The 88,868-nt window shown below is 55.2% G+C and carries 75 protein-coding genes (1 of these 75 only partly in view); 26 read left to right on the plus strand and 49 right to left on the minus strand.

Translation table 11 applies throughout. The annotated features are described in order from the left end of the window. Positions 1 to 470, plus strand: partial view of a phosphoribosylanthranilate isomerase gene (locus tag OSC10802_RS0118480; RefSeq protein ID WP_017718256.1) — the 3' portion only. The gene continues 166 nt to the left of window position 1, outside the view; the window shows 470 of its 636 coding nt (coding positions 167-636); its start codon lies beyond the left edge, outside the window; it ends in the stop codon at positions 468 to 470. Positions 471 to 558: 88 nt separating this feature from the next. On the opposite strand, the gene OSC10802_RS0118485 is transcribed toward OSC10802_RS0118480, so the two are convergent. Next, entirely contained in the window at positions 559 to 1,095 is a 537-nt protein-coding gene (locus tag OSC10802_RS0118485; protein WP_017718257.1) for a DUF3122 domain-containing protein, read from the minus strand. Between the two features lie 380 nt (positions 1,096 to 1,475). Here OSC10802_RS0118485 and OSC10802_RS40785 point away from each other — a divergent pair, with 380 nt between their 5' ends. After that, positions 1,476 to 3,665: a Tex family protein gene (locus tag OSC10802_RS40785; protein ID WP_044171189.1), complete on the plus strand. Its 2,190-nt coding sequence runs from the start codon at positions 1,476 to 1,478 to the stop codon at positions 3,663 to 3,665. A 136-nt stretch (positions 3,666 to 3,801) separates the two neighbouring features. Here the strand turns inward: OSC10802_RS40785 and OSC10802_RS0118495 are convergent, their stop codons facing one another. Beyond that, complete coding sequence (locus OSC10802_RS0118495; RefSeq protein WP_017718259.1) at positions 3,802 to 4,542, minus strand: class I SAM-dependent methyltransferase; 741 nt, start codon at positions 4,540 to 4,542, stop codon at positions 3,802 to 3,804. A gap of 271 nt (positions 4,543 to 4,813) precedes the next feature. After that, a complete protein-coding gene (locus OSC10802_RS55720) occupies positions 4,814 to 4,936 on the minus strand; it encodes a hypothetical protein (protein WP_255349152.1) in 123 nt (40 codons plus the stop codon). 459 nt (positions 4,937 to 5,395) lie between these two features. On the opposite strand from OSC10802_RS55720, the gene glf reads away from it, so the two are divergent. The 4 genes from glf to OSC10802_RS50295 all read left to right on the plus strand — a co-directional run bounded on the left by glf (position 5,396) and on the right by OSC10802_RS50295 (position 11,669). Next, on the plus strand, positions 5,396 to 7,837 hold the full coding sequence (gene glf / locus OSC10802_RS0118500; RefSeq protein WP_017718260.1) for a UDP-galactopyranose mutase: 2,442 nt from the start codon (positions 5,396 to 5,398) through the stop codon (positions 7,835 to 7,837). Between the two features lie 468 nt (positions 7,838 to 8,305). Continuing rightward, entirely contained in the window at positions 8,306 to 8,662 is a 357-nt protein-coding gene (locus OSC10802_RS0118505; RefSeq protein ID WP_017718261.1) for a hypothetical protein, read from the plus strand. Between the two features lie 227 nt (positions 8,663 to 8,889). Further along, entirely contained in the window at positions 8,890 to 11,100 is a 2,211-nt protein-coding gene (locus OSC10802_RS0118510) for an SDR family oxidoreductase (protein ID WP_017718262.1), read from the plus strand. 383 nt (positions 11,101 to 11,483) lie between these two features. Further along, entirely contained in the window at positions 11,484 to 11,669 is a 186-nt protein-coding gene (locus OSC10802_RS50295; RefSeq protein ID WP_017718263.1) for a hypothetical protein, read from the plus strand. 284 nt (positions 11,670 to 11,953) lie between these two features. Here OSC10802_RS50295 and OSC10802_RS0118520 read toward each other — a convergent pair whose 3' ends face one another. From OSC10802_RS0118520 to OSC10802_RS0118540, 5 genes are all read right to left on the minus strand, one after another. Beyond that, positions 11,954 to 12,181 carry an AbrB/MazE/SpoVT family DNA-binding domain-containing protein gene (locus tag OSC10802_RS0118520; RefSeq protein WP_017718264.1) on the minus strand — a complete coding sequence of 76 codons (228 nt, stop codon included), beginning with the start codon at positions 12,179 to 12,181 and terminating at the stop codon, positions 11,954 to 11,956. Positions 12,182 to 12,455: 274 nt separating this feature from the next. Continuing rightward, on the minus strand, positions 12,456 to 13,535 hold the full coding sequence (gene galK / locus OSC10802_RS0118525; protein WP_017718265.1) for a galactokinase: 1,080 nt from the start codon (positions 13,533 to 13,535) through the stop codon (positions 12,456 to 12,458). Beyond that, a complete protein-coding gene (locus OSC10802_RS0118530) occupies positions 13,532 to 14,629 on the minus strand; it encodes a M24 family metallopeptidase (protein ID WP_017718266.1) in 1,098 nt (365 codons plus the stop codon). The genes galK and OSC10802_RS0118530 overlap by 4 nt, the downstream gene beginning before the upstream one ends. Positions 14,630 to 15,201: 572 nt before the next feature. Continuing rightward, complete coding sequence (locus tag OSC10802_RS0118535; protein ID WP_026098600.1) at positions 15,202 to 16,044, minus strand: M56 family metallopeptidase; 843 nt, start codon at positions 16,042 to 16,044, stop codon at positions 15,202 to 15,204. After that, the gene (locus tag OSC10802_RS0118540; protein WP_017718268.1) at positions 16,044 to 16,463 is read right to left on the minus strand and encodes a BlaI/MecI/CopY family transcriptional regulator; all 420 of its coding nucleotides are present in this window, start codon (positions 16,461 to 16,463) and stop codon (positions 16,044 to 16,046) included. The genes OSC10802_RS0118535 and OSC10802_RS0118540 overlap by 1 nt, the downstream gene beginning before the upstream one ends. 408 nt (positions 16,464 to 16,871) lie before the next feature. On the opposite strand from OSC10802_RS0118540, the gene OSC10802_RS0118550 reads away from it, so the two are divergent. Continuing rightward, complete coding sequence (locus OSC10802_RS0118550; protein WP_017718270.1) at positions 16,872 to 18,677, plus strand: iron uptake porin; 1,806 nt, start codon at positions 16,872 to 16,874, stop codon at positions 18,675 to 18,677. Between the two features lie 92 nt (positions 18,678 to 18,769). Here the strand turns inward: OSC10802_RS0118550 and OSC10802_RS0118555 are convergent, their stop codons facing one another. From OSC10802_RS0118555 to OSC10802_RS0118605, 9 genes are all read right to left on the minus strand, one after another. Continuing rightward, complete coding sequence (locus OSC10802_RS0118555) at positions 18,770 to 20,191, minus strand: LeuA family protein (RefSeq protein WP_198525146.1); 1,422 nt, start codon at positions 20,189 to 20,191, stop codon at positions 18,770 to 18,772. Between the two features lie 2 nt (positions 20,192 to 20,193). Beyond that, a complete protein-coding gene (locus OSC10802_RS0118560; protein ID WP_017718272.1) occupies positions 20,194 to 21,285 on the minus strand; it encodes an alpha/beta hydrolase in 1,092 nt (363 codons plus the stop codon). A gap of 9 nt (positions 21,286 to 21,294) precedes the next feature. Next, positions 21,295 to 21,744: a DUF441 domain-containing protein gene (locus OSC10802_RS0118565; RefSeq protein ID WP_044170163.1), complete on the minus strand. Its 450-nt coding sequence runs from the start codon at positions 21,742 to 21,744 to the stop codon at positions 21,295 to 21,297. 92 nt (positions 21,745 to 21,836) lie between these two features. Next, positions 21,837 to 22,694: a HesA/MoeB/ThiF family protein gene (locus OSC10802_RS0118570; RefSeq protein WP_026098603.1), complete on the minus strand. Its 858-nt coding sequence runs from the start codon at positions 22,692 to 22,694 to the stop codon at positions 21,837 to 21,839. A gap of 29 nt (positions 22,695 to 22,723) precedes the next feature. Beyond that, on the minus strand, positions 22,724 to 23,605 hold the full coding sequence (locus OSC10802_RS0118575; RefSeq protein WP_017718275.1) for a HesA/MoeB/ThiF family protein: 882 nt from the start codon (positions 23,603 to 23,605) through the stop codon (positions 22,724 to 22,726). A 337-nt stretch (positions 23,606 to 23,942) separates the two neighbouring features. After that, positions 23,943 to 25,088 carry a galactose-1-phosphate uridylyltransferase gene (gene galT / locus OSC10802_RS0118585; RefSeq protein ID WP_017718277.1) on the minus strand — a complete coding sequence of 382 codons (1,146 nt, stop codon included), beginning with the start codon at positions 25,086 to 25,088 and terminating at the stop codon, positions 23,943 to 23,945. Then, a complete protein-coding gene (locus tag OSC10802_RS0118590) occupies positions 25,021 to 26,973 on the minus strand; it encodes a glycoside hydrolase family 2 protein (RefSeq protein ID WP_017718278.1) in 1,953 nt (650 codons plus the stop codon). The genes galT and OSC10802_RS0118590 overlap by 68 nt, the downstream gene beginning before the upstream one ends. 266 nt (positions 26,974 to 27,239) lie before the next feature. Next, complete coding sequence (locus tag OSC10802_RS0118595) at positions 27,240 to 27,623, minus strand: hypothetical protein (protein WP_017718279.1); 384 nt, start codon at positions 27,621 to 27,623, stop codon at positions 27,240 to 27,242. Between the two features lie 525 nt (positions 27,624 to 28,148). After that, positions 28,149 to 28,358 carry a hypothetical protein gene (locus tag OSC10802_RS0118605; protein WP_017718281.1) on the minus strand — a complete coding sequence of 70 codons (210 nt, stop codon included), beginning with the start codon at positions 28,356 to 28,358 and terminating at the stop codon, positions 28,149 to 28,151. Between the two features lie 47 nt (positions 28,359 to 28,405). Here OSC10802_RS0118605 and OSC10802_RS50300 point away from each other — a divergent pair, with 47 nt between their 5' ends. After that, a complete protein-coding gene (locus tag OSC10802_RS50300; RefSeq protein WP_155968046.1) occupies positions 28,406 to 28,645 on the plus strand; it encodes a hypothetical protein in 240 nt (79 codons plus the stop codon). Positions 28,646 to 29,449: 804 nt separating this feature from the next. Here OSC10802_RS50300 and OSC10802_RS0118610 read toward each other — a convergent pair. The 3 genes from OSC10802_RS0118610 to OSC10802_RS40790 form a co-directional block, all read right to left on the minus strand. After that, positions 29,450 to 30,814 (minus strand): hypothetical protein, encoded by a 1,365-nt coding sequence (locus OSC10802_RS0118610; RefSeq protein ID WP_017718283.1) that lies wholly within the window; start codon positions 30,812 to 30,814, stop codon positions 29,450 to 29,452. A 902-nt stretch (positions 30,815 to 31,716) separates the two neighbouring features. After that, positions 31,717 to 33,234, minus strand: coding sequence for a glycerol kinase GlpK (gene glpK / locus OSC10802_RS0118620; protein WP_017718285.1), 1,518 nt, complete (start codon positions 33,232 to 33,234; stop codon positions 31,717 to 31,719). Positions 33,235 to 33,477: 243 nt separating this feature from the next. Then, positions 33,478 to 34,044 carry an Hsp20/alpha crystallin family protein gene (locus tag OSC10802_RS40790; RefSeq protein WP_044170164.1) on the minus strand — a complete coding sequence of 189 codons (567 nt, stop codon included), beginning with the start codon at positions 34,042 to 34,044 and terminating at the stop codon, positions 33,478 to 33,480. 514 nt (positions 34,045 to 34,558) lie between these two features. Between OSC10802_RS40790 and OSC10802_RS0118635 the strand changes: the two genes are divergently transcribed. After that, the gene (locus tag OSC10802_RS0118635) at positions 34,559 to 34,792 is read left to right on the plus strand and encodes a hypothetical protein (protein WP_017718288.1); all 234 of its coding nucleotides are present in this window, start codon (positions 34,559 to 34,561) and stop codon (positions 34,790 to 34,792) included. Between the two features lie 2,228 nt (positions 34,793 to 37,020). Here OSC10802_RS0118635 and OSC10802_RS0118650 read toward each other — a convergent pair. After that, complete coding sequence (locus OSC10802_RS0118650; protein ID WP_017718291.1) at positions 37,021 to 37,443, minus strand: AbrB/MazE/SpoVT family DNA-binding domain-containing protein; 423 nt, start codon at positions 37,441 to 37,443, stop codon at positions 37,021 to 37,023. Positions 37,444 to 38,179: 736 nt separating this feature from the next. On the opposite strand from OSC10802_RS0118650, the gene OSC10802_RS50305 reads away from it, so the two are divergent. After that, the gene (locus tag OSC10802_RS50305) at positions 38,180 to 38,410 is read left to right on the plus strand and encodes a hypothetical protein (RefSeq protein WP_017718294.1); all 231 of its coding nucleotides are present in this window, start codon (positions 38,180 to 38,182) and stop codon (positions 38,408 to 38,410) included. Positions 38,411 to 39,396: 986 nt separating this feature from the next. Here OSC10802_RS50305 and OSC10802_RS40805 read toward each other — a convergent pair. Next, entirely contained in the window at positions 39,397 to 39,981 is a 585-nt protein-coding gene (locus OSC10802_RS40805; protein ID WP_017718296.1) for a hypothetical protein, read from the minus strand. A 469-nt stretch (positions 39,982 to 40,450) separates the two neighbouring features. Between OSC10802_RS40805 and OSC10802_RS55725 the strand changes: the two genes are divergently transcribed. Then, the gene (locus OSC10802_RS55725; protein WP_255349153.1) at positions 40,451 to 40,585 is read left to right on the plus strand and encodes a hypothetical protein; all 135 of its coding nucleotides are present in this window, start codon (positions 40,451 to 40,453) and stop codon (positions 40,583 to 40,585) included. A gap of 207 nt (positions 40,586 to 40,792) precedes the next feature. Here the strand turns inward: OSC10802_RS55725 and OSC10802_RS0118680 are convergent, their stop codons facing one another. Then, on the minus strand, positions 40,793 to 40,984 hold the full coding sequence (locus tag OSC10802_RS0118680; RefSeq protein WP_017718297.1) for a hypothetical protein: 192 nt from the start codon (positions 40,982 to 40,984) through the stop codon (positions 40,793 to 40,795). A gap of 233 nt (positions 40,985 to 41,217) precedes the next feature. Between OSC10802_RS0118680 and OSC10802_RS0118685 the strand changes: the two genes are divergently transcribed. Continuing rightward, the gene (locus OSC10802_RS0118685) at positions 41,218 to 41,484 is read left to right on the plus strand and encodes a hypothetical protein (protein WP_017718298.1); all 267 of its coding nucleotides are present in this window, start codon (positions 41,218 to 41,220) and stop codon (positions 41,482 to 41,484) included. A 485-nt stretch (positions 41,485 to 41,969) separates the two neighbouring features. Here OSC10802_RS0118685 and recG read toward each other — a convergent pair whose 3' ends face one another. The 8 genes from recG to OSC10802_RS0118725 form a co-directional block, all read right to left on the minus strand. Next, positions 41,970 to 44,486 (minus strand): ATP-dependent DNA helicase RecG, encoded by a 2,517-nt coding sequence (recG, locus tag OSC10802_RS0118690; RefSeq protein ID WP_017718299.1) that lies wholly within the window; start codon positions 44,484 to 44,486, stop codon positions 41,970 to 41,972. Between the two features lie 91 nt (positions 44,487 to 44,577). Beyond that, positions 44,578 to 45,402: a hypothetical protein gene (locus OSC10802_RS0118695; RefSeq protein WP_017718300.1), complete on the minus strand. Its 825-nt coding sequence runs from the start codon at positions 45,400 to 45,402 to the stop codon at positions 44,578 to 44,580. 99 nt (positions 45,403 to 45,501) lie between these two features. Beyond that, positions 45,502 to 46,161 carry a translation elongation factor Ts gene (tsf, locus tag OSC10802_RS0118700; RefSeq protein ID WP_017718301.1) on the minus strand — a complete coding sequence of 220 codons (660 nt, stop codon included), beginning with the start codon at positions 46,159 to 46,161 and terminating at the stop codon, positions 45,502 to 45,504. Positions 46,162 to 46,296: 135 nt separating this feature from the next. After that, positions 46,297 to 47,097 carry a 30S ribosomal protein S2 gene (rpsB, locus tag OSC10802_RS0118705; protein WP_017718302.1) on the minus strand — a complete coding sequence of 267 codons (801 nt, stop codon included), beginning with the start codon at positions 47,095 to 47,097 and terminating at the stop codon, positions 46,297 to 46,299. Between the two features lie 157 nt (positions 47,098 to 47,254). Then, the gene (locus OSC10802_RS0118710) at positions 47,255 to 47,788 is read right to left on the minus strand and encodes a hypothetical protein (protein WP_017718303.1); all 534 of its coding nucleotides are present in this window, start codon (positions 47,786 to 47,788) and stop codon (positions 47,255 to 47,257) included. Between the two features lies 1 nt (position 47,789). Then, positions 47,790 to 49,178: an AAA family ATPase gene (locus OSC10802_RS0118715; protein WP_017718304.1), complete on the minus strand. Its 1,389-nt coding sequence runs from the start codon at positions 49,176 to 49,178 to the stop codon at positions 47,790 to 47,792. Positions 49,179 to 49,202: 24 nt separating this feature from the next. Then, positions 49,203 to 50,153 carry a glycosyltransferase family 2 protein gene (locus OSC10802_RS0118720; protein WP_026098607.1) on the minus strand — a complete coding sequence of 317 codons (951 nt, stop codon included), beginning with the start codon at positions 50,151 to 50,153 and terminating at the stop codon, positions 49,203 to 49,205. After that, positions 50,135 to 51,064 (minus strand): hypothetical protein, encoded by a 930-nt coding sequence (locus tag OSC10802_RS0118725; RefSeq protein ID WP_155968048.1) that lies wholly within the window; start codon positions 51,062 to 51,064, stop codon positions 50,135 to 50,137. The genes OSC10802_RS0118720 and OSC10802_RS0118725 overlap by 19 nt, the downstream gene beginning before the upstream one ends. Before the next feature lie 151 nt (positions 51,065 to 51,215). On the opposite strand from OSC10802_RS0118725, the gene OSC10802_RS0118730 reads away from it, so the two are divergent. Then, a complete protein-coding gene (locus OSC10802_RS0118730) occupies positions 51,216 to 51,470 on the plus strand; it encodes a hypothetical protein (protein WP_017718307.1) in 255 nt (84 codons plus the stop codon). 178 nt (positions 51,471 to 51,648) lie between these two features. On the opposite strand, the gene OSC10802_RS0118735 is transcribed toward OSC10802_RS0118730, so the two are convergent. Both OSC10802_RS0118735 and OSC10802_RS0118740 read right to left on the minus strand, forming a co-directional pair. Next, a complete protein-coding gene (locus OSC10802_RS0118735; RefSeq protein ID WP_017718308.1) occupies positions 51,649 to 52,266 on the minus strand; it encodes a hypothetical protein in 618 nt (205 codons plus the stop codon). 106 nt (positions 52,267 to 52,372) lie between these two features. After that, a complete protein-coding gene (locus OSC10802_RS0118740) occupies positions 52,373 to 53,725 on the minus strand; it encodes a glycoside hydrolase family 10-like protein (RefSeq protein ID WP_017718309.1) in 1,353 nt (450 codons plus the stop codon). A gap of 224 nt (positions 53,726 to 53,949) precedes the next feature. Here OSC10802_RS0118740 and OSC10802_RS50310 point away from each other — a divergent pair, with 224 nt between their 5' ends. Together OSC10802_RS50310 and OSC10802_RS0118755 are read left to right on the plus strand one after the other, a co-directional pair. Beyond that, a complete protein-coding gene (locus tag OSC10802_RS50310) occupies positions 53,950 to 54,243 on the plus strand; it encodes a hypothetical protein (protein WP_155968050.1) in 294 nt (97 codons plus the stop codon). Between the two features lie 1,145 nt (positions 54,244 to 55,388). After that, positions 55,389 to 56,591, plus strand: coding sequence for an argininosuccinate synthase (locus tag OSC10802_RS0118755; RefSeq protein WP_017718312.1), 1,203 nt, complete (start codon positions 55,389 to 55,391; stop codon positions 56,589 to 56,591). A 246-nt stretch (positions 56,592 to 56,837) separates the two neighbouring features. On the opposite strand, the gene OSC10802_RS0118760 is transcribed toward OSC10802_RS0118755, so the two are convergent. Next, positions 56,838 to 57,467 carry a DedA family protein gene (locus OSC10802_RS0118760; RefSeq protein ID WP_017718313.1) on the minus strand — a complete coding sequence of 210 codons (630 nt, stop codon included), beginning with the start codon at positions 57,465 to 57,467 and terminating at the stop codon, positions 56,838 to 56,840. Between the two features lie 324 nt (positions 57,468 to 57,791). Here OSC10802_RS0118760 and OSC10802_RS0118765 point away from each other — a divergent pair, with 324 nt between their 5' ends. Then, positions 57,792 to 58,151 carry an STAS domain-containing protein gene (locus tag OSC10802_RS0118765; RefSeq protein ID WP_026098608.1) on the plus strand — a complete coding sequence of 120 codons (360 nt, stop codon included), beginning with the start codon at positions 57,792 to 57,794 and terminating at the stop codon, positions 58,149 to 58,151. A 94-nt stretch (positions 58,152 to 58,245) separates the two neighbouring features. Here the strand turns inward: OSC10802_RS0118765 and OSC10802_RS0118770 are convergent, their stop codons facing one another. The 5 genes from OSC10802_RS0118770 to OSC10802_RS0118795 all read right to left on the minus strand — a co-directional run bounded on the left by OSC10802_RS0118770 (position 58,246) and on the right by OSC10802_RS0118795 (position 65,098). Then, entirely contained in the window at positions 58,246 to 59,025 is a 780-nt protein-coding gene (locus tag OSC10802_RS0118770) for a hypothetical protein (RefSeq protein ID WP_017718315.1), read from the minus strand. Next, the gene (locus OSC10802_RS0118775; protein ID WP_026098609.1) at positions 59,018 to 59,581 is read right to left on the minus strand and encodes an Npun_F5560 family protein; all 564 of its coding nucleotides are present in this window, start codon (positions 59,579 to 59,581) and stop codon (positions 59,018 to 59,020) included. Before OSC10802_RS0118775 ends, OSC10802_RS0118770 begins: the two co-directional genes overlap by 8 nt. A 221-nt stretch (positions 59,582 to 59,802) precedes the next feature. Continuing rightward, positions 59,803 to 60,519, minus strand: coding sequence for a Uma2 family endonuclease (locus OSC10802_RS0118780; RefSeq protein ID WP_017718317.1), 717 nt, complete (start codon positions 60,517 to 60,519; stop codon positions 59,803 to 59,805). Positions 60,520 to 61,629: 1,110 nt separating this feature from the next. Then, positions 61,630 to 63,993, minus strand: coding sequence for an AAA family ATPase (locus OSC10802_RS0118790; protein ID WP_017718319.1), 2,364 nt, complete (start codon positions 63,991 to 63,993; stop codon positions 61,630 to 61,632). Between the two features lie 16 nt (positions 63,994 to 64,009). After that, positions 64,010 to 65,098 carry an ATP-binding protein gene (locus OSC10802_RS0118795; RefSeq protein ID WP_017718320.1) on the minus strand — a complete coding sequence of 363 codons (1,089 nt, stop codon included), beginning with the start codon at positions 65,096 to 65,098 and terminating at the stop codon, positions 64,010 to 64,012. A gap of 156 nt (positions 65,099 to 65,254) precedes the next feature. On the opposite strand from OSC10802_RS0118795, the gene OSC10802_RS0118800 reads away from it, so the two are divergent. Next, entirely contained in the window at positions 65,255 to 65,578 is a 324-nt protein-coding gene (locus tag OSC10802_RS0118800; protein ID WP_017718321.1) for a TRADD-N-associated membrane domain-containing protein, read from the plus strand. A 150-nt stretch (positions 65,579 to 65,728) separates the two neighbouring features. On the opposite strand, the gene OSC10802_RS40815 is transcribed toward OSC10802_RS0118800, so the two are convergent. The 3 genes from OSC10802_RS40815 to OSC10802_RS0118815 form a co-directional block, all read right to left on the minus strand. Beyond that, complete coding sequence (locus tag OSC10802_RS40815; RefSeq protein ID WP_017718322.1) at positions 65,729 to 67,225, minus strand: hypothetical protein; 1,497 nt, start codon at positions 67,223 to 67,225, stop codon at positions 65,729 to 65,731. A 350-nt stretch (positions 67,226 to 67,575) separates the two neighbouring features. Further along, the gene (locus OSC10802_RS0118810) at positions 67,576 to 69,381 is read right to left on the minus strand and encodes a bifunctional serine/threonine-protein kinase/formylglycine-generating enzyme family protein (protein ID WP_232731710.1); all 1,806 of its coding nucleotides are present in this window, start codon (positions 69,379 to 69,381) and stop codon (positions 67,576 to 67,578) included. A 217-nt stretch (positions 69,382 to 69,598) separates the two neighbouring features. After that, on the minus strand, positions 69,599 to 71,254 hold the full coding sequence (locus OSC10802_RS0118815) for a hypothetical protein (protein ID WP_017718324.1): 1,656 nt from the start codon (positions 71,252 to 71,254) through the stop codon (positions 69,599 to 69,601). Positions 71,255 to 71,426: 172 nt separating this feature from the next. Here OSC10802_RS0118815 and OSC10802_RS0118825 point away from each other — a divergent pair, with 172 nt between their 5' ends. Further along, positions 71,427 to 72,041, plus strand: a complete 615-nt coding sequence (locus OSC10802_RS0118825) for a thylakoid membrane photosystem I accumulation factor (protein WP_017718325.1) — start codon at positions 71,427 to 71,429, stop codon at positions 72,039 to 72,041. A gap of 198 nt (positions 72,042 to 72,239) precedes the next feature. Next, the gene (locus tag OSC10802_RS0118830; protein WP_017718326.1) at positions 72,240 to 72,848 is read left to right on the plus strand and encodes a hypothetical protein; all 609 of its coding nucleotides are present in this window, start codon (positions 72,240 to 72,242) and stop codon (positions 72,846 to 72,848) included. A 108-nt stretch (positions 72,849 to 72,956) separates the two neighbouring features. On the opposite strand, the gene egtD is transcribed toward OSC10802_RS0118830, so the two are convergent. The 3 genes from egtD to egtC form a co-directional block, all read right to left on the minus strand. Then, the gene (egtD, locus tag OSC10802_RS0118835; protein WP_017718327.1) at positions 72,957 to 74,000 is read right to left on the minus strand and encodes an L-histidine N(alpha)-methyltransferase; all 1,044 of its coding nucleotides are present in this window, start codon (positions 73,998 to 74,000) and stop codon (positions 72,957 to 72,959) included. Positions 74,001 to 74,155: 155 nt separating this feature from the next. Then, positions 74,156 to 75,406 carry an ergothioneine biosynthesis protein EgtB gene (gene egtB, locus OSC10802_RS0118840; RefSeq protein ID WP_044170167.1) on the minus strand — a complete coding sequence of 417 codons (1,251 nt, stop codon included), beginning with the start codon at positions 75,404 to 75,406 and terminating at the stop codon, positions 74,156 to 74,158. Beyond that, positions 75,381 to 76,163, minus strand: coding sequence for an ergothioneine biosynthesis protein EgtC (egtC, locus tag OSC10802_RS0118845; RefSeq protein WP_017718329.1), 783 nt, complete (start codon positions 76,161 to 76,163; stop codon positions 75,381 to 75,383). Before egtC ends, egtB begins: the two co-directional genes overlap by 26 nt. Positions 76,164 to 76,333: 170 nt before the next feature. Here egtC and OSC10802_RS40820 point away from each other — a divergent pair, with 170 nt between their 5' ends. Together OSC10802_RS40820 and OSC10802_RS0118855 are read left to right on the plus strand one after the other, a co-directional pair. Then, the gene (locus tag OSC10802_RS40820; protein WP_017718330.1) at positions 76,334 to 76,885 is read left to right on the plus strand and encodes a protein-tyrosine phosphatase family protein; all 552 of its coding nucleotides are present in this window, start codon (positions 76,334 to 76,336) and stop codon (positions 76,883 to 76,885) included. Positions 76,886 to 76,908: 23 nt separating this feature from the next. After that, the gene (locus OSC10802_RS0118855; RefSeq protein WP_017718331.1) at positions 76,909 to 77,244 is read left to right on the plus strand and encodes a hypothetical protein; all 336 of its coding nucleotides are present in this window, start codon (positions 76,909 to 76,911) and stop codon (positions 77,242 to 77,244) included. Positions 77,245 to 77,447: 203 nt separating this feature from the next. On the opposite strand, the gene OSC10802_RS0118860 is transcribed toward OSC10802_RS0118855, so the two are convergent. The 3 genes from OSC10802_RS0118860 to nagA all read right to left on the minus strand — a co-directional run bounded on the left by OSC10802_RS0118860 (position 77,448) and on the right by nagA (position 79,983). Further along, entirely contained in the window at positions 77,448 to 77,828 is a 381-nt protein-coding gene (locus OSC10802_RS0118860; protein ID WP_017718332.1) for a DUF423 domain-containing protein, read from the minus strand. Positions 77,829 to 77,891: 63 nt separating this feature from the next. Beyond that, positions 77,892 to 78,578: a magnesium protoporphyrin IX methyltransferase gene (bchM, locus tag OSC10802_RS0118865; RefSeq protein WP_017718333.1), complete on the minus strand. Its 687-nt coding sequence runs from the start codon at positions 78,576 to 78,578 to the stop codon at positions 77,892 to 77,894. Between the two features lie 244 nt (positions 78,579 to 78,822). Beyond that, complete coding sequence (gene nagA / locus OSC10802_RS0118875; protein WP_017718335.1) at positions 78,823 to 79,983, minus strand: N-acetylglucosamine-6-phosphate deacetylase; 1,161 nt, start codon at positions 79,981 to 79,983, stop codon at positions 78,823 to 78,825. 76 nt (positions 79,984 to 80,059) lie between these two features. Between nagA and purE the strand changes: the two genes are divergently transcribed. The 5 genes from purE to OSC10802_RS50320 all read left to right on the plus strand — a co-directional run bounded on the left by purE (position 80,060) and on the right by OSC10802_RS50320 (position 86,865). Then, positions 80,060 to 80,617 carry a 5-(carboxyamino)imidazole ribonucleotide mutase gene (gene purE / locus OSC10802_RS40825; protein WP_044171204.1) on the plus strand — a complete coding sequence of 186 codons (558 nt, stop codon included), beginning with the start codon at positions 80,060 to 80,062 and terminating at the stop codon, positions 80,615 to 80,617. A 274-nt stretch (positions 80,618 to 80,891) separates the two neighbouring features. Then, entirely contained in the window at positions 80,892 to 82,640 is a 1,749-nt protein-coding gene (locus tag OSC10802_RS0118885) for an ammonium transporter (RefSeq protein WP_017718337.1), read from the plus strand. 389 nt (positions 82,641 to 83,029) lie between these two features. Next, on the plus strand, positions 83,030 to 84,706 hold the full coding sequence (locus OSC10802_RS0118895) for an ammonium transporter (RefSeq protein ID WP_017718339.1): 1,677 nt from the start codon (positions 83,030 to 83,032) through the stop codon (positions 84,704 to 84,706). A gap of 192 nt (positions 84,707 to 84,898) precedes the next feature. Beyond that, positions 84,899 to 85,807 carry an SGNH/GDSL hydrolase family protein gene (locus tag OSC10802_RS0118900; RefSeq protein WP_017718340.1) on the plus strand — a complete coding sequence of 303 codons (909 nt, stop codon included), beginning with the start codon at positions 84,899 to 84,901 and terminating at the stop codon, positions 85,805 to 85,807. A 722-nt stretch (positions 85,808 to 86,529) separates the two neighbouring features. Beyond that, entirely contained in the window at positions 86,530 to 86,865 is a 336-nt protein-coding gene (locus OSC10802_RS50320; RefSeq protein ID WP_155968053.1) for a hypothetical protein, read from the plus strand. 265 nt (positions 86,866 to 87,130) lie between these two features. Here OSC10802_RS50320 and OSC10802_RS40830 read toward each other — a convergent pair. Beyond that, positions 87,131 to 88,868 (minus strand): WD40 repeat domain-containing protein (locus OSC10802_RS40830; protein WP_017718342.1); only part of this gene is annotated, 1,738 nt, incomplete at its 5' end.

Below are 88,868 nucleotides of genomic sequence, written 5' to 3' on the forward strand. Positions count from 1 at the left end.
TTGGGGTGTTTGCCAATAGCACAAAAGAAGAAATTTGTCAAGTGGTGGCGGGTGCCGGACTGACCGGCGTGCAGCTGCACGGCGACGAGCCGGCGGAATTTTGCGGGGAGTTGCGCCAGGCGCTTGCCGGTGTGGAGATCCTCAAAGCGGTGAGAGTGCGGACGCCCTTGGCTTTAACTGCGGCTGCCGGTTACGCCGGGCCAGCCCATACCCTGCTGCTGGACGCTTACCATCCCGAGCAGTTGGGGGGCACCGGCAAAACCCTGGACTGGTCAACGCTGCGGCAGTTTCGCCCCACCTGCCCCTGGCTGCTTGCCGGTGGGCTGACGCCAGAGAATGTGCTGGAGGCGCTCAGTCAAGTGAGCCCCGACGGGATTGATTTGTCCAGCGGTGTGGAGCGCGCGCCGGGGGACAAGGATTTGGGGAAGGTGGCTAGGTTGTTTGAGCGGCTGGGCTCGCTGGGGTCGTGATTGGGTTTTTGAACCGCCATAGACGCGCCAGCGGCTTCCCGCAGGGTAGACGCCGAGGACGCCAAGGAAGAAGAGGGGGGAGAAATACTTATTGCTGTTGGTTGGGTGTGATTTCTTGCAGTTGGAAAACTTTCCGCCACTCGTGCACGGCAAAGGGTGGGACGAGGAGTTCGACTGGGCGGCTGTTTTTTAGGGGTAGCGACAGCCGCAGGGGGGTGTCTGAATCCAACTGGGCCATGACTTCCAGGAAGTCGTACTCTCCAACGTTGGCGGGGAGGGATGAGTCAGCCCAGACATTGGGGGCTGCCCACACTTGGCCGGTGCCGGTGGCTATCCGCAAGGGTGCGGGGTGAGCTAATTCGCCTATGCCGGGAAATCCCACCAGGCGCAGGCGCACGGAGTCTAGTTGAGCCGATTTGAGTCGCTTGTAGAGTACGGTTTGCCACGCTCTGTCTGTGGCATCGCGCAGGGTTTGTAGCGAGCGATACATCACTTGTGTGGGGGATTCGGGGTAAGTGTGGACAGAAGCAAATGCCGGTGGTGAATTGCCGGCGGTCAGGGAGAGGCACAGGGCGAGCAACGCAATAAGCCGGTGCCACGGTTTGAGACGGCTGATATTTTTCATAATTGTTAATACTCGGGAGGCTGCTGCCTCTCACTCTTGGTTTTCGGGCAATCGGTCTGGTCCGCCGACCGATTCAGTTACAAGATTACAAATATCTGGCGGCATTTGTCAGCCAGACATGAACCAATAGCAGCACTTTTTTGGGAGACAAATGTGTAAAATAAGTAGGCGATCTGAAAACCCCACCCCCCCTCCCACTCCCAGAGGGACAGGCGAGACGCCTGTCCTGTGCCCCCTCCCCGTTAACCGGGAGGGGGGATAGATGAGATATATTGACTCCCCTCCCCGCCGGCGCGGAGTTGCAGGGGGTGGGGCTGAACAGTTTACGCTTAATTTTATCCGCAAAATTACCCACTGGCAATCGCTTTTACTCGCACTCGATGCTGAACATTCCTAAAATTCTGGCTGATGAGCTATCTCTGAAGCCCTCTCAAGTTCAAAATGCGCTCGAACTTTTCGCCGAGGGGGCGACAATTCCTTTTATCGCTCGCTACCGCAAAGAGCGCACCGGCTCTCTGGACGAAATCCAGCTTCGCAATCTCTCTGAGCGACACAGGTATCTGGTGGAGCTTGAGGAGCGCAAGGCGGCAATTCTGGAGGCGATCGCCTCGCAAGGGAAGCTCACGGATGAGCTGAAAGACAAAATCGAATCCTGCCTGCAAAAAACGGAACTCGAAGATATCTACCTCCCTTATAAACCGAAACGGCGCACCCGCGCAACGGCGGCTCGCGAAAAAGGCTTAGAACCGCTGGCGGAGTTTGTCAAGTCGCTGAATAGTCCCAGCGCCAAACCGGCATCTCTGGAAGAGGAAGCCGCGAAATATGTCTCGGAGGAGAAAGGGGTCCTGACGGTAGGGGACGCTCTGAAAGGCGCTTCTGATATTTTAGCGGAAGAAGTCTCGGAAAAGGCAGAGTTGCGGGCTTACCTGCGAGACTACTTGATGCAATCGGGGAGTTTCGTTTCGCGGATAAAAGATGAGTGTCCCGAGGGCAGCACAAAGTTCGAGATGTACCGCAACTTTCAGGTTAAGGTGAGAGATGTTGCGCCGCACAATATGCTGGCGCTGCTGCGGGGTGAGGCTGAGGGAGTGCTGGCCTTGGAGCTTGACTTTGACGAGTCGGCTGTGCTATCTTATTTGCAGGCGCAGGAGATTAAGACGAAGGTGCCGGCGGTGCGGGAGTTTTACCAGCAGATGCTGGAGGACGCCTTCAGCCGGCTGATGAAAACCTCCCTGACGACTGAAGTGCGATCCGACAGGAAAGCCGGTGCGGATGTGGAGTCAATTAAGACCTTTGAGGAGAATCTGCGCGAGCTGCTGCTGTCGGCTCCCGCCGGCATGAAACCGACGTTGGGAATCGACCCGGGATTTCGCACCGGCTGCAAGGTTGCTGTTCTCGACGAAACGGGGAAATTTTTGGAATACCAGACGGTTTTCCCCCACCAAAGTGCGGCGCAGCGAACTCAGGCTGCCGGCACTGTTAAGAGTCTGGTTGAGAAGTACAGGATTGAGCTGATTGCGATTGGGAACGGTACGGCTTCCCGCGAGACGGATGAGTTTATTTCTGAGGTGCTGGCGGCGCTGGACCGCAAGCCGGTGAAAGTGATAGTGAATGAGTCGGGCGCGTCGATTTATTCCGCTTCGGATGTGGCGCGAGACGAGTTTCCGGAACTGGACCTGACTGTGCGGGGCGCGATCAGCATCGGACGCCGGTTGCAAGACCCACTGGCGGAGCTGGTTAAGATTGACCCGAAGTCGATTGGGGTGGGACAGTACCAGCACGACGTTGACCAAAAATTGCTCAAGAAAAAGCTAGACGAGACGGTTGAAAGCTGCGTGAACTATGTGGGCGTGAATCTGAACACCGCCTCGAAGGAACTTTTGACCTTTGTGTCTGGGATTAGCCCAACTGTTGCCAAAAATATTGTCGCCTATCGCAACGAGCGCGGCGCTTTCAAAAATCGCCGGGAGCTGCTCAAGGTGTCCAAGCTGGGACCGAAAACATTTGAGCAGGCGGCGGGCTTTTTGAGGATTCGCGGCGGAGACAATCCGCTGGACAATACGGCGGTGCACCCGGAGAGCTATTCTGTGGTGGAGGCGATTGCTAAGGATGCCGGTGTGGCGCTGGATAAGATAGCGCAGGCGGCTGAGCGGCTCAAGTCGGTCAATCTGAAGAAATATGTCAGCGATACTGTCGGTTTGCCCACACTTCGCGATATAATGGGCGAACTGGAAAAGCCGGGAAGGGACCCGCGCGCTCAGTTCAAGTATGCCACCTTCAAAGAAGGCGTTAAGGAAATTAAAGACTTAACGGTTGGCATGGAGCTGGAGGGAATTGTTACGAATGTGGCGAATTTTGGCGCGTTCGTGGATATAGGAGTGCACCAGGACGGTTTGGTGCATATTTCGCAGCTGGCTGACCGCTTTGTTGACGACCCCAAGAAGGTGGTGAAAGTGGGGCAGGTTGTGAAGGTGCGGGTGCTGGAAGTGAATGAGAAATTGAAGCGGATTGGCTTGTCGATGCGGTCGCCAGATAAGGGGAATACCGGGCGTGCCGGCTCTCGCCGGTGATATTGAAAAGGGAGAAACCGGGTTTCTTTGAACTCTGGGTTGAAAATAGGACAGGCGGGACGCCTGTCCTACGCCTTTTTTTTACATGCGCGGCTTCCCCTCGGTGTGAGGTGGGTGACGCGCAGCGTCACGCACCCTACTTCTGGAAGATCAGAATATGCTGCTGGGGTAAGGAACTGTTGGTTTCCACCCAAGACAGCCCCACCGCCGCCATTTCTTGGCGCACTTGCTTCTGGGTCATTTTGTGGAGCGCTTTGATGGGGATGAAAGGATTCTCGCCCCGGTACTCCACGAGAACCGCACGCCCGCCCGGTTTGAGAGCTCGCACCACTCCTTCCACCATCTCTTTTGGACACTCAAACTCGTGGTAGGCATCCACCATGAGCGCTAAGTCAACGCTTGATTCTGGAAGGTTGGGGGAAGTCAGGCGGCCTAAAACCGGCTCGACGCTGGCAATCTTTTTTTCGGTTTTGAAGAATTCAATAATGTCGAGCATCTCCGGCTGAATGTCCACTGCGAGGACTTTTCCTTGTGGCACTAGGGGGGCGATGCGAAAACTGAAATAGCCGGTGCCGGCTCCAATATCCGCCACAACATCGGTTGGCTTGAGATTCAGGGCGCTCACCACTTTAGAAGGCTGCTCCTCACTCTCGCGAGACGCTCGCTCCAGCCAGCCGGCTCCCTGATGTCCCATCACTTGAGCGATTTCTCGCTTCATGTAGAATTTGCCAATTCCGTCTGGACTGTGAAATGGCCGGTACTGGTAAATTTCTGCCGGTTCACTTCTTGCAAAAGCGAGTGGCGTTCCACCGGCAATCAGCCACCCGCACAGGATAGCCAAGAGAGTGGCTGTCAGACGTAACCAATAGGATTTCATGGGATTTTTTGCCTTCACTGGCACTCCACGTTTGATGGGGTTCGGAAAAAGCTGCTCCGCGAGACAAATACCTGACGGCTGCGATCGGGCGAGACAGCACGGGGTTTAGAGGTCATTTATAGCGAAGAAACCCGGTTTCTTAAAGAAACCGGGTTTCTCAGTACCTCAGTCACGAGAAACCGGCTTTCTGGAAGAACCCCGGTTTCTATACCGGTTTCTGGCCCCACTCGGCCTAAACAATGACTTTATAATAAACACCCTCTTGAGAATTTTAACCGGCACCGCCTCCCATTTCCCCATTTCCCCATTTCCTCGCCCCTCTTCCTTTGGGAATAGGTAAAAGATTCCGCACCAGAGCGCTCGAAATTGCCACCGGCGAGCTGCGGAATCGCACCTGTGGCGCAATTTTGCCAGAATCTGGCGAAATTTAACCCAAGTTCTGGCAGCGCGATACCGCCCCCGCACCGTCTGGGGCGATTTGTTGCCATTTTGCCCCGAGTTTTTGTATCCACTAAGACATAGCCGCTTAATATAAAATCCATGCTTCCGATAGAAACACTCTCGTTCGCCGGGTAGAAGTATATCAAGAACAGATTGAGTACAGTAAGAGACAGTGACAGAAAAATAAGGAATGGAAAACAGCCTTGGAAGTTCCCATCCAGTCAGACAGCAGGGATTCTCCTGCTAAGCGTGCGGCGCGACCAGAAGTGCGAGCGTTCATTGCGAGCGCTCTTTGTGAGAGCCTGATTTTTAAGCCTCTCAGCTAGCTCGGCGCGAGGCTAAATTTGGCGGATTTTGAATAAAGCTGCTTCCGAATACTCACTCAACAAAGAAGGAAGATTTGAAATAGCCTATGTCCCCACAAGAAGCTCAAATAAAAAATGGCAATGGCAGCAATGGCGCGTCCCAGAAGCAGCACCCGACTTCGCAAGCGCCGCGCTCGACTTGGCAGCCGTCGAGCAGTGACTTCAAAGTCATGCCGGCTCTGACCGATACGCCCGATCTTGTTTGCCTGTCTCATTTGCGGTGGAATTTCGTCTATCAAAGACCGCAACATCTTCTCAGCCGGTGTGCCAAAGGACGGCGGGTGTTTTTCATCGAGGAGCCGATTTTTATCCCCGAAGCTGCAGCGCGACTGGATGTCAGTTTCCACGCGAGTGGGGTTTGGGTTGCAGTTCCGCACCTGAAAGAAGGGATGAGTTACGAAGCAGTGGAAGCCGCCATCCAAGAGCTGCTCGACAATTTCTTCGCCCAGATGTCGATTCGCAAGTACATTTTGTGGTACTACACGCCAATGGCGCTGGGCTTTACGCGCCACCTGCAGCCGGTGGCTGTCGTGTACGACTGTATGGACGAGCTTTCTGCGTTCAAAGGCGCTCCACCCCTCCTCAAAGAGTGGGAAGCGGAACTGTTCAAACGAGCCGATTTAGTGTTCACCGGCGGGCAGAGCCTTTACGAAGCCAAGCGCAGCCAGCACCCCAACGCCTACGCCTTTCCCAGCAGCGTAGATGTAGCGCACTTCGGTTTAGCGAGAACCATTAAAAAAGACCCAGCCGATCAGGCAAACATCCCCCACCCGCGCCTGGGATTCTTTGGGGTTATTGACGAGCGGATGGATATCGAATTGCTCGCCGGCATTGCAGAAGCGCGACCCGACTGGCATTTTGTGATGATTGGGCCGGTGGTCAAAATAGACCCCGCCACGTTGCCGCAGTGCGACAACATTCACTACCTCGGCGGTAAAGACTATAAAGAGCTGCCGAACTATCTAGCCGGCTGGGATGTGGCGATGCTGACTTTCGCGCGCAACGAGTCAACTCGCTTCATCAGCCCCACAAAAACCCCCGAATACCTGGCTGCCGGCAAGCCGGTTGTCTCCACCTCAATTCGCGACGTTGTTCGCCCCTACGGCCAAGAAAAATTAGTCCGCATTGCCGACACTCCTGCCGAGTTCGTTGCCGCCGCTGAAGCCGCCATAAAAGAAGACACCAAAGAGTCAGGATGGCTGGCAAAAGTTGATGCTTTCCTCGAACAGACCTCTTGGGAGCGCACTTGGTCGTCAATGCTCCAGCTGATCGACTCAGCAATTGCTGCCAAATCCCCAGCAGCCGGCGGCAAAACCGGCGAGTTTACAGGTATCCAGCCGCCCCCCAACATTCTAACCCGAGACTGCTTGTTCGATTTCCTGATTGTGGGAGCCGGCTTTTCTGGGAGCGTGATTGCAGAGCGACTCGCCAGCCAGTCTGGCAAAAAAGTGCTGGTCGTTGACCGGCGCAACCATATCGGCGGCAATGCTTACGATTGCTACGACAATGCCGGCATTCTCACCCACAAATACGGCCCGCATATCTTCCACACCAACTCCCGGGAAGTCTTCGAGTACCTCTCACAATTTACCGAATGGCGCTCTTACCAGCACCGCGTCCTCGCCAGTGTGGACGGCCAGCTCGTGCCCATTCCTATCAACCTCGACACGATCAACAAGCTGTATGGACTGAATCTCAACTCCTTCCAAGTTGAGGAGTTCTTCGCCAAAGTGGCAGAGCCAAAAGAGTACATCCGCAACTCAGAAGATGTGGTAGTCAGCAAAGTCGGTCGGGAACTGTACGAGAAGTTTTTCCGCAACTACACCCGCAAACAGTGGGGGCTAGATCCATCGGAACTCGACAAGTCAGTTATCGCGCGCATCCCAACCCGCACCAACCGCGACAGCCGGTATTTCACCGACACCTACCAGGCGATGCCGCTTTTCGGCTACACCCGGATGTTCGAGCGCATGCTGGCGCACCCGAACATCAAAATTATGCTCAACACCGATTACCGGGAAGTGGTGAGAGCGATTCCGTGCCGCGAGACTATTTACACCGGCCCCATCGATGAATACTTCGACTGTCGCTATGGCAAGCTGCCCTACCGGTCCCTGGAGTTCAAGCACGAAACCCACCACATGCCGGTGTACCAGCTCGCGCCCGTAGTCAACTATCCCAACGAATATTTGTACACCCGCATCACGGAGTTCAAATATCTCACCGGACAGGAGCATCCCAAAACCAGCATCGTCTACGAATTCCCTCGCAGTGAGGGCGACCCGTACTACCCCGTGCCGCGTCCGGAAAACAGCGAAATTTACAAGAAATACAAGGCGCTTGCGGATGCGACTGCTGGGGTGTATTTCGTGGGCCGGCTGGCGACCTACAAGTATTACAACATGGATCAGGTCGTGGCTCAGGCTCTCACCGTCTACAGCCAAATCGGCAGCAAACAGCGATTGGAAACCGCAGTCGCCGCCCGCTAATCTAAAAGCAGGAAAAATGAGAGTTCAATGTTCTCGTAATGGTTTCTAATTCGCTCCCAGCTCGGGGATGGGCGAGTCGCCCATTCCCCGCTGGTGGCTGACTTATAGCGTTTCTCGTATTAGTGAGGTACTGAGAAACCCGGTGAGCGTAGGGGCGGTGCCCCCGTGCCAAAGCGTGTCAACTTAAGCTCCTGGCGATTGAAATCGCGGCTATACAAACGAAGTCCGCCTTCGCGGACTTAAGAGAAGAGCGGGACTAGAGCGGGACTTTTCAAACCCGCGCAGGCGGGTTTTGTCTGTATAGCTGCGGTTTCAACCGCCGGGAGACTACGGGACACAGCTTAAGTTGACACCAATGTGCCACCCACGGAGACCGCCCCTACCGGGTTTCTGGGCCCTAGTTCATCCAACTGAGAACCGCTATATTTGGCGGAAACTCGCACTTCAGCCTCCTGACCGGAAAATTTTATGCTTCTCCAACAGCAAGACGAGCGCAACGGGCAGTCCAAGCCAAAAAGGGCTGCCGAAATTTACGAGGTAATTTGCAACCAAATTAGCAGTGAGAATGACTTGCTGAACCAAAGAGTAAATTGGCTTGTCATCTCCCAGTCTTTTCTGTTTAGCGCTTATGCCAGCCTGCTCAACGCACCGAAAGAAGCAAAAGATGCAGTTGTGGACAGCACGACTGACGGCTATCCTCCGATTCAAGAGAAGTTGCTTGCAAGGAAGCTGGGGGGGCTGCCTCCCACTGTTGTGCCGTTACTTTTCATTGAAGCCTGGGTTGTAATTTTGATTTTTCAGTTTTTGCGATCAGGTTGTGGCTAATAATTAAAATATAAATATATGCAAAAAAAATGCAATCGCACAAGCGGGTCAGGAGCTTTCGGAACAGGGTAGTCTGGAAGTGAAGGCGAACGGTGATTCGCCCTGACTGGGATTTTTGCCTTTTATTTAGGCAGATTTGCCAAATCGTTACGCAGCCAAAAACAAAAGTTAGCAAAACTTATCATTCTGATTCAAGTAATACAAAACGCTTTAAGGAGGGCGCTAGGATGAGTTTAGAGCCAGTTAATCTCCCGCCTCTGGAGGTGTGGGCCGGCGTAGAGTGTACGGTGAACCGCGTTGGCGACGAATATTTCGACCAGCTGGAGCGAAACGGGCACGCGGCGCGTTTGGATGACCTCGACCGGTTCGCCGAACTGGGCGTCCGCGCCCTGCGCTACCCGGTGCTGTGGGAGCGCATTGCGCCCGAGGGGCTGGAGAGCGCTGACTGGTCGTGGGCGGACGAGCGCCTGCTGCGCTTGCGCCAGCTGGGCATTCGCCCGATCCTGGGGCTGCTTCACCACGGCAGCGGCCCGCGCTATACTAGCCTCACCGATCCAGCCTTCCCCCAAAAATTCACCCAGTTCGCCCGGGCGGTTGCGGAGCGCTATCCTTGGGTTACAGATTACACCCCGATCAATGAACCGCTGACCACGGCGCGATTCAGCGGGCTGTACGGTCACTGGTACCCCCACGGGCGCGAAGGGCGAACCTTTGCCCGGGCGCTGCTGGCGCAGTGCCGCGCCACTGTGCTGGCGGTGCGGGCCATCCGCAAGGTCAATCCCGCCGCAAGGCTGGTGCAGACTGAGGACTTGGGCAAAACCCACAGCACGCCCCCCCTCGCCTATCAGGCAGAGTTTGAGAACGAGCGCCGCTGGCTGAGTTTTGACCTGCTGTGCGGTCGCCTCAAGCCCGACAGCCCAATGTGGGCTTACCTGCGCTCCAGGGATGTGAGTGAGGCTGAACTCAACTGGTTTCTGGAGAACCCTTGCCCGCCTGACTTGCTCGGGCTCAACCACTACCTGACGAGCGAGCGCTTTCTGGATGAGCGCTTGGAGCGCTACCCCATTTGGTCGCACGGGGGAAATGGCCAGCACAGCTACGCCGACGTGGAAGCGGTGCGCGTCATGGCCGAGGGGCCCGCCGGCCCCCTCGCGCTGATCCCAGAGGCGTGGGAGCGCTACAAGCTGCCGGTGGCGGTGACAGAAGTCCACGCCGGCTGCACCCGCGAGGAGCAGATGCGCTGGCTGAAAGAAATTTGGGACACCGCACAGAGTCTGCGCCGCCAGGGTGCGGACGTGCGTGCTGTCACCGCTTGGGCGCTCCTCGGCTCCTACGACTGGAACACTCTGCTGACTCGCGCCGCAGGGCACTACGAGTCCGGCGTCTTTGACGTGCGCGGAGCTCGCCCCCGCCCCACCGCCCTGGCCAAAATGCTGCGCGACCTGTCGGCGGGGCGAGATCCCAACCACCCCCTTCTCGCCGCGCCCGGGTGGTGGCACCGGCCCGACCGGCTGTTCGATTTTGTGCAATCAAAATGTTCGGAAACCGGCTCGCCGCCTGAACATCCAAACTCCAAAATCCCAAATCCAAAACCGGTTCGCCCCCTGGCGATTGCCGGTGCGGCAGGCACCCTTGGCAGCGCTTTTGCCAGAATGTGCGACAGGCGGGGCATTCCTTACCGCCTGCTGGCGCGCCAAGAGATGGATATTGCTGACCCCGCCTCTGTGGGCAGAGTGCTTGGCGAATTGAATCCCTGGGCGGTTGTCAATGCTGCTGGCTACGTTCGCGTGGACGATGCCGAGCGCTTTCCCGAAGCGTGCCGGCGCGCCAACACCGAGGGGGCGGCCACGCTCGCTGCAGCTTGCGCTCGTCGCGGCATCGAACTGCTGACGTTCTCCTCAGATTTAGTATTCGATGGCGCTCACACCACCCCCTACAAAGAAAGCTACGCCGTCGCACCCCTGAGCGTGTACGGGCGCAGCAAGGCGGAAGCGGAGAAGCGCGTCTTGGAGTCGCTGCCAAAAGCGCTCGTCATTCGCACCAGCGCCTTTTTTGGCCCCTGGGACGAGTACAACTTCGTCACCATTGCCTTGCGAACCCTGGCGTCTGGGCAGACTTTCGCCGCTGCAGAGGATGCCGTCGTCTCGCCCACTTATGTCCCAGACCTGGTAAATACCAGCCTTGACCTGTTAATTGACGGCGAGTGCGGCGTGTGGCACCTCGCCAACCCCAGCGAAATCGCCTGGGCTGAACTGGCCCGCCTGGCTGCAAAGCTGGCAAATGTCAGTGCCGGTCGTATCGAACCCCGCCCGATGCGAGACCTGGGTTTCGCCGCCCCCCGCCCTGCCTACAGCGCTCTCGGCAGCGAGCGCGGCGTGTTGCTTCCCGCCCTCGACAGCGCCCTCTCCCGATACTTCCACGAGTGCCAGCGATTTTAAGGGGGAGGGCATAATTATAGCGTTTCTCATATTAGTAAGGTACTGAGAAACCCAGTTTCTTTAAGAAACCGGGTTTCTGGGCCGTCCCCTCGTTCCGGGGCTCTGCCTGGGAGCGCTCCTCTGGAGGCTCTGCCTTGAAAAGGTTCGCAGTAGGGCTAATGCCCTACTGGATCGTCCGCCGCCCGAAGCGAGTTTTCATTGGTGGCGGTGTGCGCAGTTGATCGTGACGGCCTCCTGAATGGCGTTCCGGGGCAGAGCCCCGGAACGAAGTAATTTTCCAATATCCGGAAGAAAGCATATATACAAAACCCGTCTAAAGTCGGGAATTTGTGAAAATTATTTAATCGTAAATTATCTCATTTAGGGTCAGTCGCCCCCCCAAAATGGCCGTGTTGCCGGGTCTTGGGGTGGAGTGGGAGGGTGCCGGTGCCGGTAATGGCCACAGGCAGGGGCAATTTCACCCCGAAAAACAGATTTGCCGCACCGGCGCGGTGCCGCCAAGGGGTAAATTTACTAATATCCGGAAGAAAGCATATATACAAAACCCGTCTAAAGTCGGGAATTTGTGAAAATTATTTAATCGGAAAAGATATCAGCTATGGTCTCTCGTCCTCTCGCGGCCAGAGTGAATAGCGTTCTCAGGCTACTGACGTGAAAATAGTCTTGTAGGGGCTTGCGCCCCCGTGCCCCGCCCTGGCGACAATTTTCATTGGTGGCGGTGTGCGCAGTTCATCGTGACTGCCTCCTTTCTTCAACAACCAGCATTATTAGCCTAACAGCTTAAACTATTAGCTGAAACCTGAAACCTTAACCCTCTCCCTCTTCCTTGGCGCTCCTTCACGGCGGCGGTCCATCAATCTTTAGCTAATTCACGAAAGGCGTTGCGGTAGTTTTTGCGGGTTTCCCCAAAGGCTTGCATGGCTGCCTCGAAATCAGGATCGCAAGCAGTGAGTTCGACTCCATTTGCCGTTTCTCTAACCAAAACAGTGTCTCCCTCGCCAACATTCAGCTTCTGCAAAACCTCTTTAGGCAAAATCACTCCTAAAGAATTGCCAATCCGTCGAATCTTTGGGGCGTGCATACTGAAAATTCTCTTTGTGTTTGCCGGCGGGGAACATGTATAGCAGTAGGCAGTTAGGTTAGGACGTAGGACAGGCGTCGCGCTTACGCGCCGCTACGCTAACGCCTGTCCCAGAGACCTTGAGGCTGGGGCGAAGCCGTACCAACGTCTATATCTCGTAGGACAGGCGTTCCCCCCGACCCACTGTCCTCACTGCAAACCTATTCAGTTTATTTGCCGACTGCAATATACTATTTTAGCTTTTGGAGTTTCGTCTGTCAGCCCCTATTTCCTGCTAGCTAACCGCCGGCACCAGAAGTTTGCCGGCGTAACCGGCACGGCTGTAGCGTTCCAGCACATCTTTTGCCATCTCCCCAGCCTTGCCTTGAGCCACCAAAGCCACACAAGCGCCCCCGAAACCAGCCCCAGTCAGACGCGCCCCAAAAACTCCGGGAGTTTCTTGCAAAATCCCCACCAGCGCATCCAGCGCCGGCACGGAAACCTCGTAATCGTCGCGCAAACTGGCGTGGGAAGCGTTCATCAGCTCGCCGAAGCGCTCAGCCGGCACCCCCCGCACAGCTTCCAGCACCCGGTTATTTTCCGAAACCACGTGGCGGGCGCGACGCCGCAGCGGTTCGGGCAGCCCTCCCACAGCTTCAACCCCTGTGATATCTCTGAGCGCTTTCACTCCCAGAAGTCGCGCCGCCTCCTCGCAGTCAGCGCGGCGCTCGTTGTAGCCGCTGGCTGCTAGGGTGCGGGGTGCGCCGCTATCTATCACCACAACTTCTGCCCCTCTCGGAAAAGGCAGCACCTGGGATTCCAGCGTGCGGGTGTCGAGAAATAGCATGTGTTCGGTGTCGGCTAAGCTCGACGCCATCTGGTCCATAATGCCGCACTGCACGCCGGCATAGTGGATTTCTGCCTGCTGCGCCATCTGGGCGATTTGCACGTCATCGAGAGGCAAATTCAGCAGCGCTCGCAATCCCCTGAGCGTGGCAACTTCCAGCGCCGCACTGCTAGACAAGCCCGAACCGATCGGCACCGAAGAAGTGACGTAAAGATTCAGGTGCGGGATGGTGTAGCCTTCCCGCTCTAAAATCCGCACGCAGCCAAATATATAACTCGCGAACCCAGACGGCGTGCGGTCGGTTTCTTCGCTTTCTAAAACCGTCACCTGTTCGTCTAACTGTTCCGAGTAGAAGTGGTGCAGGGCGTCGGCACTCAAACCCAGCCCCACGGTGGTGTGTTGGGGAATCGCTGTTGGCAGGACAAATCCGTCGCTGTAGTCGGTGTGTTCGCCGAGCAAATTCACCCGTCCGGGGGCGCTGGCTTCCGCTTTCGGTGCTGTGCCAAATATTTGCTGAAAGTCGCTCATAAATGCTCCAAGGGTACAGGTCGCAACCTTCCTTCTACCTCAACAGTCGGCCAATTTGGGTCGAGGGTGAGATTTTCCAATTTCCCATCTGATAAAATTATAAATGTATCTTCAATTTTAGCTCCCGGCAAACTGGGATTCCACGCCACTGCCATGTTTTCTGCCAGGGGGTCACTGGTGAGGGGATTTGCCACAATTTCTCGCGCTAAGTAGCCGGTGGTTCCTCCTTGGTGGTGTTCCTGAATTGCTTGGAGATAGCCGTGCCGGTGGTAAGCCTGTTCGAGGGCTTCGTAAACGGTATTGAGGGGCGTTTCTGGCTGGCAGACACTCAGGGCGATAGATTCAATTTCGCGGACGTGCCGGTGCAATTCGGCTTGTTTGTCGGAGAGGGCACCGAATGAGACAAATCGGGTCAGGTTGGCGTACAGTCCATATCCCCGGGCGCAAAACACCAGCATCGCTTCCCGCCCAATCGCCTCTCCCGTTGCGGTGGCGTGCCGGTAAAGGGGCAAGCGCCTCTCACCGGCCACCAGAGTCAGCGCTGGGTGCAGCCCTCTCGCCCACAGCGCCTGAGCGCCGGCACCGGCAAGCTGCCACTCTGTCCATGCCGGTTTGGCGGCACAGAGGACTTCGGTCATCGCTTCGCTGGCTAAACGCCCGACTCGCCGGTATCTCTCCAGTTCGCTTGACATTAACACTCTTTTGTGGTAAGAGAGCGAGGGGGGGAGTGGGGCTTCGTGGCCGGCAGGCCGGTCGCTGAGAATCTTTCCGCCGGCGGCGGCTTCGCGGGCGAAAGACTCGCGGGCGGCGCTATCCGCCCAGGGGTTGACGCCGAGCTGATAATTTGCGGGCAGCTCTTCATCGAGCAAGCGCTTAGCTTCAATCTCATCGGTGAGCACCCAGGCGTCGCCGGCGGTGACGAGCACTTCCGCTATGCCGGTTTCAGCGGTGAGCAGCACGGTGTTGCTTGCGCCCTCCGTCGCCCAGGCGAACCAGTCTGTGCCGCGCAGCCGCACGGCGGTTGCGCCGGTTTCGCTGAGGGCGCTGCGCATCAATTCCAGTTTGCGGGAAACTTCTTCGCTCAACTGATTCATGGAATTTGGCCTGCCTGTTGAGAGCTGTCTTTTAGGAGCGCCGGCCATTTAAGTCCGGGAGCGGATTGTACTGCGGGAGATAGCGGTTATTAAAGACCAGATAGTAATGTTTATAGCGGTTTCGGTTGGATGAAGTGCCCCAGAAACCCGGTTTCTTTAAGAAACCGGGTTTCTCAGTACCTCTACGCGGTCGGTGACGGGCAACGCGCGCTTGCAGTTAAATTAACATTATCATCGCGACTGAGGAGTTGGAATCTTCCTCTAGGTAGAATTTATGCTCTCTCCGGGCAGCGTGAGGGAGGTAAATAAATGAGTGTGCTAATTAGTTTGCTAATGAGTGTGCTGGATCTCAGCGCCATCTGACGGGGCTATAAATAGGCCGGCGAAATCATAAAACTCCTTCTGTGAAAAACCTGAGCCAGTTTGATTGGCTCAGGTTTTCCAACGTATAGCGGTTCTCAGCTGGATGAACTGTGGCCTTTAAAACCCGGAACGGGGCGGAAGGACCCGCCCTACGCTCACCGGGTTTCTCAGTACCTCACCTCGGATGAAAAACGCTATATCTCTGGGCGTCAAGTGTGAAAGGGCACCGCTGCGAGAGGCAGGGAGGCGAAGGGCAACCAAATCCAAGACTGCCAGCTTGGCGGTGCCGGCAATTCCGGCTCCGTCAACAGTGCGTCTATCCTCTGCGCCAGACGGTTAGGTGGGGCAGTTGCGCTGAATGCAGCGCAGGATATTTCTGAGGGGAGGTGCGGGTAGCTCGCCACTAAAAGCAGGGATTCCGCGAGCAGGAAGGAATCAATTTCTTGGGCGGCTTTTGCGTCAGCCCGCAGTTCCCGCAATGTTAGCAGATCCTCCCACAAAGCGTTTGTATTCGGCAGCCAAGCTGTTGTCTGGCGCACCCACCCAAGCCAGAAAAACCAGAAGGTGTCCCGGTAATAATAATGGGCTTTTTCGTGCGCTAAAATTGCTTCTAGGTGTTCGCTGTCCAGGCTTTGCAGCAGCCCTTCGCTCAGAACTAATTCTGGCTGCCAGAACCCTATCTGCGCTGCAAACAGCTCCTCTGCGCTGACAATTCGAGCCGGCGTGTCTTTAATATTTCGCCGGCTGTAGGTGCGGGTTTTTTGGACAGTCTTCCATCCCTGACTTGCCAGTTTCAAGAACAAAACTGCTGCCAGCCCTAAAAAGCCCACAGACAGGGAGTAGGTAAACCCTCCTGTCAGCCTCCCTACCATTTGTCCCTGAGTTCCCATACAAAGGATGGCTAAAGCGGTCATCATCAGCAGGAGCGGGGGAAAAAGAAATAAGGATAGAGTGCGGGAAAATCGTTCGCTCCACGTGCCGGTGGTCTTCAGGAAGTCCTGTCGCAGAATCCAAGCCAATCCCAGGGCAGCTAGAATCATTATAACATGCATTATTTCTTCTCTCTCTTGCGGCGAGCGTCGTCAATACGTTGGGCGATAGCTTTTAATTGTTCCAGACTGGCCGAGTCGAGGCTGTCAGCAAATGCCGCCACTACGTCGGGGTTGCTCACTTCCAGAAATTGGTGCAGCCGGTCGTAAGCTTGGAGGACTTGCGCCTGAGAACGAGTCACCAGAGGTCGCCAGGAGAATGTGCGCTCTGTGCTGTCACAGGCGAGCCACCCTTTCTCTGTCAGGCGGCGCAGCACTGTGGTAACAGAAGTGTAGGCTAATTCCCGATCTGGGTCAGCCAGAATGCGTTCGTGTACGTCTTTGACTGTGGCGGAACCGAGATCCCAAACAATGTTCAAAATCTCTGCCTCCAAGGGCCCTAATGAGAGTTTTTTGGGGCGGGGGTTGGGTAGACCAGTCATAATACCTTTATTCTACTACACTGTTGGCGTACTTTATCAAATTCGAGCGGATTTTTAACAGCCCTTTGATAAAGAAATTGTTAAAACCGGCAAGTTCTGGCGCAGGGAGCATAGGGGCTCTCAGTTTGATGTACTATGGGCCAGAAACCCGGTTTCTTTAAGAAACCGGGTTTCTCAGTACCTCACTAATCTGAGAACCGCTATATACTGCGCAGTCGAGACGCCTGTCCCGCAACAGGGGGACAGGCACCGGCTCAAACTCAGACTGTGAAAACCGGCGCAATTCTTAATGTCTGTTTAATAAAGCCGCTCTCAAACAGCCGCCGGCGAAGTTTGACAGCTTGTCTTTTGACACCGGCACGAGCGCCACTCAGAATTAGGGGCGTTCTCTAAGCTTTTCTGACTCTGATGTCAAAAATTTTTTGTGACGCTGTAACATTAAATACAGTGCTTCTGGGTGTCACCTTGCTATTGTGCAGCCGCACCGGCGCACAAACGGCTAGCGCTGTGGAGTTAACTGGCGAGGACACATCCAAGCTTAACACAGTATTGCCGGCGGCTGCCGGTGCCCCCAAAAAAATGTTTGGCCACCCACCGGCAGCAGCGGCTGCCGGTGCTGGAATTCCAGGCAATAGCCAGCCAAACCGCGAAGCAAACCGGCCACCAGTTTATCCGATTGCCGAGTCCCCTGAGATAGCCCCAAATATTGTACTGCAACCGCTGCAGGAAGACACGGAAAATTTCGCCGCTGCGATGGAGCAAGTGACTTCTGTTTCGCAGCTATCCGACGTTCAGCCGGCGGACTGGGCCTTTCAAGCGCTGCAAAATCTGGTTGAGCGCTATGGGTGCGTGGCGGGATACCCAGATGGCACCTTTCGGGGAAATCGCGCCATGACTCGTTACGAATTTGCTGCCGGTTTAAATGCCTGTCTGGAAACCATTGTTCAGCTGATTGGCAAAACAGACACTTCTGCCCTCGCGACAAAAGAAGACTTAGCCGTCTTGAACCGGCTGCTGCAGGAATTTCAGACCGAACTCGCCGCACAGCGCGGGCGTGCGGACAGCTTAGAAGCTCGGACTGCAGAGCTAGAAGCCAATCAATTTTCTGCCACGGCCAAATTAAACGGGCAAGCAATTTTTGCGGTCAATGCCGGCGGGTTCAGAGGCGACCGCATTACCGGCGTTAGGGGCAACGAGATTGCCGGTGAAGATCCAGGCGTCACCTTTATTCAGCGCATATTTCTGAATTTAAACACCACCTTCAGCGGCAAAGACCGGCTGCAAGTTTTATTAGAAACCGGCAGCGACACCGGCAGCGATAACGCTGCTGGATTTCTGGAACCCACCTTCGGCAGCGTACTCGATTTTTCTGCCCGACACTCCCCCAACAACAATTTCGGCCTCGACCGGCTCAACTATACCTTCTCGCCGGTTAAGAATTTCTCCTTAACGGTCGGGCCGGTGATTGCCGCCATAGATTATGTAGACCGAAATAAATACGCTAACTTTACAGCCTTCAACTTTTCCACCCGCGCCCTAGTTAATAATTCCATCCTTCTCCCCATCAATCAATTAGGGGGGGGAGTGGCCTTCAACTGGAAGCTGGGCGAAGGGCCATTTTCGCTGCGGGGCGTGTACATAGCAGCAGCGGCGTCCGATCCCAACCCCAACCAGCGCCGGTTTGTTGGAGGTGTGTCTCCTCTAGCCCGACTGCTCTATCCTAACAATACAGGAAAACGGGGATTTTTTGGAGATCCGCACCAAGGCACAGTTGAGCTAGAATACGCCCCCTCCCAAGCTTTCGCTCTCCGCCTCCAGTACACCCTCGGTACAGTCTTCGATGGCAATTTTAATGTCTTCGGGGCGAATGCAGAACTGGCCCTATCGCCAAAAGTCGCTGTTTTTGGCCGTTACGGTTATGGCATCTTTGATGGCACTAGCTTTGGGGATCTTAATCCCAATTACTGGATGGCGGGGGTTTCCGTTCAGGATGTTTTTGCCTCAGGCGCTTTTGCTGGAGTGGCTGTAGGTCAGCCGTTTATTGAGGGCGCAGTGGGGGATGCGACTCAGACGAATATTGAAGGCTTTTACAGTTACCCTGTCAGCGATAAAATTCGCCTTAAGCCGATAGTCCAAGTCATCACTAACCCAGCCAACCGAGACAGCAATGGCGCGATTGTCACGGGAACTCTAGAGACGATTTTTTCCTTCTAGGCTGTTCCGCTTTTAATCGGCTTATTGCAGGAGGCTCTGCCTCCTGAGAAGCGTTCCCAGCCTGAGGCTGGGAACGAGGTATCCCCCCTGTTTCACCCCGGCGGCTCCAAGAGACTTTTGTTGTAGTCAGGAGCCAGTACAATATTGGTATAGGTTCCCCGACCGGCGACATAATAATAGGCGTGTCTCACACCGGCAGGAATAAACACAGACGCGGGACTTTCCACTGTCCGCTCTTCATCTCCTAGCTGAACATTGCAAACCAGTCCTGTCCCGTCTGGCGCATCACCCCAAAAGATAAAAGCGCTGTCACAGTGGTGAGCGTGCGTATCGACGTGCTTTTCTGGCGTGATAGGAATGCCGTGCAAACCGATAAATCGCTGAATCACATAAAAAGAAGAGCGAGAATCGACGCGCGAGTCCATCATCACCCAGCGCACTCCCGGTCCGTCTCGGTGATACTTCAATTCGGACGAACCTTTTGGAAACGGCTTAGCAATGTCTAAACTTCCCGGCAACTTAGGCGTGCTTAAAGGCGTCCGCTCTTTTTCAACCGTGCGAACGCGCCCCACGATTTCCGGCGCGAAAGGTTCGTAAGCCTCAGGCTCTAGAACCACCGCTTTCGCATGGTATTTTGAGGTGTGAGTAAATGCGTTGCGCCCGACAATCGGGCGCAATTTATCCGGCTGGTAGCCTGCAGCCAGCCCCACAGCATAAGCCAGCTGCGGGATTTTTTCCAGAGGGAAACCTTGCTCCCCACGCATTTGCTGCAAAGCGACAGAAAGCTGTATCAAATCTGTGATGCCGGTGCGCTCACCAATCCCTAAAATAGAAGTATCAACCACAGAAGCGCCGGCATCTATCGCGGCGAGCGCATTCGCCAGTGCCAGACCCAAGTCATTGTGGAGGTGGACTTCAATAGGGCACCTCAACGTTTCAACCGCACGGGATACGAGTTCCCCACAAGTGCGGGGTTCTAAAACACCGACTGTATCAGCCAAACTGATGATATCAGCACCGGCGGCTAAAGCCAGACCCGCCACCCATTCGATGTCTTCCCACAAAGTTCGCGAAGCATCCTCGACGGATAAACGAACCTTTAGACCCAGGGTTTTTGCTTCGGAAATGGCGGCTTTTACTTTCTCGTGAATATAATCCGGGTCGTGACCGGCAAACTTAGTTTTTCTGCCAATCGGATTAACTGAGGCCCAAATTCCCACCCAGTCCGCACCGGCACGTTTTGCCGAGCGCACTTCTGCAATATCCGCTCTGCTGTGCATCAAAATCTCAGCCGCTCTCGCCGCGCGAGAAACTTCCAGACAGATCCGCTCATCCTCCGCTGATATCCCGGGATGCCCCACTTCCACCAAATCGATGTTAAAATCTTCCAAAAGGTGGAGGATTTGAATTTTGTCTTGGCTGGTAAAGCGCACTCCGGCTTGCTGTTCGCCCTCTCGCAATGTAGCGTCTAAAATCCGCACCAAAGGCTTCATCTCGCACTCCTTGTCCCTCACAGTCACTCACTCCGCAAAAACTTTTCTGTCTCGTCAATCAGTTGCGCCCGATTCTTTTCATACAGCGCCCAGTGGGTTGCTTCTGGGATAACAACTTCTTTCTTCCTGGAACTTCCCGTGACTTTATTAATGAAAGTTGGGTCAGCAAAAAAGTCAGCGTCACCCCGAATAATCAGGACAGGAGCTTGAATTTTTGAGGCGTCAAAGATGGGTCTGTTCGTCCAAATATAGTACAAATCGACCAAAGGGCCCATTGGCCGGCGGACCGCCGGTGGCTGGCGAGTTTGGCTCGCCGGATCGGATGCCAAGATTACTTTTTCTACAGCCGGCATTGCGGCATCGCTCACCAGGTCTTTTCCGCTGATCATCATATGCCAGTGGTGAAGCGTAGCGTCAGGCGTCACCACTTGATACGCCGGTAAATTAGGATTCAATTCTCCCGGTTTGTCTTTGGCTTCAAAAAGTTGGGCCATTGACGTCAGGTTGAAGCCGTGCATAGAGCCATACAAAACCAATTTATTGACATTTTCAGGATGAGCGATTGCGTACATGCTGGCCACTACCGAGCCCCAAGACCAGCCAATGAGGTTTATCTTCTCTACCGGGCGGCTTTTTTTGATAAACTCAACTGCAGCTTCCAAGTCTCTCACGGCATCAGTGGCGCGGATAACGGGGGGATTTTCTGCCGGCGGTTTATCCATCGCCACCGGACGGGTGGACCTGCCAAATCCCCTAAAATCCATTGCCCAGGTGTCATAGCCTTTTTGGGCGCACTCCTCCATCCAAGAATATCCCGGAACGTCAAATGCTTCAGCAGTTGGGACGCCAAAGGGTTCTAAAAACAGGATGACTTCTTGATTTTTTAACGGCGGCTCCCCTTTCAGGATCTTGTGTCGCAAATAGAGTTCGATGCCGGCATCCGTGCTGGGAATCCTTTGCTCCTCAAACGCAACGGTTTGCGGGGTTTGTGCCGGCTGGGGGTTCCCCCCACTGGCCGCCAAATTCTGGATGTTTGGCCAGCAGCTGGTGAACAGACCCGCTGCCACAGCCAGCAGCAACATAGCCAGCAGTTTCCTGACGAGCTTCTTTTCCATAACTCCTTTCTATTTTAGCGCAAAGTTGCTAACGAGACTCACTAATCCAGCTGCGATAATTAAGCCAGCCGGCAGCCCTTCAAAAAACAGGACAGCGATTAACGTCCCAATCAGAACCCCCGTCAGAAGTAGCGGCTGGCCAGGCAGAGCGCTCACCCCTCTCCCCCCGATGTAGGACACAAGAATGCCGGCTGCGATTGAAAAAATCCCCTTGAGAGTCAGCAGCTCTCTGCTCATTTGAGCGAGATTGACTTTTCCAGAAGCGATGGGGAGCATGAGAAACAGCATCAAAAAAAAGATGCCGGTGTTAAACGAATACTTTTGCAAGATGCCGAGGGCGGGCTTGCTATCCGCAGCCGCTAATACTAGCAGCGATATAGCAGCCGACGCCAGACTGTAATCTTTAAATCCTAGCGCCAGTAAAGCGACCGACGCAAAAACAATCGAGGTTTGCAACATTTTCCGTTGGCGTGAAAACGAAGGCAGGGCTGGGGGAGGGTGCGGGACAGAACTGCCGGACTCATCCTGACCCTCACAAAAAGCTACAAAAGCTACAGCGCAGTATTGTCCCAAGTCCCACTGGCAGGGGTTTCAACTTGAACCATTCCCTCCGTGGCAAGATTAATTTTGACCAGTTTAGGTGCGATTGCCGGCTCTAACCCCGGACGCTTGACAATCAGTTTGAAAGCTTCAAAGCTTGCTAAAACCCCCACAATATTCGCAACCGGTGCCAGCACCGCCCAAGGCGCTTCTTTGCTCACATAAGCCTCCGCCCAATTCGCATCAGCACCCCAAGCAATCGAGTGGACGGCGCGGTCGTCTTTAATCGACTCAATTTCTTTGCACATTTCCGGAGTGAGCGGCTGCTGGTAAGAAGGATGGCGGAACACAATTTCGTAGGGAATGCAATCCGGAGTGAAACACATCACTCCCCCACGGAAAGGCGGTGTTACCGCAATCCATACAGAAGGAATCCCCAGTTTTGCCGCCGCGCGGTGGATGATAGCGCGAGCCACTAAATTGTCCGTGGCATCGACAATAACATCCGTACCCGCAAGCAGTTCCATTGCATTCTCTTCCCTCACCCGTTCTAGAGACACTCGCACCTCCAGCTCCGGATTGATGTCTTTTAACGTTTCGCTGGCGACTGTCGCTTTGCTGGCGTTCAGTTTGCTTACGAAACTGAGCATCTGCCGGTTCAAATTGCTCGCTTCAAAACTGTCGCCGTCAATCACATGAATGTGACCAACACCCATTCTTGCGAGCTGAATTAACGTAATGCCACCCACCCCGCCGGCACCGACAACCGTCACTTTTGCATTGCGGAGTTTTTCTTGCTCCTCCCAACTAATCACTCCTATATTGCGGGTGAAACTCGCCTCATACAATCCCTCACTGACCGCAGCCATCTCCATGCCCTCCTATAAATCGAAAACCATTATAACGTTGCGTAATCCCAGCCCCCTGGAGGAGCCGGTGCCACTCTCACCGGCGTTTCTGTGCTCAAATCAATCAGTATCCCTTTCGGAGCGCGAGCGAGCGGCTCCCGTCCCGTCAAAATTTGCACAGCTTCGTGAAAACTAAACAGCGCCAATAAATGCGCCCGCACCGGCGTAATAATCCAGCCAGCTTTCCCCTCGCAAAAATCTTGCGCCCACTCTCTCGGTGCCCCCTGGGTCACAGAATGCCAAGCGCGAGCTTTTTTAATATCTGCGATTCGCTGGCGCAGCTCCAGATTGGTTAACTTTTCTCCAACCCCCGGTAAATTCAGCGCCACTTCATAAGCAATTCCATCCGGAAAAAAAGAAGAAACAAAGCCTCGCGTCGGCGGACTTCCCGACATCCCCACACTGGGAATCCCCAGCTCGCGAGCCGTGCGGTGAACAATCACTCGCGAGGGCATATCATCGACCGCTTCCATCACCAAGTCGTGCCCTTCTATCAAATCCACCACATTCTCCTCGTCCACCTGCGCCCGCACGCAGCGACAGGACAGGTAGGGATTGATATCTGCCAGAACTTCTTCCGCCACTTTCGCTTTAGGACGGTTCAGCCCCCTAACCGATGCCAGCATTTGGCGATTGATATTGGAAATTTCAAATTCATCGGGATCTGCAACCGTGATCTGCCCAATTCCCATCCGGGCGCACAGAATGGCTTCAAACCCGCCCACACCCCCCAAACCGAAGATAATTACTTTAGCATCTTTTAATCTTTGCTGCTCTTGGGCGGTGTACACTCCAATATTTTTTTTGACCATTTCCCAATAATACGCTTCCGCTTCCGGCAGCGGTTGGGCAATCCCAGACTCTGCGGACAAAGGAACACCCCCTTAAAATTCCAAATGCTGTGTCCTACTTCCTGCCATTGTTACCGAACCCGCCGGCGCTGTCAAAAGACAGGCTGTCAAACTTCTCTGGTTCAACCGGCACGCAAGTTTTGGGACTCCCGAACCGGAACCGGCTCTCCCCTTGCGCCCGCGCAGAATCGCCCGCATTCCCAAGCAGGAAGCGGCAGAAACCAGGTTTCTTTAACAACAAGCTTTTAGGCTTTTAATTTTCCTATCTGCCCAAAGGAGCCGGAGGCTCCAGGACGGCGTTCCCAGGCAGAGCCTGAGAACGAGGGATAAAAGGCGTAGGACAGGCGTCTCGCCTGTCCTACTGTCCGTGCCCTAAGTGAATACTGCTATATGTGGGAACTAAAGCCGGCGGGGTTGCGGCTTCGATTTCCACGGAAACCGCCTGCAACTCCTTGGCTTTTTCCTCCGGGAGGGCGTCGCTGGCAAACATGCCGGCAGCCAGTTCAGTGCCCGCCAGGTACTTGAGCCGGTCTTTCGTGCGGTAGGGGGGATAGAACTGGGCGTGCAGGTGGGCTTCCGGGTGGGGCTGGCCGTCGGTGGGTGCCCCGAACCAGGCCATCAAGTAGGGAAAGGGGCGGTCCCACAGTCCGTCGTACTTGAGGGTGACGGTTTTCAGGGCTCTGGCGAGACTCCAGCGCTGCTGGGCTGTCAGGTCTGCCCAGGTGGCCACCGGCTCGATGGGGGCAATCCAGACCTCGTAAGGGTAGCGGGCGCACACCGGCACGAAGGCGATGGCGCAGTCATCCTGATAGACAATCCGCTTGGCGTCCTCAATCTCGTTTTGAATCAAGTCTTGCAGCAAACCGCGCCGGTGCTGCTCGTAATGAACTTTCTGCAGCTCCAGCATGCGGGAGGGCACCGGCGGAACGAAAGGATAGGCGTAGATCTGCCCGTGGGGGTGGTGCAGAGTTACGCCCACCTCCACGCCTCTGTTCTCAAAAGGCAGCACATACTGGATGTGCGCCCGCCCTCCCAGCACGCGGGTGCGGTCCGCCCACACTTGCAGCAGCAGGTCGAGATGAGTCAGTTCCAGGGAGCTGAGGGAGGCGTGGGGGTCTTGAGTGAAGACGACCACCTCGCACGCCCCACTGGCGGGGAGTGTCTCAACGAAGCACTGGGGCGGGTCGTGCGCCCCTAGGGCCATTGAGGGAAAGCGATTGTCGAAAACGGCCACGTCATAGCGCCCCTGAGGCAGTTCTGTGGGGAACTGGGGGTCTAAAGTCGGAGCCAGGGGATTGTACTCTGGGGGCGGCATAAAGGTGCGCCCCTGCCGGTGGCTGGCGTAGGCCACCCACTCGCCGCGCAGGGGGTGCCAGCGCAGGTGGGGGTTTGCCGGCACCGGCTCGCTGCTGGGGCTGGGAGCTTGCAGTCCGCTGTCAATGGGGGAGCGACTGTACAGGGTCAGGTTGCGCCCATCCGGTTTTAACAGTTCCAGAGAATACATCGTCTTCCTCAGTTCCTCCTTGAGTTGCGGTGGCGATCGCCTCAAATGGAAATTTGGGCGTGCGGTCGGCGTACAGCAAGCCGTTAGCTTCCTGGAAGGTGTCGGTAAACTGGGTGTAGCAAAATCCGCTGAAGATGTCGATTTTGTTGACCACCTTCAGCAAGGCGGCGTACCTCATTTCCAGTTCGCACACCTGGGAAGCGCGCACGTACCCCCAAGCTTTCTCGCTGTCGGGGCTTTCCCTGCCGGCGTAGGCAATCCCGCCGAACTCGGTGAGCATCACCGGCTGTCCCTGGTGGGGGTGTCCGTCGAGGGTGAGGACGCGACCTCCCGGACGCCGCCGGTCGAACAGTTCCGCGATATCGACTTGCGGTCCGTAGCGGTGAGCCAGCCGCTGGGCCTTGCTGTCGTAGTCGTGAATGCCGATGATGTCGGTATCGGTGCTCTCCCAGCCGTCGTTGCCGATCACTGGGCGAGTGGGGTCGAGGGTTTTGGTCAGGTGATAGAGGGCCAGGACGCAGTTGCGGTGAGCCGGTGTCTCGGTTAAGTTGGGGACTCCCCAGGATTCGTTGAACGGCACCCAGACCACGATGCAGGGGTGGCTGCTGTCCCGATCTATAACCTGAGTCCACTCCCGGGTTATGCGCTCCACCGCTTTGGGAGTGAACCGGTAGGCGCTGGGCATTTCCTCCCAGACCAGCAGCCCCAGGGCGTCCGCCCAGTACAGGAAGCGCGGATCTTCGATTTTCTGGTGCTTGCGCACGCCGTTGAACCCCATGCGCTTGACCAGCTCCACATCTTGCCGCAGCGCCTCATCGGAGGGTGCGGTCATCAGGGTGTCGGGCCAGTAGCCCTGATCCAGAATTAGGCGCAGGTAGTAGGGGCGTCCGTTGAGCATGAAGCGGTCGCGCTGGATGCCAACGGAGCGCATGGCGGTATAGGACTTGATTTCGTCGAGCAGCTTGCCCTTGTGCCAGAGCTGAATTTCGGCTTCGATCAGGGTCGGTTTTTCCGGACTCCAGAGCAATTCGTTGCGGTAGTCGTCGATGCCTGGATCGGAGAGTGCGATGCGCCGGTGAATCTCGCCGCTGATGGCGTCGTAAGTGTCTTTGACCAGCAGCTGGCTGCCGGCGGTGAGTTTGACGTTGACTTGCAGGGGGCTGGCGCAAGGCCCGCGAGCCGGCGCAAGGCCGGCCCCTGCGAGATCGCCGGCAACAAAGGCTTCAAAGCCAATCTCCCAGCGCTCCATGTGCGGCGTCCAGCGGATGCGGTCAATGTAGGTGCCGGGAACGCGCTCGATCCAGACGGTTTGCCAGATGCCGGTGGTGCGCGGATACCAGATGCTGTGGGGCTGCAACTGCCAGTCTTGCTTGCCGCGCGGCTTGGCCAGGTCGTGGGGGTCGTCTTCCGCCCAGACGGTTACCTCCTGCGGGCCATTTTCATTCAAAACCGCCGTGATGTCTGCGCTGAAAGGGGTGTGCCCGCCTTCATGCTCCATGATGAACTGGCCGTTGACCCAGACGCGGGCGCGATAGTCCACGGCTCCAAAGTGGAGCAGCACCCGCCCTTCCCCCACCGGCAGGTCAAATTCGCGCTCGTACCAGCAGTGGGGGTGAAAACCCGTGTCGCCGATGCCGCTGCGGGGGGATTCCGGCGCGAAGGGAACTTCAATGGTGCTCGACCACTCGCCAATGTCGCAGGGTCGAGCGAATCGCCCTTCGTCGTCAAATGTAAATTTCCACCGGCCATTTAGCGACATCCAATTGCGGCGCTGCAACTGCGGGCGCGGATATGCCATTTCGCAGGTGCGAGAAATCGTCTTTGCGCCGCTGTTATCGGACTCTTCTTTGCAATCACTCACCAGAGAGTTAGCTACCGAACTCATCAAACTATCTACCTTAGCTGATATATAAAGGCTACCTTTTTTTGTCTTTGCTTAACGGAATCAAACCGGAAAATTGATTTTTCTTCACTTTCTATTAGCGACCGCGAGTGTCTCAGCTATTCACGGGGAATTCCCCTGAGTTGAATAGCTTGCCTGCTTCCCCGTTATAGCGGTTTTCATCCGAGGTGAGGTACTGAGAAACCCGGTTTCTTAAAGAAACCGGGTTTCTGGCATGTGTTTCATCCAACTGAAAACCGTTATATCCGCTATCTCCCCTCTCCAATCCCCTGCCGGCAAGAATCCCCCGGCTTCGATGGCCACCTGACCGTCAGGACGGTAGAGTCCAGCTCGGCAGCCCACGAATGGGGCACTCCGGGACACCAAAGAGCGTAATCCCCCGGGCGAGACAGCAGCACTTCTCCTTCGGGGAAGTGAATGCGAAATCGCCCTTCTATGAGGATAGAAAGTGTGGTCGCTTCCAAGTTGGTCGCCCACTCCGATCTGCTCTCTCCAGCTTGATGAGCGCCCCATTTCACTTCCACAGCGGAGGTTGAGCGGGGGTCCCCGGTCGGGGATATAAAGTGACCGATGAACCAACCTCTCGCACCCTGAGCTTCTAGCGCGTTGGCAAAAACTACTTTAGACTCCATTTGTTATTTCTGATAAACTCTCGTTACTTTCAGCAGTGCGGTATGCAAAACGCCCGCAAAAATGCGGGCTTACAAATATATTTGAGCGCAGGGAGAAAAGCAAAAACCGCCGCAATAAAAGCTCAATAAAATGCTTGCATTCAGATTATAGCAGTATGCACTTAGGTTAGAAGATTAGACCTTCAGGGGGGGCGTCCCGCCTGCCCTACGTCTATATAGCAGTAAGCATTGAGGAAACCTACATTCCGGCCTACCTTGCTCCAGAGCTCCCGAAGCTTCTATTTTTCTAACCAATATGACTGTTGCTATAAGCCTAAATTTCGTTGAGCCAGCCCAAAAGTTTGTTGTGAGATTACTTGACCGGTGATCCCCAGAGCCGGTCGAGCAATCTCCGAAGCCGGCTGTCTTTTGGAACGATGGCGATACCCCCTCCAGCGGAGCCACTTCAAAGCGCGGTCTTTACAGACTTGCGATCTAGCAATGGCAAGGGGTTCGGTTAACTCCTCAAATTAACAGCCGGTCCGCTCAGTGACTGAGAATGGGGGTTAATTGCTGCAGTTTGTTTCCCAGCCAATTATAGCCCTTCGCTACGCACTTTGGACAGAGTTCCCCGTAGCTGTCACCCCGCTCGTTGCAGACAATCACTCTCGCTTTCCTCATCTGAAACTGCTCCTGGCAGAGCAAGCATGTTTCTTGATTGAAGCTGCCGTCGCACTCAATCTGGAATTGCATCATATATTCTTCTCCTTATTCCAAATGGTGATTCTACAGATTTCAGTACAGTGCCTGAAGTTACGCTAAAAAGCCTGATTTTACCCAAGTGGGGGCTAGCACACAAACGAGAAGAAGGGAGCTTGTTGAACTCAGGTTCTATAAACTTTTCCGGACTGCCGGTAAAACGCAGCCCCGATGTTTACAGCCAGGAGCAACTTTCCATTTCCGCCTCAGCAGAATGGATGGGCAGTTCTATCCCTTTCAGTTCCATCCTTGACCGCAAGCGAGAAAGAACTGCGGGTTTATAAAGCACGTCTCCTGTCGCATAGATGAGATTTCGGAAGGGTTTTGAGCAATTTGGTATCCTTCAGGAAGGAGCTCTGCCTTTGCCGGTCACAGGAAGTGTTGGAAGTGAGCGGGGTGCGAGCGCCGGTGCGGATCTAGCGCAATCCAAAGCGCCTTAATTAGTTTAAGTCAGCCGTTCGCAATCCAAGTAGCCAATCATTTCAATTTCCTATCTTTTACAGGCTAGTTTATCACTGGTTTTTTCTATATCCTTCTACCTTGGGGCATGATTCTGTGTGAAATAAGTTTGTGATATTTAATACAAAGATACCCGAAAAGCCGTCGGTTGCGGTGATGGAGTGCCGGTGGGGTAAGCTATTTATACCTTTACTCTTCCTGAAGGCGTAAACCCCGAGGTTGTTGTCTCCTACCATTGGTCTGTGCGGTGTTATCTCTGTTACAGAGCTAACAAAAATCCCTGGCCGGCAGGTGGAGACAAATCGCAGCACCTTCCTCTCCGCCGGTTTCCAATACCTGATTTGAGCACTGCCGCACCGGCCTTGTTTCTAGTGCGGTGCGCAGCGCTGCCGGTGCGAACGGACTCTGCTTGCATATCAGCCGGCGGGCAAGCAATTTTAACAGCTGTTCCAGAGGCGAGCTGGAGAATTCTTAGCTGAGGTCAATGGCCCGCAACTAATTTCTCACCCCCTCACCCCCTCACCCCCTCAGGATTTATAGTCATTAATCAAACGCAGATGATAAAAGTGGGACAGTGAGTGGACCCCACACACCCACTCAGCCCAGTGTCCCGCCACTCGGCGAACTCTTCAGTTATAGGAACTCAGAGCTGCCTTTCGACTTTCAAACAGTTGCAGCACTCCTGAGACGATCGTCTCCACCACACGCTCGTCGCACTCAGAGAGAAATTCTTCCGACGAAATCGTTCCCGCAAAAAAGTCCTTGGCCGGCTTCAGGAGATTCCTCACCGAGTTAAACCCGATAGATTTGATGATAAAAGTAGTCGTAGGTGAATTTTTTATATCATAAGTGGATTCCCGGATTCGCCCCTTTGACAGCAACTCTAGCACTTCGCTTTCCAAGCCATTTGCTAGCTGGTGTCCGTTGGCTATATCGGGCAGGAGGCGTTCCAGAGCTGCGACCTTCCCGCCGGAACCCGGAAGCTCTCCCATCATGGCTGACAGGGGGATATCCCGTCCCATGCGATAGGAAAGCGCCTCCAGTATGGCGATCGCGACCAGCTTGCTCCCCAAATACAGCTTCGCCACTTCAATGTTCTTTCGCGTTCGCGCCACCAGGGCTTGGTAAGTCTCATCATCCGGCTCCTCCATGAACTGCTGGAACACCAACTCAGGTTTCAGGAAGTTCATAAACCCTTCCATCTTTTGCAGCGACCTGCGGAAGTCACGAACCGTGTAAGAATTGGTATTTAACAGCTCGTGGTTGGTTTCGGGCAGCAGATTCCAGGTATTGTCCAAAAAATCCGCCGAAACGGAGCAGGCAAAATTTTCAACGTCCCGGTTCGCCAATCGCACTGAGCGCTTCACCGCCGCAACGATTTGGGCATCTGTCCAGCCAAACTCGAACTGCCGGTTCGCTGAGGTCAAGCGGTGGTACAGCGCGTCGCAAGCAGTCAAACCGGACGGTAGCGGGGGGCGGAAGGGAATCGTGGCTTCGATACAGGCGGCGATCTGAGCGATGATATCAGGTTTGAGAAAGGGCTCTAGGGACTTGCCAGCAATCACAGCGCTGAGAAATTCGTTTTGCCCTGCGAATGGAGAGAGGTTCTGGCCGGCAGCAAACCCGAAGACCGCCGCCACAATCTCGAACATGCGGTCTTTTGGCAGTTCCGCAGCCTCTCGAATTACCAGCTGTCCGCGCACCTCCCTGACAAAAGGAGCGATGAAACTGCCGATGTTGAGACTCACTCCCTGATCGACTTGCACGTACACAAGGTCGTGAAACAAAGCTGCCAAGACTTCTATGGCATCTTTTGACCCGCCGACCTCAAAAATGTGATCCGGAGTGTGAAAATAGCGCCACGGGCCAGTCATTGTTTGAATAATCAGCTCAGCCGTCGTCTCCAGTTGCGCCGGCTCGACTTGACCCTGTAGCTGCTTGATGGCCCACACCAAACTTTCCAAGCACCGTTGGCGATCGGCTTCCAAATCCACCGCAAGACCTCCCTTATTCCCTGATTCTTCCTTCTGTTTTGTAGCATAGTATCAAAGGAATGTCTAAAAATGCCAGATGTGGCTGCCCCGCGCACCCTCTTTTCCGGCTCCAGTCCGACCCTTGGCCGGCACTGCCATGTCCCCACACCCCCTCGCTCGAAAGCGCGCACTCCTCAAACAGAAGCCATAACTGCAGCGAACGCTTGCGGCTCTCCCCTGCTGTGGCTTTTTGCCGGCCCCACTGACGGAACTGCTTTCGGTTAATTCCTCCTAATTAATTTCTCCCCACGCTCCCGCACTCCCCCACTTCAGAGCGCACCCTAATTAGAAGGATTCAACCGAAATAGATATCAGCCGCCCCCTGCCGGCAGTGCCGGTGCGAACTCAAATATTGTGTTACCTGCAATACAAAAGCTCGCATTATAGCATTAGGTTCGTACATTTCCGCCTCTTTTGCACCCCCGCACTCCGGCTTCTATTGTCCTAACCCATATTACTGCTGGGATATAGACGTAGGGCAGGCGTCCGCCGGGCCGGAAGGTCTAATGTCCTAATCTAAGTGGCTACTGCTATACGGCGTCGCGCTGGCGCGCCCGCACGGAACGGACGGGCCTCAATATTTCTGGGACAGCAGAGACTGTTGTCCTACGTCCTAACCTAAGTGCCTACTGCTATAATATCTGCTGCCTGCCTGACGAACGGTTAAATTCTCTGTCACTAGACAGAGGAAACATTAGCAATTTTTTGCTATAATCCCACACTTTTAAAATCGGAGGGATAGTGTTGGGTTGTTCGCCTTGGCAAAAGCCTTTTAGCTGGTCGATCTCACTCCTGATTAGAGAGAGCAGCTCGGCTCCGGGGACAGTCCAATTGTTAATGTTTTATAGCATAACCGGCTCCCTTTACTGCACCCAGTGTTTTGCTCTCTCAACCGCTTGACGCCACACGGCGAAATTCGCCTGCGCCAGGGAAGCGCCGTCTCCTGGCTGGAAAATCCGGTCAATCTGGCGGCGGGCGATTAGGGCGGAATAGTCTGGCCAAAAACCCGCCGCTAAGCCCGCTGCAAAGGCGGCTCCCTGTGCGGAGGCCTCTTTAACGACTGGACGCTCAACCGGCACTCCCAAAACATCCGCCTGAAACTGCATCAAAAAATCATTGGGGCAGGCTCCTCCGTCCACCTTCAGCAGGGCGATATCGGTGCCGGTATCGCGGTTAATCGCCTCTACGACTTCCTTGACCTGGTATGCGATCGCCTCCAGCACGGCGCGCACCATGTGTTCTCGGCGCACGGAGCCGGTGATGCCGAAAAACGCCCCCCGCGCACTCATGTCCCAGTGGGGCGCACCCAAACCGCTCAAGGCGGGGACAAAGTAAACGCCGGCGGTGTCAGCCACCCGCTGCGCCATCTGTTCGGTATCCGCCGCCGCCTCAATCAGCTGGATGCCATCCCGCAACCACTGCACGCAGGCTCCAGTGGTGAAAATGCTGCCTTCTATAGCATAGCCGGCTCGCACCGCACCGCTCTCAGCCGCCTGTGTCCAGGCAATGGTGGAGAGGAGCAGGTGGCGAGAGCGCTGCAAGGTATCGCCGGTGTGGGCGACCAGAAAGCAGCCAGTTCCGTATGTACACTTCAGCAAGCCGGGGCGGTCGCAGCCGTGAGCGAACAGGGAAGCCTGCTGATCTCCCAGGATAGCAGTCACCGGCACCGGCACGCCCAGCAATTCTGGCTCAGTGCTGCCAAAGAACCCCAAACTCGGCTGAATAGAAGGCATCATAAAAGCGGGAATCCCAAAAAGCTCCAAGAGTGACGCATCCCACTCCCGGGAAGCCAGATTCATCAGCATCGTGCGGCTGGCGTTGCTGCAATCGGTGGCGTGCACAGCCCCGCCGGTCAGCTTCCAGAGAATCCAGGTGTCAATGGTGCCGGCTAGGACATTATCCAGATTCGCCGGGGACTCTTGCTTCTGGAGATACTCCTGCAACCAAGCGAGTTTCGTGGCAGAAAAATAGGCGTCCAGCACCAAGCCGGTGCGCTCGGCGATGTCTGGGGCGCAACCGCGCTCGGTTAATTGATGGCACAGGGGAGCGGTGCGCCGGTCTTGCCAGACGATAGCATTGTGCAGGGGCCGCCCTGTGGTTTTGTCCCACAGCAGGCAGGTTTCTCGCTGCACCGAGAGCCCAATCGCCGCCACCTCCGCTGCAGCTACCCCCGCTTTCTGCAAAGCAGTCCGCATCGCCCAACAGGTATCCCGCCAAATTTCTTCAGGATCGTGCTCTAGCCACCCCGGCTGGGGGTAATATTGAGTCAGCTCTCTGTAAGCAGAGCTGACTGCCCTCCCCTCCGCATTGAACAGCATCGCCCGGTTGCCGGTGGTGCCGAGGTCTAGAGCCAGAATGTAGCCTTGAGTAAATTGACTCATCGTCAGCTGGCGTCAGTTATTAGTTGCTCTACCATTGTGCCGGTGGCAGTGTGCTTTTACTCTCGGAAGGAGAAGAAGGGTGTCTGGGAACGAGAAAAAGCAACCGCCGCCAATAAAAATTATCCGCGAGCGCAGTTTCACCGGCTGCGCTCGCGGTTGTGCTCTCGTCTCAGGCAAAGACGCACGCTGATTGCGTCTCTACCGGCTTTTTTAGCAGGAATGCACCCAAACCCACCGAATCGCTCACGATGTCGGAGCCGGTTCAGAGGCGGGAGTGGCTTCAGTCTGGCTCACGTCAGGAGCGTGTTGCTTGACACCTTCGCTCTCAGCTTCTAGAGTAGGCGTTGCTTCTCCCCCAGGGATTGCGCCAGAACTCTCACCCAAATTGATCCTCACCACTCGGCGCTGCGCTTCTTGCACCTTAGGCAGAGTCAGCGTCAAGATGCCATTCTTGTAATCGGCTCCCACCCGATCGTTCTGAACCGGCACAGGCAGGGGAATGGCCCGCTCAAATTTCCCGTAACGGAATTCCGACCGGAAATAACCCTTTTCTTCCACCTTGTTTTCGTAGCGGTGTTCGCCGGCAATATAAACGGCGTCCCGAGTGACTCGGATATCCAAATCCTTTGGTTCCATCCCAGGGATTTGCGCCCGCAGTAAGAGGTGGTCATCCGTATCTTGGAGTTCAACAGCAGGGGCCCAAGTCATCTCGTACTCGCGCCTGCCGCCTGACAGTTCCTCAAACAGTTCGTCAAACTGACGGCGTAACGTTTCGATTTCCCTGAAAGGTTGCCAACGTATTAATGCCATACGTTCAGTTCCCTCCGTTCCAGTTTACAGCTTTTCGGTTTTTGGTTTTTGGGTTTGATAGCTGCCAGTCAAATCGCTGCATATTTTGCTTGTCCGACCGGCATCAAGCGACCAACTGACCCGACGCAAGAAAACCCGTTCAGCTGTCATATGAGCTGCGGATAACTCACGCCAATCGCCTCTCTCAAATGAGCCTTACTGGTTACTTCGATCTCAATTTCATTATGTCTCGCCGCACAGTGTAGTCAGTGGGGAAAACCCTACTCTGTCAGTGGTATTGCCCGCACCTTTTGTGAGAGACACTGCTGCCGGCAGCTTGATGCCAATCCCTGGCTATTGTTGGGTTCGGCTAAACGGAAAGTGTTGCTGGAGTCTCACTCCGCCGCATCCTTTTCGATAAGCCCGACAGCCCTTAAGTGCGGCGATCTGTGCCGCAACGCACCCTGCAGTGCGGGGAATCTTTCTTGGGAGTTTCATCTGTCCAGCTGCCTGTCTGAAAAAATCAAGGAACAGCTTGCCGGCAGCTAGAAACCCGGTTTTTTGCTCCCGCCGGCAGATTCAGATTTTTTGCGACCTCTTGCTGACTGGCGCTTACCGGCCTTTTCCTGATTCTGCCGGCACCGTAACCATTCCTGAGAGAAGTTACAGGAAAGAAATCAAGCTGCAGCGCCTTGCCAGCCGAGCCGGTTTGGTCGATGTAGGGCTTGAACTTGATTCAAAGACGTGCCCTAATATCGAAATAATATAGAGGAACGCTTACTATAAATATAGCAGTATGCACTTAGGTTAAAACATTAGACATTCAGGGCAGCCAGACGCTGGCCTACGTCTATATCCCAGTAGTAATATGGGTTAGGACAATAGGAGCCGGAGTGCGGGAGTGCAAAAGAAGCCGAAATGTACGAACCTAAGTGGCTACTGCTATATCCCCTCAAAACAGAGAACTATGATAAGTTGGCCGCCTAGCAATCACAAAGAATTTCTGTAAATTTATATTTTCTCTTTTCTTGGCGATCTTGGCGTCTACCCAACGGGCAAGCCGCTGGCGCGTCTATGGCGGTTTCTTTAAAAAAATATTTTCCAGACCCCAATTTAAATCGCTCTATAACTGTACCAAACTGGCTTTTGTTTCCGGCAGCAACCAGGAAAGGCCGTAGGGGCGAACAGGGGCGGTTTCGCGAGAAATCTCTCGGGGAAGCGGAGGAGATTTATCAACCCGTACCTACAGCTGCCGGCTGGACTTTCCTGCTAATTTGGGGGTCAAAGGGAGTCAGGAGGCCATGTTATCCCTCGTTCCCAGCCTGAGGTAGGGAACGACTTCCTAGAGGCTCTGCCTCCTGTGGGCAGACAGGCAGCATTATTAGCCTAACAGCTAAGTTTCGCTGTGGCGGCCCAGCTCTGATGGGGAAAGAGTAATTTATTTTATAGCAGCAGTCATATGGGTTAAGACAATAGGAGCTTCGGGAGCGGGGAAGCAAGGGAGGCCGGAATGTACCTTCCCTAAATGCCTACTGCTATATAGACGTAGGGCAGGCGTCCCGCCCCCCCTGAAGGTCTAATGTTCTAACCTAAGTGCATACTGCTATATAGCTTATCTGCCATTCAATAATGTTAGTAAATCTAGCGTTTCTCATATTAGTGAGGGGCATAGAAACCCGATTTCCGGCCCCTAGCTCATCCAACTGAGAACCGCTATATAAAAATTGCCCGGGGGAGAAAGCGGAACTTGGAGTGGCGGGCAGTTATGGCGCATAGATTTTGCACTACCCATCTCTATTCTCTCGTTACCAGGCTCTTCCTGGGAAGGCAATCTGGAGGCTCTGCCTCCTTTCAACGGAAAAGCAGGTTAAAAGCCGAAGAGCTTATTGACCGCCCTGCCGAACGCACCCGGCGGGTGGCGAGCTCTGTGGTGAGATGGGAAAAATCCCAGAGGAGTCACAAGAAACCTGGTTTGTGGGGGTGGCTCAAAGGAGTCAGCTGGGTTGTGGGCGCGCAGGGAGCCGGCTGCCGGTTCTGGGGAACTTGGAGAGGGGTGCGCCTGCAGCCTGAGGCCAGTGGGGGGGAATTGGGCCTGTAGCAAGTGAATTTATGCCAAATCAGTTAGTTGGTGTTGATTGCCGTTTCTACTGCGAGACGACCGGCGTTGTTGAGATTGGGGAAATTGCTTGACGTTTTGCACGTTTTGCCCATTGCCGCCGGCAGCATCTCATGCGGCGAATGCGGCGGCAGGCGCTTGTGGCAAGCTGGCTTTTGTCGTATAGAGCGGTTCTCAGTCACAAAAACCGCACGGAAAGAAACTTCACCCGCCAGCCAATGCAGTTGCTCCCCTCCCCTGGAAGGGGAGAGGTCAATCTGTACTGCATCACACTAAAAATCCCTGTATGCAGCAGTGGCAGTCAGCTGATGCCCGCAATCAGCCCGAGAAAAAATCACTTCAGACCGGCAATAGCCAGAACAGCCGAGCTTGCAAAAAGCCGGCGCTACGCACCTGTAATCCCGCGTTGATAAAAGAGTTGTTTGCCGCACTCTGTGCGAGTGCGGCTGTGCGCGGAAAGCGCCAGAGGCAATACGGGTGGGAGGAAGCATCAGGTGTGCGGTTGAAGAAACCGCCAGTATAGCAGAGAGAAGAGCGGATTTCGCATCTTTCTTCATGCGAGCTTTTGCCCACAGAATTAGCGCTCCTCTCTGAGCGGAAAGGGTTGATGTTGTTTGATGCCGCCAGAGGTGCGCCCAACTTTTCGGTCGGCGACACACTCCCGCCATCCTCCATTGAGCCGCCTGAACTTCTAGGGAACCGGGCGGACATCTCCCATTGCGAATTGTCGCGGTTCCCTGACAGAGAGTTGCAATGGTTTAGAGGGCCCGTCTGAACGTGGGGTGGGGGGAATTTTTTCATCGCGCTTCCTCCCGGTCGCCCCCCATGACAGGCCATCCCCTTAACGGGAAAGGAAAGGGAGGGCAAGGCTCGGGCGCTTCTCAAGCAACAGCAGCGGTTTCTTCGCCGGATTCCGACTCCTCAGGGGCAGCGGATTCACCTACGTAGATGAGGTGAATATGTTTGTACCCGAGGCGGATTTCAAACTGATCCCCTGGCTTGAGTCCCATCTCTTTAGTATAATTTGACCCAATTACCAGCTGACCATTTTTGTGGACACTGACGCGATAAGTCGCTTCGCGTCCCCGGCCATCTTTGGTTCCCGTTGGATCTAAGGCAATCCCCTTAGCCGCCAGCACCGCGTCGTAAAAATCGGTGAGATTGACTTTGACATTGCCACTGGAGCTGGTGCTGTAGTATCCGCAGCGCTTTGCTGTTTCCCGGCGGGGCAGGTGGGAAAGCTCTTTGACTTTTTGCAGGAGCGCCTTTCCGGTAAGGGTTGGGTATTCTTGTTCTGGTGCCATAGGTTCTCCGAAAATTGTTCTTGGATCTCGCGACAATCTAATTTAAGCAAAAATAGGTGCTGTTTGACAATAGGGTTTTTCGGAAAAAGCCAAAAAAGCAGCCGGCAATGGGGGCAACGGGTCAAGTCTGACTCAGATTGCCCTCCTTGCAGCGGTTCGGGGCATCGCCGGACTTATGCCTTGGAATGTTGCGGCGGTTTTGTGCCCCCTCCTTGTTTTGCTGCTCGCGCAACCAGGAGTTGCGCTTGTCCGGGGTTGCCGGAAGGAATTGTGAGGAAGTTCTGGCAGTTTTCAACAGAGGCGCTCTCATGGGAAGCCCCTAAACTGTTGAAGTTGTCTGGAAGCGGTCGCCCTTTTTAGGGGGTGGAGAGCGCCCCGGCTTTACAGGTGGCATCAAGGGCGGGTTTGCACAATCGGGTGCGGGCTGGTGCGTGGGGAGTGCAGATGGGGTCTTGCCGGACGCCGGGCTTTTTGGAATTCCGTCGGGGCGAGCCAACTGCTGCGCAGAGTGCCGGCGAGACTAGAGTGTCCAAAAAAGGCTCCCCCTTCCGCAATATAACGTCCAGTTGATTGTCCGGCAAGCGGGATTGAGGGCATCGGGCGGCGGCGGGGAAGGGCATTGAGGGGCAGCGGCTCTCGAGGGGGAGAGGAATTAATTGCGGTCAATTGACCGGACACTATATAAACGAGCAATTCTGGGGAGACGGGGGAATGGGGGAGGAGAAATTTTCTTCGATTGCTGGCACGCTCAGACGCTTACTCGCCAGCCCTCAAGACGCTGCTGTGTCAGGACTTCTCCAATTTCGGCACTCCCGCCACAGCCGCCGCCTCCCCCGGAAGGCAGGTTTTTTTCCCCTTCAACAGCCCCCAAACAGCACCGGTTGAGGGAGCCAAAAGGCAAGCGCCACAACTGCAGCAATCCGCACAGCTTGCAGCGCGCCGGCAGCGGATTGTCAGCCGGTGCTGACGCCCCCTGCCAGTTATGGTGCTCTCCAGACAATTCAAAGCAAGCAACTCCCTCACCTGGCAGCGCGCAACCCCACTGGCGGCAAGCGTACCGGCTAGGTGTTTAGCCGCACAGAAATGCCACTTTTGAGCCGAACTTCACCCGCCATACTGCCTCGCACAGCCCGGCGGCACCGCTGGCAAAACTGGTTTTTTAATCGCCTGCGTGGCCACGCTGTTCTGTCGTCTCCGGTGAATTCACCTTAAAAAAGACCCTCACCCCCATCCCCATCCCCAAAATGGTAGAGGGGAGAAAAATCCAGTCTTTTTCTCACTCCCCCTGACTGCCAGTGGGAGAGGGGCGCTGGGAGCCCCTCTGGGGATCGGCAGAGCGGGGGTGAGGGGGTGGGTTTTGCCGGTCAGCCGGCGCTATTAGATGAGTATTTTTTCTCGGCTCTCCCCCCGTCAAGCGCCAAAGGAAATTGCTCTGGTGAAGCGCCCGAATCTGGCAACCGCTGCCGCCCCACACAGGAGGCGATTTTGTCAGCCGGCAGCAGACCGGGCCTTTCAAACGGATCGAGGGCCGGCTTTGAGGATATCCTTTTTGCTAAAGTGCGGATTTAGGCTCCTCAGTCAAGCCGGCACTCTCGGGCCTGCAGCACTCATAATAGCAGTCGGTGACGCTGGCACCGGCATAAAGAAAGTCTTTATCTTATCAGAAGTCACAGGCGCATATAATATTGATCGCCCCAACCGCTGCGTGCGCCCTTTGCCGCATTCCTCGCACAGGGGAATTCGCTCGCCACCGGGCGCAGATTTCCGGTTTCCATTCCGCCGGCGTGGCAAACGGGCAGCACTTTCTGAGATCCCCAGTTCCCGCAACTGCGGCTTTGGGCGCGCTGCCAGCCCCCAAACGGGGAAAAAGCCCGTTTGGGTGGGGACCTCTGTTGGATATTGCCGGGAAAAGCCTTCCGAAAGGCATCTCTCTGGTTTATATTTGGACTGGAGTCAGCCAGCCGGCGCTTTGCCCCCTTTTCCCGAGGTGGCTGCAGTGTTTTTCTCCGGTTCGGGATCGGCAAAGGCCGGTTTGAGCAATTTCCAAGCCTCTTCTGCCTCTGGCAGCAACTTGTCGAACTCTACTTTGGCCGATGCCAAGCTGCTTAAGGTTTTAGCAAAAGCCTTATCTTGCGCCAGCTGGATTTGTTCAGCGCTTAAAGGTGTCATCGAAAAGACTGCTTCTATCAGCGCCATATATTCGCTAGCCTTTTTCTGCTGATCTTGCAAATCCGCTCTCTTTAAGGCAAATTCAGCTACGGTCCTAGCCGCCCTCTCTATAGGTGACAGGTCCTCGCTCCCCTCTGGAGGCTGATTTGACGGGGGTTTCGGTGCCTCTACGAAGATCAGATCCTTGGCTCCCAGTCCGTCAGGAAAACTATTGCTGTCGATTTCAGAAGTCTCTTCGCTCATCATGCGCATCACCTCATCTAGGGCTAGCGCCCGCGTTTTTTCGCTATCTTCTTTCCCCGGAACCGTAATGGTTAGACCGGGATGGTCTTTGACTGTGTAGGTTACCGTTAATTTACGCCGGCCCATAAGTTATCCTCGGTGCAGACTCTTTGGTATTTTACATTCTAACAAATTCTCTCACAGGCGCGTGTGAGTGGAAATAGGCGCTGGGTATCGGGTTGCTAAATGATGGGAACGCACCGGATTCCCCCTGGCGGCGTCCCCTGTCAAGCCCTTGCAGAAACTGCCGCCTATTTGATGCTTGCGCGTTCGGGATCTTTCGATTTTTACATCGCCGGCACAGGCGGGACGCCTGTTGCGGGACGCTCGCAAGGCACGCGACTGCTAGTTCGTGTAAATTTTCTCCCTTTTGGCCGGGACCCGCATTTTAGAATTGCGATCTCAGAACCGGCTCTTTAGGTGTTGAGTGAGTCAAACACTGAGAGCGCCAGCGCTCCCTCGAAGCCTCTTGGCGTGCGGTCTTTCTCACCCCCTCACCCCCTGCCTAAAGCCAGTTTTAATGCTTGCTCCTGCAACAGGTTACCGAAAATTCGGGATGACTCACGCTCCTGACGCTCGCGTGTTTTGCCGATTCCACCGGCACAGCAATCTGGCCTTTCTATCCCCGCAACTGTGGGTGTTTCCCGCCCGACAAATCAAGTCAGTTGTGGGAATTCCTCGGGGAGTTTAAGGGGTTGAAATTGCGCCTCCCTCACAGGCGCTTGCAGGAACACACTGATGCCGGCGCTGCCCCGAATTCGTTGGGCGCAAGCCTTATCTTCCAGAATACTTGACCGCTCAGGGGTGGCGCGATTGCCGGTGGCGATTGCCCAAAGCGCGGTGTGCCAGTGAGAGCGTTAACTAGCGCGCGCCGGTCAGCGATTAAACACTAGCTGAATTATGCGGGTTTCTCTGCCTGGAAAGACCGGTTTCTGGGATTGTCCCGAGCGGTCCTGTAGCGTGAAAGTGTCTCAGGTTGAATGCCAGACCGAAAAGCGCCGGTGGGAATCCTCACCGTTTGTCGCCCCACCGGCAATCGGGCGCTGATCTCATTTTTTCTGAACTGATCGTCATATCCCTCTTCTGTCACGTTGGGGCAATTTGACGAATTTGCGCTATTTCAGGGAACGACAGATCCGGCTTTCACCCTTGTTTGACAAAAGAGGGATATAGCACTATGCACTTAGGTTAGAACAAGGGGTTTAACATGATGTAGGGGCGGGTTCACCCACAATCTGTGCCACACAGCTACAACACCGATAAACCCGCCCCTAACCTCTGATAGAGCAGCCGGCAATTGGGCCATAGCGTGTCTTAACCAATATGACTGCTGCTATATTTCTGAGCCGGTCAGCGGGCATTGGCTGGCAGCGCGCTGCCCATCCGCACCGCTCCGGCGTTACTACCAAGCAATCTACCGGAAATTTTATAAGATTTTATAAGAGAGTCTGGCGGGACGCCCCCTCCCTCACCCAGCCGGTGCATTTCCCCCCCCGCCCGATGGCACGGATTGCAGCAGGTGGCTCTAGGGTTTTATTGGAAGTAATCAAAAAGATTTTATTAAATTTCTTCCAAGAGGAGCAGTTGTGACAGTGCCGGCACAAGCGCCGGTGTTGTATTCTTCTGAAGCGGTGAGAAACCGGGGCGGGGGCAGGTGCAAAGGCTGCGCCGACAGCTATAGCAGCAGTCATATTGGGAACGGAGATCAGTGGCCTAGGGATAAGAGGCGTAGGACAGGCGTCCCGCCTGTCCTACTGTCCCGGTCTAAATAAATACTGCTATAAGACCGGAATTTCCTTGCTCGTATTCTAAGGTACTCGGTTTCTGGGAGAAGAAAAAACCGGGTTTCTTTGGGCGAGAGTGCCCGATTTACAGGCTCCCGTCCCAAGAAACCCGGTTTTTGGCACAGATAAGAAATGATAAAAAATAAATAAAATTTGGTTGATTGCTCATTATGTAGCCGGTCGGGGCGTGCTGCCGGACGGACATCAGGAGCGCTCAACCGAACTGGCTATGGCGCAGGCACAGCCTGCGCCAAGCGGCAAAACCCCCACGAAAAACGCGGTCAGCCGCCGTCAAGTCCAAAGCGCCCCACCCATTAACTTTTGGTAGTGCCGCTCCAGTTCTGCCTTCATCTGCGGCCAGCTGTTCAGGGTTGCGTCCCCCTCCATCACCTTCTCAGCGGCATCCCTAGCCAGGATCAAAACCTCCTGATCGTCCACTAAACTGGCCAGCATAAAATCAGGCAAGCCCGACTGGCGAGTGCCGAGCACCTCACCGGGCCCGCGCAGGCGCATGTCCATCTCGGCAATAAAAAAGCCATCTTGGGACTGCGCCATCACATTGAGCCGGTGGCGGGCGTCAGCTGACGCCCTGGGACTGGCCAGCAGCAAGCAGTAGGACTTGTCAGCGCCGCGACCGACGCGCCCCCGCAGCTGGTGCAGCTGGGACAGCCCGAATCTCTCCGCATTTTCAATGAGCATGACTGTAGCGTTGGGCACATCCACACCCACTTCCACCACGGTAGTTGCCACGAGAATTTGAGTCTTGCCAGCGCGGAATTTGCCAATAGCCGCCTCTTTATCAGCGGAAGACAGGCGTCCGTGGAGCAGCCCCACCTGGAATTCCGGGAAAACCACCTCCTGCAGGCGCTGGTACTCCTCAATGGCAGATTTCAAATCCAGCTTTTCCGATTCTTCCACCAGGGGAAGCACCACATAAACTTGGCGACCGCTCACCACTTCCCGGCGGATAAGATCGTAGGCGTGGGTGCGCTCTTGACCGGAAAGCACCGCTGTTTGAATCGGTTTCCTTCCAGGGGGCAACTCGTCAATTTGACTGACATCCAAATCGCCGTGCAGCGTCAGCGCCAGGGTTCGCGGGATGGGAGTGGCGGTCATGGTCAGGACGTGAGGCACCCCGTCAACGCCTTTTTGCTGCAATTTCGCCCGCTGCTCGACGCCAAACCGGTGCTGCTCGTCGATGACGATTAATCCCAGTTTGTGGAAGCTAACGGTTTCTTGAATCAGGGCGTGAGTGCCGACGAGCACGGGCAGCTCTCCCGTTTGCAGTCCGGCGTGGATTTGCCGGCGCTTCGAGGCTTTGGTCGAGCCGGTGAGCAGCTCCACCGGCAGGTGTAGCAAATTTAACCAAGACACCAACTTTTTGTAGTGCTGCTCGGCGAGCACCTCAGTGGGAGCCATCAGCGCCGCCTGGTAGCCAGATTGAATCGCCGCCAGCATCGCCACCACCGCCACCACCGTCTTGCCGGCACCCACATCCCCCTGCACGAGCCGGTTCATCGGTTCCGGCTTTTGCAAGTCACTGAGGATTTCGTTAACCACCCGCTGCTGGGCATTCGTGAGCTTAAACGGCAGCAGCTTGTAGAACCTGTCAATCAGCTTGCCTTTAGAGCGAAGCTTGGTGCTATTCTGGGCAGAGCGCTGGCTGTAGCGGCGGCTGAGCAGTCCGAGCTGGAGGTAGAAAAACTCGTTAAAGACCAGCCGGCGTCTCGCCTCTTGCAGCAGCTCGCGATCGGGTGGGAAGTGGATATTGGCGATCGCCTCGTGCAAGTTCATCAGCCCGTAGCGATCGCGCACTTCCGCCGGCAGGGAGTCTTTGATCTGGCTGGCGGAGGGCAGCGCTGCGGAAACCGCCTTTCTCACCACCTCCGCCCCCACCCCTTCCGTCAGGGAGTAAACCGGCAGCAACCGCCCCACGGCCATCGATTCCATAGCGCCGTCGGCGTCATCAAGGACTTCCAATTGTGGGTCGTCCAGGGTTGTGCCGTATTTATTTTGTTTCACCAAGCCAGACGCAGCCACCGTAGCGCCGATCGGGTACAGGCGTTTTTGCTGCTCTTGCCAAGCCCGGGAGCTAAAGCGACCGGCAAAAAAGCGGCTTATTTTAAGCTGACCCGTGCGGTCTGTCAAGACCACCTCTAGAATGCTTAATTTCTTATTGCGCGGGCTAGTAAAGCAGTTGCATCGCTTCACCGTACCCACAACCGTCACTGTCTCTCCGGGCTCCAACTCCTGAATACTAACCTGGCGGGCGTAGTCAACATGGTCGCGGGGGTAGTAGAAAAGCAGGTCGCGCACACTCAACAGCCCCAATTTGGCCAGTCGCTCCGCATTTCTTGGCCCCACACCGTCCAGGCGAATCAGGGGTTGGTCGAGAGTGACCGTCGGAGTGCAGCCTACCGGACTCAGGGGGGCAGTTCGGGGCTGTTTCCCATTGGAGGTTGGGGATGGGGGGTTGCTGCCGCTCTCCTCCGCTTTCGCGATCGGCGGCTCCTTCTTTGCCTCAGAGCGCTCGCAAACCCGCTGCATCTGGAGGATGAACATGCGAGCGTTTGCGATCAGGCTCTGTCGCTCATCGAGATTCAGCTCGGGATAATTGCCAAATTGCGCCCCCATTTGCTGCCACCTGCGCCGGTAATACGGCGACAGCCCGGAGGGCGGTCGGCTAAAGCTCTCCCCAAGAAACTCACTAAAGCGCTTTTCTTTGCCTACTAAATCATTAAAGCCGCGTTCGGCTTCAATAGACAGCGCTTTTTGCAATCGGACCCAATCTGGTAATTCTGTTTCCACAGCCTTTCTCCTACACAACTTTAAAATGCTCCATTAAAAATTAAAAATGCAACGCTTATAACATTTTTAATTTTTAATCTTTACTTGTTAACTATCCGTCCGCCCAGCTAGATCGCCACGCAGACTCAGCTTCAGCGACTGCCCGCTCCCGCTGCTTTTTCTGATACTCCCGCACAAGCTTGCTAACCCGGACTGAAAGCTTGCGAATCTGCGAGCGCCACGCTCCTAGCTGCGAGTCGGAAAATTCAATCTCAGACAAGCGCAGATGTATGGCGAGCAGTTGAGTTACACTCGAGGCAGAGGAATCCTCAGGCCCCTCGGTTTCGATCAGTAAGTTTAATAAGTTGGGCGGTCCGGGCACAGTCTCTGCGGCAGCTTCTGCTTTTGCCGCCGCTTCTAGCACTTGTTCTGGCAATTTTTTCGGTAAAATGCCAGGTTGTTGCAATAAGCGATTCGCTCGGCGAGACGCTCCTTGCAGGATTTTTGCCAGCGACAAATCCAGGTGTTCCTGCCACTGCGCCAGTTGCTCTGGGCTGTTCAGCCGGCTGCCACAGGCGTCTTCCCGCAGGGAAAGCCCCAGTGGGGGCTCTGACTCCGGACTCTCGGGCGGCAGCTCTGGGGCTTTCTGCTCCGCATCTTTGCCGCCCGGTGAGTGCAGCATTTCCTGCAGCTGTTGCTGAGCGGAAGTTGCCAGCAACCGCAAGTCTTGCTGCAGCTGTTGCCGCTGGCTGTAAGACAGCTTGAGAAACTGCTCCGGATACCCCTGAGTGCAAATATGATAGCTAGCCAAGATTAGCTGCTGCCGCATCGCTTGCCCCAAGGCGGTCAAATAACTGGAGTAGGTGCTGTGCAATTCTTCTGCTAGCGCTAATGTCTCCCGCTCCAGCTCGGCGATTTCCTGCTCAATTTTATTCACGGCGATGCCCCACTTTCTCCCGTTAAAAATTAAAAATTAAAAATGAACAGTATGCCCTGCCATTTTTAATTTTTAATTTTGCCTTTCTACTCTTTCTACTTATTTGCTTCCCATCTGTGCGGCCACTTCTTCGGCAAAGTTGCTCTCTTGTTTTTCAATCCCTTCGCCCAGCACAAACCGCACGAAACGGCGCACCTGGATGTTTTCACCCAGCTGGGCGATGGCTTGCTTCACCAACTCCTCAACCGTGATATTTTGATCGCGAATGAAGGGCTGGTCCATCAGAGACAGCTCTTTCAACCGCTTCTCAATCCGCCCTTGCACGATCTTTTCCCGGATGTTCACCGGCTTGCTAGCCAGGTCATCCCGCCCCATTTCAATCTCCTTTTCCTTTTCGATCATTTCAGCTGGGATGTCTGCAACCTTCACGTACTCCACATTCGGGCAAGCTGCAACTTGCATGGCGATATTCCGCACCAGAGCTTGGAACTCTTTATTGCGGGCAACAAAATCGGTCTGGCAGTTCACTTCCACCAGCACGCCAATTCGCCCGCCGGTGTGAATGTAGCTATCCACCAACCCTTCTGCTGTCACGCGCCCCGCTTTTTTCTCCGCCGAGGTGATCCCCTTTTGCCGCAGCCATTCCATAGCTTTGGTCATGTCACCGTCGTTTTCCGCGAGTGCCTTTTTGCAGTCCATCATCCCCGCGCCGGTTTGGTCGCGCAGTTCTTTGACAGCTTTTGCAGATATTTCCGCCATCTGGTCTTATTCCTTCCTTCAATCAGTTTACAGGTGCCTCAATCCTCGGAAAGGATGAAGTGTGAAGTCTTCTGTGCGAACGGTATAATTAGTTCCCCCACCATGCCTTCATCCTCCATCCTTTCTAGCTACTTTCTAATCCTCAGATTCCTCATCGTCGCCATACGAGTCGCTGTCATCCATCTCCTCGTAGTCGAACTCCTCTTCTGCGGCTTCGTAATCTTCGTAGTCTTCTTCAGCTACTGCATCGAGCTGACCGTGACGCCCTTCATAAATGGCATCAGCCAGTTTCCCCAATATTAGCTTAATCGAGCGGATGGCATCGTCATTCGCCGGAATCGGGATATCCACCAAATTGGGGTCGCAATTAGTGTCCAGCAGCGACACGATTGGAATATCTAGCTTCTGGCACTCTTGCACCGCGTTGTACTCCCGCCGCTGGTCTACGATGACCACTATATCGGGCACTTTCCGCATGCTTTTAATGCCGCCTAAATATTTTTGCAGTTTGCTCATCTCGCGGCGCAGCATTGAGCCTTCTTTTTTGGGCCGCAGCTCCAGAGCGCCGGTTTCCTCCATACGCTCCAGTTCTTTCAACCGATCCACCCGGCTTTTGATCGTGGCCCAGTTTGTCAGCATTCCGCCCAACCAGCGCTGGTTGACGTAGTACGCACCGCACCGCAACGCTTCTTGCGCGACAATGCCAGCGGCTTGGCGCTTGGTGCCGACAAACAGAAACTTCTTGCCCCCCTCCGAGGCCGTCCGCATGTACTCATACGCCTCCTCCATCAGCTGGGCGGTCTGCACCAAGTCGATGATGTGAACGCCGTTGCGTTCTGTGAAGATGTACCGGGACATCTTGGGATTCCACCGGCGGGTCTGGTGACCGAAGTGTACCCCTGACTCCAACAGCTGAGCCAATGAAACAACTGGCATATCTTTCCTTCTCCTGATTCGGGTTCCCCTTCCATCCAGGCGTATTTCCCTGCGGAAACACCCGAACCCCTGGATGTGTGAGTTTAGACAACTTTACTAGAGTAGCACAAGTGCGCCCCCTGCAAGCAGAAAATTTTCCCTCGCCGGGGCAAGCCCTTCAGCAACCCAGGCGGCGCTCGCTCTCCGCAATCCCACCGGCTCTCAGCCATTCTATCGGTTCCTCCTCTGGTCTATCTGGGTTGACCCACACAATATCTCGGATTTCCGGCACCAGTCCAGCAGCTTGGCCAAAAAGTCTCCTCACTCTCTCATCCAGAGAGATTACCGTCTTATCTGTTGCCAGTGCCGCCTCAATCAGGTGGAAATCCTTAAACATCGCTTCCCTCTCGCTGTCGAGCCCGGCAGTGCCTTCAATTTGCTTCCATAACTCTTCATTGGTTTGAATATCAGCTCGATATTCCAGCTTTTTCTTTGCGACCATCTGGCGTCGCCATGTACGAGCAAAGTTTGATTCGTGCTTAGTCCACTCATCTCTGATATCTGGTGTCATAACCACTCTGTGACATATATCCAGGACAGCTAGGAGAAAATCGCGGCAGTGTTTCGCTGTTGGGTGGGTTGCTTCCTCCCCCCCGGCAGCATTCGCAACAGAAGCATCAATCACTAGAAGTTGGGAAACTTTTTTGGCCATATCAGCCTTTTAACAGGCGAGCCTCCGCTGCGTCCAAATAGCGGCTTTCTAGTTTCAAAGACACATCCCCAAAGTCTTCTGGCCAGTCTCCAAACGCTCCCGCCTCATCCAGATCCGCGCTGCTGACTTCTGTAACACCGTCCTCTCGCCGTGTGAACCAGTGAAGTTTTACTGCGTCTGGCAACAGCTTCCCCTCTGCGACTAGAGATTGAACCGCCAGCAGCAGCACTTCGCTGTGGGTTTCCACAACGACTCGCACACCCCGAGAAGCCGCCTCGGCTAATACCTCTGCCAGAGCAGCTTGAGCCCGAGGATGCAGGTGAATTTCTGGCTGTTCTATGTAAACTAATTGGCCTGGTTCCGCTACCAGAAGGGCAACAAGCACCGGCAAAACCTGAGACACTCCGAACCCAACGTCAGCCACACTCACCATATCTATAACTCGACCTCGACGAGGCAAACGACCGACCTGCAGTTCAACTTGCGTGTCATCAACCTGTCGGGCTCCCACTTTACAAGTCAGTCCCAGAGTTTCCAGAAAACGGCCCAAGTCTTGCAGACGTTTATCTTTAATTTTTTGCCATTGATTGACCACACTAGCAACGTAATTTTCAAACGTTCCCTGAAAGTCGCTGCCAACCGCTGTGATTTTGTAAGTTCGTTCTGGATTCCCTCGCAGTCCGGGAACGTGGATTACCTTTCTTATATAATTTTCAAATAACTCAGCTGGGCTTTTAATCAGCCGGAAAAATGACTGCTGCGCTAACTTCTCTCCCCCCGCACTTAATACGACTTCCAAAAAACATCTGTTCCTCCTCACACACCAATTCAATAAAATTTTTTGGCTTTCTGAAAAACTCACTTCAACTTCTTTCCTTTTAAATAAAGCTTCTTTTAAAGGATGGAAAGCTCCCGCCAACTTTTCTGCAGCCTGCCTAATATCCTCTTCCGCCATATTATACGAAATTGGAATTCGTTCGTCTTCATTCCTATAGGTCATTTCAGCCATTTCAATTCCTGTTTCGGGGTGCTTCTTAAAAAGCGTGCTGAGAAACTGACAATTGCTGATTTCAATCTTAACACTAAAGCTATCACTGCTGTTCTTCTCAGACAGCTGAGAAAATAACTGTCCCGCTGAAGTAAACCTCACATTGGGCCCGGACAGCAGCAGCGGGCCAGGATCGTAAGTTGCTTCCAGCGTTTGCTTGAGTAACAGCAGCGGCTGCATGATGCTGGATTTGCCGGAACTGTTGGCACCGGCAAGAATTGTCAGCGGACGGATTTCCACACTGCACTCTTCGTACAGAGACTTGTACCCGCGTACTGAAATGCCGGCGATTCCCGGAGGGGAATCTTGCCTCTGACTTTTGGAATAGGTAGCTTGACTCATGCTCTTAGCTCCGGCTCATCCCTCTCAGCATATCAATCTTTCCCCCTGCAGTTCAGCATAAGCTGAGTAGACTCCTCTCACATTATACCAGTTCAGGAAAATTCGCGCAATCTCCAGAGCTAACTGAGATTTCCCCCTGTCAATCAGCCACTGTAATAGAGGAGCCACTGTCCGCTCGTTCAGTCTTCCCCCCAGGGAGAGCGCCCCCCAAAGCAGCCGGTGCAGCCAAGTCATTTGAATCATCATTCGCACCTCCCAGGTGGGATGCTTTTGGTAGAACAGCACCCCCATGCGACCGCGCTGAATTTCTTTATCAATCAGCGCCGGCAGCTGCTCCAAGGAAAAGGGGGGATGCCAGTGATAGCCGGCAGCGGCTGGGCATTTAATGAGTTTCAGCCCCAGCTGCTTTAGCCGCACCCCCAGTTCCAGGTCCTCCCAGCCGTAGAGTTGAAACCTCGTGTCAAACAGGCCGGCTTTTTCCAACCATTTACGGGGGATAGCGACATTCCCTGTAGCGAAATACGCCGCAGAAAAATCGGTTATCTTGTAGCGCTCCGCCGTGGGGTTATCGAAGTTGGCGGTGTTGATAACCCGACCGTATGTAAACACCCGATCCCCTCCCGACTCCTGAAATCCCCGCAGCAGCGCCTCAGCGTGCGCCGCGAGAAAATTCTCCGTGACGACTAGATCGCTGTCTATAAAAATAATAGTGTCACCGGCAGCCTTTTGTATTCCTAGATTCCGGGCAGCAGCTGGCCCACTGTGGTCTTGACAGAACCGGCGCAGGTGGGGAAACTCAGCGGAGTGTTCTTCCAGCCACTCGATCGTACCATCCGTCGAGCCATCATCCACCAGCACCACCTCGTAGCCGGTGACGGGGCTCTCACCCCCCAGCTGCTGGCGTTCCAGCGCGCGCAGGCACTTTTTCAGAATTGCCCTGCGATTGTAAGTTGGAATCACAACACTGAAAAACACTTCTTCCCCCCGCAGCAAACCTTCTGAGCGGACGCACTTGACACCTGACCGCTAAATCGAACATTTACTTGAATACTCTTGAGATATCTAATCTTTGCGCTTCTCATTGTGAGCCCTCTAGCTAAACTCCCCACACACGCCTCCTTCGGGGGGTGCGCACACCTTCGCCTCACTTGACTGTTGGGCGCAGCGGAGACTTTCCGCCGCTTTTCCGTACCGGGTGGGGGAATTGGGAGAGTGAGGTTTGCCATAAACTGACGGTCTGTTGCGATAGCCGGCAGCGCCGGGATTTCGGTAAATTTCAGGTTATTTCGCTCCACCGGCTTGATTCCCTGTTCCCACTCCCGATTGCAACCAACCCCCCCCTTGACAGTGAAGTTATAAAGGCAGCTCTTAATGATGTAGCGCTCAGTTTTCTTCAAGCTGTCTTTCCCCGGCGCTCTGTTGCAGTTTTTAACCTGCCGTTTCAGAAGCTCAGCACTCCCTCTAACTCTCTGCTTTTCATGGACTGACTTCCCTTTCCCCCTCCGTGAGGTGTGCCGCTGTTCTTTGAACACCTTTAACACGCTGTCATTGCCCCTCAATTCTGCCCCCTTACTTCCAGCACCCCTGCCAAAATTATCCCGCCTAAAATCGAGTGTTCTTATTAGGTCGTGCAGATTAACCGCACTCATAAACCCATGCCTCATGCCCCATGCCCCATGCCCGACATCAGAAATATTATGGATATACAGCCTGACGCGATCTAACGCCCTGTTTGTGCCTGACTGCGTTGGGTGAGCTGATAGCTCACAGACTTCTGCGATTTCTGCTTTCCTGTCCTTGCGGTGGAAAACCCCCTTTCTTGGGCGCAGGGCGCAGGTGCTGGGGAATGCCAAACACCGGCAATAGCAACCCTTTGAGTCAATCAATAAGTTTCGCTTATCGCCTGGAGTCTGGGAGTTTTCCTTTTTAAATAAATGAGCCCTGTCTGTGGGGCCTTGCGGCATGTAAGGGTTTTTCGCTATTCTTGGCATCGGGGGAGTGGGAGTCGGCGGGGATGAATCGCCCCTGGTGGGTGTAATGCTGTCGAACATTGTAGAATACAAGACTGTATGGGTTTTTGCAGCTAAGCCTCTCAAGCGGTTTTTGGGAGTGGGAACCGGGGAATTCTGGAATCCATTGGCGTCATTATACCACAGACTTGGGCATTCCTCTGTCACCGGCAGATATTGTGACAGTATTCTGCCGGATTTTGCCGCTAGCGACCTGCTGGCCCACCGGCGAGAGCGAGGGAATGTCGGGACAGGTGCGGCCAGCGCAGATTTCTCCGCCTGAAACATCTATATTTGGCTTTGCCCTCTCTCCCTCTATCTCTTAACCGCACCGCTCAGATATTCAAAATTATTTTAGCGGAAGTGCTGTTCGGGTGGGGGCGGGTTGCACAGGGCGGATTGCGCTGCCCAGAGTGGGGACATGCGGCTCGCCCGCCCCGGAGTGCCGGCGAGCCCGAACCTCACAGCTTTTTGGGGGCGGCACGCCCCAGCAAGCGAATCAGGGCAACGCCGGTGAGAGCGGAGACAGCAAACCACGTCACCGCCAAACCCACTAACTCGCCGAGGAACAGGCGCGTGGACAGGCGAACAGCCCAGCCCACAGCCCAGCCCAGGGGCAGCCCCAACGCCCAGCTGGCGGCACTGGCAAAGATCCAAGTCCCATCTCTGGCGACTTGCTTTTGGATGGTTAGCCACTGCGCCAGTCCAGTCAGAGCCCCCACCAGCGCTCCGTCGAAAACCCCATTAATCAACCGGAATCCGATATTTTCGCTTGTGGGTGCCATCCAGCCCAGGGCACCCACGCTGCTCGCCCCGATCAAGCCCCAGCTGAGGGCAGATGCCAATATCCACCGGCTCGCTTGGGGGAAGAGCTGTCTGAGGACAGCCCACTGCGCCAAGCCAATCGCCGCACCGCCGGCTAACCCTTGCACCACCCCCACATAAGGTCTGACACCGATTTCAACAAACAGCAGGCTCACCAAAAAGCCGGCTTGGGTGAGAGACACCCACTGCAACCAGAAAGCCCGTTCCTTGCTGGCGAGTTTGACAGGGGCATAGTAATAGAACGTTGCTGACATTGGCGTTAAAAAAGTTCCGGGTAAAAGTGACGCAATCGAATCTGAGAGCTGCGCGGCCAGAAACCGGGTTTCTTTGAGAAACCCGGTTTCTCGGCTTCTATAAATTCTATCCCGCTGGAGTTGGCTTTTGCAAAAGTTTCGGTCGTGTGGCGGGCTCAGAAAAAATGTCCTGGAATGCCGCGCGGCGCTCCGGTGGCGACTCGGGTGCGATATAGCCCCACAAGCTCTCCCAGTAAAAAAAAGAGACGCCATTAAATCCGCGCTCGCGAGCCACCTGCACTTGCTTCTCGATTTGCTCCATAGCGACAGGACGCCCCCAGGTTCCGGTTGATATCCCCACGCCCACGGGAATCTTGCTGCGAGCCGCCGCCAGAGCCGGTTTTTGCAATTCCTCCACAAAAGTTGTCATGTCACCTCGATATACCTGCACCACCAATTCCTCTACCAAACCGCGCTGCACCCAAGTCGGCCAGTCTTGCAGATAGAGTTTGTATGAATAATCTTGCGAATTGGGAGACAGGGATATAATGCAGTTGGGGCTGACTGTTTTGACAGCCTGGTAGACCTTTTGCATGAAATCCGTAATCTTGTCGGCTCGCCAGCGCATCCACTCGGCGTCTCTGGGATTGTCAGGAGGGTTTTTGCCTGCGTGCTCTTGCTGGTAAAGCCGGAGCGTGAAAGGATCGTAACCGAATTCCACCGGCATGGCAAAGCGATCGTCAATTTGAATGCCAGCGACTCCATATTTACTGACAACTTCCACGAGCAAGTCGAGCATGAACTTCTGCACTTCTGGGTGGAGGGGGTTGAGCCAGACTTGGCTGATCTCCATCTGCTTGAGGATAAACTGCCTGACGTTTTCCCACACCGGCTTGGCGGTTGAATTGCCAGAGTCGATGCCGTTCTGTTCGTCGGCAATCTCCTTGAGAATCTGGCTGCTGTTGCGGCGAAAAGTCACCCACTCCGGGTGCCGGCGAACCAGTTCTGAGTTCGCCGGTGCCATGAAGCCATACTCAAACCACGGGATAACGTCCATCTGGTAGCGGTATCCCTGTTTGATTATCTCCGCCAGGGAATCCTGCCCCAGCCGCACCAGCCCCAGCAGTGGCTCTCGATCTCGCCCCGTCACCTGTTTCGCCACCTGGCTCGGGTAAAAGGTCTGCCCCCGGTTCCACACGACCGGATATACTGTATTAAAGTTTAGTTGCGAGAGCTGCCGCATCGCTCGGTTCACCCCCCACGGGGCAAATAGCACTCCGCTAGTCACATTGGTCAGCCACACGCCCCGCACCTCTGTTCTAGCCGCCGGCGCGGCGGGAGAGCGGACTCCCACCGGACTCCCAACCCCTGAGATCCCATTGGGGTTGCTTTCGCTAAGTTGCCACAGCGCCGCCAGCAGCGCCAGTCCCAGGCATAGCAGGTACACCAGCCATCTCTTGTCAAATTTCTTCTTGCCCATCGTCCCTCAATAGCTGTGTTTACTGCTGTCAGAAGGTTTGAGTAACGAGCGCGCACCTTTGGTTCCGAGTCTCGCCCACCTGTGCCACCGGCAGCCGGGCGGTAACAGCGCTTTCAACCCTGGCGCTCCTGCAATTCCTGGCGAACCCCTTATTCCCTAAATCCCCCACTTGTCCCCTCTTTTTATAAATTTTGTTAATCTCGCACTGCCGGTCGAAAACAAGCTTGTCAATCGGTGAAATTATAGAACGCGCTCTCAATCCGCTGCAACTGCGAGCGCGGCACCCTGAACCGGCACCGGCACCGAAACGCTCAAAAAATCCCCGCCAGAGCCTGACTTCCCCCCCTTCCTCCGGCTGGCTGCGCCGCGTTCTTCAACAAACCTCACTTTCCCCGCTCCCCCACTCGCGTTTTTCCAACAAAATCTTAACAATCGCCCCTCGCGCCAGACTCACAGCCATTCCCACTCGCCGGTCGGGACAGTTGCCATCCCGCCTGCCAAGCCGGGCACTTCTCTAAAACTTGCCGGCGTTCTAAAGAATTATACAGAAATTAGCGGCCTGCCCTTTCATCCCCTCGTTCTGGGGCAGAAGCTGGGAACGCCGCTTTGGAGGCTCTGACTTGAACAGGACTTACGCTTGCGTCTCTATCTGTAGGGTGGGTTAGCGCTAGCGCGTAACCCACCACGCACCACATGAAGTGTCGCGGCCTAAGTCCTGTTGAAAATGTTTGTAGGGGCGGGTTCACCAACATCTGATATAATAGTATGCACTTAGGTTAGGACATTATATCAAGAGGGTCGGAGGGAACGCCTGCCCTACGCCTTTTTCCCTAGGTCACGGATGTCCTAACCAATATGACTGCTGCTATAGCAGTATGCACTTAGGTTAGAACATTAGACCTTCAGGGGGGGCGGGACGCCTGCCCTACGTCTATATCGCAGTAAGCATTTAGGAAACGTACATTCCGGCCTCCCTTGCTCCAGAGCTCCCGAAGCTTCTATTGTTCTAACCAATATGACTGCTGCTATATAGCGTAGCGCACCCGGACGGTGCTCCTTCGCAGAGACATTTTAGGTAAACCCGCCATTACCGGCAATCGGCGGGCCTCGTAGGGGCGCATAATTTTCATCGGTGGTGCGCAGTTCCGAAGTAACTGCTTGATTCGGCGCTTTTCTTGGGGTAAAGAATTATGGAGAAATTAGCTGCCTAACCTTTAATTTTTCAACCAATTCCAGTGGCGCAGTCTGTCACCGGCATCTCTTGACGCGCCTCGGGCAAATTGTGTGCAATTAAGAGATTTTCCCTCTCTCCCCCCCCTCCTAAAAAAGAAGCCAGAAGCAAGAATAAGCTGTTACGCTTTTAATATGCTTATTGTGGGAAGGAGGCATAGCCTCCAGAAGGGCGTTCCCAGCCTGAGGCTGGGAACGAGGGATAACGAGGGATAGAGATGGATAGCAAAAATTAAATCGGCAACAGCTTAGTGCTGGCCGAGCGAGCGAGCTTCCCCGCGCCCCGGCTCTTTGAAGCTCCCCTGCTGCGCTCCGGGCACTCCTTTGCCGCCCGCCGGTTTCAAATCGTTAAGAATATCGGTAGTTTTTGCTGTCGCTTGGGTAAAATGGGTTAATAATACCTACTTGGTAGTTTTAGGAAATCTACATATCAATGGGTCGCGCTAAAAAAGTTGTTCTGGCTTATTCCGGCGGAGTCGATACCTCAGTCTGCATTCCCTACCTGAAGCAGGAGTGGGGGGTTGAGGAAGTGATTGCCCTGGCTGCGGATCTCGGGCAAGGGGAAGAGCTCAAGCCGATACAGGAAAAAGCGCTCAAATCGGGTGCTGTTGAATCCCTGGTGGTGGACGCCAAGGAAAGCTTTGTCAAAGACTACGGATTTCCAGCGATTCAGGCGAACGCCCTCTACGAAAATCGCTATCCGCTCTCGACTTCCCTCGCCCGCCCGCTGATTGCCAAGCTTCTGGTAGAAGCGGCTGAGAAATACGGCGCTGATGCGGTGGCGCACGGCTGCACCGGCAAGGGCAATGACCAAGTGCGCTTCGACGTTTCGATTGCGGCGCTCAACCCCAACCTGAAAGTCCTGGCACCGGCACGGGAGTGGGGGATGAGCCGGGAGGAAACCATCGCCTACGGGGAGAAATTTGGCATTCCCGCGCCGGTGAAGAAATCCTCTCCCTACAGTATAGACCGCAACCTCTTTGGGCGCAGCATTGAGGCAGGCCCGCTGGAAGATCCCGAGACGGAACCGCTCGAAGAAATTTATGCCATGACCCAGGCGATCGCCGACACGCCTGACGAGCCTGAATACGTGGAAATTGGCTTTGAGCGCGGCATGCCGGCCAGCCTCAATGGCCAAGTCCTGCCGGCGGTGGCGCTTGTCGAGCAGCTCAACCAGGTGGTTGGCAAGCACGGCTTCGGGCGCATCGATATGGTGGAAAACCGGCTCGTGGGCATCAAATCCCGCGAAATCTACGAAACACCGGCACTGCTGGCGCTGATCCTGGCTCACCGGGACTTGGAGAGCCTCACCCTCACCGCAGATGTCTCCCACTACAAGCGCGGTGTCGAAGAAACCTATGGCCAGCTAGTGTACAATGGCCTTTGGTACAGTCCCTTGAAGGCTGCCCTGGACGCTTTCATTCAGCAAACCCAAGAGCGGGTGTCGGGGACGGTGCGGGTTAAGCTGTTCAAGGGCAGCGCCACGATCGTCGGTCGCCGGTCTGACTATTCCCTCTACAGCCCCGATTTGGCCACCTATGGCGCTGAAGACCAGTTTGACCACAAAGCCGCTGAGGGCTTTATCTATGTCTGGGGTCTGCCCACTCGCGTCTGGTCGCAAAAAACTAGGGGCTAGAATGCCGGTGAAGTCATCCTAGAAACCTAGAAACAAAGAAACCGGGTTTCTTGAAGAAACCCGGTTTCTGGCCTCATTCAATGACTTTATTTGTGTGAGCCCTCTCTTTTTTCTTTCCTTGGCGCGCTCTCACGGGGGCGGTTTATTAAAGAAGTAATTTTCACAAATCAAATATAGCCTTTCTCATCCTTTGTGAGGTGCCCAGAAACCCGGTTTTTTTAAGAAACCGGGTTTCAAAGGCCATACCTAGTCCCCACTTTCGAGTCCCTTGTTGCGAGACTCCAGCCAGAGGGGAACGGCAATCCAGGCGACTACCAGAACTAAGGCAACTGCAGCAAATCTGGCGGCTAAACTCACTAACTCCTCTAGGGGCACAATTCGCCCGGCAAAGAAGGACAGCGTGACCATCACTGACGCCCACGCTGCTGCCCCAGCCAGGTTGTAGGCTGTAAATTTCAGGTACGGCATTTCCGCAACGCCGGCTATGGGGCTAGCAAAAATCCGCAGTAAGGCAATGAACCTGCCCACAAATACCGTCTTGCCGGCGTTTTCGCTAAACCGAGTTTTGAGTTTTAGGAGCTGTTCTTCCGGAACGCGGAAAATTCGCCCCGCACTCACCAGCAAGGGCCAGCCGCCATACCTGCCTATCCAATAGCCAAAGTTGCCGCCTAAGGTTGCGCCCAAGATGGCGCTGCCCAGGACGAACCAGTAACTCAGCTCGCCGCTACCTGCCAGAAAGCCCCCGGCTATGGTGATGGTTTCACCGGGTAGCGGCACTCCCAGGTTTTCTAGCAAGATTCCCAGAAACACTGCCCAGTAGCCGTATTGGTGGGCAAGTTGCTGAATGGTATCCAGCGATACAAATTCTAATGACATTTAACACTGCCTTTATAATGTCTTAGTATTTTGTAACATATTGGCGTGCCGGTGGGGGTGGCCTCAGCCGGGCCGGCCATTCCCCCACCGGCAAAGGGCCGGCCCGGCACGTCCGCGCTCGGGTGGCTCTGGCCGATGGGAGAGCCGAACACCGTTTCCGGCAAAATGCCACCTTTTCCACCTGTTTTTCCGTTACATTAATCACAGATCCCCCACACCGAAAAAGGGAAACTTATTTCTTACCAGAAGCATCTGAATAATGTTACTGTTTGGTTTTATTCAGCAGCAATCCGCACTTGCCAGTCTATTGAGTGAACAACAATTATGATGGCCCGACAAGTCAGTCAACCGATCCTCCTCCAGCCCAAACAGCGTCTGGATTCAGAAGGCGGCTGCGCCCTCCAGCAACAGATTGCTGCCATCGCTCCCCAGTCCCACCAGATATGGGTCATTGATATGAGCCAGGTCGATTTCCTGGACAGCTCGGGGCTTTTTTCCCTGGTGGCCGGTCTTTCCACCGCTCGCAAACGCGGATGCCGCCTGGTTCTCTGCAATCTCAAAGCTGCAGTCAGGCTGGTCTTTGAAATCTCTCAGCTCGATACTGTCTTTGAAATTTTTGACAGCTACGATACTGTTTTAGTTTCCCTCGATCGAGAGGCCGCCTCCCTAAGGAAGGCGGCTTAAGTTTATTTATTCTTGACTGAAAGCGCCCGCTGTGCTACAGGGTGCAGTTTTTGGCGTGAAAATTGAATGTTTAGAAAAGGGTTTTCTCCTCGTTCTAGGAATGCAGCAGGCACTCTGCTGAGTGAGCGACTGTCAAATCCAAGATCGGCCTGCCGGTCAGGCAGTGCCAGTGACAGCTAAATAAATCAGGATCTTGCACGCCGATGCTGGCCACCGCCGGCTCGGCTGGATAGGGCCACAAACGGTCAAAGCAAATCAGCTCCCCAAGAAATCCAAATTGCACTAAATAGGTCGCCGGCGGGGCGTCGAGGGAGCGCAGCAATCGGTACGCCAATTCGTACAGCTGCTGCCTCCAACTGTCCGAGACGTGCGCCGGCTGCCTGTAAATTTTACCATTTCCGGATATAGCGTTTGTTTTATCGCCTCGCTCTGTCTCGCTTGAGGCGGATTTTTTGGCTGAGTAATAATCCGGATTGCATATCACTTCCCCGTAGAGGGGCCCCTTTGCGGTGAGGACAGCCGGCAGCCAGTGCTCGCCGGCACCCACCGGGTATCCCATTTGCTCGACGTGCCGGCGAAGTCCGGGGACATCGCGGCATGTCTGGTAGGTGCGCTGAGCGGGAAATGGGACAGTATCCGGTAAATTAAGCGTTAAAGGGCAGAGGAGCGCCTCACCGGCACTGAGGGCGCTGGCAATTCCCGGTTGCGTGAGGGATCTGGCGGAGAGGGCGCGGACGGGTGCCGGTGGGGCTTTGGGTGAAGCGGAGATAGCCTGCGTGAGAGCAGAAACCATTTGAGCTGTCGCCGGCGATGCCGGGATGAGTTCGCCAGAGTTCTCCGCTTCAGCATCGATTGCGATCAGGATTTCAGGCATTGCCAAACGAGGGCAAGTTGATAGGAGAGTTAGAAGGGGAGAAGCTGGGCAGATCCAGCTGGCCATTGCCGCGACGAGTGCGGACGGCGAGCCGGTAGTTGAGACTTTGCAGTTCGGCGTGAAGCTGGCGATTTTCGCGCTGGAGCATGGCCACTTTCTCTTTCACCGGCTCCATGCGCTCAGCAAACTTCTCGCGATAGACAATCGGCAATTCTTGCACGACTTGTTCCAGCATGCGGCTGCGGTCAGTCAATTCTTGCACAGACTGGCGCAGCTGGAAAAGCTCGGCATCGCGCTGGCCAACTTGCTCTTGGTAGAAGGCCAGCTGCTGCTCCAGACCTTGCAGCTGTTCGCGGATGGCCTTCATTTGGGCGCTGTTGCGTTCAGGCGCAGCCGGCTGCTGGGGCGGGACAAAGTTATTATTTTTGCCCTTGACGAGGCGGAACAGTTCCTGGGACAGCTGCTGGACGAGCTGGTCTTTCATCTGCAGCTCTTCCCGCAGTTGGGCGTTTTCGCTTTCCAGGGATTGCAGGGAGGGGAGTTCTGTTTGGCTCACGGTGGGTTGCAGCTCCAAAGATTAATAATGATTATGTCAGGAATGGGAGGCGGCGGGTGCCGGCTCTTCTATTCCTTATATTAGTTTTTCTGTTAATTTACCACTGGCGGCGGGTTTTGACCATTCCGACGCAGGACAGGCGGGACGCCTGTCCTCCCGCCTGTCCGGTGCACAGGCGGGTGCGCAGGCGGGTGCGCAGGCGAGACGCCTGTTGCACTCCGTTAGGGGCTTCTGAGGCTCTCGACAAAGGCTGCGTGTGCCGGTGTGGCCAATCCCTGCTGCAGCACCGCCAGCACCGCCGCCAAATCGCCGGCGAGCAGTGCGGGGACCCGAAGCCACAAACCGGGGAAAATCTCGCTGCGCAAAACACCGGCTTCATCTGGCTGCAGGGGGATATATTCGCCTTCTGTGAGTTTGTACCAGTCCACTCGACTGTCGTAAACCCGCCACACAAGATATTCTCGCACTCCATTGCGCCGGTAGGCTGTGAGTTTGTCGCCGACATCATAGGAAGCGCTGGAGGCGGCTACTTCAGCAATGAATTCCGGTGCGCCTTCCACATAGCCATCATCGCTGATGCGCGACTGTCCGCCGGCACTGGGTTCCAGTCGCAGGAGGGCATCGGGTTGGGGTTCGTTGTCCACATCCAGGCGCACTGTGGCATTGTCGCCCAACCGAACGCCGGGTGTGCCGGCAGTGTAGACACCCAACCAAGTAATCACCCGCGCGTGCGGTTCAGCGTGAGGCTCAAAACGTAACGGCGACGCCATATGCACCACTCCTTCAATCAGTTCAGCTTTCTTAATGTGCGGCATTGCTTGGTAGCGCCGCTCGAATTCATAGCGAGTCAGGCGATCTCCATTCTCTAGGGGCGGCAATTTTTTCGGCTCTCCCGCCGGCAATTGCTCTGGGTTGCGCACTAATTTTTCGACTGTCATAAGATATTCCCTTTGCCTACCTGCTTCCAGTTTACCGGCTGGGGGGGAAACCGGCAGATGTCACCTCCTGTAGAGACGCCACCCCGGCATTCGCACCCCAGGGGCTGTGAGCGGGGCCGCCGGCTCTAAATGTGCCGGTTCTGTGTGACAGAAATTTTGGCAAAAATTGCACAATTTTCTGGATTTGTGCTATGCTAAGGATAATGGAAAAGGTGCGGCCATATAAGGTCATATTGGGCCACATTGGGCTAACGCCCAACTACAAACCTTTCCCCTCGCATTCCTAGAATCTGTAGGGTGCGTTCCGCCTGAGTGTACCCTTATTTGTGTGCGGAAATTGATCGGGCGGAACGCACCCCCCGGTTGCGGTGATCGGCTTTGCGAGCCGGCACCATTATGTGTGCGAGAATGGATGAGGCGGAACGCACCCTACTTTCTTTTGCTAGTTCCCCTGGCAATTAGCTAGGTTCCAGGCGATTGGAAATCGCGGCTATACAAACGAAGCCCGCCTTCGCGGGCTAAGAGTATATTGAGACTCTCAAAATCTGCGCGGTTTTCCTCGTTGCGCAGTTTTCCTTGTTCCTTCGTCCCCTGGCAATTAGCTAGGTTCCAGGCGATTGGAAATCGCGGCTATACAAACGAAGCCCGCCTTCGCGGGCTAAGAGTATATTGAGACTCTCAAAATCTGCGCGGTTTTCCTCGTTGCGCAGTTTTCCTTGTTCCTTCGTCCCCTGGCAATTAGCTAGGTTCCTGGTGATTGGAAAGAGACTGTTGGCGAATTGATTGGGGGTTTTACCCCACCCCCAACCCCTCCCCGTTAACGGGGAGGGGAGCTTTCTGGTAACCCTTGTTTTCCCTTTTCCTTGTCTTTTCTGAAAAAAAAACCGCGCAGATATTGAGAGTCTCGATCCACTCTTAGCCCGCGAAGGCGGGCTTCGTCTGTATAGCCGCGATTTCAATCGCCAGGAACCTGGCCAACTAGCCAGTGGTCTAACCCCTCACGCATTCGCCAACAGCTTCTTTCCAATCGCCGGAGAACTAGCAAAATCGCCTGGGAACTAGCTGTAACAGCTGAATATACAACGCCATCCTCAATGCGCTCAGATACGCTCATGCAAACCACCGGCGAATTAACTCCACCTGGAAGCGGAAACCGTCACCGGCATGTTCAATGAGTTCGCGGCGCAAAAGCAGGTTGAGGGTGCTGTCGAGGCTGTCGGGTTCCTCGCGGGAGAGAAATTGCCGGCTGGCTGTTGCGCGTTCCCCCTGTGCGGCGATGCAGCGCAATACGGCTAGCCCACCGGCATCTATTTGGTTGCGTTCGATGTCGGAGAAAAAGAAACTGCCACTTTCTAAAGCACGCGGCACTGCAGCTTCTATATCGGCTAAGGTGGCAAACCGGCGCACTGAGGGATCTTGCTCGTTTTTGAGAATGACAATCTCGTTGCAGAGGAGTTGCACCAAAAAGGGGTGATGGCGGGTTAAATCTAGAATTCGCTGCACCGCATCGGGTTCATAGCGCAGGGTAAAATCTTTGATGGGGCGCTCTATCAGCTGACGCGCTTCCGGTTCTCTCAGGTAGCTGATATGCACGACTTGCACGTTGATCAGGTAGCTCGCCCAGCGCTGAAATTCCTCTATCGTGTGGGAGCCGGCGAGCAGCACTTTGAAGCGGGGGCGGTGCTGGATTAAGTGGCGCAGCATTCCCAAAATTCGCTCTTCATCAAAGCGTCCTTTCCTGATGGCGCTGTCTAAAGCCTCGAATTCATCCAAGGCAAGCAGGGCGGTATTTTGTTCGAGTGTATTTTCGACTTCATCTAACCATTCGTCGAAGCCGGTGAAGGGATCTGCTGCTAGGGTTTCGCGGGGGAGGGGCGGCAGATTCAATTCGCTCTGTCGCTTGGCTGAGTTTATCATGCCTCTAGCGAGGTTGTAGAGAAAACCTGCCGGGTCACTCGCCTGTGATGCCGGTCCTTGCAAGTCCACAAACATGGGGATGATGCTGTTGGGGAGGAGGCGTCCGAGGTTGTTGAGAAGGGAGGTTTTGCCCATGCGCCGCTGACCGTAGAGTAGCAGAGGGGGGCGACGCCGGTCTAGCAGTAATTGCTCGATGCGCTTGCCAATCTCAGTGCCGCTGATATCAGCGGGTTTGACAAAGATTTCCTGCTGCTCATTCAGGGGGATGCCAGTGATGTAGGGGTTGTCAATCTCTTGGCGGAGTTCAGCTTCTTTTGCCAGTTCGGACACACGCTCGGCAAGAATTTGATGCCAGCGGAGGGCGATGGGCTGAAACCGAACCGCGTATTTGTTGCTGCTGCGGGTTAAGTACCGCAACTGAGCTTCTAAACGGTCTGCAACAGCGCTGAGCGCTAGACGCTTGTTATAAGCACTTTCCTGATTGAGAGCAGCGTCTGCATCCTCGCTGATGCGACTGAAGATGCGGATCACTGCGCCGGCTGGGCTTTGCAGTTCGCTAATAACCAGACTGCGGTGAGCATTACGGATGGCTTCCACATCCGCACAGTTTTCTAAACTCCGTGCGTCCAGTTCAATTTGTGCCGCCTGTGCCGCCCAGCGCTGCCGGCTGGTACTCAGATATTCGATGGCAGCTTTTCCCTCAGCTGGGTTGCGCTCCATCACTAAAAGGAGATGCTTGTCCAAGTCATATAGGGGAATGCGCTGCCACTCATCCCAAAAGGCAGAATGCCAGCGCAACAGACTGGGTTGAGTGCCTGTTCGTTTTTTGTCCAGTTGATACAGGAGGATATTCCATACGGTCAGGAAGGGATAGAGTACCGCTGGTAGCCACAAGTTTACAGTTACTCCCACGCCCGACGCCACGCCGAACGCCACGCCCCACGCCACGCCCGACGCCACGCCCAACGCCACGCCCAACGCCACGCCCAACGCCACGCCCCACGCCACGCCCCACGCCACGCCCCACGCCACGCCCCACGCCACGCCCCACGCCACGCCCAACGCCACGCCCGACGCCACGGCCCACGCCACGGCGAACGCCACGCCCGACGCCACGGCCCACGCCACGGCGAACGCCACGCCGAACGCCACGCCGAACGCCACGCCCCACGCCACGCCCCACGCCACGGCCCACGCCACGCCGAACGCCACGCCCCACGCCACGCCGAACGCCACGGCCCACGCCACGACACGAAAAATTTTGTCAGCTGGCTCGCCCAACCCCCACAGCACCAATCCGAGAAGCAAGTTAGCCAGGACAGGGGAGAGCAGGTATCCTTGGAGCCGCAGCCGCCACAGAGCGAAGTTCCGCCAGCGCCCCTGTCTAATCAATAAAATCAGAGAGGAGTTAGGCTTCAAATCGGGGTCAATCCTGGTTATGTGATTGCGGAAAGCTGTGGGGCGGAAAAAAACCCAGAACATCAGTTGCAGCGTGCCCAGAATTAGGTTGGGGTGCTGCTCGGGTGCGTTGGTGTAGGCGTTGCGCGGGACGTTCATGCTAATTCTTTACCTGTCACTCCAACAAATGTTTGAAGCCCTGTATCTGCCGTAAACCTTCTTTGCGCCAGCCGTCTCCAGTTTCCCCATTTTCCAGACTAACCAATCGTTCTCGACAGAGGATTTGCAGCAGAAGTGGCCATCGTCCGCTCTGGGTGAGAATCCACTCTACATCCTCATCTGGGAAGGTCATCGGCGAACCGGCAATCAACTCACGCGCCTCTGCCTCTGTCAGCGGCCCCAAAGTCGCGCTATATCCGAAAATGTTGAAAAACGGAGAACTGTGCTTGGTGTTGTGAGCCAGTTCAACCGGCGATTCCGGCGCTGCCAGCACAAACGCCAGATTTCCACCGGCATAATTGGTTGCCCAAGATCGCAAACACTCCCAGAACCCATCATCTAATTCTGGACAGCGTTGCAGTGCGACGCCTATCTCATCCAGCAGGATAACTGTGGGCGAGTGCAGCTTGTCGCCAACCGCATCCATGAAGCGATCCAAATCGCAGGGGTTGGGCACCGGCACACCCAGCTCCTTTAATATGTAGCTTAGCAACCCCTCCCGGCTGTGCCGGCGGGTATCTTGGAAGTCTGCGAAAATCCAGCGATAGCGTTGTGGATGCGGCAGCCAGTCGGACTTTTGGCCAGGGCGCAACTGTGCCGGTGGGGTGGTGGTGATGTTTTTCAGGTAGTGCAGCAGGGAAGTCTTGCCGGTGCGCTTCTTGCCGATAATGGCGGCGTTTTGCAGGGGGTGGCGTTTCAGCAAGCCGAAAATGCGTTGAAGTTCGTAGTTGCGCCCAAAGAACTGGCGAGGGTAGGTGATGGGGTTGCCGGTGATGAAGGGCGAGAGTTCCTCAATGGGTGCCGGTGGGGGTTGTGGATCTTCCTCTTCTTTACAGGCTATTTCTTGCCAGTCAAACCCCAGTTTCTCGCTGAGTTCTACAAAATTCAGATAATCAACGGGTTGGCCACCGAGGAAGTTCTTGACGGTGGACAGAGATAGTCCTACCGCGTCAGCCAAAGCTGCCTGGCTGGCATGGCCCTTAAGCTTGAGGGCCGATTTTACTTCATTGATGTACTCTGGGGCAACCTTGTTCGACCGCGACATCACTGTTCCCAGGAAGGACTATCCGATTATAGAGCTTTTTTCCAGCCCAACCACAAGTCATCCCTAAGTCATCTCAAAGTCACCTGTTTCCCACCCCGCATCTGAACCAGCGCTAGGTTTAGATGGAATTGTAGAGCTCAAACCGACTAAAACGCCATGTTGAATGAAACCCCAAACACCAACCAGACGTTACCCTCTACTTCGGAACCTGATGACGCTGTTCTGGACATGGAGCGAGAGTTCATGGAAGAACGTTTGCGTCAAGCTCGTCTCAGCTTCAACCTGACTCTCATACTGACAGCCGTGAGTGCTGTCATCAGTGTTGTGGGTGTCGGACTTTTGTTTGCGGGGAAAGTCCCGGAGGGAAGCGTCACGACAGCTGGGGGGTTGAGTTGCAACATTGTCAGCTTATTAAGGCTGACTAAGGAAACCAATGACCGGCTGGACAAAATGGCTCAGGAGTTCAAGGACGAAGATTGACAAAGTAGGGTGGGTTACGCGTCATCTATTATAGCACATAATGGGTTGGGTGAGAAACCGGGTTTCTTGGGGGCTGGGGGGTGGGTTCCGCCAAGCGAGATTTTCGCACACAAATCAGGGGTGCTGTCAGGCGGAACCCACCCTACTTAACTACAGGGGGCGCTGTGTGTCCGGTAGCATGTGGGGGCTACCGGCTTGTTGGTCAATTTTTGCCGCCAATTCGCGCACACAACCGGCTACAATCTCATACCAGCGAAGAGCAATCGGGTAAAAACGAAGGGCGTCTTTATCGCCGCAGGCGGTTAACTCCCGCAAGAAGTTATCCAGATTCTGCGCGACAGCGCTGAGGGCTAGCAGCCGATTAAAGGCACTCTCCTGACTCACACCGGCATCTACTTCTTGGCTAATCTGGCTAAAGCTGATCAGCCAAACACCGGCAGGGCTTTCTGAATCACCGGCACCCAAGTTTTGGTGTGCGTTACTGATATCTCGCACGCCCCCACAATTTTCTAAACTCCTGGCGTCTATTTCAATCTGCGCTGCCTGCGCCGCCCAGCGCTGCCGGCTGGATTTCAGGTAGTTAATTGCGGCTTTTGCTTCATCGGGATTGCGGTCCAGTATCAAAATCAGGTGTTTGTCTAATTTGGGGAAAGGCAAAAACTGCCACTCATGCCAGAATGCGGAGTGCCGGTGCAGCAAACTGAATTGACTCCCGGCAAATCGTTTATCCAGTTGATAGAGGAAGATATTCCATACTGTTAATAAAGGATAAAATACTACCGGCAGCCAATAGTTGACAGACACTCCCAGCGCGAACGCCACGCCCGAAGATACCCCCGACGACAGGCCAAATGCTAAGCCCAAGGTGACAATCGACGCCAAGCGCCACCCGACGCGCCACGCGATGTCGGGCGAGACGCCGGGAACTGCGCCCGACACCACGCCCAAGGTGACGCCCAAGGTGAAGCCGGACATCACGCCCAACACCACGCCCAAGGCAAGACCGGATGTCAAGCCCGACACCACGCCGGATGACATGTGAAACGCCACGCCCAACCCAACGCCAAACACGACGCCCAACCCGACGCCCCACCCCACACTCCGCCTGGCGCTGAACCCCGGACTCAAGGTGACGCCCAGGACTGCGCCCGACGCCGCGCCCAACCCGACGCCCCACCCGACGCCCCACGCGAACCCCAAGGCCAAGTTGAGGGCCACGCCCCACGCCATAGCTAACCCGACGCCCAAGGTGACGGCTAGGGCCACGCCTGAGGCCACGCCCCACTGCACGCCCGACGCCACCCACGATGTCAGCCCCCACCACACGCCGGACGCCACGCGCCAGAAAATGATTTCTTTTGATTGGCCGAGTGCGGACAGTATTAAACCCAGGATTGAAAATGCCAGGAAAGGTAATATTAAATATTCCTGGATTAGCAGTCGCCACAAAGCCCAGTTGCGCCACCGCAAACGGGTGCCCTGTTGCCGATTTGGGTCTAAGGCGGGGTCAATGCGGGTGAGGTGGTTGCGCCATGCTGAGGGGCGGAAAAAAAGCCAGAACAGCAGTTGCAAACTGCCCAGAATAATGTTAGGATGTTGTTCGGGGGCATCTGTGTATGTGCTGGGTGGAATAGTGGGAGAGGTCATGGATGCTTCTGGTTGATTCACCTTAATAATGAACCGCCAAGACGCGCCAGCGGTTTCCCGTAGGGTAAATGCCAAGTACGCCAAGTTTTGCCTGGTTCCGGGCGATTGGAAATCGCAGCTATACAAACGAAGTCCGCCTGCGCGGACTAAGAGATTTTGCTAAGTTCCAGGCGAATGGAATTCGCGGTTCCAGGCGAATGGAATTCGCGGCTATACAAACCAAGTCCGCCTACCCAACGGGCACGGGCTTCGCCCAACGCGGACTAAGAAAAGAGGGAAATTCTTGAAACCCGCGCAGGCGGGTTTCGTCTGTATAGTTGCGGTTTCAACCGCCGAGAGACTGCGGGTTACTAAGCGCTGACAAAGGAAACGGCGACGCGAAATCCGAAGCGGTTATTCCGGATTTCTGGCACAACCCTGCAGCGGAAAGCGGAACGGCAATCCCTGGGGTTGCTGAACCAAGAACCCCCGCGCAGCAACCGGCGATTTTGATTGCCACCGGCATCCCAAACACCCCCATCCGCTAGCGCACCGGCATAATTATCATGCCACGGATCGGCGCACCACTCCCAGACATTCCCGTGGGTGTCGTACAAACCAAAAGTGTTGGCTGGAAAACTCCCCACATCTGCTGTCTGTTTGCTATAGGTTCCTTTGGGTTCAGAAGCGTAAGTATAGTTGCCGTGATAATTAGCTATTTCAGTTGTAACTGTCTCGCCAAAGTGGAAGGGCGCAGTGCGGGTGTCCTCGCCGGCAGACGCACGACAGGCATATTCCCACTCAGCTTCGCTGGGTAAGCGGTAGTTGCGCCCGGTTACTTGGGAGAGTCGCGCACAAAATTCGACAGCATCGTACCAGGATACATTCTCCACCGGCCTGTTTGCGCCTTTGAAATAAGACGGATCGGGATTTAAATCCAGGTACACCTTGGGTAGGGCTGCGACAGCTTTCCACTGCGCCTGTGTTACGGCATATTTCCCCATAAAAAAGGGCTGCACTTTTACCAGGTGCTGCGGGCTTTCTTCATTATATCGCCCTGACTCAGTTTTTGGGGAACCCATCAGGAAAGTTCCCCCTGGAATCGACACCATTTCCAAGGGCACCCCACTGCCAGCGTCTTGGGCAAAGTATTCCGCTTGCCGGCGCGTGCGGCTGATTTCTCGCCCGTAAGTGTCTACGGTAATAGCGTCGAAGGCAAACTGCTGCAAGGGTGTTTTGCCTGAGGGGGGAGAGGTGCTAACCGAAAGGGGAACTCCCGACGTTAGCAATCCAATCCCGGCAAAACCGGCAGCTTTAAAAAGTTGCCGGCGTGTCGGGGAATCCTCTTTTATCAGGGAGGAAACCGCTTGCAGCGCTTCCACTGCTGACGGGTAGCGCCGGCGGGAGTCACGGCGCACCATTGTGTCTAAAATCTTGGCCAGCTGGGGGCTAACTCGCACTTTGTTGCGCCAGATAATGTCACCCGTCTGGGGATTTTCTGGCAGTCGCCGGGGAAAGATGCCGGTGAGTGCTTGAATTGCTGTCATTCCCAGAGCGTACACATCGCTGCTAAACTGGGGGTTGCCCTTCGCTTGCTCATTTGGCATGTATCCGGGGGTGCCAATCCCAACTGTTAAATTCGCCTGAGTTGGCGCACTCACCACTTGGGTGCAGACTTGCTTAATTGCGGCAAAGTCTATCAAGACAATTTTACCATCTTGGCGGCGTCGGATTAAGTTTGCCGGTTTGATATCGCGGTGGATCGCACCCTCCTGATGCGCGTGAGAGAGGACTGTCAGCACATCCAGCAAAAAGGCAATCACCCGTTCTTCCGTCCACCGGCATCCCGGTTTGATTTCCGCGCACAAGTCCTCGCCTTCTATAAAGTCTCGCACGAGATAGAACTCTTGATTCTCCTCGAAGTGAGCTAGGACTCGGGGAATTTGGTCGTGTTCGCCCAATTTGTGGAGGAGTTTAGCTTCCGTGTCAAATAGGGTTCTGGCAATCTCCAACGCGGACAGATTGTTGGACAGGGGTTTGAGCTGTTTGACGGCGCAGGTAGGACTATCTGGCAACTGGGTGTCAGAGGCGAGGAAAGTTGACCCAAATCCCCCGCCTCCCAAGTGTTTGACGATCTTATATCGCCCCGCAATGGTTGTTCCCAACATGTGTTTCATGCAGTTCAATGGCAAGTTTCGCTCTAGGATACAGCCTTTGCGCACAAATGTCAATCACCTTTTTTGCCAAAGTTTTCACCCTCACCCCCTACCTCTCTCTCCCTACTTCGGATAGGGGGTTCTTGGGTTAAGACGTAGGACAGGCGTCTCGCCTGTCCCTATCCTTGCTAACAAGTGAGATGCCTTGTCTGGGAAGGTGTCCCCTCCCGCAATAAATCTACCGGCTCTCAATGCTCAAATCCACATCTGCCGGTGTAAAATATAACTGGGCGCTGCCCTCACTCAAGGCGGCAATGGCATCCTGTTTCCGCAAAGTATTAAAAATCGCCAGCTTCTCCGATGCTGGCATGCCATTCCCCAACCCGTCAAAGAACGCCCTGACGCGAATTGCCTCCGCCTCACCGGCAGTTACCGCCTCGGTTTGCGCGTGCTGCCGGCGCAAGTCCAGCAGCTGTCCCTTCAGCCGCTCAACTTCAATCTCCCCCTCTATCTCCTTAAGTTTAACATCATTATCGCCCTCCTGTTTCTGCAGCCGGTTCAGCCGGTTTGTCGTCTCCTGGATAATCTCTAGCAAAATCCGCTGCGTGTCCGGATCTTTGCAAGCGACTGAGCGCACTTCCACCGCATGAAGCGCCACCCCACGCTCGGCATAAAAGCTGTCCTCCACGCCCAGCACCGCCTGTCTGACTATGGCATTAAACCCCGCCAGAAATCTTTCCAGCGATACCTGCGATACGGACTGAATAATCAGGCTGCGAGCGTGGGCGCAAATCGCGCCGGTGGTATCATCTGTCGCCTGAATCATGGCAGCTACATCCACAATCTGCCAGAAAAACGTCAAGCCGATAATCAATTCTACATTATCCTGCGTTCGCGCTTCAAACTCGTACCACATGAATTTGGGTCGCCCGTCAATGTGGGTGAAGATGAGGTTTTTCTCGTTTTTGTGCAGCCCGCTGGCCCACCGGAATTCCACCAGCTCCTCATACGGCTGCAAAAAGAAAGACCGTTCATCACCTGTTCCCCGTTTTATGCTATAATCTCCAAAGCGGTCTTTGACGACGACCGTTTCGTGATTCTCCAGCAAAATGCGCTGGCGCACTTCTACGATTTCTTGATTCGCCTCCGGACAGAAAACCTGCGTCTCTGTTATCAATCGTAGCGTGCCAGTTTGCGTGTCCCGCACCAGGACTGCAGTGTGTTCGTCAATATTGACCCCTTCCCCGATGCTGCTTAAAATATCTTCGATAATCTCTTCCGCAGGAGTCAGGTAGAAACTCCTCTCGCCGCGCTCCACGCGAATCATGCCGGTGCTTTTATCAATCACCTTGACATACTGATTTTGCTGCAGTAAAATAGGAGTGCGGAGTTCGACAATTTCCTGATTGGCAGCTGGAATGAACACTTGGGGGTCGGAAATCAGCTGCAGTTGGCCGGTGGAAATATCTCGCACCAGCACCGCTGTTCCCTCATCAATATTGACACCCTCCCGCACCGGCTCTAGAATCTGTTCAGTGGGGTTGAGACAGACACTGCGATCTCCTCTTTCCACCCGAATCGCGCCGGTGCGCTTGTCAATTAGCCGGATGTACTGGTTGCTTTTCAGGGGGATGGCGGAAAGCTGTTCCAGGATTTCCTCACTCGCCGCCGGGAAGTACAGCTTGGGGCCAAATTCGTTGCGCAACTCGCCGGTGAGGGTGTCGCGCAGGCGCAGGTATTCGGTTGGCCCAAGGGTTTTGGCCTTGCGGCGCTGCACCCGCCACCAGGGCTGGGAGTAAAACACAGCGGGCCCATTCACTGTCCACCGGCGCGTGAAGCCCTCGACGAGCAGCTGTTCGTCTTCTTTGAGATAATATATCCAGGGCAAAAACATGCTAAAATCTCTGAAAGAACTACAGATATTCTGCCCGTTTGCTCGCCCCCGGTTAGCAGCGCCCCCACCGGCACAGGGGAAACCCGCCGCTGGGGCCAGAAACCGGGTTTATTCGGCGAAACCCGGTTTCTATTAAAATGTAGAGGGTGTAAGGTTTTGTGAGAATTTGATGATGATTTCCGGGTTGCGGTTGGTGAAAAGTTTTCTTGCGGGTGCGGGACCGGGCTGCCGGTGGCGGCAGGCTGTGTCTGGCTTCCTGCGGTTGCTCGTCGTTGCGGCGATCTGCCTGCTGCTGGTGCTAGCACAGCCGGCACAAGCCGGTATAAACGATGACAAATTCGACGGCAATATTTTCGTCCTGTATGCCGGCAACGGCTCTCTGGTGCCGCCGAAAGTGACGCTGGCAGAGTCCCTCAAGCAAAGCAAGCCGGCCATCGTGACATTCTATCTCGATGACAGCAGCGACTGCAAGCAATTTGCCTCCCTCGTCTCCCGACTGCAAGCTTTCTACGGGCGTGCGGCGAATATTATCCCAGTAAATGTGGATGCCATTGCGCCCAAATCGAGTTATGACAGGACGGAACCGGGCTATTATTACGAAGGCGCAGTCCCCCAAACCGCGATAATCGACCAGTCGGGCAACGTGGTGTTTAACGCCAAGGGGCAAGTTCCCTATGAGGAAATAGACGACGTGTTGCGGAAAGTATTTGATTTGCTGCCCCGTTCCGAATCGGTTGAGCTGAAGCGCCGGTCCTTCAACGAGTTTAACAGCGAGTTGAGTAAGTAGGCAGAAAACATGCCCTTCCGGGCACCCCTTCCTTAAGAGCCGGCTGTGAAAAATCAGCATTTCCTGACAGCCGGCGCTTAATTGTGCGCTCGCAGACAGAACTGAAAATCTCCCCTGCCGATAATGTCCGGAACTTAGATAGCAGCCACCGGCATACAGAGGTTAAACTATCCGAAACTGCGACCAGAAGGTGTTCTGATGACAAAATACAGCACGCAGGAGCTAATCAAAATCTTGGCTGACGAGCGCCTCGCCTGCCTGAAGGGACAGCGCCTGAACCTGGCTGCGACTCCTTCTACCGGCAACCCTGTAATCGACAAGTTTCTCAAAGCGGAGGGGTTGCAAAAGTTCACAGCCTATCAAGATTTTAAAGCCACTGTCCACCGCTACCAGCTCGAACATCAAGTATCCGGGATTGTCTGGCGTCAGCTGGCGCTCAAGGGCAAAACTGTGGGAATCCCCGAAGTGGACGACCAGCTGATTGCCCTCCCCAGTGACATCCAGACGCTGAAGAAGGCTAAGCCTAAAATCCTGGCATTCTGGAAGGAAGTTACAGCGGGGATGGACTTGTACCTGAGCGTTCACGGCGGCAAAGATTACCGGCAAGTCGAGCCGGCTGATGTAAGCCAGATTGCCCTGGGCACAGAATGGGCCGGCTTGTGCGCGTGGGAGCATAGAAATTTCCTGGAAATCGTCTTGCAGCTGGCATGGGGGAAGCCAGAAGAAGCCGCTTACCGGCGGGGGTGGCCAGATTCGGGCAGCGAGTATATCCATGCTGTAAATCCGGGCTGCCGGCCTATTTGTTAATATCAATATTTAACTAACTCGATCCCAGAAGTAGGGTTCGTTCCTTGAGTTCCGCATAGAATCACGGTGCGGAAAAAGCGCGGAACGCACCCTACTGCGGATAGAATTTTAGGGCAAACGCTGGCACAGCAGCAAGCCAACCCACCGCTGCGGGTCAGTCCAAACGCGCACCGGCACTAAACCTCGCCCTTGCAGGTACTCCCGCATCTCATCCAAATCGAACTTGCGCGAAATTTCTGTTAGAATCGTCTCACCGGCCCCCAACTCAACACTTAAATCCAGAGCGCGTAAGCGAACGTTTTGCGCTCGCAAACTCCGCAAGTGCATCTCAATTTGGCGCTGACCTTCATTATAAAACGCCCAGTGTTCAAATTGAGACGGATCGAAATTTCCCTCAAAACGCCAGTTCAGGTGGCGCAGCATATTCAGATTGAACTCAGCCGTCACCCCTTGAGCGTCACTATACGCCGGTTCCAGCACCTCCTTTGATTTGTGCAAGTCAATCCCCAGCAGGAAAAAATCACCCGCCTGCAGAGCGCCCGCAATTTGCGATAAAAACACATCGCACTCCTGGCGCTTCAGATTCCCCAAACTGCTGCCGATAAAACAAATCATCCGCGCCTTCAGGGGCGAAGGTGCCAGTTTTGACAGCGCCAGCTCGTAAGTGCTCACCAACCCGTGAACCTCCAGCTGCGGGTAATCCGCCAGCAGTGCGCGGGCGCTGCTTTCCAGGATGCCGGCACTGACATCAATTGGCAGATAGCGCAGCCGGTAGCCCAACTCGCTGTAAGCATCCAGAAGAATGCGAGTTTTCGTCGAACTCCCACTCCCCAGTTCCGCGATTTCGCACTCGCCGGTCAGTTCGGCAATCTCGCCGGCACACCCGCGCAAAATCGCCGCCTCCGTGCGCGTCACATAATATTCCGGCAGCTCGCAAATCCGCTCGAACAGCATCGAGCCCCGATCGTCGTAAAAATAGCGCGGCGGCAGAGATTTCGGACTCTCACTCAGCCCGCTGACAATATCGCTGCCAAGAGTCAATTCTGTTTCCAAAAGCGCAGTCGGGGTGAGCAGATGCTCTATGCGCAAACGTTCCTCAGTGGTTCCCGGTTTGCGAATACCGGTAGAAGTTAAATTGTTTGGCGATTGCATGATAATTCTGCTAGACGCACCAGCGGCTAAACAACACAGCCTTTCCCGTCACCCTCACAAGCGCGATTTTCCAGGCTGCTCTATTCTCCCACACCGCAGTAGGGATTCTACAGAAACCCGGTTTCTTTAACAAACCGGGTTTCTTGGCACTCCTCCTACCTAGCGCAGCGAAAACCGACAAAAAGCTGCCTCACCCAAGGGTGATACCAGTTGCGGAAGCTGCCTCGCAGCGCCCTGGGGCGAGTCGCCCAGCTCCCCCCTTTGAGAACCCGGTGCTGCCGGTCAAAATACACCTGGGAATAACCGGCATAGGGGTAGAACTCAAACCCCTGATAGCCCTCAAACCAGCTGGATGTCCACTCCCAGACATTCCCCAGAGCGTCGCACACGCCCCAAAAGCTCGCCCCTGCGGGGAAAGCACCGGCAGGCGTCGTCTGAGCGTACAGATTGTCGTGATTGCACCGGCTGGCGTCGGGAGGATCTTCCCCCCAGGGGTAGGTGCGCCGGCATCGAGCACTCGCATCCCAGCAGACGGCTTTTTCCCACTCCGCCTCGCTGGGCAACCGCTTGCCGGCAAACCGCGCAAAGGCATCCGCTTCATACCAGCTCACCCCGCACACGGGATGGCTGTCAAAACACGAGTCACCCGACCAATATAAAGGCTGCCTGACCGAATTCTTTTGCACCCACTCCCAGCCCTCGCTTGACCAAAAGCTGGAATTGTGATATCCTCCCGCCTCGATAAATTGCCGGTACTGCCCGCAAGTTACAGGATAGCGGTCAATCCAGTAGGTGTCCAAATAGAGCCGGTGAGCCGGTCGCTCATTATCAAAAGCGTCGGTGGAGTCAGAACCCCGCTCAAATTCCCCAGCAGGAATTTCAATCATTTCAGCTAGGGCACCGGGCGCTAGGCATGGGGCATCGGGTGCGAGCACTCTCCCCTGTTGCGGAGAAATCCCCTGCCAGCCGACTAGCCTGGTCAGGAATGTTACCGTTTCGCAGTGCTGGCTTTCGTGCTGGACAATAAAGCTCCAGAGGCGCTGTTGCTCCCCCACCGGCGCGATTTCCAGATAGTCCAGCACTTTTGAGCGCACCGTGTCCAGATAGTGGCGCAGCTCACCTAGCGAAGGCAGGTACACCCGTTCCGCTTTCGGCAAACCATTCGCTGGGAACAGCCTGTGATATTCTGGAAACACCGGCGGATAGCCGGCGGTGCGCTGCAGCAGCCACAGCGCTTCGGTGTAGGCGATGTGCCCCAAATGCCAGCCAGGGGGGCTGAAGTCGGGATGGGCTTGCTGGCTGAAGGTGGCGCGATCCATACCTTCAAACAGTTTTAGGGTGGCGGTGCGGCACTCCTGCAAGGCGTTGCGAATGGCGTCTCTAGAGTTGATAGATTTGGATTTCAAGGTTCTCTCCCACACTGATAATACTCTGTTCTGGGCAGCGATTCCAGCTGCCGGCGAACAAAGGTTCAGAAGCAATAATCACCGCATTCGGGAACGTTGGGTCGTCTCGCAGCCAGTATAGAGAAGGCACCGCCGCCCCAGTGGCAAACCGGCTGGCAGCCAGCGTCTGTCCGTCACTGAGGAGCAGGTTTGCTGAGACGCTGGTTTGATGGGAGGTTGCCAATTCTCCCAAGACGGCTAGCCCCGAGCGCAAAGCATTTTCTAGAGTGCCTTGGCTCGCCAATTCCTCAGTCAGCAAGGCAAAAATGTGCTCCGAATCGGTCGTGCCGTCAATCCCCTGGTAGGCTGTGTCGCTGAGGCGATCTCGAATTGGCCGGTAAAGGCTGGAGCGGAAGTTTTGAATGAAGCCGTTGTGAGTGCCTAAAATCTTGCCGTGGCGAAAGGGCTGGCAGTTGCTCAAATCTACGGCTTGTCCGGAGGTGGCGCTGCGGACATTCGCCAGCACGCACCCTGACTCAATGTACCGGCTCAATTGGGGAAGGTTAATATCGCTCCAGATGGGCAGGGTGTTTTTGTAGGTAAAAGGATCTGTGTCTCGCTGCGGGTGATACCAGCCTATGCCAAAGCCATCGGCGTTGAGCAAGCCGGCTGTCATTTCCCGGGGTTGGTAACTTTGGGCAATCAGGGAGTGTTTGGGTTTGTACAGGAGATAGTCCAGCAGGATAGGCGGGCCAAGGTAGCCAAGTAAGCGGCACATGTTTTGGGGGTCTGTTTGTGGGTTTTGTATCAGTGTATTTTAGAGCGTTTCTCATCCTTTGTACTGAGAAACCCGGTTTCTTTAAGAAACCGGGTTTCTGGGCAAACACGTTCATCCAGCTGAGAACCGCTATATTTGAACCGCCCCCGTGAAGGAGCGCCAAGGAAGATGTGGTATGGTTTGATATTTTTTGGTTTGGGGTGTGTTTTAATCCGGGTTGGTCTGCAGGGGGGTGGTGCCGCTGCTGTTGTGGGGCGGTGCTAGTTTTTGGGCTGCCGGTGCGGCATACGGCTGGCTGGGGGCGAGGGTGTTTGGCAAGCGCTCAGATGGGAGTCTGGCAAAGCCGGCAGCCAGTTTGTTGCTGCCTTGTCCTGTTATTGATTTGGGAAATTTGGCATGTTCAAAGGTTCATTGGGGCTGAGGAGTGCTATAATGAGATAGCGCCGGGAATCTGGCTGGGGCGCACACCTCTTGCCAATGAGCTGCCGGCTGAGATTAGCTTGATAGTGGATATGACCGCTGAATTTCCTGCGGTGCGAGAGGCGATTACCAGCAGGGCTTATATCTGCGTTCCTGCGCTCGACGCTTGCCGGTATCAGGCGCATGGGGCATGGCGCATGGGGCTGCGCTTTGCCCTTTTCTACCGGCGACTTTTCTGTTTCTTTCTGAAGAAAGATGCCGCCTCAATAATTGTAGCAGCTATCATGGAATTAGTCAAGTAAATTTCGCTTGAAAAGAGGGAAAAATGAGAAGTTTTCTCAGCAAGATTTTACCCAAGTTCCCTAGAAGCTCAGCACGGGCGCTGACAGGAGTAGCGCTCCTGGGTGTCGCCACCTCGGCGCTCCCGCCCCAGCGAGTTATCAACGGGCTGTATTATCCGACAAGCGCCCAATACTTTTTTAGGGAAGGACAGCAGAAGTTTGACAGGGAAATTGAAAGGCTCACCCAGGGCAAGCTGTCCACTGCCGACGAGCGTCTGCTTGAGATTAATCAGGAACTGCGGAAACATAAAGATATATTGCGACTGGAACATCCCGATAGCAAACCGGGGGGTGCCGGTGAATCTGGCTCGCAGCAATAGGTGTGATATCATGTCCGCTTGTATGGGTTGTGTGCACATACCCTTGTAGGGGCGGGTTCTGCCAATATATTTTTGCCACAGATCAGAATAAGAATAAACCCGCCCCGACCTCGCGTACAACAACGGTGCTACCGGACATGGTGTGAAGTGTGAGGTGGTGAGCTGTCATAAAGTAGGCTGGTTGAAGCAAAGCGTCACCCACCCTACTTAAAACTGAAAGCTGCAGCCGCCAGACAGCCCCAGCCAATGATAAATGCCGCTCCCCCCACCGGCGTGACTGCACCCAGCCACTTGATGCCGGTGAGGCTGAGAGCGTACAAACTCCCCGAGAACATCGCCACACCGGCAATAAAAGCAACCCCCGCCGCGACGAGAGCTGGCGGTGCCGGGGATTCAGTGCGAGTTAACAGCAAAACTACTGCTAGCAGGGCTAAGGCGTGATACATTTGATAGCGAGCGCCGGTTTCAAAAATGGACAGCGCCCGCTCACTGAGCTGTTCCTTCAAAGCGTGAGAGGCAAAAGCACCGGCAGCCACAGACAGTCCGCCGAAAATTGCCGCAATTGCCAAAAAAATCCGAATCATATTGATATTTTACAAACGATTGTAGGGGACAGGCGGGACGCCTGTCCTACGTCTAGAAAAGCTCTAGCGGCGAGTTGCTTCCAGAAGGCGCGAGAAATAAAAGCGAGTGCTGGTCATCGTCTGCCGGCCAATTGAAAAGCCATTGCTTTCCAGAATTTTGACAAGATCGGCTTCGCGATGCTGGTAAGCGCGGGTGGTTTTGCTCGGTCCGGGGAACAGCTCCCCGACTTTCTTGAGCAAACTCAGAGCAAAAGTCTTCGGCGCAAAACTGAGAATCACGCGCGACTCCGCCATAGAACAGAGGTGCCCGATCATCTCAGCAGCCTTATCTTGCGGGTAGTGAATCAGCACGTCCAGACAAATCACCGTGTGGTAGCTACCGCTCAAGGTTTCCAAATCCTGCGCCGTGAAGGTGACATTGTTGGCAGCGCCCAGAACTCCCCTCGCTCTCTGGTAGGCTTCTGCAACCATTTTTTCCGAGATATCGCTCCCGTAGACGATTGCTCCCGCTTGAGCCAGGGGAATGCTCAGACTGCCAACACCGCAACCGGCATCACACACCGACAGCCCCCGCAAATTGCCATCAGCACTCAGCCAGCTAATGACTGTATCCACCGTCTGCTGGTGTCCGGAGCGGATGTCCAGCTGGACTTTGCTCACCTCGCCATCGCCATAAATCCGCCGCCAGCGCTCAAAGCCGGTGGCGTTAAAATATTCCCTGACGATGGTTTTGTCATCAACTGCGTTCATCAATCTGCCTGCGGTTCAACTGTTTCCAACTTTCAACTTACCACGCCCAGTCGCCTTTCCCATCTGATGCCGGGGAAACCCAACCGGCTCCCCCTTTTTCTTGGGCACCGTACAGGGGGCGGTTAGGCTAATAATGCTGCAAGTGGTCGAAAGGGGCGAGCCTTTGGGCTACGCTGAACTTACAAACGAAAACTTGGCCTATTGGCGGGGCCAGCCTTTGGGCTACGCTGAACTTACAAACATGCTATAATTTCAACCTCTGCCAGCTCAACTCTCCTGTCGCCTCATCCAAATGCCAGCGCAACAAATGAGCCGGCTGCCCTGCCGCCATTGCCGGCAAGCCAATGGCGCGTCTGGGCGCTTCTGTGGCGAGGGCTATGGCACGCTCCGCCCCACAAATGTCCCACTTGACCAGATTTTCCACCCCGGCTAGCAGGGGTAGCGCCGTGCCGGCAAGGGTTCCGTCCTGCAGCCGGCAGGTCCCGCCCCGAACCTCCATCTGCCTGGTGTCCCAAGGGTAAACCCCATCCGGCAATCCCACCGGCGCTAGGGCGTCGCTGACGAGAAACACTCCTTTTTCGTAGAAACTCGCCCGCAGCAGCAAATCCATCGCCGTCGGGCAAACGTGCTCCCCATCCGCAATCAAGCCGCACCAGACATCCGGATGGACAATCGCCGCACCCAGCAATCCGGGCTGCCGGTGGTGCAGCGCCGGCATGGCATTGAAAGCGTGTGTCACCATCGACGCACCCCGGGCAAAGGCTTCCCGGGCTGCCTCAGCTGTGGCCATAGAGTGGCCCAGACTCACCGTAATTCCCAGAGCGCGCAAATAGGAAATCGCCTCGCCGGTGGGGTCTAGCTCCGGCGCTAGGGTGACGACTTTCACAATACCGGCGTAATCTCCCAAAACCCACTTGACGTTTTCCACCGTAAGCGGTATAATATGCTCCGCCGGGTGAGCGCCGCGCTTTTCAGGATTGAGAAAAGGCCCTTCCAGGTGGACGCCGAGAATTCTGGCTGCCGGTGCGCCGGCACGCTGCGACGCGGCAAAATCCGCCAAGACAGCGAGGGCGCGGTGAAACTTCTCTATAGAAGTGGTGACAAGGGTGGGCAAAAATCCATCCACACCCTGATTCCAGAGGAACTCGCAGATAGCAGGCAGCCGGTGGGCACTGTCGGGGCCGAGGTCGGGAAAGGCCAAACCCAGGGCCCCATTAATTTGAACATCCACCCCACCGAGAGAAATCCAGTCCCCCGAAACATCCACAACCGCAGGCGGTGCGGGCGCTTCCGATTGGCCCTCCGCAACGCCAGCCGGCACAATCGACCGAATCACCCCAAGGCCATCAATCCGAATTCGGTGCCTGCCTTCCCAACCGGGCACCCGAGCGTTGATAATATCCATCGCAGCAACAACCAATAGCACACTTAATCAACCCAATTATTCCTTCTTGGCGCTCTCGGCGTCTTGGCGGTTCAAAATGACTCAACCAGAAATCGGCATCATCATGGGCAGCGACTCCGACTTGCCCACCATGCAGGGCGCGATCGCCATCTGCGAACAATTCCAAATCCCTTGCGAAGTGGCCATCGTCTCCGCCCACCGCACGCCCGAACGCATGGTAGAATACGCAAAGCTTGCCCACCTGCGGGGCCTGAAAGTGATTATTGCCGGTGCCGGCGGTGCCGCCCACCTGCCCGGAATGGTGGCCTCCCTGACGCCGCTGCCGGTGATTGGAGTGCCGGTGCCCAGCCGCCACCTCCAGGGTGTGGACTCGCTCTATTCCATTGTCCAAATGCCGGCGGGGGTGCCGGTGGCTGCCGTGGCCATCGGCAGCGCCACCAATGCGGGCCTCTTAGCCGTGCGGATTCTGGCGACTCATAAGCCAGACTTATTAGAGCGCGTGCGGGTGTATCAGGCTTCTCTGGCTGAATCTGTAATGCAAAAGCAAGCGCGGCTCGACATTTTGGGGCATAAGGAATACTTATCAGAGATGGGACTCGCACCCACACCGGCAGGAGGTGCCGGTCGGGCGTGAGGGCGGCAACTTTGTAAAAAAAATCGCCAGAAGCGGGCAAAATGTAGTCTGTTATACAGAAAGGGGATTTTATAATTGCTGGAATCGTTGTGAGTTCTATCTAGTCGGTCTATATTTAGTCTTTTGCGCAATTGGAGGGCAAGGGGCAAGGGGCATTGAGCATGGAATTTTCATGCTTTTGTTGCGCCAAATTGGGGAGGGGGGACTGACCGGCAGTTCCTCAAAGAGAACCGTTTAGCTGTGTTTGGCTCGTCGGGGTAAAAACATCGAAGTTATGTCTAATGTAACGAAAAAAAAGTTAAAAAATAGACAAAAGCGGCGGTCTGCCCGGTGGGGCGCGGCGCTACCCCTAGGGAGCCGAACTGTCAAACGGTTGCAAATGGCTATTCACCGGCTAACTCGTGGCGGGCAAGCGTGCATCCCCCTGGTGGCGCTGATTTTGCTGGCGTGGGGGTGGGCAGCAGTTGCCCAGATGGAAACAGCACAGGCCCCAGAAACAGCACCGGCAGCGATTGAGGAAACAGCACCGGCACCGGCAAAGGGAACAGCACCGGCACCGGCACTGGAAACCGCACCGGCAAAAGGAACAGCACCGGCACAGGAAACAGCAACAGCGCCGGCAGCAACACCAACGGTGGCAGAGCTAAAGGTAGCGCTGGACACGCTGTGGGTGGCGATTGCCGCCTTCCTGGTATTCTTTATGAACGCTGGGTTTTGCATGCTGGAAACGGGATTGTGCCGGCAGAAAAACGCCGTCAACGTCCTCTCAAAGAACTTGATTGTGTTCGCTCTCGCCACCGTCGCCTTTTGGGCGATTGGGTTTGGCTTGATGTTTGGGGATGGGAATGCTTTCATTGGGCTGAATGGGTTTTTCCTGACCGGCGCGGACAACAGCCCCGCAACAGGAGCGGCTTACGATGGGGTGTTTGACGCGCTCAACTGGACGGGAGTGCCCCTGAGCGCCAAGTTTTTGTTCGAGCTGGCGTTTGCCGGCACCGCCGCCACAATTGTGTCAGGGGCGGTGGCGGAGCGAATTAAGTTTGTTGACTTCTTAATTTTCAGCCTTTTACTGGCGGGGATTTCCTACCCGATCACCGGGCACTGGATATGGGGCGGGGGCTGGCTGCACAAAGCGGGATTCTACGATTTTGCCGGTTCGACTGCAGTGCACTCAGTCGGGGGCTGGGCGGCTTTGATGGGAGCGGCTTTCCTCGGTCCGCGCTGGGGCAAGTATGAAGAGGGGCAGTCGTTTGCCATGCCGGGGCACAACATGAGTATTGCCACTTTAGGCTGTTTGATCCTGTGGTTGGGCTGGTTTGGCTTCAATCCAGGTTCGGTTATGGCGGCCAATCCGGAGGCGATATCGCATATCGCTGTCACAACGAACATGTCCGGTGCCGCCGGCGGAATTGCGGCGACAATAGCATCTTGGCTTTATCTTGGCAAGCCGGATCTTTCGATGATTATCAACGGCATTTTGGCAGGGCTGGTTAGCGTCACAGCATCCTGCGCTTACGTCAGCATTGGCAGCGCTTTTGCGATTGGCTCGATTGCCGGCATTCTGGTCGTTTTCTCTGTGACTTTCTTTGACCGGCTGAAGATTGATGACCCAGTGGGGGCGACTTCGGTTCACCTTGTCTGCGGCATCTGGGGCACTCTGGCTGTGGGTCTTTTCAGTGTTGGCCCGGGGGGGTTCCCTTGGATGGTGGACTTGCAGGGCAATCCAGCCGGTCCGCACGGTTTGTTTGTGGGGGGGGGTTTGGAAACCTTGGGGGCTCAAATTCTTGGCATTGTATCTGTGGGAGGTCTGACTGTTCTGCTGAGCACCCTGTTTTGGCAGGGGCTGAAAGCAACTCTAGGCATCCGCGTTTCGCAACAGGAGGAATTCGCAGGTTTGGATATTGGCGAACACGGGATGGAAGCTTACAGCGGGTTCGCTAAAGAAGCCGGTGCGGGCGGTTTTATTCCCGAACGCCCCAGTGGGATGGGGGGTGGCAGTGGGGGAATGCCTAAACGTCCTTAGGCGCTGAGAAAGAGAGGGGAAAAGAAAAAATGCTCGCCCGATATCTGCCGGAGTGCTGCAGGGGTTCCCCCGACCTATTTGTGCCGCACCGGCAAGGGGATTAATAAATCCGCCCGCGCGCCGGCAGCATGGGGCGAAGGTCAGTGGGGGCGCGCTCACCCAACATATTTGTCCCACAGGGAAGAAGATGAATCAACTCGCTCCCGCCCCTGCCTGAGATCAAACCGTCTGGAATAGATATCACGCAGTGCTGAAATTTTATGAGCGTCGAGCGAAAGGTTTTCAGGAAATTTGCGAGGATTTGCAGTGAATTGTTCAAGCGGCATCTGAGGATGATAAATTTTTCAAATGGCATTCATTGATAGTTTCAAATTAGAGGGCAACAATAAGTGCTAAAGAAAGTTCTGATTGCCGGGATAGTTTCGGTGTGTCTGCTGAGTGGCCTGCTGATGGGCAGGGTGGTGGCTCAAGATCCGAGTCCTTCTCCTGAGCAGAGCGCACCGGCAGAGGTTGCTCCCGAGGGGGCTGCACCGGCAGAGGGTGCTCCCGAGGGGGTTGCGCCGGCGGCGGGTGTGTCTCCGCAACCGGCAGCGCCGGCGGCGGGTGTGTCTCCGCAACCGGCAGCGCCGGTAGAGGTTTCTCCGCAACCGGTCGCGCCGGCGGCGGGTGTCTCTCCGCAGCCGGTGGCTCCCGCACCAGTGTTTCCTGAACCTGTCGTTGCGCCGGCAACAGGGGAAGAAACGGCTGCAGCGGCGGCGTCTCCGATTGACACCGGCGATACCGCCTGGATGCTGATCTCGTCAGCGCTGGTGCTGCTGATGACTCCGGGGCTGGCATTCTTCTACGGGGGACTGGTGCGATCGCGCAACGTCCTCAATACGATGATGATGAGTTTGATTTTGATGGCGGTTGTCGGCGTCGTCTGGGTGCTGTGGGGCTACAGTCTGGCGTTTGCGCCGGTGTCTGTAACGCCGCCTGCAGCTCCGGGAGAAGCGGCGACGTTCGATGCTAATCCGATTATTGGCAGCTTGAACTGGATGTTTTTGGGCGGCGTCGCTTTTGACGCGCCCGATCCGGTGGGCTACGCGCCAACGATTCCCCACCAGCTGTTTATGGCTTACCAGATGATGTTCGCCATGATCACGCCGGCGCTGATCTCTGGGGCGATTGTGGAGCGGATGAGCTTTAAGGCGTATTTCTGGTTCATCCTGATTTGGGCGACGTTTATCTACTCTCCCCTGGCGCACTGGGTTTGGGGCAAGGGCTGGATTGGGGCGATGGGAGCGCTGGACTTTGCCGGCGGCACGGTTGTTCACATCAGTTCTGGAGTTTCGGCAGTGGTAGCGGCTTGGATGATTGGCCCCCGCAAGACCTTCATGGTGCAGCCGGCGGCTCCCCACAATGTGCCCTATGTGCTGCTGGGGATTGGCATCCTCTGGTTTGGCTGGATGGGGTTCAATGCCGGCAGCGCTTTGGGCGCTGGCTCCCTGGCCGCAGTGGCGTTTGTGGCCACAACGGTGTCTGCTGCGGCAGCCGGTCTGACCTGGGTGATTTTGGAGTGGGTGCTGCGGGGCAAGCCAACGGCGATTGGCATTGCTAGCGGTTTCCTGGCCGGTTTGGTGGGCGTTACCCCTGCAGCGGGATTCGTGACTCCCATCGGGGCGCTCCTGATTGGGTCAATTACCTCGGTGTGCTGTTTCTTTGGGGTGAGCTTGCGCGCCAAACTGCAGTTTGACGATTCGCTGGACACCTTCCCCGTCCACGGTCTCGGCGGTACGGTGGGGGCGCTTCTCACCGGCATCTTTGCCACGAAAGAGGTCAATGCGGCGGGGAATAATGGCTTGCTGTTCGGCAACCCGTCGCTATTGGTAACTCAGATCGTCGGTGTGGTTGCTACCTACATTTTTGCGGCGGCGGGCACCTTTGTGATCCTGAAAGCGCTGGGAGCGATTATGGAGCTGCGCGTGAAGCCGGAATCGGAAGACCAAGGGTTGGATATCAACGAGCACGGCGAAGAGGGTTACGGCGAGGAGTTCGCTTCTGGGCTGAGTTTCCCTGGGAAGTAGGGGTAGCTTGCCGGTTTCAGGGAGGGAGAACCCCACCCCCCAACCCCCTCCCCGCAAGCGGGGAGGGGGAGAAAGAGGAGGGGGTTTTTCTCGTTCCCAGGCTCCTTATGGGAGACGCCTGAAAGGAGGCTCCGCCTCCGTCTCTTCTCGCAATTCCTTCCAGGCGGCGCGCACCTGCCGGCTTTCACCGGCATGCTGGTTGCGGAGGGTGCCGGTGAGCGTTCGGAATTAAGATCGGATTCAAACAGTGTTGAATTAGATCTCGTGGCGATTCGCTTTAAAACTACTGTTCCGACTTGGGCGTTTGTCGCCCTGGCTTCCAATGTGTTACTGATGCTGGCCGTCTTCGTGGTGCTGCAGCGGGAGGCCAGGTTGCTGGGGGCTGCCAGAGCTAATGCCCAGGCGGCGCAAGTGCAGTCTCAGTCCCAATCGGCACAGGCACCCACCTTAGGGCCACGCCTCCAGTGGACTTACGAGCAGTGGGTGGGGCAGCTAAAGCGGGAGGCTGATGCTGCAGCGGAAAAGAAACCCCAGCGGTTGAGCATCCTGGCGGGGGATTCCATCACTATGTGGTTTCCGCCGGAACTGTTGCCCCCGGGGCGCATTTGGCTGAACCAGGGGATTTCTGGAGAAACGTCCGAGGGGCTGCTCAAGCGGCTGACGCTGTTTGACCGCACTGAACCGGAGACGGTTTTTGTGATGATTGGGATTAATGACTTGATCCGGGGGGTGGCGGATGATACGATTCTCAATAACCAGCGGCTGATTATTCAGGATTTGCGCTCGGTTCATCCCTACACGCAGATTGTAGTCCAGTCGATTTTGCCCCACAGTGCCGATAAGGCAACCTGGGAGGGGCGAGAGCGCTTGCTGGCAATTCCGAATCAGCGGATTCGCAAGTTGAACAAGGAACTCGCTGCGATTGCGGCGGAACAAGGTGTGGAGTATTTGGATTTGTATCCTTTGTTTGCGGACGCCCAAGGCAATCTGCCGATGTCATTCAGTACGGATGGCTTGCATTTGAATTCTCAAGGCTATTTGGTGTGGCGTTCCGGGCTGCTGCTGTTCAGCCAGTTGAGGCTGGAAGAGCCGGCTTTTTAGGGATTGACAAATTGTAATTTCTATGCTTATAAGACTAGGGAAATAGGTTAGTTTCCGGGCGATTAGCTACTTTTCGGGCGATTGGAAATCGCGGCTATACAAACAAAGTCCGCCTGCGCGGACTTAAGAGAAGAGCGGCAGCGTAAAACCCCTTGTCTTGCCGGTTTTATCTGTATAGCTGGGGTTTCAATCGCTTATTTTCATAGCCCAAATATAGCTGCGCCTCAAAAAATAGATGTTTCTTAGGGGCTGTACAGATAACGGTCGCGGCTAATTGCGCCATCTTTTACATCGCATTCCACAGGATTTGAACCTAAATCCCAAATAGAAGATGTTTGGTTGAGGGGAATAATAATAATTTGCCCCCCTCTTGAATAATCTCAAATTCTTGATGGTCTCCTAACAGCTCTTTAGGAATTAATAAGCCTTGTTCTGTTGCTATTAACTTCATGGTAAATTACTAATGCAGGACTTACGCAGCGACTCTTAATGTGGTGTGGTGCCGGTTACGCTATCGCTAACCCACCCTACAGATAGGGGCTTTGCGTAAGTCCTGTTCAATATATTTTGTAGCCCCCCACCGGCATTCTATCACAGAGGTGCCGGTGCATACCGTTTGTAGTTGGGCTTTAGCCCTAAAAGACTTCTACTTCTAGGGAATACTCTGAAGGCGGAACGCACCACCGGCACTCGTTGGGGCGGGTTTATTCAGATGTTGGGTTGTGGGGGAAAGATTTCGCGTGAGCCCGCCCCCACCGGCATTCTATCACAGAGGTGCCGGTGCGTGCGAGACACCGGCACTCGTTGGGGCGGGTTTATTCAGATGTTGGGTTGTGGGGGAAAGATTTCGCGTGAGCCCGCCCCCACCGGCATTCTATCACAGAGGTGCCAGCGGGTGCAAGATGCCGGTTTTCGTGGGGTGGGGGCGGGTTTATTTAGATGTTGAGTTGTGTGGCAAATATTTCGGGCGAACCCGCCCCTACAATATTCGGCATTCTATCACAGAGGTGCCGGTGCGTGCCGTTTGTAGTTGGGCTTTAGCCCAAAAAGGTTTGTAGTTGGGCTTTAGCCCAAAAAGGTTTGTAGTTGGGCTTTAGCCCAAAAAGGTTTGTAGTTGGGCTTTAGCCCAAAAGTTTGTAGTTGGGCTTTAGCCCAAAAGTTTGTAACACTCGTTGCGGCGGGTTTATTCAGATGTTGCGTTATGTGGCAAATAGTTCGGGCGAACCCGCCCCAAGAGGCATTCATGGGGGCGCTAAAAGCGCGGTGCGTTCCGCAGAAGCGCGACTTCTACTTCTGCGGAATCCTCTCAACGCGGAACGCACCCTACTCTTTGAGCAAGCGCTTCAGTTCCTCATCCGTGAAGGGATTCGTCCCCGCTTTCAGGACGTCAACCCAGCGCTGCCTTTGCGATTTTGCCTTCTTATAATAATCCTTCATCCAAGAAGGCTGATTGTCAATCCAAGCGATAAATGCCTGGAAGTCCTCAATCGCGCCTTTTGGGTTGCCGGTGAGCGCCCGGGCAATGCCGCGACTATCCCGATACTCTATATTATAAGGCTGAAGCGCCACGGATTTGTCGCAGACAAATAGCACGTCTTTGGCGTGCCGGTGCAAACTGCCGTACCGGCAGAGAGTATTCCAAGAATTCGCTGAAATGTCAAAGTTTGGGTCGAACTTTTGGGCTTGTGCGTAAGCGGCGATGGCTTCCCTCACCTTGCCTTTCCGGACAAGCGCTTCTCCCTTACTCACTAAAACGGGTGCCGGCTCAAAGTCGGGGTCGAGTTGCAATGCCTTCTGAAATTCCGCCACCGCAGCTTCAATATTGCCCTCTTCGGCAAGCTGTTCGCCCTTCTTAACTCGTTCGGAAGCTTCTGCTAATTGCTTGGCTTTGGTTTCTGGATTGAGGGGTAAGCCCGGATTCCACTTTAAGGCGGTGCGGAACGTAGCAACTGCCTCCTCAACATTGCCTCCTCTCGCTTCCGCCTCCCCTTGCTCAACCAAAAATGGCGCGGCTGCCAGCCGGTTGGATTGGGTTTGGCACACTTCTAGTTTTTCCAAGTCTTTGGGATGGGTGACAAGGTAATCGTTCAGCCAGTTGCAACCGCGCGCCAGCAGTTCATCTAAGCTGTCAGCCCGCCACAGCCGGATTGTACCGTCAGAGGAGGCGGTGACGATGCGCTTTCCGTCGGGGCTGAAACTGGCGCTGATGACAGGACCCTGATGCCCTTTTAGCTCGGACAGCAGCTTGCCGGTGCTGTCCCACACCCGGGCTGTATTGTCAGAGGAGGCGGTGACGATGCGCTTTCCGTCGGGGCTGAAACTGGCGCTGATGACATAACCCTGATGCCCTTTTAGCTCGGACAGCAGCTTGCCGGTGCTGTCCCACACCCGGGCTGTTTTGTCAGAGGAGGCGGTGAGGATGCGCTTTCCGTCGGGGCTGAAACTGGCGCTGGTGACAGGAACTTTTAGCTCGGACAGCAGCTTGCCGGTGCTGTCCCACACCCGGGCTGTTTTGTCCCAGGAGGCGGTGAGGATGCGCTTTCCGTCGGGGCTGAAACTGGCGCTGATGACATAACCCTGATGCCCTTTTAGCTCGGACAGCAGCTTGCCGGTGCTGTCCCACACCCGGGCTGTTCTGTCAGAGGAGGCGGTGAGGATGCGCTTTCCGTCGGGGCTGAAACTGGCGCTGATGACAGCACCCTGATGCCCTTTTAGCTCGGACAGCAGCTTGCCGGTGCTGTCCCACACCCGGGCTGTACTGTCATAGGAGGCGGTGAGGATGCGCTTTCCGTCGGGGCTGAAACTGGCGCTGATGACATAACCCTGATGCCCTTTTAGCTCGGACAGCAGCTTGCCGGTGCTGTCCCACACCCGGGCTGTTCTGTCAGAGGAGGCGGTGAGGATGCGCTTTCCGTCGGGGCTGAAACTGGCGCTGATGACAGCACCCTGATGCCCTTTTAGCTCGGACAGCAGCTTGCCGGTGCTGTCCCACACCCGGGCTGTTTTGTCATCGGAGGCGGTGAGGATGCGCTTTCCGTCGGGGCTGAAACTGGCGCTGGTG

Origin of the sequence: Kamptonema formosum PCC 10802, assembly GCF_000332335.1 — a bacterium.
Lineage (GTDB): Bacteria > Cyanobacteriota > Cyanobacteriia > Cyanobacteriales > Oscillatoriaceae > Oscillatoria.

Coding starts and splice junctions, on each gene's coding strand:
- OSC10802_RS0118560 (WP_017718272.1), bottom strand. CDS start 21,285: ATGGAAAAGAAGCTCGTCAGGAAACTGCTGGCTATGTTGCTGCTGGCT.
- OSC10802_RS0118565 (WP_044170163.1), bottom strand. CDS start 21,744: ATGTTGCAAACCTCGATTGTTTTTGCGTCGGTCGCTTTACTGGCGCTA.
- OSC10802_RS40790 (WP_044170164.1), bottom strand. CDS start 34,044: ATGGCATTAATACGTTGGCAACCTTTCAGGGAAATCGAAACGTTACGC.
- OSC10802_RS0118810 (WP_232731710.1), bottom strand. CDS start 69,381: ATGAAACACATGTTGGGAACAACCATTGCGGGGCGATATAAGATCGTC.
- OSC10802_RS0118825 (WP_017718325.1), top strand. CDS start 71,427: ATGATTTCCGGGTTGCGGTTGGTGAAAAGTTTTCTTGCGGGTGCGGGA.
- OSC10802_RS40815 (WP_017718322.1), bottom strand. CDS start 67,225: ATGACCTCTCCCACTATTCCACCCAGCACATACACAGATGCCCCCGAA.
- OSC10802_RS0118685 (WP_017718298.1), top strand. CDS start 41,218: ATGACTGCTGCTATATTTCTGAGCCGGTCAGCGGGCATTGGCTGGCAG.
- OSC10802_RS0118535 (WP_026098600.1), bottom strand. CDS start 16,044: ATGCATGTTATAATGATTCTAGCTGCCCTGGGATTGGCTTGGATTCTG.
- galT (WP_017718277.1), bottom strand. CDS start 25,088: ATGTATTCTCTGGAACTGTTAAAACCGGATGGGCGCAACCTGACCCTG.
- nagA (WP_017718335.1), bottom strand. CDS start 79,983: ATGGATATTATCAACGCTCGGGTGCCCGGTTGGGAAGGCAGGCACCGA.
- OSC10802_RS0118605 (WP_017718281.1), bottom strand. CDS start 28,358: ATGATGCAATTCCAGATTGAGTGCGACGGCAGCTTCAATCAAGAAACA.
- OSC10802_RS0118765 (WP_026098608.1), top strand. CDS start 57,792: ATGATGGCCCGACAAGTCAGTCAACCGATCCTCCTCCAGCCCAAACAG.
- OSC10802_RS0118800 (WP_017718321.1), top strand. CDS start 65,255: ATGTTGAATGAAACCCCAAACACCAACCAGACGTTACCCTCTACTTCG.
- OSC10802_RS0118815 (WP_017718324.1), bottom strand. CDS start 71,254: ATGTTTTTGCCCTGGATATATTATCTCAAAGAAGACGAACAGCTGCTC.
- OSC10802_RS0118760 (WP_017718313.1), bottom strand. CDS start 57,467: ATGTCATTAGAATTTGTATCGCTGGATACCATTCAGCAACTTGCCCAC.
- OSC10802_RS0118550 (WP_017718270.1), top strand. CDS start 16,872: ATGTCAAAAATTTTTTGTGACGCTGTAACATTAAATACAGTGCTTCTG.
- purE (WP_044171204.1), top strand. CDS start 80,060: ATGACTCAACCAGAAATCGGCATCATCATGGGCAGCGACTCCGACTTG.
- OSC10802_RS0118830 (WP_017718326.1), top strand. CDS start 72,240: ATGACAAAATACAGCACGCAGGAGCTAATCAAAATCTTGGCTGACGAG.
- OSC10802_RS0118485 (WP_017718257.1), bottom strand. CDS start 1,095: ATGAAAAATATCAGCCGTCTCAAACCGTGGCACCGGCTTATTGCGTTG.
- OSC10802_RS0118520 (WP_017718264.1), bottom strand. CDS start 12,181: ATGCACGCCCCAAAGATTCGACGGATTGGCAATTCTTTAGGAGTGATT.
- galK (WP_017718265.1), bottom strand. CDS start 13,535: ATGAGCGACTTTCAGCAAATATTTGGCACAGCACCGAAAGCGGAAGCC.
- OSC10802_RS0118595 (WP_017718279.1), bottom strand. CDS start 27,623: ATGGAGTCTAAAGTAGTTTTTGCCAACGCGCTAGAAGCTCAGGGTGCG.
- OSC10802_RS0118900 (WP_017718340.1), top strand. CDS start 84,899: ATGCTGGTTGCGGAGGGTGCCGGTGAGCGTTCGGAATTAAGATCGGAT.
- OSC10802_RS0118790 (WP_017718319.1), bottom strand. CDS start 63,993: ATGAACGTCCCGCGCAACGCCTACACCAACGCACCCGAGCAGCACCCC.
- OSC10802_RS0118570 (WP_026098603.1), bottom strand. CDS start 22,694: ATGGCTGCGGTCAGTGAGGGATTGTATGAGGCGAGTTTCACCCGCAAT.
- OSC10802_RS0118770 (WP_017718315.1), bottom strand. CDS start 59,025: ATGCCTGAAATCCTGATCGCAATCGATGCTGAAGCGGAGAACTCTGGC.
- OSC10802_RS0118715 (WP_017718304.1), bottom strand. CDS start 49,178: ATGAGTCAAGCTACCTATTCCAAAAGTCAGAGGCAAGATTCCCCTCCG.
- OSC10802_RS0118590 (WP_017718278.1), bottom strand. CDS start 26,973: ATGAGTTCGGTAGCTAACTCTCTGGTGAGTGATTGCAAAGAAGAGTCC.
- OSC10802_RS0118510 (WP_017718262.1), top strand. CDS start 8,890: ATGAGTTTAGAGCCAGTTAATCTCCCGCCTCTGGAGGTGTGGGCCGGC.
- egtD (WP_017718327.1), bottom strand. CDS start 74,000: ATGCAATCGCCAAACAATTTAACTTCTACCGGTATTCGCAAACCGGGA.
- OSC10802_RS0118710 (WP_017718303.1), bottom strand. CDS start 47,788: ATGGCCAAAAAAGTTTCCCAACTTCTAGTGATTGATGCTTCTGTTGCG.
- OSC10802_RS0118780 (WP_017718317.1), bottom strand. CDS start 60,519: ATGACAGTCGAAAAATTAGTGCGCAACCCAGAGCAATTGCCGGCGGGA.
- OSC10802_RS0118885 (WP_017718337.1), top strand. CDS start 80,892: ATGTCTAATGTAACGAAAAAAAAGTTAAAAAATAGACAAAAGCGGCGG.
- OSC10802_RS50295 (WP_017718263.1), top strand. CDS start 11,484: ATGGCCGTGTTGCCGGGTCTTGGGGTGGAGTGGGAGGGTGCCGGTGCC.
- glf (WP_017718260.1), top strand. CDS start 5,396: ATGTCCCCACAAGAAGCTCAAATAAAAAATGGCAATGGCAGCAATGGC.
- bchM (WP_017718333.1), bottom strand. CDS start 78,578: ATGAACGCAGTTGATGACAAAACCATCGTCAGGGAATATTTTAACGCC.
- OSC10802_RS0118495 (WP_017718259.1), bottom strand. CDS start 4,542: ATGAAATCCTATTGGTTACGTCTGACAGCCACTCTCTTGGCTATCCTG.
- OSC10802_RS0118540 (WP_017718268.1), bottom strand. CDS start 16,463: ATGACTGGTCTACCCAACCCCCGCCCCAAAAAACTCTCATTAGGGCCC.
- OSC10802_RS0118730 (WP_017718307.1), top strand. CDS start 51,216: ATGCTGTCGAACATTGTAGAATACAAGACTGTATGGGTTTTTGCAGCT.
- OSC10802_RS40785 (WP_044171189.1), top strand. CDS start 1,476: ATGCTGAACATTCCTAAAATTCTGGCTGATGAGCTATCTCTGAAGCCC.
- OSC10802_RS55725 (WP_255349153.1), top strand. CDS start 40,451: ATGACTCACGCTCCTGACGCTCGCGTGTTTTGCCGATTCCACCGGCAC.
- OSC10802_RS0118755 (WP_017718312.1), top strand. CDS start 55,389: ATGGGTCGCGCTAAAAAAGTTGTTCTGGCTTATTCCGGCGGAGTCGAT.
- OSC10802_RS0118735 (WP_017718308.1), bottom strand. CDS start 52,266: ATGTCAGCAACGTTCTATTACTATGCCCCTGTCAAACTCGCCAGCAAG.
- egtC (WP_017718329.1), bottom strand. CDS start 76,163: ATGTGCCGCTTACTTGGCTACCTTGGCCCGCCTATCCTGCTGGACTAT.
- tsf (WP_017718301.1), bottom strand. CDS start 46,161: ATGGCGGAAATATCTGCAAAAGCTGTCAAAGAACTGCGCGACCAAACC.
- OSC10802_RS0118530 (WP_017718266.1), bottom strand. CDS start 14,629: ATGAATCAGTTGAGCGAAGAAGTTTCCCGCAAACTGGAATTGATGCGC.
- rpsB (WP_017718302.1), bottom strand. CDS start 47,097: ATGCCAGTTGTTTCATTGGCTCAGCTGTTGGAGTCAGGGGTACACTTC.
- OSC10802_RS0118650 (WP_017718291.1), bottom strand. CDS start 37,443: ATGGCACCAGAACAAGAATACCCAACCCTTACCGGAAAGGCGCTCCTG.
- OSC10802_RS0118860 (WP_017718332.1), bottom strand. CDS start 77,828: ATGATTCGGATTTTTTTGGCAATTGCGGCAATTTTCGGCGGACTGTCT.
- OSC10802_RS0118740 (WP_017718309.1), bottom strand. CDS start 53,725: ATGGGCAAGAAGAAATTTGACAAGAGATGGCTGGTGTACCTGCTATGC.
- OSC10802_RS0118795 (WP_017718320.1), bottom strand. CDS start 65,098: ATGTCGCGGTCGAACAAGGTTGCCCCAGAGTACATCAATGAAGTAAAA.
- glpK (WP_017718285.1), bottom strand. CDS start 33,234: ATGAGTCAATTTACTCAAGGCTACATTCTGGCTCTAGACCTCGGCACC.
- OSC10802_RS40805 (WP_017718296.1), bottom strand. CDS start 39,981: ATGGGCCGGCGTAAATTAACGGTAACCTACACAGTCAAAGACCATCCC.
- OSC10802_RS0118855 (WP_017718331.1), top strand. CDS start 76,909: ATGAGAAGTTTTCTCAGCAAGATTTTACCCAAGTTCCCTAGAAGCTCA.
- OSC10802_RS0118505 (WP_017718261.1), top strand. CDS start 8,306: ATGCTTCTCCAACAGCAAGACGAGCGCAACGGGCAGTCCAAGCCAAAA.